Here is an 87,816-nt window from a genome sequence, read left to right as displayed (position 1 = left end):
TCTTGCTGGAATTAGCGAAGGAAACATGCACCAGCAGTAGGTGAAGCATCAACCAGATAATCCGATGAGATGCCGGTCTGTCTCACTCTCATGCAAAGGTAAGATCAACCATTTAATCCGCTTACCCTTAATTTTTTGCGTATTTGTGACTGCCAAAGCGACAGGAGCCTGCCATTGCTAGCCAGTATCAATGACTATGTTTAGTAATAAATACTATCTGCTGTACTGAACCTAGTATGTGTTGGCAAAACACCTGGTTGCCGTAAGTTGCCAATGCAATCATCTGTACAACAAAGTGATGACTAATCCTGGTTTTGGACAAGTTTATGTCAGCGAGTGTGCTCAAAATCCAGCTTCTGTCACCACTCTGTTGTACAAATCCCCGCCCTGACACATTTTTAGGCTCCACCACTCAACCACTTTACATGCACACCAAAATGAACCACACTAAGCCGAAAATAACGATAAAAAGTGGCCATGGATGATGCTGGAAAAACTCGCCTTCTCGCAAAAACAGCGCTTAGCGTACATTGATTTTTGTTTGCTTTTTAAAGGCTCGATTTACCGCCAGGACTTAATTAAACGATTCGAAGTTGGGTTATCGGCGGGCTCCCGTGACTTTAATCTCTACAAAGAATTAGCACCGCAAAATCTTGAATACGACGTTAAGCAAAAACGTTACTTCCAGACCAGTGAATTTAAACCGCTTTTCGACCATGACGCCAAACGCAGTTTAATTAAATTGGCGAATGATATTTCCGATGGTTTTGACGCCATTGGCGATTTACATTTTCCTGTTGAAGCACCTTCCAGTTTGAACGTTCCGGACATTTTTGTTGTTGCTAAAACCGTGCAGGCCATTCTGAATGAGCGCGCACTCGAAATTAGTTACACATCGCTTAGCAGTGGTTCCGGCAAACGAGAAATTGTACCGCACTCAATTGTTGATAATGGCATGCGCTGGCACGTTCGTGCGTTTGACCGAAAAACCGAAGGCTTTCGCGATTTTGTATTAACCCGAATCAGTAATGTGAAGCTGATTGGCAATTACGAGTTTGGTGAAGACAGCGTTTCCGATACCGAATGGCAACGGATGATTTCCCTGCAATTAACACCGCACCCCAATAACGTTAAATTTCCCAAGGCCATTGAAATGGATTATTGCAACGGAGGGGACATGAAAAACGGTTTATTAACCGTCGATGTTCGTGCTGCCATGGCCGGCTATTTATTACGTCGCTGGAATGTCGATTGCACCGAAGACGCGGCCTTAAAAGGTCCCGAATATCAACTATGGTTACGTAACCGCACAAGTTTAATGAACACCAGTAATTTAGCGATAGCGCCGGGCTACGAAAACAATTCGCCCGCCCGCTAAAATTCATTTAAAAGGACGCCGTAAAACATGGACAACACCGAGCAAAAATTCTTAAAGCAACTCGATGACAAACTCTGGAAAGCCGCCGATAAACTGCGTGCGAATTTAGATGCCGCCAACTATAAACACGTCGTGCTGGGGCTTATTTTCTTAAAGTACGTATCTGACGCCTTTGAAGAGCGTCAGGAGCAATTACTTGAGCTTTTCAAAACCGACGACGAAGACAACCTTTACTACCTGCCGCGCGATGACTTTGACAGTGACGAAGAGTACCAGGAAGCCTTAACCGAAGAGCTGGAAGTGCTCGATTATTACCGTGAAGCGAACGTGTTTTGGGTACCCAAAGCGGCCCGCTGGAGCACATTAAAAGAAAAAGCCGTACTGCCCATTGGTAGCGTTCTGTGGCAGGACGATGCCGGTAACGACGTGAAATTGCGCTCTGTGTCCTGGCTTATCGACAACGCCTTAGAAGAAATCGAGAAAAGTAACAGTAAGCTCAAAGGCATTCTTAACCGCATCAGCCAATATCAGTTAGAAAACGAGAAGCTCATTGGTCTTATTAACACCTTCTCGGACACCTCATTCACCAAACCAGAGCTCGGTGGTGAGCGCCTTAACTTACAAAGCAAGGATATTCTCGGTCACGTTTACGAATATTTCCTGGGTCAGTTCGCACTCGCTGAAGGCAAGCAAGGCGGCCAGTACTACACGCCAAAAAGCATCGTGACGCTGATTGTGGAAATGTTGCAGCCCTATTCCGGTCGTGTATATGACCCTGCTATGGGCTCTGGCGGTTTTTTTGTATCCAGCGACAAGTTTATTGAAGAGCACGCCAAAGAGCAGCACTACGACGCCTCCGAGCAGCGAAAGCATATTTCGGTCTACGGCCAGGAGTCCAACCCGACCACTTGGCGCTTAGCGGCCATGAACATGGCCATACGCGGTATCGACTTTAATTTTGGTAAGAAAAACGCCGACAGCTTTTTAAACGATCAACACGCTGATCTTCGCGCCGACTTTGTCATGGCGAACCCACCGTTCAACGTAAAAGACTGGTGGAACGAATCGTTGGCCGATGATGCGCGCTGGAAATATGGCACGCCACCCAAAGGCAACGCTAACTTTGCCTGGGTACAGCATATGCTGCATCACCTGGCACCATCCGGCAGCATGGGTATTTTGCTGGCCAATGGCTCAATGAGCTCGAACACCAACAACGAAGGCGAAATTCGTAAGCGACTCATTGAAGAAGACTTGGTGGAATGCATGGTTGCTCTGCCCGGTCAGCTGTTTACCAATACCCAAATACCCGCCTGTATCTGGTTTTTAACCAAGGACAAAGCCAATGGCATGGTTCGCAACGAGAAAAAGCGCGACCGCCGCGGCGAGTTTTTGTTTATTGACGCACGCGAACTCGGCTACATGAAAGACCGTGTATTACGCGACTTTACCAATGACGACATCGCCAAAGTTGCCGACACTTTTCATGCGTGGCAGCAAGGTGAAAGCTACGAAGACATCGCCGGCTTCTGTAAATCCGTTAACTTAGACGACATTAAAAAGCACGATTTTGTGCTTACCCCAGGCCGCTACGTAGGCGCAAAAGAACAGGAAGACGACGGCGAACCCTTTAACGAAAAGATGGCACGCCTAACCGCACAACTAAGCGATCAGTTTGCCGAAAGCGAGCGATTAGAGGCTGAGATTAAGCGGAACCTTGGGGGGCTTGGGTATGAGCTGGATTAAAACGAAAGTCGGTGCTTTTTGCCCATTCACGTACGGAAAAGCGATAAAGAAAAGTGAACAAGTTAGTAACGGTTACCCAGTTTATGGTTCTAATGGCATTTACACATACTCTGAAATTGCTTTAGCGGGACCATACGTAGTCATCATAGGCAGAAAAGGCTCGGTTGGAAAAGTACATCTAAGTGAAAGTCCTTGCTGGGTAAGTGATACAGCTTTCTACGTTATGTTTGACTCTTTAGATGAAGCCTACTTTACCTATTACTTGCTCTCTACGCTTGGGCTTGAAAGTATGAATACTGATGCTGCTGTCCCTGGACTCAACAGAGAAAATGCGCACCGATTAGAAATCAAAGTCCCCAAGAATGCGAGTTTAAGACAACGATTAGTCAAACCATTAATTGATCTAGACAAGAAAATTAAAAATAGCGAACAAACAAACCAAACCCTAGAGCAAATCGCCCAAGCTATCTTCAAAAGCTGGTTTGTCGATTTCGAGCCCGTTAAAGCCAAAATGGAAGCACTAGAAGCCGGCGGCAGCCAAGAAGAGGCCCTACTCGCCGCCATGCAAGCCATATCCGGCAAAGATAAATCGCAACTAACCCAGCTCCAAACCGAAAATCCGGAGAACTACAACCAACTCCGCACCACCGCCGAACTCTTCCCCTCCGCCATGCAAGACAGCGAACAGGGCGAGATTCCGGAGGGGTGGCTTTTGGAGCCATTCTCTAACATCGCAAGATTAGACACTACATCAGTCAAACCAGCAAAAGAGCCGGAAAAAATTTGGGAACACTACAGTATTCCCGCATTTGACGACGGCATGAGCCCAGCATTTGATTTAGGTGCAAATATTAAAAGTAACAAGTATCGAGTATTTCCTGAATCGGTTTTAGTATCGAAGTTAAACCCTCATTTTCCTCGAACTTGGTTACCTGATGTTTTAGATTCGAACGCAGCAATTTGCTCAACAGAGTTCATGCAGTTTGTACCAATAAAGCCCTCCCAACGGGCATTTGTAGCAGGGGTTGTTAAATCTGATAGCTTCCAAAATGGAATTATGATGCGTGTTACAGGATCGACAGGCAGTAGACAGAGAGCCCAACCCAAACAAGTAGCAGAAATGGAAGTATTACTTCCAAGTGAAGAGCTACGAAATATTTATTCAGTTCTCATAGCCCCTCAACTTGAATCTCAAGCATCAAATATTAGAGAAGCTCTTAATCTAGCCAATGTGCGTGACGCCCTACTCCCCAAGTTGCTATCAGGCCAACTGCAAGTCAATTCGACTGACCAAGTCCATACAAAATTACCTGATGATAAGGACGAGCATGATTTAAATGCTCTGATTAGCGAAATCGAGAATGACCTCCCACCAAAGTCTCATTTTGTAGTGCATGGATCATCCCGCAAGCAACGACACAAACTCGGGATGATTGGTTACTCTACAACGATAACCGGAGATTTAGGTCAAGGCGGTGCGGAATACTTTAAGCTGCCAGCATTTTTAAGTGAGCTTCGTAGTAACAAAATTTTGCAAGGAGTCTTTTCCACAGTCGTTGATAGCGCTACTGGAGTCCCTTTTCTTATGGTTGTCATTACAGCAGTCCTAAATAAGTTTTTAGGTGAAAAAGTTAAACTTGACCAAAAAACAGCTATAGTCTTGCTATCTTTTCCGGAAAACCGCACCTGCAAAGTTTCTAAACTTTTGAATGAGTCCAACAGATTAAGCTTGAATGCAGGTTTGTCTCCTTTTGACGAGGACGAATTATCCGGCACTTTAAAACGGTTGAAAGTGCATGGCTTAGTTACACATCGAGACCGAACTTTTACGGAATGGGCACTTGTCGAAAAGTTTGACCATAAAGGCGCTCGCCGACCTTAACTAGTAAGGGTAGATTGATTAGATGCTAAAACTCCACGCCACCCGCAAACTTTTCGAAAAATTAACCCTCACCAGCGAGGGTACACTACCGGCCACTCCAATGAGCAAGTGGCTGTATGAAAAGCCCACTATTGATATCAACCCTTTGAGCGGATGGCATGGTCATCTGGTGACGCTGCAACGCAGAAACTGCGTATTAATGACGCATGACAGCACACGCTTTCCGCTGGTGTTGCCGGCGCTGACTAAACCCGACTTCGCTGAACTGAACGACCGCTTTGTCGATACCTTTATGAATACCTTACTTAAATGCGGCGCTAATGAGGTTCACCTTGAAACGGCCGATAAATACCTGCGTCCACTGCAAGTTGATAGCGACTGTAGCCGATCCGTTCAGGGCACGCTGAACCGAATGAAAGACGAGTTCGAGCATCAACTTTATTACGATCGACTGAATATAGCCGACATGACCGGCTATAACGCCGGTGCCTGGCTCGCCGACACGCCACGCTCAGTAAAAGGTCAAAAGATGGTGCTATGGCCAAAAGATGCTATGTTGACTCTACTGGAGCGATTGGCAGACCAGAACAGATTCAAGGAGGAAAACCCGCGATGATCGGCGTCGAACGAGGAAAAAGGTCAAGTATCGAGGATTTCTCGGTAGTTTGTTACAAGGCAGAACACCTGCTTACCACGTGGTTTTTGTCACCGTTCCTGTTGTCCATACTTGACTCACACAGAGATTACTAAATATGCCACGACAGCAAAAACCATGGATATCATTAGACCAGCAGTTAGGGCTTCTTACTGATCGTGGTATGACGATTGATGAACCTGAAATCGCAAGAAGTTACTTGGAAAAACTAGGTTACTACCGGTTAAGCGGGTATTGGTATCCCTTTCGCAAAATATCAGCGCACTTCAACCCAGAGTTGGATATACCTATCCGTCATGATGAGTTTATTAACGGTTCGCATTTTCGAGATATTGTTGATTTATACATTTTCGATAAGCGACTCCGGCTTCACGCGCTAGATGCCTTAGAGCGAATAGAAATGGCTGTCCGAGTTGATATTGCTCACTTACTAGGCGAAATAGACTGTTATGCGCATGAGAATCCAGAATGTCTGCATGGCCGCTTTAGTAAACAGGCTAAAAAGAAAGGGCCTGCAAAAGGGAAAACGGAGCACCAAGTCTGGTTAGAAAAGTACGAAAGAGCCATATGGCGAGCTAGACGAGAGCCATTTATTGAACACTATAAGAAAAACTATGAAGGAATACCAATTTGGGTTGCTATTGAAGTGTGGGACTTCGGCATGATGTCGATGCTTTACTCAGGCATGAAGGTAAAGCATCAAGATAAAATAGCTGAAAAGTATGGCGCACCAAGCGGCCACGATTTTAGTAAATGGTTAAGAAGTTTAAACTTTATACGTAACGTTTCCGCTCACCATAGTAGGCTTTGGAACATCAACGTTCTCGAGCGCGCTCCAATTCCTCATTACGAACATTGGCAAAAGATAAATAACTCACGACCATTCTTCTACTTTTGCCTTATGCAAAAACTGCTCGCAGTAATAAGCCCTAATTCAGCATGGAATAAGCGCTTTGAGGCTATTGTTGAAAGCTTCCCCGAACCGGAAAATAACGCAATAAGAATTAGCGAGTTTGGGATAGTTGATGACTGGGAGTCTTGGCCAGTGTGGGGCCTGAAATGAGAGCCGACGCGTACACAACAAAGTTGCGAAGAGGCGCCGGGCGTATTACGGATAAGTATAAACAAGATGTTTTACCTGTCAATTACTTTAAGGTAATTTAGGCAAAGTATAGTTAAAGGACTAATGGAATGACCGAAGACCAGTTAGAACAACAATGCCTGGAATGGTTTGCCGAGGATGGCTGGGAAATTGCCAACGGTCCCGACATTGCCCATGACGGCCCCTACCCGGAACGGGTCGATTATAAGCAAATTCTGTTGTTCGCTGATCTTGAAGCCGCTTTACGCCGCATTAACCCGCACCTACCCGAAAGTGCCATCGAGCAAGTTGTTGCGGTTGTCCGCAAGCCCGACAGCCTGGACTGTGTTGTTAACAACCGTGAGTTTCATCGCTTGCTTATTGACGGCGTACCGGTTGAATACAAAAAGCAGGATAAAGTCATTCATGACCGCGCGTTTTTAATGGATTTTGGCGACCTGGAAGCCAATCGCTTCCGGGCCATTAATCAATTTACTATTGAAGGTTCAAAACAACTGCGTCGGCCGGACATCATCTGTTTTATTAACGGCCTACCAGTCGCGGTTATCGAGCTTAAAAGCCCCAGCGCCGAAAACGTCGATATCTGGGACGCGTTTAACCAGATACAAACTTATAAAGACGAAATTCCGGAACTGTTTGCCTACAACGAAGCGTCGATTATTAGTGATGGATTTAATGCCCGTGTCGGCTCACTCACCGCAAATCAGGAACGGTACATGCCTTGGCGCGTTGTCTTAAACGAAGACGATAAGCGCCCGTTAGAGCAAGAAATGGAAACCATGGTGCGCGGCTTCTTCAAGCGCGAACTGTTTTTAGATTACATTCGCTATTTTGTGATTTTTGAAAACGACGCTGACAACCTCATTAAGAAAATAGCGGGTTACCATCAATTTCATGCAGTACGCGAAGCCGTTCGTGCCACCATTGTTGCAGCAGAGCAGCAAAGTCTGGATGAAGTTGCAGAAAAACGCGCAACCTACGCGGATGAAGTAGTTCCCGGCAGTAAAAAAGCCGGTGTTGTCTGGCACACACAAGGCTCAGGCAAAAGCATTTCCATGTGTTGTTACGCCGGAAAATTACTGCAACAACCGCAAATGAATAACCCGACGTTGATTGTCGTTACCGACCGCAATGACTTAGACGGTCAGTTGTTTGCAACGTTCAGCGCCGCTAAAGATTTGCTAAAACAAGAGCCGGTGCAGGCAGATAATCGGGATAAACTTCGACAGTTGTTAGCCGAGCGCGAGTCCGGCGGAATTATTTTCACCACGGTACAAAAGTTCGCGTTACTGGAAGATGAGAACGGCCATCCTATTTTGAATGACCGCCACAACATTGTTGTGATTTCGGACGAGGCACACCGCAGCCAGTATGGCTTAAAAGCTACGTTGAAGAAGGATGGAAAATATAAGTTTGGTTATGCGAAACACATGCGCGATGCGTTACCCAACGCCTCTTTCATTGGTTTTACCGGTACGCCCATTGCCAGTGAAGACAAAGACACCCGCGCCGTGTTCGGCAGCTATGTGTCCATTTATGACATTCAGGACGCGGTGGACGACGGTGCTACGGTCCCCATTTATTACGAATCACGCCTTGCCAAACTCGACATCAATCAGGATGTTATCGAAGAGCTCTCTGATCAGGTCGATGAGGTGGTCGAAGACGAAGAAGACGTCGGTGCCCGTGAGAAGACCAAAAGTGAATGGAGCCGTCTGGAAAAACTGGTTGGCTCTGGACCTCGTTTAGCGCAAGTCGCAGAAGACCTGATTAACCATTACGAAACCCGCGCAAAAAGTATTGAAGGTAAAGCCATGATTGTGGCGATGAGCCGCGATATTTGTGCGCATCTGTACAACGAAATTGTGAAATTACGCCCTGACTGGCACGACCCTGACCCTGAAAAAGGCGCGATTAAAATTGTGATGACCGGCTCTGCATCAGATAAGCCGTTGTTGCAGCCACACATCTACAATAAGCAAACCAAGAAACGACTGGAAAAGCGCTTTAAAGACATCAACGATCCGCTGAAGCTGGTTATCGTGCGGGATATGTGGCTGACCGGGTTCGATGCGCCTTGTTGCCATACAATGTATGTCGATAAGCCAATGAAAGGGCACAACTTGATGCAGGCTATTGCCCGGGTAAACCGCGTGTTTAAGAACAAACCTGGTGGCCTGGTTGTTGATTACATCGGTATTGCTAACGAGTTGAAACAAGCGCTTAAAACCTACACCGATTCGCAAGGTAAAGGGCAACCGACACACAGCGCCGAGGAAGCTTTTGCACTGCTCCTGGAAAAGCTGGATGTCATTCATGGCATGTTTGCCAAAAGTCCGAACGCAGAAGGTTTTGATTACACTAATCATAACGGTAAGAGCTACGAGGACGATCCGAACCAATTGCTGCTGGCAACGGCGAACTATGTACTCAGTCTGGAAGATGGCAAAAAACGCTTTCTGGACATGGTGCTGGCTATGAACAAGGCATTTTCATTGTGTAGCACACTGGACGAAGCGCAGAAATATCAAAAAGAAGTGGCCTTTTTAACGTCGGTAAAAACCGCTATTACTAAGTTCACCAGTGTCGACAAAAAACTCACGCAAGAAGAGAAGAACTCAGCGTTGAAACAAATTTTAGACAATGCCGTTCGCGCTGAAGGTGTGTCTGATGTCTTTGCGTTGTGCGGACTGGATAAGCCAAACATTGGCTTGCTCTCACCAGAGTTCCTGGAAGATGTGCGCCAGATGCCCTACAAGAACTTTGCTGTTGAGCTACTAGAAAAGCTGTTAAAAGACGATATTAAGGCGAAGACGCGTAACAACGTGGTACAAGAGAAAAAGTACGCTGAGCGCTTGCAGGAGACGTTACGGAAATACAACAACCGAGGCATTGAAACAGCTCAGGTCATCGAAGAGCTCATCGCCATGGCCAAGCAATTTCAGGAAGAGCTTGCCCGCGACGAAGCCCTAGGTCTAAACCCCGATGAAGTTGCCTTCTACGACGCGCTTGCTGAAAATGAAAGCGCTGTTCGCGAACTTGGCGATGACACATTGAAGAAAATTGCCGTCGAAATTACGGACAAACTACGCAAATCCACTACCGTAGACTGGCAAGTCCGTGAGAGTGTTCGAGCAAAGCTTCGAATTCTGGTACGCAGAACCTTGCGCCGATACAAGTACCCACCCGACCGCGCACCAGCAGCAGTGGAGCTGATTTTAAAACAGGCGGAAGTGCTTTCTAGTAGTTGGACGGGGTAAAGCAAAGCTTTAGTTTATTTTTGGAAGAGAGGGATTCTTGTTATGTAGCTAATTTACCAATGCTTTTTGCGATCGATGTAATATTTCATTGTCGCAAAAATATAAGCCATTAGAAAGAATGCAGGAGTGGCAACAATATCAGGTTTAATAATCCATGATAAGATGCCAAGAGTTAAACAAAGAAACTCCATATTTAACACTTGCTTTCTCGCTTTAACTCCCCAAAAAAACCACCTTACAAAAGGTGATTCTGATTTCCATGATTCTGAACTTTTGTCTATCACTATAATTTCCTCTTTTAGTTTAGAAATATCTATTTCAAAAACAGAGGCGAGCGATTTAAGAGATTCAATACTGGCTTTATTGCCACTTTCAATTCGTTGAATTGTTCTGGTACTTAAACCAGACATTATTGCAAGTTGCTCTTGAGACCAATTTCGTTTCTCTCGTAATTTTTTAACTATCATAAAATACCCTCGTCCATCTGTGAGGAAAACTTAACTTATAAACATTGTTGGCGGCTACGAAATATACCTGACAGTGACACGACAGCCGACGCTTTAGCTACATAACGCAGAGTGCAGCGGCAGTTTTTGGAGTGGCGGTTTGTGCTAGCGTAGCGGCCAGCACAAAAAGAGCCACGGAAAAAACTGTCCGACTGGCACGTATTGTTAGGCTTTATGAAGCCTTGTAAGATTCTGTTACACATGAGTTTTCTAGCAGGTTTTTAAAAGTCGCCATCAACCCTAGAACTTCATCAACCATTTCAAAAAAATCATCGATGTCTATTTCTATAGATTCGCCGTGCGCAACATGATTTCTCCTTCCTACTAGTTTTAAATCTATAAGCTTCTCTTTTGCCTCAAAAAACTCATAATCTAAACCTAGGCACCACATGATTTCTTTAAGCACAGTAGTTGATAGATTAGACTGAGTATCAACAACGTTTTTCACGGGAATTCGGGCTCTAGTCGATTGGTTTTTAATGATATATCTCGTCACCTCATCAAATGCAGAATATTTATTCGACTCACTTGCTCGATCAATCTTCCCTCTAACGAGTAGAGTGATGAAATTGCTCCTTAATTCAGAGATATTATGTTTTTGTGAGGACACGTATTCCAAAAAATAAGTTCCCGACTTTTTTACGAACCCCTCCCAATGAGCATAAAGTAAAGCAATTCCTGCCCTGCAAAGAACCCGCTTTCTTATCTCTGAAATTGTTGGAGCTTCAATTAAATTTTTTAATTCAGAAATTTCACGTATTCGCCAAACATGGTCTCGGCCTATTTTATCGACCAAGTTTTCTTTGGTTCTAATTACTGCCATTAAAAACCTCCCGTCCAAAAGGAAGTATTCTCGGCAGCCTTCTTGTTGCTGTAATTCCTGAGCCTGACCAGTCTGTGAATCGAGAATCACTCCAAATACCTGCTGCTGTCGTAGCAATGTCTTTCAAATCAATATTTTTAGCCAAGTTATAGCCAACTCCATATGCAACCACTTCATATTGAGAAAGAAGGAAACCTCCTGTGAATTTTTGTTTTGTAACACTATATCGTTTGAACGAATCTTCAGACAATTCGCGTTGCAAACTATCGAATGTTCTCTTGAAAAGTCTTTCCCACATAGCTTTATCAAAATCATCATCCACTGCCAACAATCTCATTTTTTCAGTAAGAAATATGCCCACATCACCCAATTGGTGCAAATCCCTTTCCTCTATCAGAGTGAAAATAATAAAACGAAGTGCAAGCTCAAGATCATATGACTCCTTCAAGGGCCTATCGCTTAGTGATATACACTCTTGGAAAGGCTCGTATGATGCAAGCTCCTGCAGCCAAGTATAAAAGTCTTTATTTAGCATCACCAGAATGCAATTACGTACTTCTTGTGGACTTAAATCCGAGCCGCCAGTATTTAAACGTTGGAACAAGTCATATTTTGCCGTCTCATCGCTTTCTTTAAGGATGATGCTCACATTAATTTTTGATCTTTTAATTATTAATCGAAGATCTTGGCTAAACGAGTTGTCTTCATTGTCAGGATCATTCCATCGCTTACCTTCTAAGCTAGGCAAATATTTTGTTCCACTAAGAGTTAAAGGCTCGATATTGTTTTTATTTTCATCTTTCAACACTCCCATAAATTGATAGATTGTTGACAAACGCTGCAATCCATCAACAACATCCCAAATACCATCTTTTCTTTGGCTGACAAAAACGGGAGGAATTGGTATTCCTAATAAAATAGATTCAATAAGATTTGTTTTTTGAATGTCACTCCATCTATAGAATCGTTGAAATTCAGGGTGAATATCAACTTCTTTACTTTCATATAAAGAAACCCACTCACTAATAGACATGGCATAGTCATCTGTACGAATTTCTTTTCGTTTTTCATTCACTTCATCTATCAATGACATTCTAGTTCCTCTATTAATTATCTTTCGGCGTAAGCGAGCCTAACGCCCAAATCAGCCGACGCTTTCAGCGGTCGGCTGCATTTGATTGTTAGCACCGGCCAGTCGACTCGCCTGCATACTATGGATTCTGTTTACGATGGCCAAAAATACCAATGCTAAAGGTATATCTAATGCGTCTGATATTTGAGTTACAATATTAAGACTCATTAGTTCTTGAATCTCCTCTGCGCGCATGGATAGCCTAAAAATTGCCTGACCAAGAAAATTCGAGACTAACCACAAAAACCACCACAACGGCAGAATACCACTTATGCCTTGTGACACCCAGTCAGAAGGTTCTTTGCTCGCCTTCCATATTTCTTTCATTGCTTGGTATGGCTTCCACAATGTCAGAATTGGAATGAAGTAGTACCCTATGGACCAACCAGGCGAGAACTTCATATTCTCTGCTCCCAGTTGTCTTGCGTTGTAGTTTGCTCTATGAATCCATCGTAGTATCAGGAACCCTGAGACTACAAACACGATAAGATAGAGGATACCGATTAGTCCTTGACGTTGGTCGTTTGCCTCCCCGTCAGCTATCGCTTGTTCTTGAGATGTATAAACCCCATTCTGATAGTCAGATAATAATTGGTATTCCAAGTTTCCGGAGACTATTGATATCACGGCGATTAAGATTTGTGCATAAAGCATGTATCGGACCCAAGCGGTTAGACTTGTTGAGTCTCTAAATCCTTCGTTGGTTGACAAGGTGCTATCTCCTTTTAAGTGCTAACGCCCGCATTTGCGGCTGGTTTGGAGCGCAGCGGAAAACCAGTCCGACAACATGCGCTTGTTAGCTTCTTTCACTTTGTTTTCCCAATACATAATTTACGAAAGCACTGCATGCAACGAGCATAAACTTAGCATCGCTGTAGCTTATTGTGCTTTCTTCTAACAATGCGTGGCGAATTCCATCTGAATCACTTGTATAGCCATACAAACTTGATAGCGCTTTTTTGAAAGCGGGATGCAACTTGTGTTTGGTTTCAATGGAGTTCAATACATTACCAAGGGTGGCCTTAGGGTTGCCAGAAACTGCCACACAAAGTGATTCTACCGCACTTATTGATTCTTTGATCGAGTTTCTATAATCAGGCGACTTACGATCTGATAACAGCACGAGAGCAGTTTGCAGATGCTTTCTTGCTCCGGAGTGTTTTGTAGTCGCGTCAATCGCTGATTCAATACTCTCTAACTCTTCAGCGCTTGTTATATCAGTTAGCTGACTTCCAACAAAACGGTAAGCCGAAAGCTCTTTTTCCAATATATGGTTGCAAAATTCAGTGAATTCTTTTGTGAGACTTTCAGGGCAGTTCTGGGCGGTAAACTCAATAAAATCGTAAACCTCGTACCACTCACACTTAAAGAAATACTCTCTTACACGCCTATGAGCATCATCAAGATAGCCAGGCAAATTATCTAGGGGCCATTTAAATAGATTGTGCCAATAATGCTGGAACAAACCATACACATTAGAAGATTTAAATGTCTGGGAGTAATGGTTATATTCAATTTGCTCCCATATGCAAATATGCAAAGCATTCCAAAGCCCATGCCTGAGAGCATCGTCCATTCCGTCCTTCTGAACAGAATCACGAACAATTGATAGCCCTTTCCTCTTTGAAAATAACACACTTATCTCCTACGGAAGCTAACATTTATATACTAGGCATGCATGGTGTATCTAGCTTGGGAAAATACTGCAAGCGCCTGTCACTACTGTGATTTTTTCGTCCACAAACCAAACTAAGTAAAGTACAAACGAGCATGCGCATATATATGATATACATGCATGCACGTTAATAAAATGTAAATACCCATGCTATCGAAGCTCTAGGAATTAGGCAAGGAGATAACGTGCACGGTCATGGTGGCCTATGAACTGAACACTCGCTTCTCCACCAACAAAACACATCCTGCGGCCATAGTAGGAGAGCTCTGTTTCTTGCATACCTTCTTCAAGCTAATGAGCACCAAAGCCTAAAAACGGTAGCTCATCAAAACCTATAAAGAATATGACACTAAAACCTATTAATGCTATAACATAAAAACCTAGAGATGCGGATTGATAACTGATACGTGTCAGGAGTAATACTTGGAGTGAACATGAAGGATATATCACAAAAACTTGCAGATTCGCTTGAGCAATTACAACAGCTTCAAGAGTCTGGGGTTGTTGCTATCCAATCAAAAGAACTCAGCAGAGTGCATCGAGAGCGGCTATTGAAGCATGGATTTATTCGCGAAGTGATCCGAGGCTGGTACATACCGACGATGCCAGATGAAAAGCCTGGTGACAGTACATCTTGGTACACCTCTTTTTGGGATTTTTGCGGCGCTTATTTGTCTGAACGATTCGACAATTCCTGGTGCCTCTCTCCTGAACAATCAATTAGCCTTCATATCGGCGATAGAACCGTGCCTCAGCAACTGCTCGTGCGCTCGCCCAAAGGCAATAATAAACCCACCGCCTTCTTGCACCACACCTCAATTTTTGATGTCAGGTTGAACATGCCTGACACAGAACAGATTGAAAAACTAGATGGGCTCAATGTATATAGCTTAGCAGCTGCACTTGTTTACTCTTCGGCGAATCAGTTTCAAAATGCGCCCATCCAAATGCGTACTGCCTTATCGATGGTGACGGATGCTTCCGACGTACTGTCCGTTTTACTCGCAGGTAATCACAGTGTGATTGCCGGCCGATTAGCAGGGGCTTTTAGAAATATTGGCCGAGATTTGATCGCTAACAATATTTTAAAAGGCATGCAAGCCGCCGACTTTAAAGTGCAAGAAAATGACCCTTTCGCAGAGAAAGTGCAGGTGAGCTTTGGTCGACGTGATGTGTCACCCTATGTTAATCGCATACGATTAATGTGGGCGCAACTGCGTGAAAGTGTTATCGCGCATTTCCCTGAACAAATACAACAAAACGTCGACATCGAAACCTACATGGCCGAAGTAGAAGACAAATACCTCACAGACGCCTACCACTCACTGTCCATTGAAGGCTATCGGGTAACTTGCGAATTGATTGAACTGGTTCGCTCTGGTAACTGGCAAGCTGAAGGCTCAGGCGAGAGTAAAAAACACTTAGATGCCATGGCTGCTAAAGGCTACTGGGATGCGTTTCAGGAAGTTAAAAAAGCCGTGTTAGCGGTATTAGAAGGCAAAAATCCTGGCGACGTACTGGAACAGACCCACAGCGATTGGTACCTCGCCTTATTTGGCCCGAGTGTGGCCGCCGGTATTATTCAACAATCGGACTTGGCTGGATACCGCTCAGGGCCTGTCTACATTCGCCAGTCTATGCATACCCCACCTGATAGGGGCGCGGTTCGCGACATGATGCCGACACTCTTCGACTTGCTCGCAGAAGAGGAAAATGCAGCCGTCAGAGTAGTACTGGGGCACTTCATTTTCGTTTACATCCACCCTTACTTTGATGGCAACGGCAGAATAGGGAGATTCATTATGAATCTAATGATGGCATCTGGTGGTTATCCATGGACAATTGTGCCGGTTACGCGGCGAGAGGAATATATGCAAGCGTTGGAAGCTGCCAGCGTCAAACAAGATATTGTGCCTTTTACAAAATTCTTGGCATCGCTACTTTAACCAAAGGAGCAGTTTGGGAGTAGACTGACCTTTAAGTTCGTAGGCCCTAACAGTTAAAAAAAAGCGAACCAACCGGTTCGCTTTTTTCAATGTCCTGCTACAACAACCTAGTTTACAAATACTCGCTTATTGGCGGGCAGGCGCACATAAGGTTGCGGTCGCCGTATACGTCGTCGATGCGGTTTACACTTGGCCAGAACTTATGGCCGTGTAGCCACTCGGCTGGGTAGGCGGCTTCTTCACGGGTGTATGGGCGGTCCCATGCGCTGTCGACAATGTCGGCCAGTGTATGCGGTGCATGAACTAGCGGGTTGTTGTCGGCTGCCCATTCGCCGTTTGCTACCTTCTCAATTTCCTGACGGATACTGATCATGGCGTCAATAAAGCGGTCCATTTCAGCCTTCGACTCCGACTCTGTTGGCTCGATCATGAGCGTGCCCGCAACTGGGAACGACATAGTTGGCGAGTGGAAGCCGTAGTCTTGTAGACGCTTGGCAATATCAATCTCGGCAATGCCTGTGGTGTCTTTTAGTGGGCGTAAGTCGATAATGCACTCGTGCGCGACACGGCCGTTGCGGCCACTAAATAGAATGGGGTAGTGCGGCTCTAAACGCTTGGCAATGTAGTTGGCATTTAAAATAGCCACTTCTGTTGCTTGGCGTAAACCACGGCTACCCATCATGGCAATGTACATCCACGAAATTGGCAGAATGCTGGCACTACCGTAAGGAGCTGCAGACACTGCACCGTTACCTTTCACCAGGCCTTCGGCGTCAATGGCGGTATGGCCTGGTAGGAAAGGCGCTAAATGGCTTTTTACGCCAATGGGCCCCATGCCTGGACCACCACCACCGTGTGGAATACAGAAGGTTTTGTGCAGGTTTAAGTGGGACACGTCCGAGCCAATGAAGCCTGGCGAGGTGACACCTACTTGGGCGTTCATGTTGGCACCGTCCATATACACTTGGCCGCCGTGCTCATGAATAATGTCGCACACTTCAACGATGTTTTCTTCGTACACACCGTGGGTTGACGGGTAGGTCACCATGGCGCAAGAAAGCTGGTCAGAAACGCTGGCCGCTTTTTCACGAAGGTCGTTAATGTCGATGTTGCCTTTCTCGTCACACTTCACCACAACCACTTTCATGCCGGCCATTTGTGCCGAAGCAGGGTTGGTACCGTGTGCAGACTCAGGAATAAGGCAAATTTTACGATGCCCTTCACCACGGCTGACGTGGTAACGGTCAATCGCTAATAAACCAGCGTACTCACCCTGTGCGCCTGAGTTTGGTTGTAGGCTCATTTCGTCGTAGCCGGTAATATCCACTAACCAGGTCGACAAGGTGCTGAGCATTTCTGCGTAACCTTGAGCTTGGTCTAGCGGGCAGAACGGGTGCAGCTGACCAAATTCAGGCCAGGTAATTGGAATCATTTCTGCGGTGGCGTTGAGCTTCATGGTGCACGAGCCAAGGGAGATCATGCTGTGGTTCAGTGCCAAGTCGCGGCCTTCTAATTTACGAATGTAACGCAGCATTTCAGTTTCTGAATGGTGCGTGTTAAACACTTCGTGAGTCAAGAAAGGCGTGTTGCGCAATAGCTCGGCTGGTACGCCTGTGTGCTCTTGCGCCAAGCTGTCTAACTGCTCAACAGTTAAGCCATGGCCTTCACCGAAAATTACATCGAGTAAGGTAACAAAGTCGGCACGGCTTTTCGCTTCGTCGAAGCTTAGGCTTACTTGGCCTGCGGTGTCGATGCGTAGGTTCAGCTCAGCTGCATTTGAACGCGCAATAATGGCGTCGCGGGCGCTGTCTTCAACCTTAAAAGTTAAGGTGTCGAACCAGGAGCTGTTCACTGGGGCCATGCCTTTTTCGCGTAACGCCGCGGCCATCATGCTGGTCATGCGGTGAATGCGGTTGGCGATGGTTTTTAAACCTTCAGGACCGTGGTACACCGCGTAGAACGAGGCCATATTGGCAAGTAATACTTGGGCAGTACAAATGTTCGACGTGGCTTTTTCACGGCGAATGTGTTGTTCACGGGTTTGCATGGCGAGGCGCATTGCCGCGCGGCCACGGGTGTCGCGTGACACACCAATAATACGGCCGGGTAAGGCACGCTTGAATTTTTCACGGGTGGCAAAGAATGCCGCGTGTGGACCACCGTAGCCCATAGGTACACCAAAGCGCTGGGCCGAGCCAAACACCATGTCGGCGCCCATTTCACCTGGCGTTTTGCAGTGCACCAGGCTCATCAGGTCTGTGGCGACACCCACCAGGCCTTTTTTGGCATGAACAGCGGCAATCACATCGGTTAAATCAAGCACTTCACCGTCGTTGGCTGGGCTTTGCAGTAAAACACCGAACACGTCATGGTCACCTGCTTCTTGCCAAGGGCCCATAATAATGTCGAAGCCAAACATTTCTGCGCGTGCTTTTACCACATCAACCGTTTGTGGGAACACGTTGTCGGCCACGAAGAAAGTATTTGATTTCGACTTGCTCACACGCTGTGCGACAGCCATGGCTTCGGCGGCTGCGGTGGCTTCGTCAAGTAACGAGGCACTGGCCATTTCCAAACCAGTGAGGTCGAGTGTCATTTGCTGGAAATTAAGAATCGCTTCCAAGCGACCTTGAGATATTTCTGGTTGGTATGGCGTGTATGCTGTGTACCAGCCCGGGTTTTCTAGTACGTTACGGGCAATGACGTTTGGCACTAATGTGTCGTAGTAACCCGCACCAATGTAGCTGGTGTACACTTTGTTTTTCTTCGCAATGGTTTTTAGTTTCGCCAGTGCGTCACGCTCCGTCATGGGCTCGCCAACACTTAAGAACGGCTCGCGCAAAATTGCTCCTGGCACCGTTTGTGCTGTCATGTCTGACAGTGAAGAAGCACCAACGAAATCTAGCATTTCTTGTTGCTCAGTGCTGTCAGGGCCTATATGGCGCGAAATAAAGTCGTCGTGTTGCTCAAGCTCGTATAACGATTTACTGCTCATTCAAAGTTACCTTAAGTGTCGTTGACTATGGGGAGAGTAAAAGAGAAAACCCCGGAGTAACCGGGGCTTTTACAATGTGTGCTTAGTCTTCTGAAATAGACTCGCGGTAGCCGTCTGCGTCCAGTAGCCCTTCAAGCTCGGTTGCATCGTCTACTTTCATTTTAAACAACCAGCCGTCACCGTACGGGTCGCTGTTCACTAGTTCTGGAGAGTCTTCTAGCTCTTCGTTTACTGCAATAATTTCACCTGCAACCGGTGCGTAAATGTCAGACGCCGCTTTCACAGACTCAGCAACTGTGCAGTCGTCGCCTGCAGCCACTGTGTCGCCTTCTTCTGGCAACTCAACAAATACCATGTCGCCTAGTAGGTCTTGTGCGTGCTCAGTAATACCTACGGTAATGGTACCGTCGCCTTCGTTACGAACCCACTCGTGTGTTGATGCATATTTTAATTCTGCAGGAATAAGACTCATATTATGTTCCTTGTGTTACCCGTAAACGGGAGTAAACTCTTGATGTATGAAATTATAGTTCAACCAGCGCTTTACCGTGGCGAACAAAACCTGGTTTGGTTACCTTTACTGTAACTAACTTTTTACGCATTTCCACTTGCGCTGTGTCGCCTACAGTTGCAGGTACACGCGCCATAGCAATGCTTACGCCAAGTGTTGGTGAGAAGCTACCAGAGGTGATGACGCCTTCGCCACCGTCCACAATTACTTTCAAGCCTGGGCGTAACACGCCTTTTTCAGTCATGACCAGTCCAACAAGCTTTAACGGGCCTGCTGCTTTTTCTGCTTCTAATGCTTCGCGGCCAACGAAAGCACGGTCTGCTGGCTCAAACGCCACACTCCACGCCATGTTCGACGCTAGTGGTGAAACACTTTCGTCCATGTCTTGGCCGTATAAGTTCAGGCCGGCTTCTAAACGTAAGGTGTCACGTGCACCAAGGCCACAAGGCTTCGCGCCAGCTTCTAGTAAGGTGTTCCACGCAGCAACAACCTGTTCAACCGGAATAATAAGCTCGTAGCCGGCTTCCCCTGTATAACCTGTGGTTGCAACAAACACTTCGTCAAACTGAGCACCAAAGAATGGCTTCATTTCTAACGCTTGTGCATGCTGTTCTGGGGTGAGTAGGCTTTTTAGTATATCTGCCGAGTTTGGGCCTTGCAGGGCAATAATACCAAACTCAGTGCGCTCGGTAATTTGCACGTCGAATTCCGCCGACTGCTTGGCTAACCATTCAAGGTCACGCTCGCGAGTTGCCGAGTTCACGATGGCGCGGTACGACTTGTCGTTAAAGTAGTACACAATCAGGTCGTCAATAATGCCGCCTTCTTCGTTTAACATCGCACTGTAAATAGCTTTACCAGGTACTGTTAATTTCGCTACATCGTTTGCCAGTAAACGGCGTAGGTAAGGTTTCGCTTCCGCACCGGTAATGTCGACTATGGTCATGTGCGACACATCAAAAATGCCCGCTGACTGACGCACCGCATGGTGCTCTTCAATTTGTGAGCCATAGTTAATGGGCATATCCCAACCGTGGAAGTCGACAATTTTTGCGCCCGCTGTTACATGCGCGTCGTATAATGCAGTCCGCTGTGCCATATCTACTCTACCTATCAATGGATGAATTAGCTCTATTATAAGAGTCCGCCTGACTAACAACAAATTAAATAGCTTAATCACACTATAAGTTTTTGTTATAGTGCAACTGCAAAGATTGAAGTTATTAATACCCTAGGCGGCCCGCTATGATGAAACACTTTTCTCTCGAGACATTGCGCTCTTTTACGGTTGTGGTGGACTTGCAAAGTTACACCTTGGCCGCTGAACGCTTAAGCCGTTCGCAGCCTGCCATTAGCTTGCAAATAAAGCGCCTGGAAGAAATGGTGGGGCACCCGCTGATTCAACGGCAGGGCAGCAGCCTAAAACTCACCCCCGCAGGCCACGACCTGTATCGTGGGGCTGTGCAACTATTAGCGCAACACGATCAACTGATGGCGCGCTTCCGAGCCAAGCCCATTACAGGGCAAGTGCGCCTTGGTATTCCAAGCGAATTCGCAACGGCCTTGCTGCCTCGCATTTTAGGCCAATTCGCCAGTAGCTACCCACAAATTACCCTGGAAGTAACCTCTGCTCTGAGTCGTGATTTACGCTTAGGAGCAAGCCGCGGCAGCTTCGATGTCATTTTAACCGTTGCCGAGCAAGCGCCCGACAATGCCATACTGGTAAAGGAAGACGCCTTAGTCTGGGTAGGTGGTCGAGTCGAGTTGATCGATGTCAACCCACTACCGCTTGTCCTTGCTTCAGAAGGTTGTATTTATCGCCGCCGCACCCTCAGTGCTTTAAAACAAGCCGGTGTCAGCGCCCGCATTACATACACCAACAATGATTTAACCGGTATTAGCAGTGCCTTAAATAGCGGTCTGGGTGTTACCGCCTTGGCCCGGAGCTCGGTGCCCGCCGACTTACACGAAATTAAGCCTAGCGAGTTTAAACAGCACGATTTATTGCCGCCTCTTGGCTCGATCAATATTTTTTTAGAGCGCCATGGACAGTCAAATAACCAAGCAGCAGACCACTTACAAAACTACTTGCACGACTTTTTAAGTCCGCAAGGCCACTAAAACTGATTGGCTTGGTGGATGAAGAAGCGTTTTACTGCTCGCAGCTTATTGGTGGTGTTCATACCTAAACCACGAACGGCTTTAATGAAGGGGTTCTGCGCTAAAAACAGCTGATGAAACCCTTCCATAGCGGCAATATGGCGTACGGCGGCAGTTTTTCGCGCTCGTTCGTAGTGACGCAACGTGCGCTGCAACTGCTCTCCATTCCATTGGCCTTGTAAGGTGCCCAAACGGTTCAGTTGCTCGGCGAGATACCAGGCATCGCCCAAGCCAAGGTTCGCGCCTTGCCCCGCCAATGGGTGGATGGTGTGCGCTGCGTCGCCAGCAAGCACAAAGCGCCCTTTCACCCATTGCTCGGCGTACTGCATGCGCAGGGGAAAGCTATGTCGTTCACTCACCAAGTTGACTGGGCCAAGCACCATGTCGCTTGTGACCCCAAGTTGCTGTTCAAATATTTCCTTGGGCAAGGCTTTGAGCTCCGCTGCCCGTTGTGGCGGAACGCTCCACACAATGGAGATTTTATTTGGCTCGGCCAAGGGCAATAAGGCCAAGGGGCCTGCGGCTGTAAATACTTGGCGTGCAACATCTTGGTGCGGCTCTGTGGTTTCTAATGTAGCCACCACGCCATGTTGTTCGTAGTCTTTAAAGGTGGTGGCCAGGCCAAGTTGCTGGCGAATTTGCGAGCGGCCACCGTCGGCTGCGACCACAAGTTGCGCCAACACTATGTCGCCGTTTTCCAGTTGTAAGGTCACATCGCCTTCGTGCTCTTCAAAACTAGCAACCACTGCCTGCGGCTTCAGTTGCACCTGCAATGCTTCCGCTCGTTGCCAGAGCGCTCCTTCTACTACGGCATTTTCAATGATAGTACCAATATGGCTTAAGTCGCTTTCTTCGGCAGAAAAACCAATGCGTGCGCCTGGGTTTTCGTCCCACACTTGCATACCTGTGTAGGTGCCTTTGCGATTCTCTGGAATGAGCTGCCAAGCGCCAAGCTCTGTCAGCCAGTCTTGTGCTGCACGGCTTAGTGCACTTACCCGTAAGCTTGGCTCGCTTGGGATAGGTTTGGCAGCGCCCCGCTCTAACACGCACACCTCACGTCCGCGCAGCGCCAAGGCATTTGCTAGTGCTAGGCCAATCATACCGCCGCCTATCACGGCAACTTGGGTTCGTATTAACGCCATAGTGTCTCCTGGGCACCAAAGCCCATCGCTTTTTGGGCTAAAGGGGTCGCCAAACTCGGTAACATGCGTAAGCTTTTCAAGCCACAGCGGCGGGCAAAACTCACGCAAGGCTCTGCGGTAGAAAACACGTTGACCAAACTGTCCGTAAAGGTTTGCACATGTTGGTAGTCTTTTCTGCGTAATGCTTCATAGTGCTGCAACGCGGCTAAGTCGCCTGGATCTTGGTACAGCTCCAGCACTTGCTTTAAAGCCAAGGCGTCACGTACGCCAAGGTTATACCCCTGCCCAGCAACCGGGTGCAAGGTATGGCAGGCATTACCCATAATGGCAAAGCGGTGGCCTACAAAGCGTTCCGCCACGGCCAAGCTTAAAGGAAACGACCCCACCCGCTCGGAGCCAGTAAAATAGCCTGCGCGGCTGCCAAACAAAGCTTGGGCGCGGTGCCTAAATTCATCTTCCGGTAGCGCCATTAACTGTTGCACTGTGTCTGCTTTAGCACACCAAATAAGGGCGTATCGACGCGGACCAAAGGGTAACAAGGCCAGCGGCCCTTCATCGGTGAAGCGCTCGTAGGCTGTATTTTGGTGGGCCGTGTCGGTTTCAATAAAGCCCGCAATGGCGGTTTGGCCATAACATTTACTTTGCATGTTCACGCCCAGTAAAGAGCGCGTGGGCGAATGGCTGCCGTCGGTCACCAGTAATAGCCGAGCTGTTAGGTGCGCACCACTGGTTAAAGTCACTGTGGTCGCTTCGGTATGTGCCTGCACCTGCTGTATTGATTCACCCCGAAGCCAGTCTATATTCGCTTGTGCTTCGCAGGCCTGCGCCAGTGCCTGCTGTACGTCTGCGGCCTGAACCACATAGCCTAAACTTTCCACGCCCTCTTTGTTGGCATGTAAAGTAGCACTGCCGGGGCCCGTGCTGTCGCTAATATGAATATGCTCTATGGGCGTGGCACTGGTGATTTGATGCCATACCTGCAAATCCGACAAGGCCATTTGGCTTCGTAAGGCTAACGCTAACGTGCGGGGGTCTTGCTTGGGTAACCCCTGTGCAGGGTCAATTAACGCAATGCGCCAATGAGGAAATCGCTGTGCCAACATCAAGGCGGTCAAAGCCCCGACTAAGCCAGCGCCTGCAATGGCAATATCTACTGTTTTCTGCACTTGCGGGTTACCCATGGGCATACTCTTTTTCTTTGCTGCGCGCTTTCATCAGGGCTTCTATTCCTTCAATGGACTTAGGCACGCTGGCCGTCAGGTTTTCATAGCCTGTTTCGGTAATTAAAATGTCGTCTTCAATACGAATACCAAGGCCACGATAAGCCTCAGGGCAGGCAGCGTCAGCAGGGATATACAGACCAGGCTCGACCGTTAGCACCATGCCAGGCTGCAATGGGCGAGGCGCGCCCTCAACTTGATAGTCACCCACGTCATGCACATCCAGCCCTAACCAGTGGCCTAAACCATGCATAAAGTAAGGACGAAACGCCTGCTCTTTTATCAGCGTTTCTGGGTCACCCGTTAAAATACCTAGCTGCACTAGGCCCGCGACTAATACCTGTACACAGGCTCGGTAGGCAGCAGGCAAGGTGCTGCCTGGCTTCAGCTCGGCAAGGGCTGCCTCTTGCGACTCCAACACTAACTTGTAGAGCTTACGTTGTGGCTCAGTAAAGGTGCCACTTACGGGGAACGTCCGAGTAATGTCACCCGCGTAGCCTAAATACTCAGCGCCAGCGTCAATGAGCAGCAAATCCCCGGCCTGAAGTTCGTCAGTATTGGTGGTGTAGTGCAAAATGCACGCATTCTCGCCACTTCCACAAATGGTGCCATAGGCAGGACCGCTGGCCCCGCGCATGGCAAATTCATGGTGTATTTCAGCGGCTACCTGATACTCAAACCGGCCGGGCGCAGTAAACATCATGGCACGGCGGTGAGCGTCGGCGGTGATTTTACAAGCCTCGCGCAGAACGGCTTGCTCATAAGGCGACTTAATAAGACGCAACTCATGCAGTTCTGGGTGCAGGTCGTGCATCCGCACAGGTGCACGTAGTCCTTTACGCTTGCCGGCCCGCAGTGTTTCTAATGCCTCTTCAAAATGGGGCTGAAACCAGGTGTCTTCGCCCTGCGCAATATAAACGTCGCTGCGGCCATCTAGCAGTTCTGGAAGAAGTTCGTCTAAGTCATCTAAAGTTTCACAGCGGTCCACAGCCGCTTGTTGCTTGGCTTGCTCTGTGCCTAAGCGGCGACCATGCCAAATTTCGTCACTTTCTGAGCGCGGCAGAACAAACAGCACGCTATGTGCCGCTTGTTCTTCCGTGCCTGAAAATATAAGTAAAAGGCCGTCGGGCTCATTAATGCCTGTGCAATACCAGTAGTCGCTGTGCTGACGAAAAGCATAGTGGGTGTCGTTGGAGCGAACAATTTCAGTATTAGCGGGCACTATCGCCACGCTGTTGGGCACCATACGTGCAACCAATGCATTGCGACGAGCATGTAACTCTGAGCTAGGTATCATCCATGCAACCTCTTAATTTAATTTCACTTAATGAATGGTTGAACTTGCTGAAGACTGCGGAGGTGGCATTTGGCCCAGCTCCCCAAAACACATAATGGCGGTAATGCGCACGTACTCAATAACTTCGTATAATGCCCGCTCGCTTTCTTCGTCTTCAACGGCTTCTGGCTCTAAACGCGCTATTTCTGCCATGTCTTGAATGCCTTCACGCAAGTCGTCTGAAGCCTTCGCTAAGTTTTGCTGGTTCACACCGAACCCCACTAAAAAGCACTGGGTCCATTCGGTCACTGCCACCAACCGGTCTACGAGGGACTCGTCGTCTGAGGGTAAGAGTGGCTGGAAGCTAAGCTCGGCACAGCCTAAGTCCGTTCGAATGTGCTCTGCTAGCAGTTCAAGCTGTGAAGTAAAGGCAGGGCTAAAGTTATTGCCATCGTGCGCCAAGTCAGCCAAAACAGGTAACCAGTCTTTTCCTGCTGCACGCTGCCCGCTCGCCAATAAGCCCGTGAGCATGCCATGTAGCTCTGCGGCGGAAAGGATAACTTCCTCTTGCGCTAGCCAGCGTTCCCACTGTTCGAATAAACCTGCCATTGAATCTGCCATTGGGCTACCTTCTGTTTTTCGCTGATATTATTTGATTTTATTCTACCACCTGTAGCCAATTGCAGCTACTCTAGCCATGAATGCCTAGCGGCCCGTTAGTTGCATAAATAGTTGGCGCTCGCTATGCTTTCGCTCTTGAATATGCATACGTGCAATTGAACCAGAGGTGTGGTCATGAGTGGACAGGTAGTCGACATAAATTTGCTTGAACGCAGTTACCGTGTGATGTGTCCTGATGGTCAGGAAAGTGCATTGCGTGAAGCCGCCCAAAAGCTTGATACGCGCCTGAACGAAACCCGTTCAGCTACCAAGCTTACCAATGTAGAACAAATAGCGGTCATGACAGCTTTGAATTTATGCCATGAATGGATGCAAGAAAAAGCAGAGCAAAACGAAAAAATGATGGCCCTTGAAGATAAAGTTGCTCTGCTTCAAGCGACCATAAAAAAAGCAATCGGCGAACCAAAACACGATTAAGCTTCAAAAACCTTTTTTAAATAGGCTATAATGAACTTGCTTCCTGGGGTGATCGCTTGCATGTGATGTCCCTGAGCCGATGTTTACAAATAAGGATTCTACTTGCTCTCCGGTGTGCACGCCCAGTTTACTGGGAAGCCTAAAGAGAGTGACTTAGAAACCGCCTTGAACCTAAGGGTTCGAGGACTAACACACTGCGTCGACACTCTGGGAAGTCTTATCTTTTAGAAGGTGAAATATTCTATGCGCAAACTAGAAATAGTCGCCGCCGTGGTTATTACCATCCTCACTATTATTATTTTGAATACCTGCAGTGGAAACTTTGAAGCCCCTCCGGTGGAAGAGGAGCTCAATGTTGAAGGCGTTTTAGAATAGGCCTAGTAAATAGGCCCTTCGTAGTCGTCGTCGGCTGCTACCTGATCAAAAGCTTCTTCGCCCCCAATACCTAAGTCAAACACAAAGGTGTACTTGTCGGCTGGCGACACAAAAAGCACTTTGTTGTCTGCGCCGTAGGTTATTTTTAACTTATCCCACGACAACGCAGGCCCAGGCCGAAGGGTTTTCACCGGGACCACTTCTTTAATATCCGTCAGCTTTACTTTGTAACGTAACGGCCCACAGCGGGCGAGTAAGTGCTCACCACGTATGGTGTAACTGGTAGACAGTGTTATCCACGCTGGCCACACAATCATGATAATAAAAATAAGAAAACCCAATACATTTTGCCCGCTAAGCAAACATAAGGCTGAAGCCACAAACCCCAATACAGGGATGGTCATCAGCAAAAGTAATAACAATGGGTCGGCTTTGCTTGAATGGTGTTTGTCCACTTAATGTTCCTCTTGCTGTTCGGCTTTGCTGCGCGCAACAATGCGACGCACATCGGCGAGTAATTCAGCCGCATTATAAACCACGCCATTGCGAACTGTATAACGCACACCTTGGGTGCGTTCCGGCTCGTTCTGGTTATTTAGCTGGTAATGCCCTGTACCATACAGCACCTTAAAGTTACGCAGGGGGTTTTCTTTGACGATGACTAAGTCGGCCTTTTTGCCGGGCACCACACTGCCAATTTCATGGTCTAACCCAAGCAGTTCGGCCCCTGAAAGGGTGGCCGCTTGAATGACTTCCAGGGCATTAAAGCCCGCTTCGCGCAGTAGCTCCAGTTCTTGAATATAGCCAAAGCCATATATTTTATAGATATAGCCCGAGTCAGAGCCCGTGGTGACACGGCCACCATGGTTCTTGTAGTCATTGACGAATTGCATCCATAGGCGGTAGTTTTCACGCCAAGCAACTTCATGGTCTGTGGTCCAGTCGAACCAGTACGAGCCATGGGCATAGCGGCTTGGGGTAAAGAAGTCCCATAACTGCGGCAAGGTGTAGTCTTTATGCCATAGGGCTGTGCGCTGTGCGGCCAAGTCACGACTTGCTTCATAAATGGTAAAGGTAGGGTTTAAGGTGAAATCGAGGGCGATTAACTCGTCTCGAACCGCATTCCAGCGCTCGCTACCTGGCTGTGCCGCCTGTTTCCATAACCGCCCTGCTTCACCAAACCTGTCTTGTTCATTTTGGTAATTATAGTCCGGCGAATAGTCTTGAATAACACGGTCGGTAAACAAGGCTTCTGGTAGCCCGTACCAGTGCTCTAAAGAGCCCAAACCTAAGCGCGCCGAGTCTAAGGCATTGGTGCGCATTACGTTCAGCTGAGCATGGTGCATCATGGTGCCCAGTCCCAACGTGTTGGCTTCGGTTATGGCTGCTTCTATGACCTGCGGGGTTGCTCCGAAGAACTTAATACCATGGGCACCACGCTGATGAATGCCTTGCACCCATGTGCGTGCTTGTTCTGCTGTGGTAATAGGCGCGTCACTGCCCATGCCAAATACAGCGTAAGGAATGATACGCGGTGCAGCAATTTCATTACGCTCAGCTCGCGCCGCATGGTCTAGTGTCCACTCAAGACCTCGAAAGCTTCCTGGCTCGCGCACCGTAGTCACACCATGAGCCAGCCATAGCTTTAATACATACTCGGGTGGAATGCCCTTGGCCGAGCCCCCTAAGTGAGCATGCACGTCAACAAAGCCAGGCAAAATATAATGGCCGGAAACATCCATTTCTTGATCACCCGGGCGTGCCTTGGGCCGTCGGCTTTCAAGAATGGGCACGTCGGGATACCCCACCACCTTGACCTGTGCAATGCGGTCATTCTCAATCACAATATCCACTGGGCCAATGGGAGGTGCACCTTCGCCATTGATCAAAATGCCACCTCGCAAAATAAGTCGCTCGTAGGGGCCTTCTCCACGAGTTCGGTCGGGTGCTACCATTTCCTCAGCCACCACCATGGGCAAGAACAAACTCAGTGCAAGGAGCATACTTAGCAAACGCATACGGGTATCCTGTTATTATTCACTATGATAGGTTGGCATAAAGTGTCGCAGTCTCGTGCGAAGACTGCAACTGAATTAAAGGAAGACGGGAATGACGCGTGTTCAATTACGGACGCAGCTACGCCAAGCTCGGCAGGCTCTTTCTGCTGAGGAGCAAAAAAGCGCAGCCCAGCGTGTATGTAATCACTTACTTAACTTGCCTCAGGTGCAGTCGGCCAGCACCCTGGCCACCTATATTGCTAGCCCCAGTGAGCTGAGCTTGACCCCATTTATTCAGGCCCTTTGGTCCCAAGGAAAACGTGTGGTGGTGCCCGTCGTCGACCCGCAACAAGCGGGGCTTATGTGGTTTATGCCTTACCAGCCCAGCACCCCTTTGCAAACCACGTCCTTAGGCATTCACGAGCCGCTTCTCGACACTGACAAAGCCGTGCCCTTAGCTGCTATTGACGTGATGTGCACGCCCTTAGTCGGCTTTGACCAGCACGGTCAACGCATGGGCATGGGCGGGGGCTACTACGACCGCTTGCTTGCCCCTTGGTTTGCCGGTGAACATTCCCACCTGTTGCCCATTGGCGTGGCTCACGACTGTCAATATGTGGACACCCTACCGAGTGAGGCCTGGGATATACCTTTACCTTTGGTTATTACACCTTCAAAACTATGGCAGTTCTCGTGACCTACCGTATAATAAAGGGTGCCTTATTCTTTTTGCTATCACGGGAGTGTCATGAGCAAGCAACCTTTAAGCCCACAAGAAACGGCCAAGAAACATGCCGCCGAAGCCGCCATTCCTTTTATTGAAAAAGGGAGCATTGTTGGTGTTGGTACAGGTTCTACCGTTAACTACTTTATCGACGCCTTAGCCGCTATTAAGTTTGATCTTGAAGGGGCTGTGTCTAGCTCGGACGAGTCAACTCGGCGGCTTAAAGCCTTAGGCATTCCTGTATACGACCTGAACGGTGTACCTGAAATTAGCGTGTATGTAGACGGTGCCGATGAAATTAACCGTCATTTACAAATGATCAAAGGCGGTGGTGGCGCGCTCACTCGCGAAAAAATTGTCGCAGCCGTAGCCAAGCGCTTTATTTGCATTGCCGACAAAAGCAAGTTCACAAAACAACTTGGCGACTTCCCCCTGCCCATTGAAGTCATTCCTATGGCTCGCTCTTATGTTGCACGAGAGCTTGTTAAACTCGGTGGCGACCCTGTGTACCGAGAAGGTTTTGTAACCGACAACGGCAATATTATTCTTGATGTGCACCACCTGGACATTTTAAAGCCCATTGCCTTTGAAGAGATCCTGAACAACATTACCGGAGTTGTGACCAATGGCCTGTTTGCCGCCCGTCCAGCCGACATTGCTTTATTAAGCGACGGTTCCTCGATTGAAACCCTGAAGCGCTAAGGTAGCCCAATGAGCCAAGAATACTCCCTTGCCAAAGAAAAAATTAAAATACTACTGCTTGAAGGCGTGCACGAAAGTGCCGTGGAATGCTTTTACCAACAGGGCTATACGGAAATTGTTCAACATAGCAGCGCCATGAGCGAAGAAGAGCTAATAGCCTGTGTGCACGAATACCATTTTATTGGCATACGTTCGCGCACCCAGCTAACCGAGCAGGTGTTTGCTCATGCGAAAAAGCTGATTGCTGTCGGCTGTTTTTGTATTGGCACCAACCAAGTAGACACAGTAGCGGCCCGCACCTACGGGGTGCCTGTATTTAATGCACCTTTCTCCAACACCCGCAGCGTTGCCGAACTTGTTCTTGCGGAAATGATTATGCTACTGCGCAAGGTGCCAGAAAAGAACATGGCCTGCCACCGGGGTGAGTGGCTTAAAACAGCGCAAGGGGCTCATGAGGCTCGGGGGAAAACCTTGGGGATTGTGGGCTATGGCCATATTGGCACCCAACTTGGTATTTTGGCGGAGCTGCTGGGCATGCAGGTGGTGTTTTATGACATTGAAACCAAACTGAGCTTAGGTAATGCCCGTTCGATGAAGACTTTAGACAGCTTACTAGCTCATAGCGATGTGGTCTCTTTACATGTGCCAGAAACCCCACAAACCCAGCTAATGATAGGCCCTGAACAACTAGCTCAGATGAAGCCGGGTAGCTTACTTATTAACGCTTCCCGGGGGACTGTGGTCGACTTAGACGCGTTAGCTGCAAGCCTAAAAGCCGGTCATGTAGCGGGGGCTGCCATTGACGTATTCCCGGTAGAGCCTAAAAGCAACACCGACGAATTTATCTCGCCGTTACGCGGTATTGACCAAGTTATTCTAACGCCTCATGTGGGCGGGTCTACGCAAGAAGCGCAAGAAAACATTGGTGTTGAAGTGGCGCAAAAACTCATTAAATACTCCGACAACGGCTCCACCCTGTCGGCGGTTAACTTCCCAGAAGTGGCGTTACCAACCCAGCACGACAGCAGCCGCCTGTTGCATATTCACCTCAATAAACCCGGGGTGTTAAACCAAATTAACCAGGTATTTGCAGCCCTCAATGTGAACATTACCAGTCAGTACCTGCAAACCGACAGTGAGCTAGGCTACGTGGTGATGGACGTTGAGCACGGCAAAGCAAAAGCAGTACTCAACGAACTGAAAAACGTGCCCGGCACTATTCGCTGTCGCGTTTTGCACTAAGACGCTATGACGCCCCTTCAGCTGTGTTTTTTATGACTTCGGCTGAAGCGTGGCGGACATCTTTGCCGCGCACAAAGTAAATAATATATTCCGCAATATTTTGGCACCTATCGCCAATACGCTCTAACGCACGGGCCGACCACATAACGTCCATAATTTTCGGAATGCTGCGTGAGTCTTCCATCATATAGGTCATAAGAAGTCGCGTCAGTGCCTCATACTGTCTGTCGGCTTTCACGTCTTGCTGGTGCACAAGCAAAGCCGCTTCTTCGTCCATGCGGGCAAACGCGTCCAGTACCTGACGCAACATTGCCAGTACCAACTGCCCTAGGTTTTCTAAGCTCACCAACAGGTGTTCTTGATCTTTATCGAAGGTTTTTAAGGCAACCCGGGCAATACGACACGTTTCGTCGCCAATCCGCTCCAGATCGCTAATCGCTTTAAGCACGCCGAGCACAAGTCGCAAGTCGCTTGCTGTGGGCTGTCGCTTGGCAATAATTTGTGTGCAGGCGGCGTCTATTTCTAACTCCAGCTGGTTCACTTTGTTGTCTGCTGTTATCACGCTGTTGGCCAACTGGGTGTCATTTTCTTGAATAGCGGTTAAAGCGTCTGCCAGCTGCCGCTCCACCAAACCGCCCATGGCCAACACTTTGCTCATCACCGCGGTGAGCTCAGCCGTAAACTGCCCTGATATATGTTTACCTAAATTCAGCTTATCCATGTTCATTTCCTCTTAGTAGGCACCAGGTGCTACCCATACCGTCCGGTAATATAGTCTTCCGTTTGTTTGTGCCGCGGTGTCGTAAACAGCGTGTTTGTGTCTGCGTACTCTATCATTTCACCCATATACAAAAACGCGGTGTAGTCGGAAACACGGGCTGCTTGCTGCATGTTGTGTGTCACGATGACAATGGTATAGGTGTCTTTAAGCTCGTTAATGAGCTCTTCAATTTTTAAGGTTGAAATGGGGTCTAAGGCCGAAGCAGGCTCGTCAAGTAACAGTACCTCGGGCTCGATGGCGATGGCCCGAGCAATTACCAGTCGCTGCTGTTGCCCGCCCGAGAGCCCAAAGGCATTGTCATTTAAGCGATCTTTCACTTCGTCCCAAAGTGCTGCGCCTCGTAGGGCTTTTTCCACCACGTCCATTAATGTGCGCCTGTCTTTCACACCTTGCAAACGGAGCCCGTAGGCCACGTTTTCAAAAATAGACTTAGGAAACGGGTTAGGCTTTTGAAACACCATGCCCACTTGGCGCCGCAGCTCGGCCACGTCTACCTGCGGCGCGTATATATTTTCGCCATCCAGCAGCACTTCACCGGTTATTTTACAGCTGTCCACCAAGTCGTTCATGCGATTAAAGCAACGCAATAAAGTGGATTTACCACAACCCGAAGGACCAATAAAAGCCGTTACTTTTTTCTCGGGTATATCTAAATCAATTCCTTTCAGCGCTTCGCTTTCACCATAGGCTAAACGCAAATTACGTACACTAAACTTAGCTGCTTCTTGTGTCATTGTTGGTTCCGTAAGCTCATTAGTCTGAATCATTTCGGTACTTCTCCCGTAGTCGGTTGCGTATGCTAATGGCGGTAATATTTAGCACCACAATCAGAGTCACTAAGGTGAGTGCGGTGGCATACACCAGCGGCCGTGCCGCTTCTACGTTGGGGCTTTGAAAGCCCACATCAAAAATATGGAACCCAAGGTGCATTATTTTTCGTTCCAAATGCACAAAGGGGAACTCGCCGTCTACGGGCAGAGTAGGCGCTAACTTCACTACCCCGACTAGCATTAACGGGGCAACCTCGCCCGCCGCACGAGCAATGGCAAGAATCAACCCTGTCATCATGCCGGGGGTAGCCAAAGGCACCACCACCCGCCACAGAGTTTCTGACTTTGTCGCTCCTAAGGCGAGTGATCCTTGCCGAATGGTGCTGGGTATTCGTGCTAAGCCTTCTTCTGTGGACACGATAACCACAGGCAGGGTCAGCAAGGCTAATGTCAGCGATGCCCAAAATAAGCCAGGCGTACCAAAGGTCGGCGACGGCAGTGCCGCTTCATAGAAAATACGGTCGATATTGCCGCCCAAGAAGTAAATGAAGAAGCCTAGGCCAAACACGCCGTACACAATGGAAGGTACCCCAGCCAGGTTGTATACGGAAATACGCACCAAGCGTGTCACTACGCCTTGCTTGGCATATTCACGCAAGTAAATAGCGGCTAACACGCCAAACGGGGTGACCATAATGGACATAATAAACACCATGGTAATGGTGCCGAAAATGGCGGGGAATATCCCCCCTTCTGTGTTTGCTTCGCGGGGCTCTTTCGACAAGAACCCACCCACTTGCTTAAAGTATTCGGCCCACTTTTGCCCCAGCGTCATGTCGTTTGGCATGGTTATCGCCACAATATCTGCTAAAGCAATAGCCACTTCCTTGCCGTTCATCATACGCATGCGCAGCTGCGCTTTTTCCTGCTCGCTATACAGCTGGTCGAGCTGCGTACGTAGCTCAGCGTACTCTGCTTGTAACGCTTGCTCTTGTTGTGCAATCCCTTGTTTGGCTTCGAGCAGGGCCCGTCCTTTAACACCGTCAAGCTCCAGCTGCCGCTGCTGTAAACGGAGGGCATTCATTTGGCTATTGATTTTGCCAATGTCCTGTCGCTCTATACGTGTAATGGCTTGGTGACGCTGGTGGCTTTGCTCAAGCAGGTCATTCAATGCCTTGGCAAAGTCTGCGTCGGTCGCTTGCCAGTGCTGTTGTTCCAGCTGAAGTGCCACAGGGAAACCGTAGAAGTCGCCCCATGTTCTGCGCTCTATCGCGTAAACTCCCTTCGGGTAAGTAAAAGGCGCCATACCTAAGTCAAAGCGCCAAACAAAGTCGGAGCTAACCTGTTCTCGGTTACCTTGCTTAATTAAGTAGCGAGTAACGACACTGAGGTTTTCCGGCACCACATGGCCTGCTTCCCGAGCAAGGGTCGCTGTGACGGTTTCACTCCGGGCTATTTCACCTAGTAAAGTTTCTTCTACTTGATTACGCGGGTCGTGAATGGCAATTTGTGCCACGGGTGCGGGCCAAAAGTGGCTAAAACCACGTACTGCAATAAGGCCAAGCAGTCCCACGATCATAATGACACTGAGCGAGACAGCGCCTGCGGTTAACCAAATCCAAGGCGAGCCGCTTTTAAACCAATGTTTCATTTGTATCCTCCGGCCCTATAAGCTGCTGTATCGTTTACGCAAACGCTGGCGCACCACTTCAGCAATGGTGTTCAACACAAAGGTAAAGGCAAATAACACTAAGGCCGCCAAAAACAGAATGCGGAAATGGGAACTACCTACTGCCGTTTCTGGGAGCTCAACGGCAATGTTGGCTGAAAGCGTACGCATGCCTTCAAATATATTGAAGTTCACAATCGGGCTATTACCCGTCGCCATAAGCACGATCATGGTTTCGCCTACAGCCCGCCCAAAGCCAATCATAATGCCGGAAAAAATACCCGGGCTGGCGGTTGGAAGCACCACGCCCACCATGGTTTGCCAAGGGGTTGCACCAAGCGCCAGCGAGCCTTGCGTTAAATGCTTTGGCACGTTGAAAATGGCGTCTTCCGCAATGGAATAAATGGTGGGGATAACGGCAAACCCCATGGCTAAGCCCACCACCAAAGCGTTTCGCTGATCATAGGTAATGCCTTGGTTCGTAAGCCACTGACGCATACTGCCGTCGAACAACCAGGTTTCGACCCAGGGGCTGGAAGCTACGGCAGCCCAGCCAAAAAGTACCAAAGCAGGTACTAAGAGCACAGCTTCCCACCCAGCAGGAACCAAACGCTTAAGCGAACGTGGTAGGCAGCTCCACAGGAAGGACATAAGCACCATTAACAAGGGCAAGCCGATAAGCAATGCAAACACGGCAGGTAAGTTATGCTCCATAAAAGGCGCCAGCCATAAACCGGCCAAAAAGCCCAAAATAACCGTAGGCAAGGCCTCTATCACCTCAATGGTTGGCTTCACCACGCCACGCAGCTTCGGAGTCATAAAATACGCTGTATACAGAGCCGCCATAATACCCAAGGGCATCGCAAACAACATGGCAAAGAAGGCCGCTTTCAGCGTACCCACAGACAATGGGATTAAAGAAAACTTCGACTCAAACTCGTCGTTCCCCGAGGAAGACTGCCAAATATACTCAGGATCGCTTCGCCCTTCGTACCAAACCCGATTCCACAAGGCCTTAAAGGACAATTGCGGGTGCTGGTTCCACAGCGACGCATACTGCACTTGCTCGCCACTGAAGGTGAGTACAGCCTTGTTCACAGGCGATACAGCGAGCTTCTCAATAGGCTGCTCGGCCATTTGCTTCAGCAACAAGGTTCGGGATGACGTTGCATAATGTACGCCCACGTACCCGGCGCTATCGCCGGCTAAAAACCCTTTACGAGTATACTCCGGGCGAATAGTAGTAATGGCCCCTGGGTGCTGCTTAAAGCTGCGAATATGCTCTAGCTGATAGGCGTTTTGTTCATCGCGCACAGGAAACCACTGGCTTAAGCCGCCTGTTTCAGTGCCCACTACTAGCGAAACCGAACCCACCAGAAACTCAAGCGCCGTAATTTCTTCGCCGACATCCACCGTTTGAATGAGTTTAGGTGCACGCAGCTGGCTTATATCGAAGTAATGTAGTCGGCTACCTTCCGCCACATAAAGATTCCGAAAGGCTTTGTCGACACGAATAAAGCGCGGCTCCACTGCAAAGTGAGGCAACTCACTCCGTTCTATCTGTTGCGTAGCGCGGCCTGTGAACAAGTTTTCTCGTGTGGATACTTTGGCTAAAAGCCAGCGCTGATCTTCCGTATAACCTGCCACAAACACCGCCGGCCGGCCCCGTGTCGACTCTTGCACGCTGAGGTGCTGAATCGCAGCCCCTTGCGGGTCCAGCTGTATCGGCTGTTCGCCATAAGGGTAAACAATACCTGGGGTTATCTGCCGCTGGTCATTCGGAAAGCTTAGCTGGTAGTCAGGCCGTAGTAACTGCACCTTGCCTGACGCTGACCCATACGCCACAAGGCCGCCCAATGACTCTGCAGCTGCAAAGCTACTGACCGTGTCGGCCTGAGCTAACGACACCTGTGTGTGTAAACGCTCTTCGCCACTGTCCAAGTGGAAAAAACGAATGCCGCCTTGCTGGGTAAAGTTCACCCCAAGCTCTTGGTATCGTTCAATAAGTACTTGTGCTGAAGGCTCTTCCTGTGTCACTAGCGCCATGTCGTATTGTGCTACAGGAGTTATTTCAGCCCCTTTTAAAATGGGGAGCACTTCATAAAACAGGTACACAAAAATCAAGGCGAGGGAAAACACCACGCCATACCCGGCAGCCGTAATACCAAACCGCGACGTATTGTCTTTTAGGCTGCGTATACGACGGCGCTTTTCACGCACTTCGCGGCTTGGTAGTTGAGAGGTTACTTTCATTCGCTTACATCTATTCCTAGTTCAGCACGAACGCGGGCAGCTACCACTTCAGGTAAAGGGACATAACCGTCACGGAACACCACCCCTTGACCTTGTTGGCTGTATATCATGCGAACAAACTCGCGCACCATTGGCTCTAGTGGGCGGTTTGGGTGCTTATTAATGTAAATGTACAAGTAGCGTGCTAACGGATAGTCACCGGTTGCCGCATTTTCTGCACTAGGTTCGAACAGCTCTCCACCTTCTTCAACAGCTAACGGCAGTGCTCGCACACTCGACGTACGGTAACCAATACCAGAGTAACCAATGCCATTGATTGACTCGGAAACCCCTTGCACAACCGAAGAAGAGCCTGGCTGCTCATTAATGCTCGACTTATAGTCGCCGCCGAACAGTGCCATGTCTTTAAAGAATCCATAGGTACCCGACACAGCATTTCGGCTATATAGTGCAAAGTCACGGTTTGCCCAAGCCCCAGTTAAACCAAGCTGACCCCAGCGGGTAATATCTTCGGAATAACCGCCCCGGCGAGTTGCTGAAAACACCGCGTCTACTTGCGGTAAGCTCATACCTTCTATTGGGTTGTCTTTGTTCACAAACACCGCCACCATGTCGATCGCAACCGGAAGCGCATACGGTGCATACCCATGTTTGTTTTCAAAGGCCTCTATTTCTGACTGGCGCATTTCACGGCTCATCGGGGCTAACGTAGCTGTGCCTTCCGTAATGGCAGGCGGCGCTGTTGAAGAGCCAGCCCCTTGAATTTGAATGTTTACGTTTGGGTAATAACGATTAAACTCTTCAGCCCATAAAGTCATTAGGTTATTTAGAGTATCAGAGCCCACGGAGCTTAAGTTTCCTGACACACCTGGGGCGCGAGTATAGTTCGGTAAATTCGGGTCCACGTCTGCATGCAGTTGAACACTGCAAAGAAGGGCGGCTGCACTTGCTAAAGGTAGTAAACATTTCTTGAGTAACATAATGTCCTCGCTCGATGTTATTAGTAAGGTATTTCAACTACGGATAGCTTACGTTGCTTGTATGTCACTTTTATGACAATCAGAATTAATTTTAGGAAGTGAGAAAGAAAAGCAGCTGCCTTCTCCTTCGGTGCTGTCAATGTGTAGTTGACTGTGGTGCGCTTCTAAGGCGTGCTTGACAATAGCCAGCCCTAAGCCGGTGCCACCAGAACGGCTGTTCCTGTCGGCTGCCACCCGGTAAAAACGCTCTGTCAGTCGAGCGAGGTGCTCTGGCGCAATGCCCGGCCCTGTGTCTTGAATACGAAAATGAGCTTGCCCTTCCTGTGCTTGCCATTCGATATAAATACGCGCCCCTTCCCCGCTGTACTTAATGGCATTGGTAAGCAGGTTATGCACCACTGCATGCAGCCGTTCGGGACTGCCCAGCACGGTTAATGTCTCGTCGATATGGGCGCTCACATGCACTTGCTCTGATTCAATGACCAACGCAAGCTCTGAAAGTAAGTTATGAATAGTACTTCCAAGTACGACAGGCTCCTGTGGCACGTCTTGGTGCTTCGACTCTATCCGCGACAGCATCAATAACTGCTCGACCATTGCCTGCATTCGTTGGGTTTGCCGTGTCACTTCCGATAACGCTTGGGTTTGTTGCTGCGGCGCTAAACCTTCTGGTTCTTCGAGAAGCTCCAAGTAGCCTTGCATCACCGTCAGCGGGGTTTTTAGTTCGTGGGAGACATTGGCTACAAACTCTTTGCGCATGCGCTCGAGCTTGCGAATGTGAGTAACGTCCCGAGCTAAAATTAAATACTGTGTGTCCACATAGGGCATAATGCGCAGCTCAATTTCACGCTTGTCACCCGTTGGTGAATACAAGGTAATGGCTTCGTCGAAGTTTTGCTGCTGAAAGTATTTAATAAAACTGGGGCTGCGAATAAGGTGGGTAATTTTAACCCCTTTGTCCATCGGCCACTTTAAACCTAAGTATTGCTGCGCCAGCTTATTGCTCCAAATAAGCTGACCTTCGCCGTCAATCACTAGGCCGGCGTCGGGTAGGGACTCAGCCGCTTGTCGAAAACGCTGCAACAAGGCAGCGAGTTTTTTTCGGCGAGTGTAATGGCGCTTCTGTGTGCGGTAGAGGCCATCATAAATATCGCTCCAAATACCAGAGGCTTGAGGTAAGCTAGTCGACTTGCTGTTCCAAAACCAGTGACTTAACTTAAGCAGGTAGTAGCCGTTCCACACAACCAAGACGGCCAAGTACAACAGCAAAAACTCTTGTGGGTAGCCAAGCAGCCAGCCCAAACCGCCTGCAAATAGAAGCCCCAGAGTAAATACTGTGATTGCCTTTAGCGGGGTGTAGTAGCGGTCCATGGCCTACCTCTAGGGTTTATTGCTGTAGTGAAAAGCGATAACCAGCCCCTCGCACCGTTTGGATCAGGCGGTCATAACCATGTTTTTCTAGAGCTTTCCGCAACCGTCGAATATGCACATCCACGGTTCTATCCACCACATACACATTGGTGCCCCAAACCTGGTCGAGCAGCTGTTCGCGACTATATACACGTTCCGTATGGGTCATAAAAAAATGCAACAGGCGAAACTCTGTTGGGCCTAGTTTTAGCGTTGTGTCATGCGCTGTCACTCGATGCGTACTCGGGTCCACGCTTAAGCCCGCTACGGTTACTGGTTCTTTTAAGGTTGTGGGTGCCACGCGCCGAAGTACGGCACGCACACGCGCTTTGAGTTCTTTCGGAGAAAAAGGTTTGGTCACATAGTCGTCGGCGCCCGCTTCTAGTCCCTGTACTTTATCTTCTTCTTCGCTGCGGGCCGTAAGCATAATAATAGGAATGTGTTTTAGGTGCTCTGCGGACTTAATAAAACGAGCTAACTGAATGCCCGTACCACCGGGCAGCATCCAGTCGAGAAGAATCAAGTCGGGATAGGGCTCTGTTAATGCAGCTTCAGCACTCCCAAAGTCTTCAGCCTGAACAGCTTGAAAGCCTTCCTGTTCCATCACGAGTGTAAGCATGTCTCGTATTGGGGCTTCATCTTCAATAATCAGAATACGGCCTTGCATGATGGTCATCCTTCTATTGGCTTGTCATTTTTATATGGCAAGTATGCTACTCCATTATGACACTTTTATGACAAACCACTGAAGACGCTCCCCTTCGGCTTAAAACTTGAAAATAAGACCCGTGGAAATAGCAAAGGGGTCATCCCCTAACACCACCGCCATACTGTCGCCATAGCCACCGCCAGTTACGCTTGCTGCAGCACCTGCTTTATTTTGTGTGGCCGTTGCTAAGCCATACCAAGTTAGCTTGGAGGAAAGAACCCGGTCGACACCAATGGTTGCAAGGACCGACTCGTTTTGGGTGTCTTTGTATTCGCGTGCAAACACCTGCCCACGGAGCCATAGGTCATTGCTTAATTGGTAGCGTCCTGTCACGCCCCAACTTGTCATGCTGGTTGGCGTTACTGTGCCTGCATCTTTCAGGCCGTCGACATACTGGGTAATAGCCGCGACACGCCAGCCGTCACCGTTTCGTATGGCAGCTAAACGCGTGCCCTTCACCGTTTGGCTGACATCGCGATTGTCGTGCTGGTACCCCGCTAAGAAGGTCCAGTCGTTTACTTGGTAGGTTAAACTGGTGTTGATCACATCGTCGTCGTTGTCTGTTGAGGTGGTTCCTGTTGTTTCTGTGGTGCCGTACTGCAAGGCAAAGGTAAAGCCTTGCCAGTTTGGTGACTGGTAATGCACGCTGCTTTTAAGTCGACGGTCTAAGTTAGCTGCGCCTTGACGCACTATATTTCGACCTTCACCTGCGCGATCTCTAAATTCTTCAACTTTGGAAAGAAGTGCCATAGTAGGTGAGGTATAATAGCCTACCCGTACTGTGCCCCAGTCGCCCTGCAAACCTAGGTAAGAGCTTCGTGCTTTAAAGGTGCTGCTACCATCTGTGAAGTCGACACCTCGCTCAACCTGCCCGATAAGTTCAAGTGTTTCACTTACCCTGTAGTTCGCTTTAAGGCCTACACGACTGGAGTTGCTTGAAGCGTTTAAGCCCCCATTATTGCCATCATACAAGTACCCTGCCGAAACATGGGCTTTTCCATAGAACTCCAAGTCTATTTCATCTTCGGCAATTACACCTGCAGAAAACATAGTTAGACCAGCAATCGTTAAGTAAGCTAGCTTTTTCATTATGGGAACTCCTAATAGCACAAAACCGGGTGTACGTAAGACAAAGGTGACTGTGTAAATAATATCTTTCCAGAAAGACAACAACAATGACAGAATTATTAAACTTTTATTATTGCTCTCTTCTGCCGTGTTCGGTAGGTTTAATAGGTTGAGGCAAATAATGCATGCTTACTGGGTAAAGGATTTACTACATGCAGTATAAAAGTACATCGAAACGGCTCTTAACCCGAGTGCTCTCGGTCTATTTCGTGATCACTTTTGTGATTACATGCTTCCATATTCTCAGCGAGTATAACAACACCAAACATTCTCTTAAGAATGAACTAACGAACCAACACAACACAATTTCAGCCAGCCTCACGCGCTCCCTTTGGGAGTTTAATTATCAGCAAATAGACGCCATTGCCGAAGGGTTAATGACCATCCCTGCCATTTCTGGGGTCATTATCCGCGACGACGCCGGCCGCGTTATTCGCCAGCTCGGTCTTGTACAGCCCCTTTCGTCACTGCCCAATGAGCCTATAAACCCCGTGCAGTTAGACGCAACTAATGGTGTATTTGGTCAGTACAATCCGCTGACTTTTGAGTTTGCTGGGCAATCTACCCTCGTTGGCGATATAGCCTTGTTCTCAAGCCGCCGTGTTATTGTCGAGTCTCTAAAAGTCAGTATTTTGTTTTTGGTCGGGAACGCTTTTATTAAAAGTACCTTCCTTATTTTATTATTCTCTTTAGCTTTTCACCGCCACCTAACAAGGCCTATGCAAGAGCTTACTCTGCAACTTGAAAGCTTTCAGCCTGACCGCTTGGGCGAGTCGAAAATAAAGCTAAGTCAAACCAAAAACACAGAGTTTGGTATATTAGAAGCGGCCTATAATGACTTGATCGACCGCATACAGCAGCACCAAAAAAGCTTAGGGCTTACAAAGGAAATGCTCGAGCATGCGAACCGTCGTTTGGACAATCAAAACGACTTACTGGAACAAGAGGTAGCACAAAAAACCTCGGGCATGAGCAAGCTCATGCTAGACATTGAAGAACGGAACTTAGCTTTAGAACAACGCCAATACGAACTTGAGCGAGAAGTGCAGCAACGTAAGCTCACCGAAGCTGCGCTCAAGCGCACCAACGAACGACTCACCCGTTCCATAGAAACCATTAGTAAAACCCAGCAGCACTTGGTGAAAACGGAAAAAATGGCGTCTCTTGGGGAGCTGGTGTCTGTGATTGCCCACGATGTAAATACACCGATTGGCATTGGGGTGACCACCACCTCCTTTTTAGCCGATCGAGTGGAAGCCTTAGCCATATCCATGGAGGACAAAAGCTTAACGCAGTCGCAATTGAACCGCTTTATCGCCGATGCTCGGGAAAGTGTGCAACTATTAGAAAACAATTTACACCGCGCGGCCGAGTTAATGGTGAGCTTTAAAGAAGTGGCCATTAGCCAAAGTGCTGAGGCAAACCGAACGGTTATCTTAGGCCATTACATAAATAGTATTATTCGTTCGCTGCAACCTCGATTAAAAGGAAAAAACATTCAAATAGACGTGTCGTGTTGTGACTCGCTGCAGGTTCGCCTTCAAGCGGGCGCTTTGGCGCAAATTTTAACAAACATGATCCTTAATTCAGTGATTCATGGCTTTGAAGGCGCAACGGCTGGCACTATTTCTATTCGTGTTTCTCATGAGCAAACAGAACAAGGGCAAAATCATTTGTTTTTTCACTATGAGGACAACGGCTTAGGACTATCAAAAGGCCAGCTAGAACATTTATTCGACCCTTTCTACACCACAAAGGCTGACCGGGGTGGTAGTGGGCTTGGCGCTCATATTATTTACACTTTAATTCATGACACTATGGGTGGCACCATTAGTGCGAGCAGCCACGCAGGTAGTGGCCTAGCCTACGACTTCAGCTTCCCTGTGACGCTTGTTGAAAATAAAGCAACTGACACAGTACAACAGAAGGGCTAGAATGCCCGGCTTAGCGTTTCTTTATTTCGGAGTTCAGCATGTGGTTTAAAAACCTGAGAGTGTACCAATTCACCCAAGACTTTCAGCTTCCTGACGATTTTCAAAGCTTATTAAACGAGCGCAGCTTTAAGCCATGTAGCAGCACTGAGCCTGCAAGTCTCGGCTGGACAAGCCCTATTCGGGACAGCGACGAGTACGCCCTAGTGCACCAAGGCGCCGTGTTACTTTGCTTACGCAAAGAAGAAAAGGTCATGCCAGCAAGCGCCGTTAAGTCGGAGCTTGAGCAACGCAAAGAAGCCTATGAGCTGGAGCACGCCCGTCCGATGCCTCGGAAAGAGCAGCAAGCTCTTAAAGAAGACATTGTGCACAACTTATTACCTCGTGCGCTAAGCCGCTACTCTGTGACTTGGGGCATGATCGACATAAAAAACCAACGGGTTTTAGTCGACACTTCTTCGGCCACGCGCGCTGAAGAATTTACCGCTCAGCTTCGCTCATGCCTTGGCTCCTTGCCTGTGCGCCCGTGGGGGCCAGAATACCCTGCAACTCACTGCCTCACTGAATGGGTTCGAGAAGGTGCCGCCGCTGCACCCTTTGAGCTCGGGCAAGATGCCGAACTTAAAAGTAGCAAAGAAGAAGGCATGGTGGTGCGCTTGCGTAGGCACGACTTAATGGTGCCGGAAGTGACCCAGCATTTAGAGCACGACAAGCATGTGACAGAGCTTGGTCTTGAGTGGCCTAACCGCTTTTCATTCTTATTAAGTGACGACTATGCCATTAAACGTATTAAGTTTGCTGATATGGTGTTAGAGCAACGGGATCAAGACAATACGGCGGACGCCGCTGAGCAACTTGACGCTGACTTTGCTTTGATGTTTGGCGAGTTTGCAGAGTTACTGGATGTGTTAGGTACTGCACTGACGCTCGAGCCTAAGTAAAAGTCAGCACTGCCGGTGGCAGCGCTGCTTTCTCGTGTTTCGGCAACATAATTCAGGTATTATAAGGTTTCACATTGTTACTTACGTACGGGCACCAACCATTATGACCCCAGACTGGCAGCAGTTAGAACTTTCTCCTGAGCTGATACATGTTTTACTTGAGTCTGGCTTAAACAAGCCGACACGCATTCAGCAACAGGTCATACCGCTTGCAATGGAAGGCCATGACATTATGGCCACTTCGCCCACAGGAACTGGTAAAACCTTGGCTTTTTTACTGCCTGTTTTTCAGTATCTTGCCGACTTTCCACGCCGTTCACCCGGCAGCGCACGAGCGCTGGTGTTGGTTCCAACCCGTGAATTGGCTGAACAAATAGGACGCGTGGCCGAACAGCTAGCTGCCGCCACCGACTTAACCTGCCTCACCATTACAGGCGGCGTAAATTTTGGTAGCCACTTAGGCGCACTTGAAAAAAATGTAGACTTTATTGTCGCAACGCCCGGCCGCCTTGTTGATTATTTGGCCGCAGAGCAGTTTAGTGCGGAGGATTTAGAGCTTCTTATTTTAGATGAAGGCGACCGCCTGCTTGATATGGGTTTTCGTGGTGCTGTTGAGCAAATACAGTCGGAAGCTCCCAGCTTAAAGCAGCGCATGCTGTTCTCCGCCACAGCGGACCACCACGCATTAAAAGCCTTTTCAAAACAAGCCTTAAGCAAACCTGTGGTCGTTGAGGCCGAGCCGCCCAAACGCGAACGGGGTAAAATAAACCAATGGGTGCATATTATTGATGACACGCCCCATAAGCTCCAAGTACTTGAGCACTTACTAAAAAGTGTTACGGGTCGCGTCCTTGTATTTGTTCGAAAGCGCGACAAGGTACATGAACTTGAGCCTCTGATAAGCAGTAAAGGCTTCCCAACCGTTTCATTGGAAGGTCAACTACCGCAAGCAGAACGGCAAAAAAGGCTTAAAACCTTTCACGACCTCCGTGCCCGCATTATGATTGCTACTGACGTGGCCGCCCGTGGTATCGACATTCCCGACGTGGAGTTGGTCATTAACTACGACATGCCACGCCGAGGCGACAGCTATGTTCACCGAATTGGCCGGACTGGGCGAGCAGGGAAAAAGGGCAATGCTATATCGTTAGTGGAAGCCCATGACGCAGAGTGCCTGGGCCGTGTGGAGCGTTACTTAGACACCAAACTAGAGCGCCGTGTTATTGACGGTTTGCGCCCTACTTTTAAGTTTCCTGACCCACATAAGAAAACCAAAAAGAAGAAAGCCAAGAAAAAGGTAAAGAAGAAGTCAGCGGCTAAAAAAGCCTAGCCGCTTACTCACCCACCAAAATGCATAAAACATGGTAGCGCCTGCCATGTCAGCGACCACGTCTAGTAATTCAGCACCACGGCCTGGCACCTGGTGCTGAATGACTTCGACCAATACACCATACCCAAGCATTAACAACAACCCTGTCCACACGCGTGGGCGAAAAGCTAGGTGCATGGTCAGTGTCAACACAAAGAAAACGGTAAAGTGCGCCACTTTGTCCGCATGCTCAAACGACAAAGCGGAAGGCTTTGGTGGACGTTGTGTTAAGAGTGCAAATGAAACAACAGCAAATGTGAGTATAAAAATAAGGCGTGCATGTCTGCGGATAAATTGCAGTCCTAACATCATCATGTACAACGTCCTTTCTAGTTAATTAACGAGCGCCGTTAGTCCTTGGGCTCATACAATGCAAGATGCGCAACACCTTGTTCTTTCAAGGCAATGGCCTGTAAACGACTCATGACCCCTTGCTGGCAATATAACGCATACGGTTTGCTGGTATCCATTGTTTGCATTTTATTTGCTAACTTGAAAAATGGAATGTGCACCACTTCTGTCGAGGCCAGACTGAGCGGGGCTTCGTCTTCCTCTTCAGGGCTGCGAATATCAATCACCACAGTGCCTGTAGGCAGCTCTTGCTCTTGCGTATAAATGGGCGGCATATAGGCCGTGGGTTGTGCATGCACTTCCCGTATGTCTTTCACCGGCGCAGCCATCACCGCTTCTTCTATCATTTCGTCGGTAATACCGGCTTCGGCAGCTAAAACAACTTGCTGCTTAGCTTTTACCGTCGGTTTGTTTGAAATAACCCCACAATACTCTGGAATGGACGCAGCCATTTCTTCTACCCCAATGTCACGGGCGATATTGACAATATCTTGTTTATCCATGGTGATGAGCGGGCGCAATACCAGCTTGTGGGTCACTTCATCGATGATTTGTAAATTGCTTAAAGTCTGGCTTGACACCTGACCAAGGGCTTCCCCGGTCACCAGCGCCTGCGCATTCACACGGTCCGCTACTAAGGCTGCTGCACGAAGCATGGATCGTTTTAATAAAACCCCCATCACCCCAGGCTCGTTTTGGTTCAGAATAGCTTCCACCACGCCTGAGAAGTCGACACTTACGAACTTCACTGGGTGGGTAGAGCTGTATTTTTTCCAAACGTAATAGGCTACCTCACGGACAGCGGCCTCATGGGCTGCAGCGCCACCTAAATTGAAGAAACAGAAATGGGTGCGCGCACCACGGCGAATAAATTGGTAACTGGCAACGGCGGAGTCAAACCCACCTGAGATAAGTGATAAAGCGGTTTCTTGGGTCGGAAGCGGGTAACCGCCAAGTCCTGGCAAACGACGAACCAACAGGCTCAAGGTGTCGTTCTCGAGCCAGAGCTGAACCGTTTCTTGCGGCTGCACCAACTTGACCGTGGCGCCTTCAACCCGTGCTCGAATGCCGCCGCCAATATATACGGCTAGGTCTTGTGACGAGAATTCATGTTTACCGCGACGCTTTACCCGAACTGCAAAACTTTTATGCGTTAAGGCGGGCCCCATATTGTCAATAACAAACTGCAAAGCGCCTTCAAAGTCGGTGAAGTCTGTTTCTATAACTTCTTCAATATGGGAAATACCAGGAATACATACAAGGACATCGCGCACTTTGCCTGCGAGCTGCTCGTCTGCAGGTATTTCCACTTCAATTTTGTCCCACAGCCAGCGTACAGCCACCTGATCCGTGTGCTGTTTTATCAGGTTTCGAATATTGCTAGATAACACAGAGCCATGACGCTTACGTAATGACTTACTTTTCACTGTTATTTCTGCGTGCAACCGAACAATAAACTTCATGATACTACCCTAGCTGAAAAGGGTAGATTATAGCGTAAATACTAGGCTAGCTCTACTCGTTGCTGGTTGAAATTGGCGCACTTTCACGCGCCTTCCCTTGCATAATAGCAATTTCAACACGTCGATTACGGCGGCGATTGTCTGGAGAGTTGTTTGGAACCAAGGGGCGCGTGTCCGCATAGCCCATAATGGTCATACGATTGGTATTAAAAGCTCCTGAACGAGCCATTTCTTCAGCAACACTGACGGCGCGCTTGCTGGAAAGGTCCCAGTTTGAGCTGTGCATTTCAGAGCGGATAACTTGATTGTCCGTGTGCCCTGATATGGTAACTTCTCCCGGAATATCACCTATTACTTCTGCGATTTTGCGAATAACTGGCTTAAACTGAGGCTGTAAAAAAGCAGAGCCTTGCGGGAAGGTTCCTTGCTCATTCACCCGAATGAGAATTTGTTGCCCGAGTTGTTCAAGCTCAATGGCGCCTTGGTCAAGCTCTTCAGCAAGCTCGTTTTCTAAGCGCATCATGAGCTCTAGCAGCTCTTGGTTGTTTTGCTGCTCGGACACTTGCTGTGTGTCCCCACCGGTTGTTTCATCTAGGGTTGCATCGCCACCTTCTTCAAAGGCAGTTCCCCCTTGGGCATTGTCTTCACCGTCCTGGAACTGCAGCGACTGCTGTGTCATATCAATGGTTTGTTGTTGAATGGTTTCAATCGGCGTTGGGTCTGGTCTGCCCGGACGGAATTCGAGGGCCACAACACTGGTACCACGAGGGATATCGGTCACTTCTATTTTATTCTGCACCCCAAAAGCAAACTTCATCGAGCCGGCTATTTGCTTGAAACGCAGCACATCCATTTCTGAAAAGGCAAGTAACAGCACGAAAAAGCACATCAGCAGAGCCATGAGGTCTGCAAAAGTCGCCATCCAAGGAGCCAACCCCTTGGGTGGGCACTTAGGACACTTTTTTTCAATTGCCGGTAATGCTGCCATGCTTTTTGCTCCTTCTACTCTTCTTCGTCGGTAACACGTTTCGACTCAGCAAGGTAGTTTTTCAGCAGATCTTCAATAATGCGCGGGTTCTGACCGTCTTGAATTCCTAAAATACCGTCTAAAATAAGCTCTTGATTCAGCTTTTCTTCTTCCATTCTTAGCTTCAGTTTAGCCGCAATAGGTAAGCAAATAACGTTGGCCAAAAATGCACCGTAGAGGGTTGTTAGAAGCGCAACAGCCATAGCAGGACCTATCGCCTTCGGGTCATCCATATTGGCCAACATGGCCACAAGCCCAATTAAGGTACCTATCATTCCCATTGCGGGTGCCGTGTCAGCCATGGCTTGAAAAATACCAACGCCTTGGTCGTGGCGTTGGTAGGTGAGGTCAATATCTTTCTGCAGGGTTTGACGCACAACTTCTGCGTCATGTCCGTCGACCAGCATATCAATACCCTTACGGAAGAAGCGGTTGTCTATTTCTGTCTCTTCAAGGGCTAAAAATCCACCTTTACGGGCAGCGTCTGCCATTTCTACGGCTTTATCTATTAGGTCGAGCGGGGCGTCTGTTTTAAAGCTAAACGCCTTTACAACCACTTTCCCGGCACCTAAAAACTGACTTAATGTGTAGTTGGCAAGAGCAACAAAAATAGTTCCCCCGAAAACAATTAAAATAGACGGAATATTAATATATAAGCCTAGCTCGCCATTCATCACCATAGCCATGACGATGAACGCAATGGCACCAAGCACGCCTACAATTGTTGCTATATCCACTATTTTCTCCTCACCTCTGCCGAGCCGTGCGTTAGTATGGTACTTTTATGCTAAGAGTTATGTGCACAACTACTTTTTCTGTTATTACAGCTTGTTTATCGGCCCTGTTCAATGATTCTTTACGGTACAATGTGCAAGCATACCTGAAATTTCACACTGAATATTGATTTAGAACCAAGGAGACGAGGATATGTCGGACACTACAGAAACCTCAAATCAGTCCTTTGAGCAAGCGATAAGCGAGCTAGAAAAAATTATTATTGCCCTTGAGCAAGGCGAGTTACCATTGGACGAAGCTCTTAAGCAGTTCGAGCATGCGGTAAAATTGTCACGCATTAGCCAAGAAAAACTGCAAGCTGCTGAACAAAAAGTGCAAATGCTGATTGCACAAGGCGGTCAAGAACAATTGACCGAACTTTCAGAAGCATCCGATGCCCCTGGGGCAAGTTCGCATTCCCCTTCAGACTCTCCGTTTTAGGTTGTATTTATGTTCAACTCGCAATTTGCCGAGCTTCAAAAGCGCCATGAGCAATTTTCTACTCGCCACTTTGAGACGCTTAAAGCACGCTCAAAGGAAGAGGCTTCTCACAAGTTAGCTAGTGCTATGGCCTATAGTATGTTAAACGGTGGTAAGCGTGTACGCCCTTTTCTTGTGTATGCAACAGGTGCCATGCTTGGCGCTGACTTAGCTGACCTTGACGCACCTGCCTTGGCCATTGAATGCATTCATTCTTATTCGCTTGTGCACGATGACTTACCCGCTATGGACAACGACACGTTACGTAGGGGAAAGCCCACCTGCCACATTAAGTATGACCACGCAACGGCCATACTAGCGGGAGATGCACTCCAGGCAGAAGCCTTTCAGGTCCTTACAACACACGCCTATAAAAACGTTAGTCCCCAACAACAGTTAAATATGGTGCGGGAGTTAGCCACTGCCTCTGGGCTTATTGGTATGTGTGGTGGCCAAGCATTAGACATTGAGGCCACTGGTCAAGCGTTAGACCTGACCGCCCTAGAGCATGTACACCAGCTAAAAACCGGGGCTTTAATGAAAGCAGCTGTGTTACTAGGAGCTCACTGTGCACCGCAGATAAGCGCAGAAGATTATGCTAAACTGCAGCAGTGGTCGGACGCTATTGGTCTCGCTTTTCAAGTGCAAGACGACATTTTAGACCAAATCAGTGACACCGAAACCCTTGGCAAAACACAAGGGTCTGATATCACCAATCATAAGGCCACTTACCCCGCCTTATTAGGCTTGGAGGGTGCGATTGCTAAACGCAATCAATTATTCGATAAAGCAGTACACGCCTTATCGGGAATACCGTACAATACGCAGTTACTTTCTGAATTCACCGAATATTTAGTGACACGGGATCGCTAGCATTATGCCCAATATTTCTGGACAGTACCCGCTTCTCAGCAGTATCGAAAGCCCTGCTGATCTGCGCCGTCTTTCAAAGCCTCAGCTGCAACAAGTAAGTGGCGAGTTACGCCAGTTTTTACTTGGGTCGGTCAGCCGTAGCAGTGGCCATTTGGCCAGTGGTTTAGGCTCTGTTGAGCTAACCGTCGCTTTGCATTATGTGTTTCAAACCCCTTTTGATCAGCTTGTTTGGGATGTGGGCCATCAAGCCTATCCCCATAAAATATTAACAGGCCGTCGCGATCAACTGCATACCATCCGCCAGAAAGACGGCTTACACCCTTTTCCTTGGCGTGAAGAAAGTGAGTATGACGTACTGAGCGTTGGCCACTCAAGTACTTCTATAAGTGCCGCTTTAGGGATGGCCGTGGCCGCACAAAAAGAAGCGCAGAATAGAAAAGTTGTTGCCGTTATAGGCGACGGCGCCATGACAGCCGGTATGGCGTTTGAGGCCTTGAACCATGCTGGGGATATTAGCCCTAACATGCTGGTCATTTTAAATGACAATGAAATGTCTATTTCAGAAAACGTAGGCGCCTTAAATAGCCATTTTGCTAAAATTCTGGCAAGTAAACCTTATACCTCTCTGCGGGAAGGTGGTAAACAACTGTTAAAAGACTTACCACACATGCGCCGCTTGGCAAGCCGTGCAGAGGAGCACGTGAAAGGCTTAGTGACGCCAGGCACCATTTTTGAAGAGCTTGGTTTTAACTACATTGGCCCCATTGACGGTCATGATGTCGAAGGCTTGGTTGAAACCTTGTCGAATATGCGTAACTTGCCTGGGCCGCAGTTCTTGCATGTTATGACACAAAAAGGCAAGGGCTACGCTCCCGCAGAAAAAGACCCGATCGGTTACCACGGTGTGCCTCAGTTTGACCCAGCCAAGCACAGCCTTCCAAGCCAAGCGTCCAGCACGCCCAGCTATTCGGCTATTTTTGGCGAGTGGTTGTGTGAAACCGCCGCCCAAGAGCCCAAGCTAGCAGGCATTACCCCCGCTATGCGCGAAGGCTCAGGTATGGTGCAATTTGCTCAGCAGTATCCCGATCAATACTACGATGTTGCGATTGCTGAACAACACGCCGTAACCTTTGCCGCTGGCTTAGCCATTGCTGGACAGCGACCCGTAGTCGCTATTTACTCCTCATTTTTACAGCGTGCGTATGACCAAGTCATTCACGATGTCGCCCTGCAGAATTTGCCCGTCCTGTTTGCTATTGACCGGGCTGGTATTGTGGGTGCTGACGGTGCAACCCACCAAGGCGCTTATGACATTAGCTACCTTCGCTGCGTGCCAAACTTAGTCATTATGACCCCAAGTGACGAAAACGAATGCCGCCTTATGTTGCATACAGGCTTTGAAGCCCGAGTGCCGGCCGCGGTTCGCTACCCTCGTGGGAATGCTCTTGGTCTTGAATACACTGAGCTGGAAGTGTTGCCACTCGGTCAGTCGCGTACGATTCGCGAAGGCAAAAAGGTGGCTATTCTCTGCTTCGGAACCTTGTTAGCTGAAACCAAAAAAGTAGCGGAAGAGCTAGACGCAACACTTATTGATATGCGCTTTGTAAAACCATTAGACGAAGCCATTGTCCGTGAACTTGCAGGGTCTCATGAGCTACTGGTTACGGTAGAAGAAAATGCTATTGCAGGCGGTGCTGGTAGCGCCGTGCTTGAGTTTATGCAGTCGGAAGGGCTGTCGACACCAGCACTGCTAATAGGTTTACCGGACAAATTTATTCGTCACGGTACTCAGGGTGAGATACGAGAAGAGCTAGGCTTGGACGCGCAAAGCATGTTGAAACGAATTCAGCAACGCCTTGCGCAGCTTTAACAAGTTGCTTATAGGGTGCCTGGTAACATGCCGGCACCCATAAGTGCATGCAAAATTACCAAGGTAAATAAGCCCGCCAACACATCATCGAGCATCACGCCTAAACCTCCAGAAACCTTCTTATCGAGCCAACGTATAGGCCATGGCTTGCGAATATCGAAGAAGCGAAACAGCACAAAAGCGAGTAGCATCGTTTGCCACGTCAATGGTATGGCGAACAGTGCGATCATATAGCCGACAATTTCGTCCCAGACAATTGCTGGGTCATCATGTTTCTTCAGTACCTTGCCCGTTTCTCCGCACAGGAAAATGCCCAACAGGAAAAAAGCAGCAATAACGCCTAAGTACTCATTCAACCCAAGCGGGGCAAACAGAAGTACGGCAGGTATTCCAACCAAAGTCCCAAAAGTGCCAGGTGCTTTTGGCGCTAACCCTGTACCAAAGCCAAACGAAAGTAAGTGAATAGGGTTTTTCAATAACTCAGAACGTTTCATGGCTAATCCTTAAAGTGTAGAAAGCCTGCTGTTTTCAGCGAAAAAGGCTGATTATTCAACTCAATGCGTAAGCCAGGTTCGCCTTCGATCACCCCCACACAGGTGATATCAAGACCTAATTGATGTGCGATGGTTTCTAAGCTACCGCGTCGACTTTCAGGCACAGTAAAACATAGCTGATAGTCTTCACCACCGGTTAACTGCAACTGAGCTCGCTGGCTCGGGTCAGGTAACACCATTTCCAAGATTTTAGAAGCAGGTAAGGCCCCAGCGTCAACGCGGGCACCTAAGTTGGACGACTGCAGAACATGCAGGAGGTCTTTAGCCAGGCCGTCTGACAAGTCAATGGCACTGGTAGCAACGGCGCGAAGAGCCTGCCCTAAGCCCACCTGTGGTCGCGGGTAAAATAACGCTTTATTCAGTTGTGCTTGCTGTGTTTCGCACACAGGCAGGGTTTGTTGCTGCCCTGCTAGTGCCGCGGCTGCGTCGCCTAAGGTACCGCTAACGTAAATGCGATCGCCTGGGCGAGCACCTCGTCGGCGCATTTCTTTGCCACGGGGCACTATTCCTTGAGCGGTAACCGTAAACGACAAGGGGCCACGTGTGACATCACCGCCAATTAAAGAACAGTTATAGTAGTCGCTTAACTCAAAAAACCCGCGCGAAAACTCACTCATCCAAGCTTCGTCAATATCCGGGCAAGTAACAGCCAAAGACAACCACGTCGGCTCGGCGCCCATAGCGGCTAGGTCACTTAAATTCATGGCAACTAATTTATGTCCAACGGCGTCTGCTGGGACAAGGTCGTCAAAATGAGTGCCGTACACCATGGTGTCGGTGGTAATGGCAATTGACGCGTCTTCAGGTGGGTCCACAATGGCTGCGTCGTCACCGATGCCAAGCACTATGTTGTTTTTGCTTCGTGTGTCTGTTCCTGCCACTTCGCGCTGAAAGTACTTAGCTATCAGCGCGAACTCTTTGCTGTAGGTGTGCATATTACTGCCGTGCAGCTCGCAAGCTATCGACCGCTTTATCCAATACTCCGTTGACAAAGCGATGGCTGTCGTCGGCTCCGAACGCTTTCGCTAATTCAATGGCCTCGTTCATGATGACCTTATAAGGTACATCTAAACGCGAGCGTAACTCATACGCAGACACTCTCAATACAGCGCGTTCAATTTGGTCAAGCTCTGCAAACGGACGGGCTGAAAAAGGTGCTAGAATACTGTCTAGCGTCGAAACAGACGCAGCAACACCGCGAAGCAAGTCTTGGAAATAAGCTACATCAACTTTCGTCATGTCGTTTTCTGCCAAAAACTCGGCTTCAATATCGCTTACGGCGTTATCTGAAAGCTGCCAAGAATAAATTGCCTGTATCGCCATGCGGCGGGCCTTACGTCGTGCTGCTGGTTTCACCCAATGCTCCTCAAATTTGCTCTAATACATTGATCATTTCTAGTGCGCTTAATGCGGCTTCGGCACCTTTGTTGCCATGCTTTACACCCGCTCTATCTATGGCTTGCTCGTCCGTGTCTGTGGTGATAACACCAAAGGCCACAGGTACACCTGTGTCCATAGCAACTTGCGCTAATCCTGTATTTGCTTGCCCTGCTACATAGTCAAAGTGTGGGGTACCACCACGAATAACAGCACCCACAGCTATCACTGCGTCGTACTTACCCGACTCAGCCAGCTTCTTTGCGGTCAACGGCAGTTCATACGCACCCGGTACACGCACCACTGTGATATCGCTTTTTGACACTTGCCCAAAGCGCTCTAGCGCATCGACAGCGCCTTCTAGTAACTTGTCAACAATAAAGCTATTAAAACGTGACACCGCAATAGCAACTTTTTTTCCTGGTGCAGCAACACCTGCTTCGATAACCTTCATAATGTTTCCTATATTCGCTTAATTTGAACACCTGATTAATTGCCGCGCAGAATACCACATTTTCAGGGCAAGCGGTAAAGCAGGTCGCCGGTCTCTGCGTCTTCGGTAAATGGCTCATGCTCTAATGCCAACATTTGCTCATGCACGAAGGTGTAGTCGCTATGTACTGGCATTAATACCTTGGCTTGGGGCCATTCTTCTGTGAGCCACATGATCAACTCCTGCAGTAGGCGTTCACTGTCATCTGCCGACTCAGCTCCTTGAGTAAACCAGAAGGTCACTTCTGCAGAAAACTCATTCGGATTGAAGTTCGGAACGTGTCGGCGCTCCATATTCACTGGCGTTAGATAGATAGCACCTAAAATACCTTCTTCGCCCGTATGCCGAACCACATAGGTAAAGGCAGCTTTGCGTTCATGCTGTGCCACATGATGTCGCACCATGTCTGCATTGACCTCAGGGGATATTTTCTTGGTGGGCCACGACCAACCAAGCACATGATACAAATAATCGGCCGAGCCTTGATGAGCCCTATAGTATAAACGATCATCACTCGTTTGCAGAGGAGTTATTTGCCACTGCCCTTGCTGCCAGGCTTTTGGCGTACCACTAAGTGCTTCGTCGAAACCAGCGAATACAGGGCTAGCAACGAGCAGCAAGGCACACAACAGAACAATGCGAAAAGTGAAGTGCGGGTTCATGCTTTCTCCGGATATTTAGCCTGTGCTTGGCGAGTGAATGCTTGTACCTCTTTTAACCCTTTCTCAATGTCGTCATCAATTTCTATGGGCTGGCCAATCTGTATTTCTCGTTTTGCAAAGTCGAGCGCGACTGGCACAACAGGTACCTTGGCAGCTCGGGCCATATGCAAAAACCCCGTTCGCCAATGCTCCACTTTACTGCGCGTCCCTTCCGGCGACAAAGCTAGAATGAGCTGCTCTCGCTCATTAAATTGCTTGGCTATATCTGCAACCACACCGTGGGCACTGGCTCGGTTTACAGGAACTCCACCTAGCCAGGTCAACAGCCTGCGCACAGGGAAGACAAATATTTCTTTTTTACCTAAGAACGAAAGTTTTAAACCAAGTGCTAACATGGCAAATACACCAATAAAGAAGTCCCAGTTCGAGGTATGGGGTGCCACAGGCACAATCGCTTTCTTTATGTCGGGCATTTGACCAACAACTTTCCAGCCCCCAAGTAACCACATACCAAGGCGTCCGAAAGCGCGGCTAAAACTGTTGCCGCGCATCGGGAAGTTGTTATACCTGTGCATTGTCTGAGTACTTATAAGGCTTGTAACAGCGAGTTAATTTTGCGTTTCACGCGTGCCATATTATCAGGACCTAAGCGCAGCATTTGTTTTTGCGCGGCGGGTAATGACTCCAGTGACTCGTCTGCAAACGTGTACATGACCTTTTCTTGCTTCAGTTCCAACATGCCTCTTTGCGCCGGAGTGTCGAGCAGTACCTGGGCGGCTTGTTGTAAGCGCTCCCGAAAACTTGCATCCGGGCGCGATATTTCAGCAAAGGCTTCGTCAAATAACGGCTCGTACTCTTCAAACACCGTTATTAGTGCCTGGTTATCCATATTCACGAACCAGTCAACTATAGGGTTATAGCGCTCGTAACTTTGTGGGTCGAGGTATAAGTTACCGTCAACTTCCTGCACGGCAAAGCGAGCTTCAGGACCTTTAATAACCGCACTTTCACGCGCAATCTCGCCTACTGCTAGGTTGTCGACGAAAGCTACAAAGTCACGCACCAGGTTGTCGCTGTGAATGGCGCGGGTATTCACCCGCCGTGTGTTCAGTTCGGTCATTACCACAGGGGTGCTATTTGCAAGCTGCGGTAAAGCAGGTGTAACCACCATTTCTGGCTCGGGCTCTTCCACTATATCCAGCTCCGGCAGCACTTCTTCTGCTATGGCAGGCTCTTCTGGTAATGGCATTTCAACTGGGGGCTGTGTTTCTTCCACAGCAACCGGTATTGGCTCAGGTTGAGGCTCTGGCTCACCGCCAGAAAAAACGGCCCAACCAATAATCACAATCGCAACCACCACACAAATACCGACGATCACCTTCGTATTAGTATTTGTTGCTGCGGGTGATACATTTACATCGTTCTGATTATCTTCTCGCATAATACCCTTCCTTATTTGAAGCTGTTATTGGTAGCCAGTGCTAGCTAACCTCTATTGCTCGGGTCGAGTGAATACCAACTCAAACTCTGTTGAAGCCTGCTCGTCAAACGCATAACCAGCGGTGTTAAATGCCTTTAAGTCGCTTACTTGCTGTGGCTGGTTCTCTAATATATAGCGCCCCATCATGCCGCGCGCTTTCTTAGCGTAAAAGCTAATAATCTTTTGCTGACCATTTTTCGTGTCTTTAAAGACAGGCGTGACAATAGGCACCTTCAATTTCTTTTTATTGACCGCTTTAAAGTACTCATTTGATGCTAAATTAACCAACACGTTGCTATTAGACTCTGCAAGTGCATGGTTCAAGTTCTCGGTGACGCGGTCGCCCCAAAATTCATAAAGGTTTTTTCCACCTGGGTTGGCAAGTCGAGTCCCCATTTCTAGACGGTAGGGCTGCATTAAGTCGAGTGGGCGCAACACCCCATATAAACCCGACAGTATGCGCATGTGCTGTTGGCTATATTCAATCGCTTTTTGTGAAAGGCTTGCAGCTTCCAGCCCTGCGTAAACATCGCCATTGAAAGCGAACATCGCTTGCTTGGCATTTTCTAGGGTGAATGGTCGTTTCCACTCGGTGAAGCGCGCTGCATTCAACCCTGCTAACTTGTCGCTTATTTTCATTAAGCTACCAAGCTCTTGTGGTGTTAACTCTTTACATACAGTAACCAGTTCTTCGGCCTCGTCTAATAACTCGGGCATGCTGTACTGGTCCGTTGGGACGGCCGACTCATAGTCTAAATTTTTAGCTGGTGAAACAACAAATAACATACCTACTACCTTTAATTCGTTTTATAGTAATTAGATTAGCATAGGGTGTAGTAACGAGCCATAAGCTTATTTTTCTTAGCCATTCTTTTGCAAAGCCAATAAAAAAGCCCCAGCGACATGACTCGTTGGGGCTTAAAGTAAGAACCACTGTTTACAGTAGTACCTCTTGGTCTTCACCTTCTTTTTCCACTTCAGGCGGCATTAAGTTTTCACGTGAAATACCAAGTGCTAAAGCAAGGGTGCTTCGGGTAAATACTGATGAATAAGTACCAACTACAACCCCTATAATCATGGCTATAGAGAAGCCTTCAATCATAGGTCCACCAAAGAAGAACAAGGTAACTAACACCAACAAAGTTGTTAGGGAGGTAATTAACGTACGGCTCATCGTTTGGCTAATCGAAATGTTGAATACAGACACAGGCGTTTCTTTTCGCAGTAAACGGAAGTTCTCCCGAATACGGTCCGCCACTACAATACTGTCGTTAAGGGAATATCCGATAACAGCCAACAATGCAGCCAGTATTGTTAAATCGATTTCGATTTGTAGTAGTGAGAACACGCCCAAGATCATTAATACATCTTGGAAAAGTCCTGCAACAGCCGACATAGCTAACCGCCATTCAAACCTGAATGAAACGTACGCTAGAATACAAATCATCGCCACCAAAATGGCGAGTGCACCCGCTTCAGCAAGTTCGTCTCCAACCTGCGGCCCAACAAATTCAACCCGACGCATTACAATATTTGAGTCTATCTCAGCTTGTAACAAAGTCAGCAGTTGTTCGCCTATCGACTCTGCTTCCGCTGTGTCACGTGGAGGAATTCGTACCAGTACGTCTTGCGGTGTGCCATAGCTTTGCACCACAGCGTCGTCGAAGCTATTGTCAGCAAGAACATCACGAAGTTTCGGTAAATCCGCCGCTTGGCTAAAACTTACTTCCACCAGGGTCCCACCGGTAAAGTCGAGACCCCAGTTTAGTTTATTAATGGTTAAGCTGGTTAAGGCGATAACAGCAAAAACAATAGACAACCACGTGGTGTGCTTGCGGTAGTCCATAAATTTAACCGGGTTGTCGCCGTCCATTTTTGTAATTTCAAACATAGTGCCTCTCCTAGATTGACAGCTCGGTCAGACGCTTTTGACGTCCCCAGGTGAGGTTAATCACCGCACGGGTGCCTGTTATGGCAGTAAACATGGAAGTTGCAATACCAATACCTAAGGTAACCGCGAACCCTTTAATAGAGCCTGTCCCTACTGCAAACAGAATAAGTGCTGTTATGAGCGTGGTAATGTTTGCGTCCGCAATGGTTGTTAAAGCGTTCTCATAACCTCGCGAAATGGCTTGCTGAGGGCTGCGTCCTTCTTTTAATTCTTCGCGAATACGTTCAAAAATAATCACGTTCGCGTCAACTGCCATACCGACTGTCAGAAGTATCCCGGCCATGCCTGGCATGGTCAGTGTAGCCCCTGGAATGAGCGACATAATACCGACAATCATGACGAGGTTGGTTAACAGAGCTAGGTTGGCAACAAAGCCAAACTTGCGGTAGTAAATACCCATAAAGAGCAGCACAAGTACAAAACCAGCTAAAATAGCCGTAAGTCCTGCACGCACGTTGTCTGCACCTAAGCTTGGTCCAACGGTGCGCTCTTCAACTATTTGAATAGGAGCAATTAACGCACCGGCTCGCAGTAAGAGTGCCAGGTTTTGGGCTTCTTGAATGCCGCCTACTCCGGTAATGCGGAAACTACTACCTAAGCGAGCTTGGATAGTGGCAACACTCACAACTTCTTCGATGCGGTCAAAAGCTATGCGACCTTCAGGCGTTTTTTCACCCGTCGCCACAAACTCAATAAATACTGTTGCCATGGGGTCGCCAATACGGCTGGCCGTGGCTTGGCTCATTAAGCGCCCACCAGCAGAGTCCAGGTTAATGTTTACCTGTGGGCGACCGTTTTCGTCGTAGCTGGTTGAGGCGTTTACAATATGGTCACCTGTTAGGATGACTCGCCCTTCCGTCAGAACCTGACCACCGCCCCGTTGGTTATACAGTTTGCTGCCAAAAGGCACACGCCCTTCTAATGCATCGCGCAGGTCGTTTTTGGTGTCCACAAAACGAAACTCGAGGGTTGCCGTTGCGCCCAAAATTTCTTTCGCACGGGCAGTATCTTGAACGCCTGGTAGCTCCACCACAATTCTGTCTTGGCCTTGGCGCTGAATAAGCGGCTCGGCGACACCAAGCTCGTCAACACGGTTGCGCAGAATGGTAATGTTTTGCTCAATCGCGTTTGAACGGATTTCCTGAAGCTGTGCCTCTGTCATCACTAAACGCATGGTATTGGTGCTAGCGTCTAGTTCTGTGGTGTACCCCTGGTACTGGTTTCGCAACAAGCTTACAGCACGCTGAAAGTCTTCGTCGGTGCGCAGTTGCACCACCAAGTCACCGTCATTGTCCGCCACACTTAAGTAACGCACACGCTCTTCAATTAAGCGGTCACGCACTGTTGTGAGCATTTGGTCGTGCATTTTGGTTAACGCTTCGTTCATGTCCACTTCCATTAAGAAGTGCACACCGCCTCGCAAGTCAAGGCCAAGCTTTAGTGGCATGCCACCAATTTTGTCGAGCCATGAGGGGGTTGCTGGGGCTAGGTTAAGCGCAACGATGTATTGGCTTCCGAGTTCCTTTACCAAGGTTTCACGAGCAGCAAGCTGTTCTGTGTCTGAGTTTACCCGAACAAGAATTTGGTCATTCTCGAAGGTTATGCCGCGGGGCGAAATGCCTTCCCGCTGCAATGCAGACTCAACCTGCTGCAACGTTTGTGTGGTTACTTCACCGCCGCGGGTTGCAGAAACCTGCACTGCGTGGTCTTCACCATAAATATTTGGTAACGCGTACAGTGCACAGAAAAGCACAACTGCGAGTATTACCAAGTTTTTCCATAAGGGGTATCTGTTTAACACAGGCCTTTCCTTTATCGCTTCAGGTTATAGAGACTTCATAGAACCTTTTGGTAATACTGTGGTAACAGCGCTTTTCTGTACTGAAATGGCAACCGAGTCAGTGAGAAGAATAACCATGATGTCGCTGTCAGCGTCTACTTTTTCGATTTTCCCGATAATGCCGCCCTGCATAAGCACTTCGTCGCCCTTCGCAAGTGAGCTCACTAGGTTTTTATGCTCTTTCATACGCTTAGACTGCGGACGGAAAATCATGAAGTAGAAAATTAGACCGAACACCAACAACATAATAATGAGTGATGCTGGGTTACCTTCTTGTCCAGCTTGTTGTGCGTATGCATTTGCAATAAAAAAGTCCATTACTTTTCCTCTCGTTGATTGGGTAAGCCAGTTTTCTATTCAGTTATTGGCTCAAGATAAAATTAACGCTGTATTGTAACCGAAGCGCCCACTAAGCGAAATGTTAACGACCGCATTCTTTTTACATATGGGCTACATGTTATTCAGTCAAGCAGCACTGCTAACCAGCACACATTAGTTTCCACCTAACTTTCCTTTCAATCGCTCAAGTAAGCGATCTCGCTCCGTATCAATAAGACTTTCCAGCTCTGTTTCTAGCAGCTCTGTAAATGCTTCGTTGATGCTTTTCCCTTCTGCTTGGAGTGCTTGCGCTTGTTCTAACCAAGGCCCTATATCCGCAAGTACACCTTCAGACTGTGCGGTTAAAGACTCTTTTACATGTTGCAAGCGTGCGTCCGCTTCCGACTTTAGACGTGCGTTTATTTGCGCTCCTAGCTGGCGGTCTAAGTCTGAATGAAGTGAAAAGCGAGGTTGGGTTAATTCACCGCGAATACCGAGATCCAAACCAAAGGCTTCAATGCTGCTCAGCGCTTCCCCTAGGTAGGACGCAAATCCTGATGATCCATCAACGTGGAAGTTGGCTTGGGCAAACTGAAATTCGCTTTGGCCGTCGAATTGCCCAGCATTCAAAGTTAACGAGCCTCGGCTATTGACATATGCGTGCGACAATTCCACACCCAAAGCAGAGCTCCCCGAAAGGGCAAGGTTTTGCAGCTGCGCCCCCTGAAGCTGCCACATTTGCTCGCCACGAACCTGCCCTTGATTATTAATAAATAGCTCTCCATTAAAGTTGAAGGTATCCCAACTTTCTCCGCTCGCAGCGACTACATTGTATGTGGTGGCGGTATTAATTCGCTCATGTTGCCAGGTAACGTTTTGCATGGAAAGAGCGAGCTCTAGCGGTTCTAGCTGCATACTCAACTTGGCTTCTTTAATCCAAAAGGTTGGGCTGCTTTGGGTGTCGAAGTCAATATAACGGCCCGTCCAGCGGTTATATTTTTGCGCTTCGTTTTCACCGTGGGCGTTTTTTAATAAAGGAGCTAACACGTCCATGGCCACTAAACCATAATGTGCCCACTGTTCCACTGTCTCGCCAAATAAAATACCACTTAAAGCCGTTAGTGACTCAGGGTCTCGCTGAAACAGTGCCTGTGCTTTTTCAATGTCCTCTTGGTAGCTTGTCCGTAGCGTTGCCACATCTTGCTCGGTTGCGGCCACCATGTTTTCGCTTACCTGCAAAAACGCTTCTACTTTCGCTTTGTCTGTCCTAATATCCGCTTTTATTTCTTTTAAGGCTTCTCGAGCAGCTAATAACTCCCGGGGCTTTTTCGGTTTAGCGTCAATAATAGCTTCTATGCGTGTTTTATACTCTTCCAACACCTCTTTGCTAGGGAGTTCGTGCCGCGCCAGCTCAAACTCAGCTCGTCGCTGCTGAAACTTTTCTTCAGCCTCGGTTAACAAGCCAGGTGTTTGAATATCTGCGCCAGCCAAAAAAGACTCCGCTGTAGGGAGTTCTATATTGTATTCGGCCAAACGCTCGCGCAACGGCACAGGCTCCCTCTCCGCCGTTTCATTGGCTTTCACCCAGCCTTCTGTTTTACGTTCAGTTCCAAGCTGAATGCCTTCTGCGGTTAAGGTTTCTATGTGCACTTTGCCAATAAACAGCTCTAAAAAACGTACTTGCGCTTGCAGGTTTTCTGCAAAAAATCTGTTATGGGTTGGCACGTCAGGGTCTGTCATTTCAAGTTCCTGTAACTGCACTGCGAAAGGAGACCACTGCAACTCCACTTGCGCTATATTCACTTCCGCATTATTCATTCGGGAGAGTGCAGAGCTAAGACCAAAACGAACCAAGCTGTCTAAAAACAAGCTAACAAACAGTGCTAGTGCCAGCAGTAGCGCAACAAAAGTGAGTAGTCCAGGCCAACGTATTACTTTTTTCATGACTGCCCTCCAACTTTCACTGCACTGATCTTCTGATAAATAGCCCAAAAGCGCGTGCCTTTAATAACGTTCACCAGAGGCAAACGTGCAATTCGTGCTTGTATGTGCGAGCGATAATTATTAACGATAAAGCGCGCAATAAGTAGCACAGGAATAAATAGAATAAGTGCGATTACTAAACTACCAAGTGAAATGGTGTGATTAAACTGCATGATGCGCGCTAGCGGCACCTCGTATAGCGACTGCCACAACCCGAGCAAGCTTTGAGAGGTAAGCAAGTACTCGCCTACGTAGTTAAAAGCAGGGTCAAGCAGGTAGGCAAGCCCCGAAGCTAAAGTGAAGCTCAGTAGAAAAAAGCTCACGTTAACCCGAAATGCTAGAACGACGAACAATATAAAAAGGTTATGTACACTCCATAAGGGGGTAAAGCCTACCACCATACCTAAGGCTATTCCCGTCGCAAGTGCCCAAGCGCTGGTTTCTGAATTGAGCGCTTTAAGCAGTTTAGCTAACACTCCAAGCATATAGTCTCCTTAACTATCCACGCGTTATTTTCCTTCGCTTCCACTATTCAGACGCTGAAAATTCTGTTTTGTTTCATCGGCTTCTGCCACTGTTTGTGCTGACCAGCCTTGTAATTGTTCCTCAATAATAGAAGCAAGGGCTTGTATGTGCTCTGGTGTTGCATTTAAGCACGGGATGTACTCAAACGTTTCACCGCCTGCTTCTAGAAAGTACTCTCTGTTTTCTATGTCGATTTCTTCTATGGTTTCTAAACAGTCAGCCGCAAAACCAGGGCACACCACTTGAATGTGCTTTACTCCTTGTGCTGGTAACCCTTGGAGGGTTTTGTCCGTGTAAGGCTGAAGCCACTCTTCACGACCAAAACGTGACTGAAAGGTAGTGATATATTCCTCATCCCCCAAGCCAAGCTCGGTAGCAACCAACCGGCTGGTTTTATAGCACTCACAGTGGTACGGGTCGCCCTTCAGCAAGTACTTTTTTGGTACGCCGTGATAAGAAAACACCAACTTGTCTGGTTTGCCGTGCGCTTCTTGATGCTGGCGAATACTTTCCGCCACAGCTTTTATGTAAGCTGGGTGGTCATGATAATGGCTGACAAAGCGTAGGTCCGGAAGCCAGCGGCGCTGTTTGAAGTCGTTGGCCACGGCATCAAAGGTTGACGCTGTGGTCGAGCCAGAATACTGGGGGTAAAGAGGCAATACCAAAAGCTTACGCACCCCTTTTCCCAGCAAGTCTTCAATGCCAGAACTCACCGAGGGATTGCCGTAACGCATAGCAAAACTAACTTCTATATCGTCTTTGCTGTGTGCCTGGAAGTGAGCCGCTAACGCCTCGGCTTGATGTTGGGTATGAATAAGTAACGGCGAACCTTGCTCTGTCCAAACTGTCCGGTAAGCTTTTGCCGAGCGAGCTGGTCGTATGCGTAAAATCACTCCGTGCAAAATAATGCGCCAAAGGAATCGAGGTACTTCTACCACGCGAGGGTCGGCAAGAAACTCCCCCAGGTAACGACGCAAAGCAGGGGTTGTTGGGGCGTCTGGTGTTCCTAAATTCAAAAGTAAAACGCCAATTTTACCGCGTTCGCCGTGTTCAAAATTCGACCTGCCTTTATATGTCATTTTCCACAACCTATTTCAAAAGTACACTTATAAACTGCTTGCCAACGCCTGCTTTTTAAGCGATAACAGCGCTACTGCACTCGCAGTTCTAATTTAGAGAAAAACAATGCAAAACACACCCTTGGTTATATTGGATAACCTTTCTGACTGGCAACCATACCATCCTAGCCAAGCCATTATTAGTGCTACCGATTATATTAGCTCTTTTGATGACAAGCACCGGGGCCCCGTCATAAACTTGTGCAGTGATATAACTTACTTATCGAGTGGTTACTATGTTAGCTTACTCGCGCAAGCCCGTGGTCAACGCACCCTGCCCCCTATATCCACCATGAACGACGTGGCCAACGTTGCACGCTATCAATTGCCTGTAAAAGACCTACACAAACAGCTTACTAAGTACGTGAGCTTGTATTTAGAAGATCAGGCCGAGCAGTTAGAATTCCTTATTTGCTTTGGGCGCTGCCAGTGCCCAGCCTTACAAAGCCTAGCGCGGGACATGTTTGAAGCCTACCCTTGCCCACTCATGCGTGTCGAGTTTAAACGCGAAGGCCGCTGGTTTTTAAGTGCCATACGCACATGCACCTTGGCAGACTTGACGGATTCCGAGCAAACCTTGTTTGGCGACGCCCTCGAAGGTTTCTGTAAAAAGGTTTGGCGCGCACCTCGCCCGCGCAAAGGTGCACGTTACGACCTGGCCATTTTACATAATCCACAGGAAAATATTCCAACCAGCGACAGTAAAGCCTTACAAAAGTTTGTTCGGGCTGCAAAAGAGTACAACATTGAAGCTGAGCTCATTACCCAAGAAGACTTTGGCCGCTTGCTTGAGTTCGACGCTTTATTTATTCGGGAAACAACGCGCATAAACCATTATACGTACCACTTTGCGAAAAAAGCAGAAGCAAACGGGCTGGTGGTCATCGACCACCCTGACGCCATTTTGCGTTGTGCCAATAAAGTGTTTTTAAAAGAGCTTTTAGCCAGCAATAAAGTACCGCAACCAAAAGCTGAATTACTGATTGCCAGCGAAGGTATCGACTTTCAAGCTGTGGGTGAACGCTTCGCGTACCCCGTTGTTTTGAAAATACCCGACGGCTCTTTTTCGATTGGCGTTGAAAAGGCTCGCAATGAAAACGAGCTTCGCGAGGTTTCCACGCGGTTATTCGAAACGTCGAGTATACTTTTAGTGCAAGAATGGCTTCCAACAGACTTTGACTGGCGTGTCGGGGTGCTCAACAACCGCGTAATTTATGTATGTAAGTACTATATGGCGCGTAACCATTGGCAAATATATAACCATGCAGCCACAGGTCGGAAACAAAGCGGCTCTTTCGAATGCTTAGGCGTACATCAGGCACCTAAAAACGTCATAAAAATCGCCTTACAAGCCACCAAACTGATTGGCGACGGCTTGTATGGTGTCGATATAAAAGAAACCTCACGGGGTCCCGTTGTTATTGAGATTAATGACAACCCCTCCATTGAGAGCGGCGTTGAAGATGAATATTTAGGGGACGAGCTGTACCGAATTATTATGAGCGACTTTGAGCGCCGGCTAGAGGCGAATTAAGTATGCCTGTCCATTTCCGCTCCCTTACGTGCCATGACATAGACGCGCTCATTGCTATTGAAAACGCTTGCTTTGTAACAGACCACTTAGGCCGCCGTTCATTTCGGCGGCTATTGCAAAGCCCTAGTGCCCACCTAGTCGGTTTGCAGCATCAGAAAACGCACGCTCTGTGTGCCTATGCGCTGATGCTGACCCGACGCAATAGCGCTTGGTGGCGGTTATACAGCTTGGCCGTCGACCCTAAGCAGCAAGGACAAGGCCTGGCACGTATATTATTGCAGCATTGTTTACAGCAGGCGCAAAAAGCCGCGGCACAGGGTATGCGGTTAGAAGTGAACGTAAGCAATCACTCAGCCCTAGCCCTTTACTATTCCTGTGGGTTTGAAGTCGTAGACCTATTACCCCAATACTACAGCGACGGCGCCGACGGGTTTCGCATGCAACTGAGCTTTCACCCATGAAGCGTATGGCTGTGCTAGGCTATGCCTTTCGTTGTTTCGGCAAATACATAGGAAAGGTACCTCATGAATAACTTTTCGTATCATAACCCCACCCGTATTTTATTTGGTGACGGGCAAATTGCAGCTATTGCTGCAGAAATTCCTGAACTTGCACGCATTATGTTGGTCTATGGTGGCGGCAGCATTAAGCGAAACCATGTTTATGAGCAAATTCAAGAAACCCTAGGCGAACGTATTGTCAGTGAGTTTAGCGGCATAGAAGCGAACCCTGAGTACAGCACTTTGTGCAAGGCGGTCACCCAGGTAAAAGCCGACAAGATCGACTTTTTGCTTGCTGCCGGTGGTGGCTCCGTCATTGATGGCACCAAGTTTATTGCTGCTGCCGCTCAGTTTAACGGCGAGCCTTGGGATATTTTATTACAAGGTGGCCGCAACGTTACCTCTGCACTACCGTTTGGTTGCATTTTAACCCTACCTGCGACCGGCTCGGAAATGAACGCAGGTTCTGTGGTGAACCGCTCGGAAATGAAAGCCAAAATGTCCTTTGGCAGCGAACACTGTTTTCCGCAGTTCTCCGTTCTCGACCCAACCACCACCCTCACCTTACCAGAGCGCCAACTGACCAATGGTATTGTTGACCCCTTCGTGCATGTGATTGAGCAATACTTAACCTATCCGGTCGGCGCTGACTTACAAGACCGACTCGCAGAAGCTGTTTTACAGTCGATAGTTGAAACAGGCCCGAAAGCCTTGGCTGACCCGCAAAACTATGAACTGCGTGCTAACCTTATGTGGTGTGCGACCATGGCCTTAAACGGGCTGCTACGCAACGGTGTGCCTCAAGACTGGTCCACCCATATGATTGGGCACGAACTCACTGCTTTGTATGGCTTAGACCATGCACAAACATTAGCCGTTGTACTTCCTGCTAACCTCCGTGTACGCAAAGACGCCAAGCGAGAGAAGCTGCTACAGTTCGGCGAGCGGCTTTGGGGTGTGACGGAAACGAGCCATCCCGGCTCGGCAGATGAGCGGATTGAAGCGATTATTGTTAAAACAGAAGAATTCTTTATTGCCATGGGTGCGCCCACACGACTGGCTGACTATGGTCTTGACGAGTCGGCTGTGGACGCTGTGATAAAGCAATTAGAGCAGCACAATATGGTGGCTTTGGGTGAAAAGAAAGATGTCACTCTCGACGTGAGCCGCCAGATTTTAATGGCGGCTCTGTAAATTTACTTTTGCACCTGTACAACCTGCTCACCCATGGTTTTATAGCGCTGGGTGAGCGACTCGATGGCTTCTGGCTCGGTGTTCAGACCGCGCTCTTGCAAATAGTGGTCGTTATATAGCTTTGAAGCCGAACGCTCACCTAGGTCACAGGCGAAGGTAACAATGGTTTTTCCTGGCCCTTGCTGCAGGGCCGCAAAGTATGCTGCGGCTACGTTTAAGGCGGTACTGCTCCCTAACAAAATACCGTCCATGTCGCGCACATAACGAGAAATACTAATTAAGTCTTGGTCCGGTAAAGTAATGGCTTTGTCGATTTTGGCCTGACGGAAGTTTTCTACCAAGCGCATAATGCCAATGCCCTCGGTCATTGAAGAGCCTTTTGATTTATATTCGCCCGACTTTAAGTACTCATAGGAGCCCGAGCCGTCTGGATCGGCCAACCATACTTGGATATCGGGGTTTTGCTCCTTTAAGTACGTGGAAACACCGCCAATGGTTCCTCCTGTGCCCGATACAGAAATGAGGGTGTCTATCTTCCCTTCCGTTTGCTGCCATATTTCGGGGCCTGTATGCAAATAATGGGCGCGCATATTACTGGTGTTCTCAAATTGGTTTGCCCACCAAAACCCTTCGTTTTCTTCGCCTAAGCGGCGCGCCGTATGATAAAAGTGGTTAGGGTCTTTAAAAGGCACAGGTGGCACTGTCTTTAGCTCCGCTCCGTGCAGTTCTATCATGCGTGTTTTTTCTGGTGTTTGGTCGTTTGGCATCACCACCATAAGTTTGAACCCTAGGGCTTTTGCAACCACAGCTAAGCCGATGCCCGTGTTACCCGCAGTACCTTCTACAATGGTCATGCCCGGCTTCAACTCGCCGCGCTCAATAGCGTCTTGCACTAGCTGTAAAGCCGCTCTGTCTTTAATCGAGCCACCAGGGTTTTGAAATTCACACTTTACATAAATGTCTGAGCCACTGAGTTCCGATAAGGAGCGAATACGTAATAAGTCGGTGTTTCCTATTTGTTCAGCAAGATGTTGCGCAACGTTCATGAAGCTCTCCAAAGTAACGAGAATGAATATACCGCCAGTATAACGAAGAAGTTATAAAATAAATATTCGACGAACAGATTGGCTAGGTCTTATTTAGCAATGTATACTTAACATGCTTGAATGTTAAATAGACGTTCTATGCAACGACAGGTTAGCGCTACGCTAGCAATATAAATTTTAGAAAGTTAGGAAAGAATATGTCTGATACAGTAACTGGTACCGTAAAGTGGTTTAACGAAGCCAAAGGCTTTGGTTTCTTAGAACATTCAGGCGGTCCTGATGTTTTTGTTCATTTCAGCGCTATCACAGGTGACGGTTTCCGTACACTTGCTGAAGGACAAAAAGTGCAGTTCACTATTACTCAAGGCCAAAAAGGTCCACAAGCAGAGAACGTCACTGCAATTGACTAATTAGTTGAAACCAGAATTAAAAAGGGCCAGCCTTCGCTGACCCTTTTTTTGTGCCTGTTCATTACAGTTGCGTATGCTTCTTCATAAAGGCAAGTACGCGCTCCATCATGGCAACGTTGTTTTCAACTTTATAGAAACCATGGCCTTCTCCCTCCACAAACATATGCTCGTAAGGAATGTTTGCTGCGTCTAGGCGTTCACGCAACAAGTGGTACTGGCCAAAGTGAGCTTGTGTATCCTCCGCACCATGAGAGATAAACAGAGGGGTTTTTATTTTAGCCACATGAGTTGACGGTGAACGCGCCACCAATTCTTCTGCATCAGTACCTAACACTCGGTCTAAATATCTTCTCCCAGCGGCAAAACTTGGAATGTTACCTTCCTCTTTCATGAGCGGTAAGTCGTAAACACCGACAAATGCCCAAGCACATGCATATAAATCCGGCTCTTTGGTAATACCTGCAAGGGTTGCGAAACCGCCATAACTTGCGCCAGCAATACAGGTTCGCTCTTTATCTGCATAGCCTTGCTCCATGGCCCACAAGGTTCCGTCGGTCACATCATCTTGCATTTTTCCGTACCACTCACGATGCCCCATTTCTTCAAAATCACGGCTATAACCACCTGAGCCACGATAGTTAATTTGCAACACGCCAAAACCATGGTGAGCAAATAACTGAACCATAGGGTCGAACTGCCAGCGATCGCGAGGTCCATGGGGGCCTCCGTGCACGTATACAACAAACGGGGTCGCCTCGTTTTCTGATCTGTCTACGGGCATAGTCAAGTACCCGTGAAGCTCTACTCCGTCACGTGCAGTAAACTGCACTGGCTGCATAGCGGCCATTTTGTTCGGGTTTATCCAAGGCTTCGCCGAGGCAAGAAAACGCAATGCCGGCGTTTCAGTATCGAGCAAAAAGTACTCTGGTGTTGCCACATCTCCTGAAACGGATAACAGAGCAAACTTGCCATCTTGAGTCCAGTTGAAAATATTCACATGAAAGCCTTCATACATGGCTTCTAGCTGACGCAGCCATTGCATTTCAAAACGGCCTTCATTCACACTGCGCCATTCAGGTTTACCGTCCATAAAGCGCACAGCAAGTAAGTTCGTAGCGCCAGCATCCCACATATACGGTGAAGATGCGCCTAAGGAACTATCAACTTCCACTGTGTCACTGGTAAGCACGGGGCTCACTTCACCGGAGTCTAGCGTGATTTCATAAACTCCCAGCTTCCCCTGCTCTTTCGAACTAAAATAAACCCCTGTCCCTTCAGGATTAAAAGCGATAGGCGAAATATAGTTACCAAACTCGTTTTTAAATGTGCGCCAGTCGCTTTTGTCGTCAGGGCGCCAAGCAAACTGAGGCAAGTCTTCATCGTTTGTACCGTAAGCAAAGCGAATTTGGTCCTGTTGATCTGCTAACAAGCCCCCGTTGTTTAATGGCGAGCTAGTACGCAAACCTAGACGACCATCGTCAATATGCATACGCTGTGCTATCGGCTTTGCCCGGTCATGGGCCCAGTGCTGGATAAGCACCCAGTCTGGCTCACTTGGTAGGTAGCTAATTAGCGACATGCTACGGCCAACCATGCTACCTGCTTGCGAACCAAACAGTTGACGGCGGTTACTGCCGTCGGCATTTATTGCGTACACACGGCCTGTCCTGCGTGGGGCTTCTAATGCCCCTACTTGAATAATCGACTCAAAAATTAAACGTTCATCGGTAACCCAATGCACAGCAATTGGGCTTTCGCCTCCACGCATATTAAAGCCTGCGGTAATTTCTAACTTACCTGGGTCGGTAATATCAATGATGGCTAAATTACGCCGGTCGCCCTCAGGCACAGATACAGCAAGGTATTGACCACTCGGCGAAATGGACACATCGCCAAACTCTGCGTGCTTAAAGAAGTCTTCTAAAGGAAGCTCTTGACTGTTTGCAGCCGACGCAAACAGTAGCACCATACTTAGTAACAGCCCCAAAAATCGTTTCATACCCGCTCTCAACTTGTTGTTTAATTGTTGCCAATGTTAACGTAATGCAAGTATGGAATCATCTGAAATCATGTTTGCTTACACTTTCTCTTTGCCTACTTATATGCACAGTATTGCTGTGCTTTAGCCAAGGCCCTTTTGAAAGTGTTAGCCTACGCATACAACTCACTATAAAAATGGAATTCTCATATGAGTAAACCAAAGTGGCACTCCGCACTTCTTCTTCCAGTATTCATACCTGCCGTTGCAGTCATGAGCCTGCTGGTGCTTGGCACCCTTGCTAACCCCACCTTAGCTGGTCAGTTTTTCGAGTCTGTCCTGGCTAAAATAACCAATGACTTTGGTTGGTTCTATATGCTGGCCGTTGCCCTGTTTTTAATGTTTATTGTTGGCGTTGCCATTTCGAAATGGGGCCGCATTAAGCTAGGGCCCGATCACGCAGACCCTGAGTATAGCTTCCTTACTTGGTTTGCCATGCTGTTCTCAGCTGGGTATGGCATTGCATTGCTGTTTTTTGGCGTATCTGAACCCGTTATTCACTACTCTAGCCCACCTTCGGGCGCTTCAGAAACCATTAATGCCGCCAAACAAGCCATGCAAATCTCATATTTTCATTGGGGTTTCCATATTTGGGCCATCTACGGCCTGGTCGGCTTAGTCTTGGCCTATTTTTCATTCCGTCATGGTTTACCACTTTCCATGCGTTCTACTTTGTACCCTATTATTGGCGACAAAATTCATGGGCCAATGGGGCACACCGTCGACACCTTCGCCATCCTCGGTACCATGTTCGGGATTGCCACCACTTTAGGACTGTCGGTAATTCAAATTAACACGGGCATGAACTACCTGTGGTCTGGCATTGAAGTCAGTAACTTAGTGCAAGTAGGCATTATTTTCGTTATCACACTCCTTGCAATTGGTTCTGTAGTAGCAGGTCTGGATAAGGGTGTTAAACGCTTGTCAGTGCTGAATATGGCGTTGGTTATGTTCCTGCTTGTGTTTGTGTTTTTGGTTGGCCCCACCATACATATTTTAGAAGTCTTCCTCCAAAATACGGGCAGCTATTTAAACTCCATTGTGGAGCGTACATTTAATTTGCAGGCTTACACTCATAGTGACTGGATAGGCAACTGGACGCTCTTTATTTTCGGCTGGACTATTGCTTGGGCCCCTTTTGTAGGTCTTTTTATAGCGCGTATTAGCCGCGGCCGAACCATACGCCAGTTTGTTTTTGGGGTGATGCTTGTTCCAACTATATTCACCTTCTTTTGGTTTGCCGTTTTTGGTGACACAGCCCTCAACCTGATTATGAATGAAGGCTACAGTGTACTCATTCAGGACGTGCAAGCAGACCAGGCCATAGCGCTCTTTAAAACTTATGAGTACCTACTGGCGGATATGCCGTTCCTGATTAATATCATTACGTTTGTGTCTGTCATATTAATTATCACCTTCTTCGTGACCTCCTCGGACTCTGGTTCTTTAGTTATCGACTCGCTCGCTTCTGGAGGCATCACGGACACGCCTGTGTGGCAGCGCGTGTTCTGGGCAAGTACAGAAGGCTTAGTCGCTGCTGTACTCTTGCTTGCAGGTGGGTTGAAAGCGCTTCAAACGGCGGCCATCGCCAGTGCCTTACCCTTCGCTGTAATTATGATTATTGCAGCCATTGGTATGTGGCGCGCACTTATTATTGAAGGGCACCAGTACAGTAGCTTGAAAAGCCATACGCAGATGCACCGAAAAGGTGTGCATGCCGGAGCGAACTACTGGAAGAAGCGCTTAGCGGGTATTTTGGAGTTTCCCACGGAAGTGCAAACTCAAGAGTTTATTGAGACCACGGCTAAAGAGTCGTTAGAACAAGTAAAACACGAGCTAAGTACGCGCGATTGGACCAGTGAAGTGACCTTAGAAAGTGACCCAACCCGCGTTACTTTGACAGTCGACAAAGACGGCATAGACTTTAGCTATGAAATTCGTATGCGTAGTTACATACGCCCTGAATTTGCCTTAGCACCACGACAGAGTATGGAGTCGGAATACTTCCGCGCTGAAGTCTTTCTTATTCAGGGTGGACAGTCCTACGATGTGTATGGCTTAGAGCCTTCCGATATTATTAATGACGTGCTAAACCAGTTCGAAAACTATTTGCACTTCAAACATCACAGCCCTGCCAGCCTCCCCTGGGACACTGCGGAGCATGATGAAGATTTAAACGGTGAAGCCACCACAGAGAAAAGTTAAACGAAAGAGGCTAGAGCCCACAAAAAAGCCCCATCTAATATAGATGGGGCTTGTTGTTTTGGCTCAGTATTAATTTAAGCCCAAAACTTCTTTGCCTTGGTTAAAATGGACATCCACTGGGATGTTCGCTGCGTCAATGCGATCTAAGTCTGATTGAAGCATCTCGCCAATATGACCTTTCGCTTCAAATAAGCGGCCAACGCCTTCGTAGTCACCGTCACCCTGCAATCGCAGAATAAGCTCAGACAAGCTGTCAACGGCTTTGCGCATTTGCTCCATATCGACCGCGTACTGGCCCTGCTCGTTACGAACAAAAGCACCTTCTTGCTCAAAATAGTTAAAGCGGATCATATTTGCCATACCATGAGCACTGGAAGCACCGAAGCGAACAGAGCGGAAAATTCCTGCTAAGAAGGTTACATAGTAGTCTTCTAGCTGTCCTTCCGTAAGAATTCCTTCTTCTAACAGTTGCGTCACCATATACAGCCCGAGAATATCTGCTTTGCCTTCTTCGAGGGCAGAAGCGTACTCACGCAAAGCTGCACGGACTGTGCCTTTCCCATTTAAGGTGTTTTTAATGCCTAAACCATGGGCCACTTCATGGAACATCGTATTGGCGAAGAAGGCGTCAAACGTAATATGTTGGCGCTGCTCTGGCACAATAAGAACGTCTGCAATCGGCTCTAGAATGCCATCAAACTTGGCCCGCATGGCGTTTTTTAACTGAGAGCGGCGTGTGCCCGCAGCCAACTGTACAGCTTCGTCGTTCGGTAAGTTCACCGCAATGGTTTTGCTGCCTGCATTCGAATGGCCCGCGTAATACACCACGTCATAAGCATTTAGCTGACCGTCAGAACCAGGTTGCTCTGCTTTATATGCTTCAGGAACGGGTAAGTTCCGTTGCAAAGCTGGCAATGTTTCTGCATACACGGCTAAACGCTCGCTCCACTCCGTGTCTTTTACCAAAACGTACGACTCAAAACTCGCTTTGTAGCCAAACAAACGGTCTTCATAGGTTTCAATAGGACCAATAATGACATCAATTAAGTTGTCCTTCATGTCCATCCAGGCATAATCCGACGCCGTATAGTCGTCACTCAAAAAGGCCTCGGCCCGTAATGTCAGGTAGCGCTTGAAGTCTTCATTTTTGGTGAGATCAGCGGCCTGCAAAAGCAATTCAGCGGCTTTTCCAAGCTCGTCAGCATACATTTCACTATACGGTATGGTATAAAGTTCGCCGTTTTCATTGCGGCGTAATACGGTGTACAAACTTGTTTTATCACTGCTTTCAAAGCGATTAAACTCGTCACGCGTCATGTCCGCTGGGTAAAAGTTCGCACCAAGCGGCTTTTCGTCATAGCCCTGCAGAAATGGCGCTTCATTATTTAGCCTGTCCCACGGCCCATAGTTAATAGCAGCGAAGGCTTTGACCGCAGGCTCTTTAATACGTGCAAGCAAATGCTCTCGCTTACCATGGTACGATTGCTGCCAGAATAAATTGTCCATAATGACAGAAGCGTCAATGAGCAGACTAAGAATTTCATGCTGGTGCGGCTCTAAATGGCTAATATCTGCTGTAAGCTCAACGGTTTTATAGATATTTAATCGTTCCTCTGCTTCTGGAACCAAGACAGCCGCAGCTTGGTGTGTTTGCTGCTCTGTTGAATGCGTTGTGTCCTTCGCAGGTGAGCAAGCTGCCAGTATGGCGCAGGCTGTCAAACTCAGAGCAGCCTTATTTAAAAGCGATTTACTTTGTTTCGTTAACGTCATTTGTGTGTCTCTCTTTGGTCTATACAAAATCGCACATAGCGTTTCTAAAGAATACATTAAAATGCACGACAAGGAGGCAAAAAAAAACCTCGTATAAAACGAGGCTTTTACAAGTGTTCTGGATTAGTTGTCAGGACCTACCATGTCCGAACCAAACCCAAAGCCTTGACGGAAGAAGTTTTGCACTTCTTGCTGTTGGCGTTCCCACTCAGCGCGCGTCATGCAGGTAGTGCGCTTAAAGTTAGTGCCCGTGGAACGCTCGCTACGGCAAATTACTTGGCCAGACTTACTGCCCATAACAACGGCTTGCAGCCGCTCATGTAAATTAGCCACTCGAATACGGTCTTCCATAGCGACTGTGTCAATCGACTCATGCCCTTGCAATAAACGCTTCAGTGAGTTCGACAGGCCTGTGTATTGGCTTTTCTCATTCTCATCAAGTGCCCGCGGCTCGCCTTTGTCAATCGAGCTGTCAAGGTGCTCTAAAAACGCCAAATATTCAGGTACGCTTACGGTTTTCGGGCTAATGGTTGCTTGTGTGGTTTCTTGAGAGCTACTTGCACAACCAAAAACAAAAACTGTTAATAAAACAAGTAAGCCCGCTCTTAAATAACTCATATGGTCTCCGTCGCATTAAGGATGTATAACGAAAAGACGATACCGCCAAAAGAACAATTTTTCAACAGCCTCTTTAACTCAAGAGTTAGCCTTGTTGTTTTTTTTCTTCTTCTAGTTTTCGTTGCTGCTGAAATGCATCGCTGAAGGCCGCCGCTAATATTCCTGTTGGCATAGCTATGAGCCCAACGCCAGCGAGTGCAGTAATGCCTGCAAATATTTTACCTGCGCTTGTAATAGGTGTGACATCACCGTACCCTACGGTGGTTAAGGTGGCCACACTCCACCACAAAGCCCGTGGAACACTGGCAAATGCTTCCTGGTTATCCCCTTCCACGAAATACAGTACCGCACTTGAACCTAGCAACAGTGTCAGCGCAATAACACAACTAAACACAAGCTCGTAGGATCGCTCTTTTAAAGCTTGACCAAAGGCTGTCATGGCTTTTGAAAAGCGCCCTAGCCTAGCGATACGAAGTAAACGCAGCACCTTTACAAATCGCATCCAATAAGTGCTAAAGCTACCTAAAGTGACCACAAAAGATGCCAATACAAGTAAGTCCACCAGAGCGACGAAAGTGAAGATATAACGAATGCGGCCAAACACGCCGCGATACTTAGGGTCTTCCCCAACCGCATAGACTCGCAGGGCATATTCAATCAAAAACACTATAAAAAAAGAGTTTTCTATCCATAAAAACAAGCCTAAATAATTGTCCCTTAATACAGGCTCTGTTTCTAAGATAGCCGCAACCACCGAAATAACGATGAGAGCAGAAATAAACAAGTTGGCAGGCGACAGCCCGGGTCGGGACCAACCTGCAGGCTCAAGGTGTTTGTACAATAGTCGACGTAAACGATGTATAAGCATATCAATGGTTAACGAATGGGGCTGATATGCTCAACCTACATGAGTTTAACCGTACGATGCAAGATAAAGCCTAACAGAAGGTATAAAGTGCGGGGTGTCTAAAAGGCGAAAGAGCGAGTGTAAGTGCTTGAATATAGGTGCTTTGGCGTGACTCTAGCCCTTTAGTGAGCAAGCCGATAGCACCCCCTTTTTGTTTAACGTTCTGGGTATTAAAGTGAGCGTCGAGCACGTCACCTAGCTCCTTGCCACTTTCTAGTTGTTGATAAAACAAAGGCGGTAATGGGAGGTTACAGGAACGGCCAACATGCTCTGTCTGACCATCACTAATAACAAGGAATGCAAAGGTAGAGGGACCAAAACGAAAGTCTTGGACTCCGCCCTCAAAGCCCACATAGAAGTCTGCTGCATGCTGAGCCTGACAATACGCAACGCGGTTTCTCGCACCTAAAAGTGTTTCTTCTTCGCTCATGGGCTGGTCAGCCACTCCAGAAGGTGCAGCCACACCTTCCACGAGGACTTTGCGGGTAGGAAAGCTTGCTGTAAATGCCGCTTGGGCTGCAGCTACTTTAACTGGGTTGCGTGAGCCTACAACAACCTTTAACTCCCCGTCACCCATTACTGACCGTAGTACTTCACGCCAATTTCAATACGCTTACGCCCATTCTCAAGACGCCAGCGGTTGGTGTCTCGCAATGAGTATACGCAGCCGCAATATTCTTGTTGATAAAAGCGTTCGCGCTTGGCAATTTCTACCATCCGCGCCGAGCCACCATTTTTGCGCCAGTTGAATGTCCAATAATGCATGTTCGGATAGCGTGCTGCCGCCCGTAGCCCCGAGCCATTAATTTGGTCCATGTCTTTCCAGCGAGAAATACCTAAACAACTGGTAATGGTGTCAAAGCCGTTTTCATGAGCATACAAAGCGGTGCGCTCAAAGCGCATATCAAAACATTCGGTGCAACGAGCGCCACGCTCAGGCTCCCACTCAAGGCCTTTCACACGGTCAAACCAGTTTCTTGAGTCGTAATCTGCATCGACAAAGTCAACACCAAGCTCTTCGGCAAAGCGAACATTTTCTTCTTTACGAATTAAGTATTCTTTTTCCGGGTGTATATTGGGGTTATAAAAGAAGATGGTGAACTTAATGCCGGCTTCAGCCATACGCTCCATGACTTCACCAGAGCACGGGGCACAGCAAGAATGCAACAAAACCTTTTTGGAGTCTGTTGGCGTTTCAAGAACAATACTTTCTTCTTTCATGAGAAAACCTAACACTAAAAATAAGGGGACCCCTTTAGTTTAACATAGCGCAGCGCGGAAGCGGTACTGTGGTTTTTTGCGAAAGTTAAAGACGCTCCGTTCATTTTCATGGATAATACCCCCTTATTGTCTTTCTCTGTCCCACCTGAGTACAACTGGCCTGCACCCATGGAAATAAAAGTTAATTTTCTCGACAACTTACGTCTTGAAGCAAAATTTGACGACTTCACTGTTATTACCGACCAACCCATTCGTTACAAGGGAGACGGCTCAGCGCCTAGCCCCTTTGACTACTTCCTGGCTTCCTCTGCCATGTGTGCAGCATACTTTGTGCGGGTCTATTGCTTGTCGCGAAATATATCCACCGACAATATTCGCATTTCCCAAAACAACATTGTGGACCCTGAGAACCGATACAACCAAATTTTCAAAATTCAGGTGGAGTTGCCAGACGACATTTCCGAGCGCGACCGCAAAGGTATTTTACGCTCCATCGACCGCTGTACCGTAAAAAAGGTCGTGCAGACAGGTCCCGAGTTTCAAATTGAAACCGTCGACAACCTCGACGCTGACACCCAAGCACTTCTTACAGTCGGCTCCGACACAACGGAGAAACACCGTATTCTAGGCAAAGACTTGCCCCTTGAAGACACCATCGCCAATATGACGGCTTTATTAGCAGAAGTCGGCATGAAAATAGAAATAGCTTCCTGGCGAAATATAGTGCCCCACGTATGGTCATTACATATACGCGACGCAGCTTCGCCCATGTGTTTTACCAATGGCAAAGGCGCAACCAAAGAAAGTGCCCTATGCTCGGCACTGGGCGAGTTTATTGAACGGATGAATTGTAATTTCTTCTATAACGACCAGTTTTTTGGTGAAGAGATAGCGAACAGTGAGTTTGTTCATTACCCAAATGAAAAATGGTTTAAGCCAGGTCCCAATGGCGAACTTCCTGACGATATATTAGACGACTACTGCCTAGCGATTTACAACCCAGACAATGAACTTCTAGGTAGCCACTTAATAGACACAAATTCAGGGAATGTGGAACGTGGTATTTGCTCCTTACCTTTTGTTCGCCAGTCAGACGGAGAAACTGTCTACTTCCCTAGCAATTTAATTGAAAACTTGTATTTAAGTAACGGCATGAGCGCCGGTAATACCCTTGCTGAAGCGCACGTGCAGTGCTTGTCCGAGATATTTGAGCGTGCTGTTAAAAAAGAGATTATTGAACAGCAGTTAGCCTTACCCGATGTGCCACAAGAAGTACTGAACAAGTACCCAAACATTGTTGAAGGTATCAAAGCTTTAGAAGAACAAGGCTTTCCTGTGCTGGTTAAAGACGCTTCGCTCGGCGGCCAGTACCCCGTAGCCTGTGTCACCTTAATGAACCCGCGTACTGGTGGTGTTTTCCCTTCATTTGGAGCACACCCAAGCCAACAAGTAGCCATAGAGCGAAGCCTCACAGAGCTATTGCAAGGCCGTAGTTTTGAAGGTTTGAACGACATTCAAAAGCCTACTTTCAATGAAATGGCGGTGCAAGAGCCGAACAACTACGTTGAACACTTTATTGACTCCTCGGGTGTTATTTCATGGCGCTTTTTTAGCAGCAAGGCCGACTTTGAATATTGCGAGTGGGATCATTCGGGTACAACTCAAGAAGAAGCAGACTATCTGTTCGGGTTACTGCGTGATCTTGGTAAAGAGGTGTATGTGGCCGTGCATGACCAGTTAGGCGCGGCCGTTTGTCGCATGCTGGTACCCGGCTTTTCCGAGGTATACCCCATTGAAGATTTGGTCTGGGACAACACCAATAAAGCACTAGACTACCGTGCAGACATTCTAAACTTACACCGCTTAGACAACCAGCAGCTACGTGCCCTCGTCGAGCGTTTAGAAGAAAGTCAGCTGGACAATTATGCAGATATTATTACCTTAATAGGCATTGAGTTTGACGAAAACACACCTTGGGGACAACTCACCATTCTAGAGCTTAAACTGCTTATTTATTTAGCTTTAGAAGAGTTTGAAGAAGCCCTCGACTTAGTAGAAGCCTTTTTACAATACAATGACAACACGGTTGAGCGAGGCTTATTTTACCAAGCATTAAACGCCGTATTGGAAATTACTCTTGACAACAGCCTAGAGCTACAGCACTACGTGCCAAACCTAACGCGTATGTTTGGCGAACCTGTTATGCATGCTGCTGTAGGCTCGGTAACCGGCGAGGTTCGTTTTTACGGATTAACGCCCACCAATATGCAGCTTGAAGGCTTAGACAAGCACTTACGCCTAATAGAGAGTTATAAGAAACTACATGCTGCACGACAAAAAAATAGAAGCCGGTATTAATTGTATTGGCAGGGACATTCGTTTCCCGTAAGCTGTCGCTACAAATAATTAACAACCATCATAAGGACATAACATGAAGCTTATCGTTAAACGTACTCTTACCCTTGCCTGCACTGCCGGCTTCATTTTTACTCTGGCCGCATGCAGCAGCCCAGAGGAGAAAATGATGAGCGATATGGAGTCGGCGCTGGCAAAGGTTGAAAAGCAAGTAAGCGAAGGTCAGATATGTGTTTCAGAAGCCGACCAAAAAATGGAAGCCTTTGGCTCTAAACTCGAGTCGATAGCAAATAAAGCGGAAGCGAAGGGCGTTGATCCTGACAATTTCACACCGGAACAAGAGAAGCGTTTAGAAGAAATAGCAGGACGCATGATGCGTGTCTCTATGCAGTTTGCAACATCGCTCGATACAAGCTGTTAAGAACGGGCTATGAAATGGTGGCCCCTCCCAGAATCGAACTGGGGACCAATCGATTATGAGTCGACTGCTCTAACCGCTGAGCTAAGGGGCCATTTCAGAAAGGTTACTTCCGGGAAGCGGCGGCAAGTATAACCAATTCCCATACAATAAAAAAGCGCCCTCGGGCGCTTTTTTAGTTACTTGCTTATTTATTCGTCTAAGAAGCTTTTTAATTGCTCACTGCGGCTTGGATGGCGCAGCTTTCGAAGCGCTTTTGCTTCAATTTGACGAATCCGTTCACGGGTTACATCAAACTGCTTACCTACTTCTTCAAGCGTGTGGTCCGTATTCATGTCGATACCAAAGCGCATGCGCAGTACTTTTGCTTCACGCGGCGTTAAGCCACCTAGAACATCGTGTACTGTTGTTTGCAGGCTTTCTGACGTGGCAGAGTCCACCGGCAATTCTAGCGTGGTGTCTTCAATAAAGTCACCTAAGTGCGAGTCTTCATCGTCACCAATTGGGGTTTCCATGGAAATAGGCTCTTTCGCTATTTTCAGCACTTTCCGTACCTTGTCCTCCGGCATAGCCATACGCTCAGCAAGCTCTTCCGGATGCGGCTCACGCCCCATTTCTTGTAGCATTTGGCGTGCTACACGGTTCAGCTTGTTAATGGTCTCAATCATATGCACTGGAATACGAATGGTTCGCGCTTGGTCCGCAATGGAACGAGTAATTGCTTGGCGAATCCACCAGGTGGCATAGGTTGAAAATTTAAACCCACGGCGATATTCAAACTTATCAACCGCTTTCATGAGGCCTATGTTCCCTTCCTGAATTAGGTCGAGGAATTGCAAGCCACGGTTGGTGTACTTCTTCGCAATGGAAATAACCAAACGCAAGTTTGCTTCAATCATTTCTTTCTTGGCTCGGCTGGCTTTGGCTTCACCAATTGACATGCGGCGGTTAATGTCTTTCACGTCGGAAATCGTTAAACCGGTTTCTACGGCAACTTCATGCAGTTTCTGCACGCAGCGCTCAACCTCTTCACGCTGTACTGCTAAGTCGGCACTATAACTCACGCCTTTGTTCACTAGTTTATCGAACCAGTCCATGCTGCTTTCTTGACCTGCAAAGGCTTGCACAAAGGTACGCTTCGGTAGCTTGCTGTTTTCTAAGCAAAGCTTCATGATAAGGCGCTCTTGCACACGCACTCGGTGCATCACTTCACGCATGTCACGTACTAAGCGGTCGAACAGCTTAGGCACTAATTGGAATTGACGGAACAGTTCACCAAGTGCTTCAATTTCAGCTTTCGACTTTTCATGTTCACGCCCGTGCTTTTCAATGGTTGCACAGGTCTTTTCGTATTGAGTGCGGAGCTCTGCAAACTTTTCACGCGCGAACTCAGGGTCTAAACCTGTGTCTTCCTCTTCTTCTTCCGCCGGTGTTTCGTCTTCGTCGTCAGCGTCTTCCTGCTGCTCTTCGGTTAACTCAGAGCCAACATGGGTGGCTGTTGGCGCTACTTGCCCTACTTCGTCAGGGTCAACAAAGCCAACAATAATGTCTGTTAAGCGAATTTCTTCTGCTTCGAAAGCATCCCACTGTTCAAGTAGGTATTTGATAGCTTGCGGGTACTCTGCAATGGACGATTGGACTTGGTTAATACCTTGTTCTATCCGCTTTGCAATAGCAATTTCGTCTTCACGAGTCAGGAGCTCCACCGTTCCCATTTCACGCATATACATACGTACAGGGTCTGTGGTTCGGCCAATTTCACTTTCAACAGTAGCGAGTGCTGCTGCTGCCGCTTCAGCTGCATCTTCGTCAGCTGCGTCTTCGCTCATCATAAGCTCATCGGCATCTGGTGCATTTTCAAACACCTTGATACCCATGTCGTTAATCATGCGAACTATATCTTCGATTTGGTCTGAATCTACAATGTCTTGGGGTAAGTGATCGTTCACTTCAGCAAAAGTTAAATACCCTTGCTCTTTTCCCTTAGCAATAAGAAGTTTCAGTTGCGACTGCCGAGTCTGCATACAGGCGTTCACCTCAGTTGAATGATTATTGGGATGCTTTTGGAATGACCGCATATTATAGCAAATAGACGGTTATTCAGCCAGCCGATAATAGAACTATATTTCCCAAGCACTTTGCTAGGGAGACTTTTTCAGGGCTCTTAAGATTTGGTCAAGTTCACGTAACCGAGCCTTGGTTAACTGTTCCGTAGGTAAAGCTTTTAATTCTTCATACCGCTGTTCTAAATAGCGGTCTATTAAGAACATATAGGTGTCTTTGAACTCTTGTTCAAGGTGTGCTGCAAGAATTTCATGGTTCCATTGGGCTAAATCTCGTAATTGTTCTTCATAACGAGTACCACGCCACCCCTCTAACAGCTGCGCTGTGGTGAGGGTTTGCCCACTGGTTTGTCGGTGCAATGCCACAAATACTTTTGCGTTCTCCATTTTTAAGTCAGCCAAGGTATTGTTTACAGGCACCATTTTGCCAAGCTCCGGGTGCTGCACCAGCATACCCATGGCACGCTCAACAGGGGTTCCCCGCGAACGCTTGGCTGTTTGCGGAGGCATTTTAACCGTGGGTTTTGCTATCATTTGTTCGAGCTGTGAAATATCTCGGCCTAATCGATTGGCCAGTTCCTCAAGCATGAGCTCGCGGTAAAACTCACTTTGCAGTCGTTCTATCAAGGGTTTCGCCGCTGCTATCAGGGCCCCTTTTCCAGCATCTTGGGAAAGATCATATTGGCTGGATAAGTGTTCAAAAAAGTAATGACGCAATGACTGTGCTTGTTCCAGCCGCTTCAAAAAACCTTCTTTTCCTTCTGCACGCACGATCGAGTCTGGATCGTCCCCGTCAGGAAGAAAGAGAAAACGTAAATCGTGACCGTCACGCAACATAGGTAATGCATTTTCTAATGCACGCCACGCCGCATCGCGCCCGGCTCTATCACCATCAAAACAGCAAATAACTTGTGGAGATTGACGGAACAGCAATTGTAGTTGCTCCGGTGTTGCTGCTGTCCCAAGGGAAGCTACAGCATTGCGAACACCATGCTGAGCTAGGGCGACCACGTCCATATACCCTTCCACAATAACCACTTGCTCTAGCTGCTTGTAATGCTGTTTCATTTCATAAAAGCCATACAGTTCACGGCCTTTATGAAATAGCCGGGTTTCCGGCGAGTTTAAATACTTTGGCCCCTGCTCATTGTCGAGCACACGACCACCAAACCCGACCACGCGCCCTCGCCGATCGCGGATCGGAAAGATTAAGCGATCGCGGAAAAAGTCATAACGACGACCGCTGTCGTTCTCATTAATAAGTTTTAAAGCAAGTAGTTGTTGCTCTGCAGCTTTATTACCCCCAAAGCCTTTTAAAACACTGTCCCACTCACTGGGTGCATAGCCAATACCAAAGGCTTTCGCCGTTTCCCCTGTCAGGCCCCGGTTTTTTAGGTACTCTATGACTTGAGCCGACTTCCCATGCTGACGCAGTTGCTGCATGTAAAAGCGCGCAACACGCTCCATCAGGTTGTAATCGTCTTCTATCTCTGCACGATCGCGCCCTGCTCTACCTGCACCACGCTCCCGAGGCACTTCCAGCCCAAGCTCCGCTGCTAGCACTTCCACTGCATCAGGAAACTCTAAACCGTCGTACTCCATGACAAAGTCAATGGCATTGCCGTGCGCACCACAACCAAAACAATGATAAAACTGCTTGTCAGGCGCTACAGTAAAGGAAGGAGACTTTTCACTATGGAAAGGACAGCAAGCTTGGTAATTACGACCGGCTTTCTTCAAACGTACCCGTGAGTCAACCACAGAGTGAATATCAGCCCGTGCAACAAGATCTTGAATAAAGTCTTTTGGTATTAGTCCAGCCATGGTTTTAATGTACTCCGTGTGTGGGCACAAAAAAACCGTGCAGAACACGGTTTTTTCGGGTCAAACTCTTTGCAGTACCGACAAATATCGGAGTGCTAGTTTTAACCAGCAAAAAGCTTAGTACAGGCGAGTACGACGTGCATTTTCACGAGATAACTTCTTCGCGTGACGCTTTTTCGCTGCTGCTTTTTTACGCTTACGCTCTGCTGTAGGCTTTTCGTAGTATTCACGGCTACGAACTTCAGATAGTACACCTGCTTTCTCACACGAGCGCTTAAAGCGACGTAAAGCGACGTCAAACGGTTCGTTCTCTTTTAATTTAACTGCTGGCATTAGCCCCTCACCTCAAAAATTCGTTAACTAGTAAACTTGGAAAAAACTGGTGCTGAATACTAAACAAATAAACGGCACCTGTAAAGCCCTTTGTCTACTTTCTACCCTTGGATCATCTTTTTGATCGCTTTGGAATGCAAGATCAAATGGTCTAGCGAGTCCACAAACTGCTTTTTGTCGCTATCCACGAGAAGGCCTATGATAACATGTTCGCCTGCAATACGTGCAGCTCGCGTTTCCGCATGGGCTTTTAGTAGGCTTTCTTCACCGTCAAACACTTCAATTTCAACGCCAATGGCGTTGAAATCCTCAATATTGAGCTCTTCACTTAATTGGGTACTAAAACTTAAGCCACCGCGAGAGACATCATTTACAATACCTTTTAACTCAATAATGCCACTCTCTTCAGGGAATGCAGCTCCTTCCCCTGGTTTCGCACGTAACACTGCATCCAGCTCCACATCAATGCGCGGGGCTTGGCGCAACATGCGCGACTCTAATTTGTCAGGATAACTTAGGTATACAATGCGCTGGGGTCTTGCATTAAAAGCAATATACTCTGTCAGGCCCGCAACAATGCGACCGTCATGCACCACCCCACGTATAACTACTGACGCAGCTTCATGAAACCACGTTTGTACCTCAACCCAATTATGTTTTTTTGATACTTCAATAATGAGGTATTCGTGTTGCTTCTGTCCAACCAGAATGCCTCTGACACGTTCACTGTGGGTTCCAAATCTAAGCTCTAACTCGACAGACACAGGTATTAACGCATTAGAGAAATCGTCTGCAAGCATGTTTTGTCCTTAAAGTTGTCAGCCGGTCATTTAATATACACTACTTTAGTAAGTCTGGAACATCCAAGCCTTTTCTTTCATAAAACTCAGTAACAAAGTCTTCGAAAGTGTTATTATCAAGCGCATGACGCATACCTTGCATTACATCTTGGTAATATTGCAAATTATGGATTGTATTTAAGCGCGCTCCAAGAATTTCATTACTACGATGCAAGTGGTGTAAGTATGCACGGGAGTAGTTTTGACATGTGTAGCAACTGCACTCTGGGTCTAGGGGGCCCGTGTCGGTTTTGTGGCGTGCATTACGTATTTTAATCACACCTTCCCGTACAAATAAGTGGCCATTCCGCGCATTACGAGTTGGCATTACGCAGTCGAACATGTCAACACCGCGACGCACCGCTTCTACTAAGTCTTCTGGTTTGCCCACACCCATTAAGTACCTTGGCTTGTGCTCGGGCATTTCTGGAGTTATGTGGTCTAAAATACGCATCATGTCTTCTTTTGGCTCACCCACAGAAAGGCCACCAATGGCATAACCGTCAAAACCAATACTTTCTAAGCCTTCCAAAGAAATTGTACGGAGCTCTTCGTACATACCACCTTGCACTATACCAAACAACGCCGCATCGTTCCCTTCATGGGCACGCTTCGAACGCTCTGCCCAGCGCAAGGAAAGCTCCATAGAAACCCGCGCTTCTTCATGAGTTGCCGGGTACGGTGTGCATTCATCAAAAATCATCACAATGTCAGAGCCAAGCTTACGCTGCACATCAATGGATATTTCTGGTGTCAGCATAATTTTCTCGCCATTAATTGGCGAACGGAAGTCCACACCTTCTTCGCTAATTTTGCGAAGCTTACCCAAGCTAAAGACTTGGAAACCACCTGAGTCGGTGAGTATTGGCTTTTCCCAATTCATAAAGTCATGCAAGTCACCATGCTGCTCTATAATGTCGGTACCTGGCCGTAGCATTAAGTGGAATGTATTGCCCAAACAAATCTGCGCACCCGTCGCCGCAACTTCTTCTGGGGTCATACCTTTTACCGTGCCTAGCGTCCCCACGGGCATAAATGCTGGAGTATCTACTTCTCCGCGCGGAAAGGTTAATCGACCACGACGGGCTTTTCCCGTGGTGCTTATTAATTCAAACGACATACGACTCATAGGGGTACTCAATTATTCCGTTATTTTTTTGCTGATGAACATGGCGTCGCCATAACTGAAGAAGCGATACTTATGCTCAATCGCTTCTTTATATGCGCCCATGACATGGCTTTTACCGGCAAAGGCCGACACCAGCATAATTAAAGTAGACTCTGGTAAATGAAAGTTGGTCAGCATGGCGTCGACAACTTTAAATTCATAGCCAGGGTAAATAAAAATATCTGTTTCATTGGCAAACGGCTTTAGTTCACCATTTCCAGCCACAGCGGCTGACTCGAGCGAACGCACCGACGTAGTACCAACGGCAATCACCCTGCCACCTCGCTGGCGTGCTTCTGCAATGGCTTGCACCACTTCAGTGGGTACTTCTGCATATTCACTGTGCATTTTGTGCTCTAGAATATTGTCTACCCGAACCGGCTGAAACGTGCCTGCGCCTACATGCAGGGTCACATGGGCGAAGTGCACGCCTTTTTCACGTAAGGCTTGCAGCATGGGCTCATCGAAGTGTAAACCTGCGGTGGGTGCTGCAACCGCTCCAAGTTTTCGTCCATACACTGTTTGATAGCGTTCCCGGTCCGCTTGCTCATCGGGCCTATCAATATAAGGAGGGAGTGGCATGTGCCCATAGGTATCGAGCCATTCTAGCACACTCTTCTCGTGATCAAATTCCAGCTCAAACAGAGCATCTTCCCGTCCAATCACTTGAACCTTCACGGCACATTCTAGCAGCAACTCGGCACCTACTTTAGGAGCTCGGTTGCTACGAACATGGGCAAAAGCAG

General features: G+C 47.9%; 78 protein-coding genes, 1 tRNA gene, 1 other RNA gene and 1 pseudogene (1 of these 81 cut by a window edge). 27 read left to right on the top strand and 54 right to left on the bottom strand.

Features of this window, described 5'->3' with window-relative positions:
• Positions 1-484 precede the first annotated feature (484 nt).
• From CWE15_RS08390 to CWE15_RS08365, 6 genes are all read left to right on the top strand, one after another.
• Positions 485-1,378, top strand: a complete 894-nt coding sequence (locus tag CWE15_RS08390; protein ID WP_126757644.1) for a WYL domain-containing protein — start codon at positions 485-487, stop codon at positions 1,376-1,378.
• A gap of 27 nt (positions 1,379-1,405) precedes the next feature.
• Positions 1,406-3,124 (top strand): class I SAM-dependent DNA methyltransferase, encoded by a 1,719-nt coding sequence (locus tag CWE15_RS08385; RefSeq protein WP_126757639.1) that lies wholly within the window; start codon positions 1,406-1,408, stop codon positions 3,122-3,124.
• Entirely contained in the window at positions 3,111-5,006 is a 1,896-nt protein-coding gene (locus CWE15_RS08380; RefSeq protein ID WP_198674995.1) for a restriction endonuclease subunit S, read from the top strand. The genes CWE15_RS08385 and CWE15_RS08380 overlap by 14 nt, the downstream gene beginning before the upstream one ends.
• Positions 5,007-5,028: 22 nt before the next feature.
• Positions 5,029-5,622 carry a DUF6933 domain-containing protein gene (locus CWE15_RS08375; RefSeq protein WP_126757637.1) on the top strand — a complete coding sequence of 198 codons (594 nt, stop codon included), beginning with the start codon at positions 5,029-5,031 and terminating at the stop codon, positions 5,620-5,622.
• Positions 5,623-5,758: 136 nt separating this feature from the next.
• Positions 5,759-6,724, top strand: coding sequence for an Abi family protein (locus CWE15_RS08370; protein WP_126757636.1), 966 nt, complete (start codon positions 5,759-5,761; stop codon positions 6,722-6,724).
• A gap of 128 nt (positions 6,725-6,852) precedes the next feature.
• On the top strand, positions 6,853-10,023 hold the full coding sequence (locus CWE15_RS08365) for a type I restriction endonuclease subunit R (RefSeq protein ID WP_126757635.1): 3,171 nt from the start codon (positions 6,853-6,855) through the stop codon (positions 10,021-10,023).
• Positions 10,024-10,076: 53 nt separating this feature from the next.
• Here CWE15_RS08365 and CWE15_RS08360 read toward each other — a convergent pair whose 3' ends face one another.
• The 5 genes from CWE15_RS08360 to CWE15_RS08340 form a co-directional block, all read right to left on the bottom strand.
• Complete coding sequence (locus CWE15_RS08360) at positions 10,077-10,490, bottom strand: helix-turn-helix domain-containing protein (protein ID WP_126757634.1); 414 nt, start codon at positions 10,488-10,490, stop codon at positions 10,077-10,079.
• A 211-nt stretch (positions 10,491-10,701) separates the two neighbouring features.
• Positions 10,702-11,352 carry an MAE_28990/MAE_18760 family HEPN-like nuclease gene (locus CWE15_RS08355; RefSeq protein WP_126757633.1) on the bottom strand — a complete coding sequence of 217 codons (651 nt, stop codon included), beginning with the start codon at positions 11,350-11,352 and terminating at the stop codon, positions 10,702-10,704.
• A complete protein-coding gene (locus CWE15_RS08350) occupies positions 11,339-12,445 on the bottom strand; it encodes a DUF262 domain-containing protein (protein WP_126757632.1) in 1,107 nt (368 codons plus the stop codon). Before CWE15_RS08350 ends, CWE15_RS08355 begins: the two co-directional genes overlap by 14 nt.
• 51 nt (positions 12,446-12,496) lie before the next feature.
• On the bottom strand, positions 12,497-13,195 hold the full coding sequence (locus tag CWE15_RS08345; protein WP_052043727.1) for a DUF4328 domain-containing protein: 699 nt from the start codon (positions 13,193-13,195) through the stop codon (positions 12,497-12,499).
• A gap of 85 nt (positions 13,196-13,280) precedes the next feature.
• Complete coding sequence (locus tag CWE15_RS08340) at positions 13,281-14,120, bottom strand: AbiJ-NTD4 domain-containing protein (protein WP_126757631.1); 840 nt, start codon at positions 14,118-14,120, stop codon at positions 13,281-13,283.
• A 473-nt stretch (positions 14,121-14,593) separates the two neighbouring features.
• Between CWE15_RS08340 and CWE15_RS08335 the strand changes: the two genes are divergently transcribed.
• Positions 14,594-16,105 (top strand): Fic family protein, encoded by a 1,512-nt coding sequence (locus CWE15_RS08335; protein ID WP_126757630.1) that lies wholly within the window; start codon positions 14,594-14,596, stop codon positions 16,103-16,105.
• Positions 16,106-16,217: 112 nt separating this feature from the next.
• Here the strand turns inward: CWE15_RS08335 and gcvP are convergent, their stop codons facing one another.
• The 3 genes from gcvP to gcvT form a co-directional block, all read right to left on the bottom strand.
• On the bottom strand, positions 16,218-19,100 hold the full coding sequence (gcvP, locus tag CWE15_RS08330; RefSeq protein ID WP_126757629.1) for an aminomethyl-transferring glycine dehydrogenase: 2,883 nt from the start codon (positions 19,098-19,100) through the stop codon (positions 16,218-16,220).
• 82 nt (positions 19,101-19,182) lie between these two features.
• The gene (gcvH, locus tag CWE15_RS08325; protein WP_126757628.1) at positions 19,183-19,572 is read right to left on the bottom strand and encodes a glycine cleavage system protein GcvH; all 390 of its coding nucleotides are present in this window, start codon (positions 19,570-19,572) and stop codon (positions 19,183-19,185) included.
• 52 nt (positions 19,573-19,624) lie between these two features.
• Positions 19,625-20,710, bottom strand: a complete 1,086-nt coding sequence (gcvT, locus tag CWE15_RS08320) for a glycine cleavage system aminomethyltransferase GcvT (protein ID WP_126757627.1) — start codon at positions 20,708-20,710, stop codon at positions 19,625-19,627.
• 146 nt (positions 20,711-20,856) lie between these two features.
• Here gcvT and CWE15_RS08315 point away from each other — a divergent pair, with 146 nt between their 5' ends.
• Positions 20,857-21,732, top strand: coding sequence for a LysR family transcriptional regulator (locus CWE15_RS08315; RefSeq protein WP_126757626.1), 876 nt, complete (start codon positions 20,857-20,859; stop codon positions 21,730-21,732).
• Here the strand turns inward: CWE15_RS08315 and CWE15_RS08310 are convergent.
• From CWE15_RS08310 to CWE15_RS08295, 4 genes are read right to left on the bottom strand one after another with little or no spacing between them, the layout of a single operon-like run.
• Positions 21,729-22,913 (bottom strand): FAD-dependent oxidoreductase, encoded by a 1,185-nt coding sequence (locus CWE15_RS08310; protein WP_126757625.1) that lies wholly within the window; start codon positions 22,911-22,913, stop codon positions 21,729-21,731. The genes CWE15_RS08315 and CWE15_RS08310 overlap by 4 nt on opposite strands.
• Positions 22,904-24,100 (bottom strand): FAD-dependent monooxygenase, encoded by a 1,197-nt coding sequence (locus tag CWE15_RS08305; RefSeq protein ID WP_126757624.1) that lies wholly within the window; start codon positions 24,098-24,100, stop codon positions 22,904-22,906. The genes CWE15_RS08310 and CWE15_RS08305 overlap by 10 nt, the downstream gene beginning before the upstream one ends.
• Entirely contained in the window at positions 24,087-25,430 is a 1,344-nt protein-coding gene (gene pepP / locus CWE15_RS08300) for a Xaa-Pro aminopeptidase (protein ID WP_126757623.1), read from the bottom strand. The genes CWE15_RS08305 and pepP overlap by 14 nt, the downstream gene beginning before the upstream one ends.
• 27 nt (positions 25,431-25,457) lie before the next feature.
• Positions 25,458-26,030, bottom strand: a complete 573-nt coding sequence (locus CWE15_RS08295) for a UPF0149 family protein (RefSeq protein ID WP_126757622.1) — start codon at positions 26,028-26,030, stop codon at positions 25,458-25,460.
• A gap of 174 nt (positions 26,031-26,204) precedes the next feature.
• Between CWE15_RS08295 and CWE15_RS08290 the strand changes: the two genes are divergently transcribed.
• The 3 genes from CWE15_RS08290 to CWE15_RS12135 all read left to right on the top strand — a co-directional run bounded on the left by CWE15_RS08290 (position 26,205) and on the right by CWE15_RS12135 (position 26,882).
• Positions 26,205-26,507, top strand: a complete 303-nt coding sequence (locus tag CWE15_RS08290; RefSeq protein ID WP_126757621.1) for a cell division protein ZapA — start codon at positions 26,205-26,207, stop codon at positions 26,505-26,507.
• 37 nt (positions 26,508-26,544) lie between these two features.
• Positions 26,545-26,725, top strand: a non-coding RNA gene (gene ssrS / locus CWE15_RS08285) — 6S RNA.
• 25 nt (positions 26,726-26,750) lie between these two features.
• A complete protein-coding gene (locus CWE15_RS12135) occupies positions 26,751-26,882 on the top strand; it encodes a hypothetical protein (protein WP_275065510.1) in 132 nt (43 codons plus the stop codon).
• 2 nt (positions 26,883-26,884) lie between these two features.
• Here the strand turns inward: CWE15_RS12135 and CWE15_RS08280 are convergent, their stop codons facing one another.
• Complete coding sequence (locus tag CWE15_RS08280; RefSeq protein WP_126757620.1) at positions 26,885-27,337, bottom strand: PH domain-containing protein; 453 nt, start codon at positions 27,335-27,337, stop codon at positions 26,885-26,887.
• A complete protein-coding gene (locus tag CWE15_RS08275) occupies positions 27,338-28,900 on the bottom strand; it encodes an amidohydrolase family protein (RefSeq protein ID WP_126757619.1) in 1,563 nt (520 codons plus the stop codon).
• Positions 28,901-28,991: 91 nt separating this feature from the next.
• Here CWE15_RS08275 and CWE15_RS08270 point away from each other — a divergent pair, with 91 nt between their 5' ends.
• From CWE15_RS08270 to serA, 3 genes are read left to right on the top strand one after another with little or no spacing between them, the layout of a single operon-like run.
• Positions 28,992-29,576, top strand: coding sequence for a 5-formyltetrahydrofolate cyclo-ligase (locus tag CWE15_RS08270; protein ID WP_126757618.1), 585 nt, complete (start codon positions 28,992-28,994; stop codon positions 29,574-29,576).
• A 51-nt stretch (positions 29,577-29,627) separates the two neighbouring features.
• Entirely contained in the window at positions 29,628-30,305 is a 678-nt protein-coding gene (gene rpiA, locus CWE15_RS08265; protein WP_126757617.1) for a ribose-5-phosphate isomerase RpiA, read from the top strand.
• A 9-nt stretch (positions 30,306-30,314) separates the two neighbouring features.
• Positions 30,315-31,547 (top strand): phosphoglycerate dehydrogenase, encoded by a 1,233-nt coding sequence (serA, locus tag CWE15_RS08260; protein ID WP_126757616.1) that lies wholly within the window; start codon positions 30,315-30,317, stop codon positions 31,545-31,547.
• 4 nt (positions 31,548-31,551) lie between these two features.
• Here serA and phoU read toward each other — a convergent pair whose 3' ends face one another.
• The 8 genes and pseudogenes from phoU to CWE15_RS08220 all read right to left on the bottom strand — a co-directional run bounded on the left by phoU (position 31,552) and on the right by CWE15_RS08220 (position 41,208).
• Entirely contained in the window at positions 31,552-32,268 is a 717-nt protein-coding gene (gene phoU, locus CWE15_RS08255; protein ID WP_126757615.1) for a phosphate signaling complex protein PhoU, read from the bottom strand.
• Positions 32,269-32,297: 29 nt separating this feature from the next.
• Positions 32,298-33,029, bottom strand: a pseudogene (gene pstB / locus CWE15_RS08250) (phosphate ABC transporter ATP-binding protein PstB); the annotation flags it as partial.
• A 52-nt stretch (positions 33,030-33,081) separates the two neighbouring features.
• Complete coding sequence (gene pstA, locus CWE15_RS08245; RefSeq protein WP_126757613.1) at positions 33,082-34,749, bottom strand: phosphate ABC transporter permease PstA; 1,668 nt, start codon at positions 34,747-34,749, stop codon at positions 33,082-33,084.
• Positions 34,750-34,764: 15 nt separating this feature from the next.
• Positions 34,765-37,020, bottom strand: a complete 2,256-nt coding sequence (locus tag CWE15_RS08240; protein ID WP_126757612.1) for an ABC transporter permease subunit — start codon at positions 37,018-37,020, stop codon at positions 34,765-34,767.
• The gene (locus tag CWE15_RS08235) at positions 37,017-38,000 is read right to left on the bottom strand and encodes a PstS family phosphate ABC transporter substrate-binding protein (protein ID WP_126757611.1); all 984 of its coding nucleotides are present in this window, start codon (positions 37,998-38,000) and stop codon (positions 37,017-37,019) included. Before CWE15_RS08235 ends, CWE15_RS08240 begins: the two co-directional genes overlap by 4 nt.
• Before the next feature lie 48 nt (positions 38,001-38,048).
• Positions 38,049-39,371 (bottom strand): phosphate regulon sensor histidine kinase PhoR, encoded by a 1,323-nt coding sequence (gene phoR / locus CWE15_RS08230; protein ID WP_126757610.1) that lies wholly within the window; start codon positions 39,369-39,371, stop codon positions 38,049-38,051.
• A 16-nt stretch (positions 39,372-39,387) separates the two neighbouring features.
• Positions 39,388-40,077 carry a phosphate regulon transcriptional regulator PhoB gene (gene phoB / locus CWE15_RS08225; protein ID WP_126757609.1) on the bottom strand — a complete coding sequence of 230 codons (690 nt, stop codon included), beginning with the start codon at positions 40,075-40,077 and terminating at the stop codon, positions 39,388-39,390.
• A gap of 99 nt (positions 40,078-40,176) precedes the next feature.
• Positions 40,177-41,208, bottom strand: coding sequence for a porin (locus CWE15_RS08220; RefSeq protein WP_126757608.1), 1,032 nt, complete (start codon positions 41,206-41,208; stop codon positions 40,177-40,179).
• A gap of 191 nt (positions 41,209-41,399) precedes the next feature.
• Here CWE15_RS08220 and CWE15_RS08215 point away from each other — a divergent pair, with 191 nt between their 5' ends.
• The 3 genes from CWE15_RS08215 (at position 41,400) to srmB (ending at position 45,449) form a co-directional block, all read left to right on the top strand.
• On the top strand, positions 41,400-43,181 hold the full coding sequence (locus tag CWE15_RS08215; protein WP_126757607.1) for an ATP-binding protein: 1,782 nt from the start codon (positions 41,400-41,402) through the stop codon (positions 43,179-43,181).
• 38 nt (positions 43,182-43,219) lie between these two features.
• Positions 43,220-44,119 carry a recombination-associated protein RdgC gene (locus CWE15_RS08210; protein ID WP_126757606.1) on the top strand — a complete coding sequence of 300 codons (900 nt, stop codon included), beginning with the start codon at positions 43,220-43,222 and terminating at the stop codon, positions 44,117-44,119.
• Positions 44,120-44,222: 103 nt separating this feature from the next.
• Positions 44,223-45,449 (top strand): ATP-dependent RNA helicase SrmB, encoded by a 1,227-nt coding sequence (srmB, locus tag CWE15_RS08205; RefSeq protein ID WP_126757605.1) that lies wholly within the window; start codon positions 44,223-44,225, stop codon positions 45,447-45,449.
• Here the strand turns inward: srmB and CWE15_RS08200 are convergent.
• From CWE15_RS08200 to pomA, 4 genes are read right to left on the bottom strand one after another with little or no spacing between them, the layout of a single operon-like run.
• A complete protein-coding gene (locus CWE15_RS08200) occupies positions 45,429-45,803 on the bottom strand; it encodes a VanZ family protein (RefSeq protein ID WP_126757604.1) in 375 nt (124 codons plus the stop codon). The genes srmB and CWE15_RS08200 overlap by 21 nt on opposite strands.
• Before the next feature lie 35 nt (positions 45,804-45,838).
• Positions 45,839-47,305 carry a tRNA uracil 4-sulfurtransferase ThiI gene (gene thiI, locus CWE15_RS08195; protein ID WP_198674998.1) on the bottom strand — a complete coding sequence of 489 codons (1,467 nt, stop codon included), beginning with the start codon at positions 47,303-47,305 and terminating at the stop codon, positions 45,839-45,841.
• A gap of 49 nt (positions 47,306-47,354) precedes the next feature.
• Positions 47,355-48,290, bottom strand: coding sequence for a flagellar motor protein MotB (locus CWE15_RS08190; RefSeq protein ID WP_126757602.1), 936 nt, complete (start codon positions 48,288-48,290; stop codon positions 47,355-47,357).
• 14 nt (positions 48,291-48,304) lie between these two features.
• Positions 48,305-49,066 (bottom strand): flagellar motor protein PomA, encoded by a 762-nt coding sequence (pomA, locus tag CWE15_RS08185; protein ID WP_126757601.1) that lies wholly within the window; start codon positions 49,064-49,066, stop codon positions 48,305-48,307.
• 190 nt (positions 49,067-49,256) lie between these two features.
• On the opposite strand from pomA, the gene CWE15_RS08180 reads away from it, so the two are divergent.
• Genes CWE15_RS08180 through dxs form a run of 3 tightly spaced genes read left to right on the top strand, consistent with a single transcriptional unit; the run spans position 49,257 to position 52,326 of the window.
• Positions 49,257-49,544 (top strand): exodeoxyribonuclease VII small subunit, encoded by a 288-nt coding sequence (locus CWE15_RS08180; protein WP_126757600.1) that lies wholly within the window; start codon positions 49,257-49,259, stop codon positions 49,542-49,544.
• Positions 49,545-49,553: 9 nt separating this feature from the next.
• Positions 49,554-50,456 (top strand): (2E,6E)-farnesyl diphosphate synthase, encoded by a 903-nt coding sequence (gene ispA, locus CWE15_RS08175; RefSeq protein WP_126757599.1) that lies wholly within the window; start codon positions 49,554-49,556, stop codon positions 50,454-50,456.
• A 13-nt stretch (positions 50,457-50,469) separates the two neighbouring features.
• On the top strand, positions 50,470-52,326 hold the full coding sequence (gene dxs / locus CWE15_RS08170) for a 1-deoxy-D-xylulose-5-phosphate synthase (protein WP_198674997.1): 1,857 nt from the start codon (positions 50,470-50,472) through the stop codon (positions 52,324-52,326).
• A gap of 8 nt (positions 52,327-52,334) precedes the next feature.
• Here the strand turns inward: dxs and CWE15_RS08165 are convergent, their stop codons facing one another.
• From CWE15_RS08165 to hemH, 14 genes are all read right to left on the bottom strand, one after another.
• Positions 52,335-52,820: a phosphatidylglycerophosphatase A family protein gene (locus tag CWE15_RS08165; RefSeq protein ID WP_126757597.1), complete on the bottom strand. Its 486-nt coding sequence runs from the start codon at positions 52,818-52,820 to the stop codon at positions 52,335-52,337.
• A 2-nt stretch (positions 52,821-52,822) separates the two neighbouring features.
• Complete coding sequence (thiL, locus tag CWE15_RS08160; protein WP_126757596.1) at positions 52,823-53,815, bottom strand: thiamine-phosphate kinase; 993 nt, start codon at positions 53,813-53,815, stop codon at positions 52,823-52,825.
• Between the two features lies 1 nt (position 53,816).
• Positions 53,817-54,236: a transcription antitermination factor NusB gene (gene nusB / locus CWE15_RS08155; protein WP_126757595.1), complete on the bottom strand. Its 420-nt coding sequence runs from the start codon at positions 54,234-54,236 to the stop codon at positions 53,817-53,819.
• 10 nt (positions 54,237-54,246) lie between these two features.
• On the bottom strand, positions 54,247-54,711 hold the full coding sequence (gene ribH, locus CWE15_RS08150) for a 6,7-dimethyl-8-ribityllumazine synthase (RefSeq protein WP_126757594.1): 465 nt from the start codon (positions 54,709-54,711) through the stop codon (positions 54,247-54,249).
• A gap of 62 nt (positions 54,712-54,773) precedes the next feature.
• Complete coding sequence (locus tag CWE15_RS08145) at positions 54,774-55,412, bottom strand: hypothetical protein (RefSeq protein ID WP_126757593.1); 639 nt, start codon at positions 55,410-55,412, stop codon at positions 54,774-54,776.
• On the bottom strand, positions 55,409-55,987 hold the full coding sequence (locus tag CWE15_RS08140; protein ID WP_241971877.1) for a 1-acyl-sn-glycerol-3-phosphate acyltransferase: 579 nt from the start codon (positions 55,985-55,987) through the stop codon (positions 55,409-55,411). Before CWE15_RS08140 ends, CWE15_RS08145 begins: the two co-directional genes overlap by 4 nt.
• A gap of 11 nt (positions 55,988-55,998) precedes the next feature.
• Positions 55,999-56,853 carry a DUF3014 domain-containing protein gene (locus CWE15_RS08135; RefSeq protein ID WP_126757592.1) on the bottom strand — a complete coding sequence of 285 codons (855 nt, stop codon included), beginning with the start codon at positions 56,851-56,853 and terminating at the stop codon, positions 55,999-56,001.
• Between the two features lie 51 nt (positions 56,854-56,904).
• Positions 56,905-57,678, bottom strand: coding sequence for a peroxide stress protein YaaA (yaaA, locus tag CWE15_RS08130; protein ID WP_126757591.1), 774 nt, complete (start codon positions 57,676-57,678; stop codon positions 56,905-56,907).
• 151 nt (positions 57,679-57,829) lie between these two features.
• Positions 57,830-58,783: a protein translocase subunit SecF gene (secF, locus tag CWE15_RS08125; RefSeq protein WP_126757590.1), complete on the bottom strand. Its 954-nt coding sequence runs from the start codon at positions 58,781-58,783 to the stop codon at positions 57,830-57,832.
• Between the two features lie 10 nt (positions 58,784-58,793).
• Positions 58,794-60,644: a protein translocase subunit SecD gene (gene secD / locus CWE15_RS08120; RefSeq protein WP_126757589.1), complete on the bottom strand. Its 1,851-nt coding sequence runs from the start codon at positions 60,642-60,644 to the stop codon at positions 58,794-58,796.
• A gap of 24 nt (positions 60,645-60,668) precedes the next feature.
• On the bottom strand, positions 60,669-61,001 hold the full coding sequence (yajC, locus tag CWE15_RS08115; protein ID WP_126757588.1) for a preprotein translocase subunit YajC: 333 nt from the start codon (positions 60,999-61,001) through the stop codon (positions 60,669-60,671).
• 174 nt (positions 61,002-61,175) lie between these two features.
• Positions 61,176-62,945 (bottom strand): TIGR03545 family protein, encoded by a 1,770-nt coding sequence (locus tag CWE15_RS08110; protein ID WP_126757587.1) that lies wholly within the window; start codon positions 62,943-62,945, stop codon positions 61,176-61,178.
• Positions 62,942-63,469, bottom strand: a complete 528-nt coding sequence (locus tag CWE15_RS08105; protein ID WP_126757586.1) for a TIGR03546 family protein — start codon at positions 63,467-63,469, stop codon at positions 62,942-62,944. The genes CWE15_RS08110 and CWE15_RS08105 overlap by 4 nt, the downstream gene beginning before the upstream one ends.
• Positions 63,470-63,493: 24 nt before the next feature.
• Positions 63,494-64,588 carry a ferrochelatase gene (hemH, locus tag CWE15_RS08100; RefSeq protein WP_126757585.1) on the bottom strand — a complete coding sequence of 365 codons (1,095 nt, stop codon included), beginning with the start codon at positions 64,586-64,588 and terminating at the stop codon, positions 63,494-63,496.
• 106 nt (positions 64,589-64,694) lie between these two features.
• On the opposite strand from hemH, the gene CWE15_RS08095 reads away from it, so the two are divergent.
• The 3 genes from CWE15_RS08095 to CWE15_RS08085 all read left to right on the top strand — a co-directional run bounded on the left by CWE15_RS08095 (position 64,695) and on the right by CWE15_RS08085 (position 67,855).
• On the top strand, positions 64,695-66,161 hold the full coding sequence (locus CWE15_RS08095) for a RimK family protein (protein WP_126757584.1): 1,467 nt from the start codon (positions 64,695-64,697) through the stop codon (positions 66,159-66,161).
• A gap of 2 nt (positions 66,162-66,163) precedes the next feature.
• Positions 66,164-66,622 carry a GNAT family N-acetyltransferase gene (locus CWE15_RS08090; RefSeq protein ID WP_126757583.1) on the top strand — a complete coding sequence of 153 codons (459 nt, stop codon included), beginning with the start codon at positions 66,164-66,166 and terminating at the stop codon, positions 66,620-66,622.
• 63 nt (positions 66,623-66,685) lie between these two features.
• The gene (locus tag CWE15_RS08085; protein WP_126757582.1) at positions 66,686-67,855 is read left to right on the top strand and encodes an iron-containing alcohol dehydrogenase; all 1,170 of its coding nucleotides are present in this window, start codon (positions 66,686-66,688) and stop codon (positions 67,853-67,855) included.
• 2 nt (positions 67,856-67,857) lie between these two features.
• On the opposite strand, the gene CWE15_RS08080 is transcribed toward CWE15_RS08085, so the two are convergent.
• Positions 67,858-68,901, bottom strand: coding sequence for a cysteine synthase A (locus tag CWE15_RS08080; protein WP_126757581.1), 1,044 nt, complete (start codon positions 68,899-68,901; stop codon positions 67,858-67,860).
• 197 nt (positions 68,902-69,098) lie between these two features.
• Between CWE15_RS08080 and CWE15_RS08075 the strand changes: the two genes are divergently transcribed.
• Positions 69,099-69,311, top strand: coding sequence for a cold-shock protein (locus tag CWE15_RS08075; RefSeq protein WP_126757580.1), 213 nt, complete (start codon positions 69,099-69,101; stop codon positions 69,309-69,311).
• 61 nt (positions 69,312-69,372) lie between these two features.
• On the opposite strand, the gene CWE15_RS08070 is transcribed toward CWE15_RS08075, so the two are convergent.
• Positions 69,373-71,310 (bottom strand): alpha/beta hydrolase family protein, encoded by a 1,938-nt coding sequence (locus tag CWE15_RS08070; protein ID WP_126757579.1) that lies wholly within the window; start codon positions 71,308-71,310, stop codon positions 69,373-69,375.
• A gap of 189 nt (positions 71,311-71,499) precedes the next feature.
• Between CWE15_RS08070 and CWE15_RS08065 the strand changes: the two genes are divergently transcribed.
• Complete coding sequence (locus CWE15_RS08065) at positions 71,500-73,554, top strand: BCCT family transporter (RefSeq protein ID WP_126757578.1); 2,055 nt, start codon at positions 71,500-71,502, stop codon at positions 73,552-73,554.
• Positions 73,555-73,623: 69 nt separating this feature from the next.
• On the opposite strand, the gene CWE15_RS08060 is transcribed toward CWE15_RS08065, so the two are convergent.
• The 5 genes from CWE15_RS08060 to CWE15_RS08040 form a co-directional block, all read right to left on the bottom strand.
• Positions 73,624-75,324, bottom strand: coding sequence for a dipeptidyl-peptidase 3 family protein (locus CWE15_RS08060; RefSeq protein ID WP_126757577.1), 1,701 nt, complete (start codon positions 75,322-75,324; stop codon positions 73,624-73,626).
• Between the two features lie 123 nt (positions 75,325-75,447).
• On the bottom strand, positions 75,448-75,942 hold the full coding sequence (locus CWE15_RS08055) for a hypothetical protein (RefSeq protein WP_126757576.1): 495 nt from the start codon (positions 75,940-75,942) through the stop codon (positions 75,448-75,450).
• Positions 75,943-76,027: 85 nt separating this feature from the next.
• Complete coding sequence (locus tag CWE15_RS08050; RefSeq protein WP_126757575.1) at positions 76,028-76,810, bottom strand: ion transporter; 783 nt, start codon at positions 76,808-76,810, stop codon at positions 76,028-76,030.
• 70 nt (positions 76,811-76,880) lie between these two features.
• Complete coding sequence (gene yjjX / locus CWE15_RS08045; RefSeq protein WP_126757574.1) at positions 76,881-77,426, bottom strand: inosine/xanthosine triphosphatase; 546 nt, start codon at positions 77,424-77,426, stop codon at positions 76,881-76,883.
• Positions 77,426-78,070: an epoxyqueuosine reductase QueH gene (locus CWE15_RS08040; protein ID WP_126757573.1), complete on the bottom strand. Its 645-nt coding sequence runs from the start codon at positions 78,068-78,070 to the stop codon at positions 77,426-77,428. Before CWE15_RS08040 ends, yjjX begins: the two co-directional genes overlap by 1 nt.
• A 168-nt stretch (positions 78,071-78,238) precedes the next feature.
• On the opposite strand from CWE15_RS08040, the gene CWE15_RS08035 reads away from it, so the two are divergent.
• Together CWE15_RS08035 and CWE15_RS08030 are read left to right on the top strand one after the other, a co-directional pair.
• Positions 78,239-80,428 (top strand): OsmC domain/YcaO domain-containing protein, encoded by a 2,190-nt coding sequence (locus tag CWE15_RS08035; protein WP_126757572.1) that lies wholly within the window; start codon positions 78,239-78,241, stop codon positions 80,426-80,428.
• Between the two features lie 73 nt (positions 80,429-80,501).
• A complete protein-coding gene (locus CWE15_RS08030) occupies positions 80,502-80,846 on the top strand; it encodes a hypothetical protein (protein ID WP_126757571.1) in 345 nt (114 codons plus the stop codon).
• Between the two features lie 15 nt (positions 80,847-80,861).
• Here the strand turns inward: CWE15_RS08030 and CWE15_RS08025 are convergent.
• From CWE15_RS08025 to queA, 7 genes are all read right to left on the bottom strand, one after another.
• A tRNA-Ile gene (locus CWE15_RS08025) sits at positions 80,862-80,937 on the bottom strand.
• A 97-nt stretch (positions 80,938-81,034) separates the two neighbouring features.
• Positions 81,035-82,921 (bottom strand): RNA polymerase sigma factor RpoD, encoded by a 1,887-nt coding sequence (gene rpoD, locus CWE15_RS08020; protein WP_126757570.1) that lies wholly within the window; start codon positions 82,919-82,921, stop codon positions 81,035-81,037.
• 63 nt (positions 82,922-82,984) lie between these two features.
• Positions 82,985-84,730 carry a DNA primase gene (dnaG, locus tag CWE15_RS08015; RefSeq protein WP_126757569.1) on the bottom strand — a complete coding sequence of 582 codons (1,746 nt, stop codon included), beginning with the start codon at positions 84,728-84,730 and terminating at the stop codon, positions 82,985-82,987.
• 117 nt (positions 84,731-84,847) lie between these two features.
• Positions 84,848-85,063 carry a 30S ribosomal protein S21 gene (rpsU, locus tag CWE15_RS08010; RefSeq protein ID WP_126757568.1) on the bottom strand — a complete coding sequence of 72 codons (216 nt, stop codon included), beginning with the start codon at positions 85,061-85,063 and terminating at the stop codon, positions 84,848-84,850.
• Between the two features lie 101 nt (positions 85,064-85,164).
• Positions 85,165-85,863 carry a PilZ domain-containing protein gene (locus CWE15_RS08005; protein ID WP_126757567.1) on the bottom strand — a complete coding sequence of 233 codons (699 nt, stop codon included), beginning with the start codon at positions 85,861-85,863 and terminating at the stop codon, positions 85,165-85,167.
• A 40-nt stretch (positions 85,864-85,903) separates the two neighbouring features.
• Positions 85,904-87,022: a tRNA guanosine(34) transglycosylase Tgt gene (gene tgt / locus CWE15_RS08000; protein WP_126757642.1), complete on the bottom strand. Its 1,119-nt coding sequence runs from the start codon at positions 87,020-87,022 to the stop codon at positions 85,904-85,906.
• A 21-nt stretch (positions 87,023-87,043) separates the two neighbouring features.
• A protein-coding gene (gene queA, locus CWE15_RS07995) for a tRNA preQ1(34) S-adenosylmethionine ribosyltransferase-isomerase QueA (protein ID WP_126757566.1) crosses the window boundary here: on the bottom strand, positions 87,044-87,816 show its 3' portion. The gene runs 268 nt beyond the window's last position; 773 of the gene's 1,041 nt are visible here — the last part of the coding sequence; its start codon lies off the right edge, out of view — the gene reads right to left on this strand; the stop codon is at positions 87,044-87,046.

Source organism: Aliidiomarina taiwanensis (assembly GCF_003987015.1).
Classification (GTDB): domain Bacteria; phylum Pseudomonadota; class Gammaproteobacteria; order Enterobacterales; family Alteromonadaceae; genus Aliidiomarina; species Aliidiomarina taiwanensis.
This window is presented reverse-complemented; position numbering and strand designations above follow the sequence as displayed.

What these genes read in the sequence shown, in the direction of transcription:
- CWE15_RS08390 (WP_126757644.1), top strand. Translation starts at nt 485, where the DNA reads ATGCTGGAAAAACTCGCCTTCTCGCAAAAACAGCGCTTAGCGTACATT.
- CWE15_RS08385 (WP_126757639.1), top strand. Translation starts at nt 1,406, where the DNA reads ATGGACAACACCGAGCAAAAATTCTTAAAGCAACTCGATGACAAACTC.
- CWE15_RS08380 (WP_198674995.1), top strand. Translation starts at nt 3,111, where the DNA reads ATGAGCTGGATTAAAACGAAAGTCGGTGCTTTTTGCCCATTCACGTAC.
- CWE15_RS08375 (WP_126757637.1), top strand. Translation starts at nt 5,029, where the DNA reads ATGCTAAAACTCCACGCCACCCGCAAACTTTTCGAAAAATTAACCCTC.
- CWE15_RS08370 (WP_126757636.1), top strand. Translation starts at nt 5,759, where the DNA reads ATGCCACGACAGCAAAAACCATGGATATCATTAGACCAGCAGTTAGGG.
- CWE15_RS08365 (WP_126757635.1), top strand. Translation starts at nt 6,853, where the DNA reads ATGACCGAAGACCAGTTAGAACAACAATGCCTGGAATGGTTTGCCGAG.
- CWE15_RS08360 (WP_126757634.1), bottom strand. Translation starts at nt 10,490, where the DNA reads ATGATAGTTAAAAAATTACGAGAGAAACGAAATTGGTCTCAAGAGCAA.
- CWE15_RS08355 (WP_126757633.1), bottom strand. Translation starts at nt 11,352, where the DNA reads ATGGCAGTAATTAGAACCAAAGAAAACTTGGTCGATAAAATAGGCCGA.
- CWE15_RS08350 (WP_126757632.1), bottom strand. Translation starts at nt 12,445, where the DNA reads ATGTCATTGATAGATGAAGTGAATGAAAAACGAAAAGAAATTCGTACA.
- CWE15_RS08335 (WP_126757630.1), top strand. Translation starts at nt 14,594, where the DNA reads ATGAAGGATATATCACAAAAACTTGCAGATTCGCTTGAGCAATTACAA.
- gcvP (WP_126757629.1), bottom strand. Translation starts at nt 19,100, where the DNA reads ATGAGCAGTAAATCGTTATACGAGCTTGAGCAACACGACGACTTTATT.
- gcvH (WP_126757628.1), bottom strand. Translation starts at nt 19,572, where the DNA reads ATGAGTCTTATTCCTGCAGAATTAAAATATGCATCAACACACGAGTGG.
- gcvT (WP_126757627.1), bottom strand. Translation starts at nt 20,710, where the DNA reads ATGGCACAGCGGACTGCATTATACGACGCGCATGTAACAGCGGGCGCA.
- CWE15_RS08315 (WP_126757626.1), top strand. Translation starts at nt 20,857, where the DNA reads ATGATGAAACACTTTTCTCTCGAGACATTGCGCTCTTTTACGGTTGTG.
- CWE15_RS08310 (WP_126757625.1), bottom strand. Translation starts at nt 22,913, where the DNA reads ATGGCGTTAATACGAACCCAAGTTGCCGTGATAGGCGGCGGTATGATT.
- CWE15_RS08305 (WP_126757624.1), bottom strand. Translation starts at nt 24,100, where the DNA reads ATGCCCATGGGTAACCCGCAAGTGCAGAAAACAGTAGATATTGCCATT.
- pepP (WP_126757623.1), bottom strand. Translation starts at nt 25,430, where the DNA reads ATGATACCTAGCTCAGAGTTACATGCTCGTCGCAATGCATTGGTTGCA.
- CWE15_RS08295 (WP_126757622.1), bottom strand. Translation starts at nt 26,030, where the DNA reads ATGGCAGATTCAATGGCAGGTTTATTCGAACAGTGGGAACGCTGGCTA.
- CWE15_RS08290 (WP_126757621.1), top strand. Translation starts at nt 26,205, where the DNA reads ATGAGTGGACAGGTAGTCGACATAAATTTGCTTGAACGCAGTTACCGT.
- CWE15_RS12135 (WP_275065510.1), top strand. Translation starts at nt 26,751, where the DNA reads ATGCGCAAACTAGAAATAGTCGCCGCCGTGGTTATTACCATCCTCACT.
- CWE15_RS08275 (WP_126757619.1), bottom strand. Translation starts at nt 28,900, where the DNA reads ATGCGTTTGCTAAGTATGCTCCTTGCACTGAGTTTGTTCTTGCCCATG.
- CWE15_RS08270 (WP_126757618.1), top strand. Translation starts at nt 28,992, where the DNA reads ATGACGCGTGTTCAATTACGGACGCAGCTACGCCAAGCTCGGCAGGCT.
- rpiA (WP_126757617.1), top strand. Translation starts at nt 29,628, where the DNA reads ATGAGCAAGCAACCTTTAAGCCCACAAGAAACGGCCAAGAAACATGCC.
- serA (WP_126757616.1), top strand. Translation starts at nt 30,315, where the DNA reads ATGAGCCAAGAATACTCCCTTGCCAAAGAAAAAATTAAAATACTACTG.
- phoU (WP_126757615.1), bottom strand. Translation starts at nt 32,268, where the DNA reads ATGGATAAGCTGAATTTAGGTAAACATATATCAGGGCAGTTTACGGCT.
- pstA (WP_126757613.1), bottom strand. Translation starts at nt 34,749, where the DNA reads ATGAAACATTGGTTTAAAAGCGGCTCGCCTTGGATTTGGTTAACCGCA.
- CWE15_RS08240 (WP_126757612.1), bottom strand. Translation starts at nt 37,020, where the DNA reads ATGAAAGTAACCTCTCAACTACCAAGCCGCGAAGTGCGTGAAAAGCGC.
- CWE15_RS08235 (WP_126757611.1), bottom strand. Translation starts at nt 38,000, where the DNA reads ATGTTACTCAAGAAATGTTTACTACCTTTAGCAAGTGCAGCCGCCCTT.
- phoR (WP_126757610.1), bottom strand. Translation starts at nt 39,371, where the DNA reads ATGGACCGCTACTACACCCCGCTAAAGGCAATCACAGTATTTACTCTG.
- phoB (WP_126757609.1), bottom strand. Translation starts at nt 40,077, where the DNA reads ATGCAAGGCCGTATTCTGATTATTGAAGATGAAGCCCCAATACGAGAC.
- CWE15_RS08220 (WP_126757608.1), bottom strand. Translation starts at nt 41,208, where the DNA reads ATGAAAAAGCTAGCTTACTTAACGATTGCTGGTCTAACTATGTTTTCT.
- CWE15_RS08215 (WP_126757607.1), top strand. Translation starts at nt 41,400, where the DNA reads ATGCAGTATAAAAGTACATCGAAACGGCTCTTAACCCGAGTGCTCTCG.
- CWE15_RS08210 (WP_126757606.1), top strand. Translation starts at nt 43,220, where the DNA reads ATGTGGTTTAAAAACCTGAGAGTGTACCAATTCACCCAAGACTTTCAG.
- srmB (WP_126757605.1), top strand. Translation starts at nt 44,223, where the DNA reads ATGACCCCAGACTGGCAGCAGTTAGAACTTTCTCCTGAGCTGATACAT.
- CWE15_RS08200 (WP_126757604.1), bottom strand. Translation starts at nt 45,803, where the DNA reads ATGATGATGTTAGGACTGCAATTTATCCGCAGACATGCACGCCTTATT.
- CWE15_RS08190 (WP_126757602.1), bottom strand. Translation starts at nt 48,290, where the DNA reads ATGGCAGCATTACCGGCAATTGAAAAAAAGTGTCCTAAGTGCCCACCC.
- CWE15_RS08180 (WP_126757600.1), top strand. Translation starts at nt 49,257, where the DNA reads ATGTCGGACACTACAGAAACCTCAAATCAGTCCTTTGAGCAAGCGATA.
- ispA (WP_126757599.1), top strand. Translation starts at nt 49,554, where the DNA reads ATGTTCAACTCGCAATTTGCCGAGCTTCAAAAGCGCCATGAGCAATTT.
- CWE15_RS08165 (WP_126757597.1), bottom strand. Translation starts at nt 52,820, where the DNA reads ATGAAACGTTCTGAGTTATTGAAAAACCCTATTCACTTACTTTCGTTT.
- thiL (WP_126757596.1), bottom strand. Translation starts at nt 53,815, where the DNA reads ATGCACACCTACAGCAAAGAGTTCGCGCTGATAGCTAAGTACTTTCAG.
- ribH (WP_126757594.1), bottom strand. Translation starts at nt 54,711, where the DNA reads ATGAAGGTTATCGAAGCAGGTGTTGCTGCACCAGGAAAAAAAGTTGCT.
- CWE15_RS08145 (WP_126757593.1), bottom strand. Translation starts at nt 55,412, where the DNA reads ATGAACCCGCACTTCACTTTTCGCATTGTTCTGTTGTGTGCCTTGCTG.
- CWE15_RS08140 (WP_241971877.1), bottom strand. Translation starts at nt 55,987, where the DNA reads ATGCACAGGTATAACAACTTCCCGATGCGCGGCAACAGTTTTAGCCGC.
- CWE15_RS08135 (WP_126757592.1), bottom strand. Translation starts at nt 56,853, where the DNA reads ATGCGAGAAGATAATCAGAACGATGTAAATGTATCACCCGCAGCAACA.
- yaaA (WP_126757591.1), bottom strand. Translation starts at nt 57,678, where the DNA reads ATGTTATTTGTTGTTTCACCAGCTAAAAATTTAGACTATGAGTCGGCC.
- secF (WP_126757590.1), bottom strand. Translation starts at nt 58,783, where the DNA reads ATGTTTGAAATTACAAAAATGGACGGCGACAACCCGGTTAAATTTATG.
- yajC (WP_126757588.1), bottom strand. Translation starts at nt 61,001, where the DNA reads ATGGACTTTTTTATTGCAAATGCATACGCACAACAAGCTGGACAAGAA.
- CWE15_RS08110 (WP_126757587.1), bottom strand. Translation starts at nt 62,945, where the DNA reads ATGAAAAAAGTAATACGTTGGCCTGGACTACTCACTTTTGTTGCGCTA.
- CWE15_RS08105 (WP_126757586.1), bottom strand. Translation starts at nt 63,469, where the DNA reads ATGCTTGGAGTGTTAGCTAAACTGCTTAAAGCGCTCAATTCAGAAACC.
- hemH (WP_126757585.1), bottom strand. Translation starts at nt 64,588, where the DNA reads ATGACATATAAAGGCAGGTCGAATTTTGAACACGGCGAACGCGGTAAA.
- CWE15_RS08095 (WP_126757584.1), top strand. Translation starts at nt 64,695, where the DNA reads ATGCAAAACACACCCTTGGTTATATTGGATAACCTTTCTGACTGGCAA.
- CWE15_RS08090 (WP_126757583.1), top strand. Translation starts at nt 66,164, where the DNA reads ATGCCTGTCCATTTCCGCTCCCTTACGTGCCATGACATAGACGCGCTC.
- CWE15_RS08085 (WP_126757582.1), top strand. Translation starts at nt 66,686, where the DNA reads ATGAATAACTTTTCGTATCATAACCCCACCCGTATTTTATTTGGTGAC.
- CWE15_RS08080 (WP_126757581.1), bottom strand. Translation starts at nt 68,901, where the DNA reads ATGAACGTTGCGCAACATCTTGCTGAACAAATAGGAAACACCGACTTA.
- CWE15_RS08075 (WP_126757580.1), top strand. Translation starts at nt 69,099, where the DNA reads ATGTCTGATACAGTAACTGGTACCGTAAAGTGGTTTAACGAAGCCAAA.
- CWE15_RS08070 (WP_126757579.1), bottom strand. Translation starts at nt 71,310, where the DNA reads ATGAAACGATTTTTGGGGCTGTTACTAAGTATGGTGCTACTGTTTGCG.
- CWE15_RS08065 (WP_126757578.1), top strand. Translation starts at nt 71,500, where the DNA reads ATGAGTAAACCAAAGTGGCACTCCGCACTTCTTCTTCCAGTATTCATA.
- CWE15_RS08060 (WP_126757577.1), bottom strand. Translation starts at nt 75,324, where the DNA reads ATGACGTTAACGAAACAAAGTAAATCGCTTTTAAATAAGGCTGCTCTG.
- CWE15_RS08055 (WP_126757576.1), bottom strand. Translation starts at nt 75,942, where the DNA reads ATGAGTTATTTAAGAGCGGGCTTACTTGTTTTATTAACAGTTTTTGTT.
- CWE15_RS08050 (WP_126757575.1), bottom strand. Translation starts at nt 76,810, where the DNA reads ATGCTTATACATCGTTTACGTCGACTATTGTACAAACACCTTGAGCCT.
- yjjX (WP_126757574.1), bottom strand. Translation starts at nt 77,426, where the DNA reads ATGGGTGACGGGGAGTTAAAGGTTGTTGTAGGCTCACGCAACCCAGTT.
- CWE15_RS08040 (WP_126757573.1), bottom strand. Translation starts at nt 78,070, where the DNA reads ATGAAAGAAGAAAGTATTGTTCTTGAAACGCCAACAGACTCCAAAAAG.
- CWE15_RS08035 (WP_126757572.1), top strand. Translation starts at nt 78,239, where the DNA reads ATGGAAATAAAAGTTAATTTTCTCGACAACTTACGTCTTGAAGCAAAA.
- CWE15_RS08030 (WP_126757571.1), top strand. Translation starts at nt 80,502, where the DNA reads ATGAAGCTTATCGTTAAACGTACTCTTACCCTTGCCTGCACTGCCGGC.
- rpoD (WP_126757570.1), bottom strand. Translation starts at nt 82,921, where the DNA reads ATGCGGTCATTCCAAAAGCATCCCAATAATCATTCAACTGAGGTGAAC.
- dnaG (WP_126757569.1), bottom strand. Translation starts at nt 84,730, where the DNA reads ATGGCTGGACTAATACCAAAAGACTTTATTCAAGATCTTGTTGCACGG.
- rpsU (WP_126757568.1), bottom strand. Translation starts at nt 85,063, where the DNA reads ATGCCAGCAGTTAAATTAAAAGAGAACGAACCGTTTGACGTCGCTTTA.
- CWE15_RS08005 (WP_126757567.1), bottom strand. Translation starts at nt 85,863, where the DNA reads ATGCTTGCAGACGATTTCTCTAATGCGTTAATACCTGTGTCTGTCGAG.
- tgt (WP_126757642.1), bottom strand. Translation starts at nt 87,022, where the DNA reads ATGTCGTTTGAATTAATAAGCACCACGGGAAAAGCCCGTCGTGGTCGA.